Annotated in this window: 91 protein-coding genes, 4 tRNA genes, 3 rRNA genes and 1 pseudogene; 60 read left to right on the forward strand and 39 right to left on the reverse strand. The window is 43.4% G+C overall.

The features are described 5' to 3' along the window. Positions 1–968 precede the first annotated feature (968 nt). The 4 genes from MSHOH_RS00005 to MSHOH_RS00020 all read left to right on the forward strand — a co-directional run bounded on the left by MSHOH_RS00005 (position 969) and on the right by MSHOH_RS00020 (position 4,958). Positions 969–2,213, forward strand: coding sequence for an ORC1-type DNA replication protein (locus MSHOH_RS00005; protein WP_048136597.1), 1,245 nt, complete (start codon positions 969–971; stop codon positions 2,211–2,213). Between the two features lie 617 nt (positions 2,214–2,830). Further along, the gene (locus tag MSHOH_RS00010) at positions 2,831–3,430 is read left to right on the forward strand and encodes a dephospho-CoA kinase (RefSeq protein ID WP_048136598.1); all 600 of its coding nucleotides are present in this window, start codon (positions 2,831–2,833) and stop codon (positions 3,428–3,430) included. A 118-nt stretch (positions 3,431–3,548) separates the two neighbouring features. Then, positions 3,549–4,028: an RNA-binding domain-containing protein gene (locus MSHOH_RS00015; protein WP_048136599.1), complete on the forward strand. Its 480-nt coding sequence runs from the start codon at positions 3,549–3,551 to the stop codon at positions 4,026–4,028. A gap of 156 nt (positions 4,029–4,184) precedes the next feature. Continuing rightward, positions 4,185–4,958, forward strand: a complete 774-nt coding sequence (locus MSHOH_RS00020; RefSeq protein WP_048136600.1) for a sugar phosphate isomerase/epimerase family protein — start codon at positions 4,185–4,187, stop codon at positions 4,956–4,958. Between the two features lie 115 nt (positions 4,959–5,073). Here the strand turns inward: MSHOH_RS00020 and MSHOH_RS00025 are convergent, their stop codons facing one another. From MSHOH_RS00025 to MSHOH_RS00035, 3 genes are all read right to left on the reverse strand, one after another. Then, a complete protein-coding gene (locus MSHOH_RS00025; protein ID WP_048136601.1) occupies positions 5,074–5,913 on the reverse strand; it encodes a class I SAM-dependent methyltransferase in 840 nt (279 codons plus the stop codon). A gap of 224 nt (positions 5,914–6,137) precedes the next feature. Beyond that, on the reverse strand, positions 6,138–6,620 hold the full coding sequence (locus MSHOH_RS00030) for a gamma-glutamylcyclotransferase family protein (RefSeq protein WP_048136602.1): 483 nt from the start codon (positions 6,618–6,620) through the stop codon (positions 6,138–6,140). A gap of 121 nt (positions 6,621–6,741) precedes the next feature. After that, positions 6,742–7,794 (reverse strand): selenocysteine-specific translation elongation factor, encoded by a 1,053-nt coding sequence (locus MSHOH_RS00035; RefSeq protein ID WP_048136603.1) that lies wholly within the window; start codon positions 7,792–7,794, stop codon positions 6,742–6,744. Positions 7,795–8,922: 1,128 nt separating this feature from the next. Here MSHOH_RS00035 and MSHOH_RS00040 point away from each other — a divergent pair. Then, entirely contained in the window at positions 8,923–10,650 is a 1,728-nt protein-coding gene (locus MSHOH_RS00040) for a bifunctional metallophosphatase/5'-nucleotidase (protein WP_158024005.1), read from the forward strand. 341 nt (positions 10,651–10,991) lie between these two features. Here the strand turns inward: MSHOH_RS00040 and MSHOH_RS00045 are convergent, their stop codons facing one another. Continuing rightward, positions 10,992–12,164 (reverse strand): RNA ligase, encoded by a 1,173-nt coding sequence (locus MSHOH_RS00045; RefSeq protein WP_048136604.1) that lies wholly within the window; start codon positions 12,162–12,164, stop codon positions 10,992–10,994. A gap of 181 nt (positions 12,165–12,345) precedes the next feature. Between MSHOH_RS00045 and MSHOH_RS00050 the strand changes: the two genes are divergently transcribed. Next, entirely contained in the window at positions 12,346–13,137 is a 792-nt protein-coding gene (locus MSHOH_RS00050) for a TIGR00266 family protein (protein WP_048136605.1), read from the forward strand. A 193-nt stretch (positions 13,138–13,330) separates the two neighbouring features. On the opposite strand, the gene MSHOH_RS00055 is transcribed toward MSHOH_RS00050, so the two are convergent. The 7 genes from MSHOH_RS00055 to MSHOH_RS00080 form a co-directional block, all read right to left on the reverse strand. Continuing rightward, a complete protein-coding gene (locus tag MSHOH_RS00055; RefSeq protein ID WP_204245367.1) occupies positions 13,331–14,107 on the reverse strand; it encodes a CBS domain-containing protein in 777 nt (258 codons plus the stop codon). Positions 14,108–14,212: 105 nt separating this feature from the next. Further along, a complete protein-coding gene (locus MSHOH_RS24155; protein ID WP_162197591.1) occupies positions 14,213–14,371 on the reverse strand; it encodes a hypothetical protein in 159 nt (52 codons plus the stop codon). 95 nt (positions 14,372–14,466) lie between these two features. Beyond that, positions 14,467–15,312: a CBS domain-containing protein gene (locus MSHOH_RS00060; protein WP_048136607.1), complete on the reverse strand. Its 846-nt coding sequence runs from the start codon at positions 15,310–15,312 to the stop codon at positions 14,467–14,469. Positions 15,313–15,946: 634 nt separating this feature from the next. Continuing rightward, the gene (locus MSHOH_RS00065) at positions 15,947–16,948 is read right to left on the reverse strand and encodes a CBS domain-containing protein (protein WP_048136608.1); all 1,002 of its coding nucleotides are present in this window, start codon (positions 16,946–16,948) and stop codon (positions 15,947–15,949) included. Positions 16,949–17,227: 279 nt separating this feature from the next. Further along, the gene (locus MSHOH_RS00070; protein WP_048136609.1) at positions 17,228–18,022 is read right to left on the reverse strand and encodes a CBS domain-containing protein; all 795 of its coding nucleotides are present in this window, start codon (positions 18,020–18,022) and stop codon (positions 17,228–17,230) included. Between the two features lie 98 nt (positions 18,023–18,120). After that, positions 18,121–18,834 carry a CBS domain-containing protein gene (locus MSHOH_RS00075; protein ID WP_082089177.1) on the reverse strand — a complete coding sequence of 238 codons (714 nt, stop codon included), beginning with the start codon at positions 18,832–18,834 and terminating at the stop codon, positions 18,121–18,123. Positions 18,835–19,840: 1,006 nt separating this feature from the next. Next, positions 19,841–21,295, reverse strand: a complete 1,455-nt coding sequence (locus MSHOH_RS00080; RefSeq protein ID WP_048136610.1) for an OB-fold nucleic acid binding domain-containing protein — start codon at positions 21,293–21,295, stop codon at positions 19,841–19,843. Positions 21,296–22,572: 1,277 nt separating this feature from the next. Between MSHOH_RS00080 and MSHOH_RS00090 the strand changes: the two genes are divergently transcribed. Then, positions 22,573–23,196 (forward strand): RNA 2'-phosphotransferase, encoded by a 624-nt coding sequence (locus MSHOH_RS00090; protein ID WP_048136611.1) that lies wholly within the window; start codon positions 22,573–22,575, stop codon positions 23,194–23,196. 93 nt (positions 23,197–23,289) lie between these two features. Here the strand turns inward: MSHOH_RS00090 and rtcA are convergent, their stop codons facing one another. Both rtcA and MSHOH_RS00100 read right to left on the reverse strand, forming a co-directional pair. After that, positions 23,290–24,351, reverse strand: a complete 1,062-nt coding sequence (rtcA, locus tag MSHOH_RS00095) for an RNA 3'-terminal phosphate cyclase (RefSeq protein WP_048136612.1) — start codon at positions 24,349–24,351, stop codon at positions 23,290–23,292. A gap of 169 nt (positions 24,352–24,520) precedes the next feature. Further along, positions 24,521–26,011: an FAD-dependent oxidoreductase gene (locus MSHOH_RS00100; RefSeq protein WP_048142915.1), complete on the reverse strand. Its 1,491-nt coding sequence runs from the start codon at positions 26,009–26,011 to the stop codon at positions 24,521–24,523. A 1,415-nt stretch (positions 26,012–27,426) separates the two neighbouring features. On the opposite strand from MSHOH_RS00100, the gene dnaG reads away from it, so the two are divergent. Both dnaG and MSHOH_RS00110 read left to right on the forward strand, forming a co-directional pair. Then, on the forward strand, positions 27,427–28,995 hold the full coding sequence (gene dnaG / locus MSHOH_RS00105) for a DNA primase DnaG (protein ID WP_048136613.1): 1,569 nt from the start codon (positions 27,427–27,429) through the stop codon (positions 28,993–28,995). 428 nt (positions 28,996–29,423) lie between these two features. After that, positions 29,424–29,657: a UPF0058 family protein gene (locus MSHOH_RS00110; RefSeq protein ID WP_394297776.1), complete on the forward strand. Its 234-nt coding sequence runs from the start codon at positions 29,424–29,426 to the stop codon at positions 29,655–29,657. Here the strand turns inward: MSHOH_RS00110 and rimI are convergent. Together rimI and arcS are read right to left on the reverse strand one after the other, a co-directional pair. Next, on the reverse strand, positions 29,641–30,195 hold the full coding sequence (gene rimI, locus MSHOH_RS00115; RefSeq protein ID WP_082089178.1) for a ribosomal protein S18-alanine N-acetyltransferase: 555 nt from the start codon (positions 30,193–30,195) through the stop codon (positions 29,641–29,643). The two genes, MSHOH_RS00110 and rimI, sit on opposite strands and share 17 nt — an antisense overlap. A gap of 46 nt (positions 30,196–30,241) precedes the next feature. Beyond that, positions 30,242–32,119: an archaeosine synthase subunit alpha gene (gene arcS / locus MSHOH_RS00120; RefSeq protein WP_048136614.1), complete on the reverse strand. Its 1,878-nt coding sequence runs from the start codon at positions 32,117–32,119 to the stop codon at positions 30,242–30,244. A 275-nt stretch (positions 32,120–32,394) separates the two neighbouring features. On the opposite strand from arcS, the gene MSHOH_RS00125 reads away from it, so the two are divergent. The 6 genes from MSHOH_RS00125 to MSHOH_RS00150 all read left to right on the forward strand — a co-directional run bounded on the left by MSHOH_RS00125 (position 32,395) and on the right by MSHOH_RS00150 (position 37,515). Next, a complete protein-coding gene (locus MSHOH_RS00125; protein WP_048136615.1) occupies positions 32,395–33,765 on the forward strand; it encodes an FAD-binding oxidoreductase in 1,371 nt (456 codons plus the stop codon). Positions 33,766–33,770: 5 nt separating this feature from the next. Beyond that, on the forward strand, positions 33,771–34,937 hold the full coding sequence (locus MSHOH_RS00130) for a (Fe-S)-binding protein (protein WP_048142919.1): 1,167 nt from the start codon (positions 33,771–33,773) through the stop codon (positions 34,935–34,937). A 372-nt stretch (positions 34,938–35,309) separates the two neighbouring features. Then, positions 35,310–35,567 (forward strand): hypothetical protein, encoded by a 258-nt coding sequence (locus tag MSHOH_RS00135; RefSeq protein ID WP_048136616.1) that lies wholly within the window; start codon positions 35,310–35,312, stop codon positions 35,565–35,567. Positions 35,568–35,609: 42 nt separating this feature from the next. Then, positions 35,610–35,891: a hypothetical protein gene (locus MSHOH_RS00140; protein ID WP_048136617.1), complete on the forward strand. Its 282-nt coding sequence runs from the start codon at positions 35,610–35,612 to the stop codon at positions 35,889–35,891. A 128-nt stretch (positions 35,892–36,019) separates the two neighbouring features. After that, positions 36,020–36,217 carry a hypothetical protein gene (locus MSHOH_RS00145; RefSeq protein WP_048136618.1) on the forward strand — a complete coding sequence of 66 codons (198 nt, stop codon included), beginning with the start codon at positions 36,020–36,022 and terminating at the stop codon, positions 36,215–36,217. Between the two features lie 812 nt (positions 36,218–37,029). After that, positions 37,030–37,515 carry a hypothetical protein gene (locus MSHOH_RS00150; RefSeq protein ID WP_048136619.1) on the forward strand — a complete coding sequence of 162 codons (486 nt, stop codon included), beginning with the start codon at positions 37,030–37,032 and terminating at the stop codon, positions 37,513–37,515. Between the two features lie 159 nt (positions 37,516–37,674). Here MSHOH_RS00150 and MSHOH_RS00155 read toward each other — a convergent pair whose 3' ends face one another. From MSHOH_RS00155 to MSHOH_RS00170, 4 genes are all read right to left on the reverse strand, one after another. After that, positions 37,675–39,540: a YgiQ family radical SAM protein gene (locus MSHOH_RS00155; RefSeq protein ID WP_048142921.1), complete on the reverse strand. Its 1,866-nt coding sequence runs from the start codon at positions 39,538–39,540 to the stop codon at positions 37,675–37,677. Between the two features lie 502 nt (positions 39,541–40,042). Continuing rightward, positions 40,043–40,684: an MBL fold metallo-hydrolase gene (locus MSHOH_RS00160; RefSeq protein ID WP_048136620.1), complete on the reverse strand. Its 642-nt coding sequence runs from the start codon at positions 40,682–40,684 to the stop codon at positions 40,043–40,045. 105 nt (positions 40,685–40,789) lie between these two features. After that, the gene (locus tag MSHOH_RS00165) at positions 40,790–41,563 is read right to left on the reverse strand and encodes a TatD family hydrolase (protein WP_048136621.1); all 774 of its coding nucleotides are present in this window, start codon (positions 41,561–41,563) and stop codon (positions 40,790–40,792) included. 181 nt (positions 41,564–41,744) lie between these two features. Next, the gene (locus MSHOH_RS00170) at positions 41,745–43,295 is read right to left on the reverse strand and encodes a 2-isopropylmalate synthase (protein ID WP_048136622.1); all 1,551 of its coding nucleotides are present in this window, start codon (positions 43,293–43,295) and stop codon (positions 41,745–41,747) included. A 706-nt stretch (positions 43,296–44,001) separates the two neighbouring features. On the opposite strand from MSHOH_RS00170, the gene MSHOH_RS00175 reads away from it, so the two are divergent. The 3 genes from MSHOH_RS00175 (at position 44,002) to rrf (ending at position 48,814) form a co-directional block, all read left to right on the forward strand. Continuing rightward, positions 44,002–45,476 (forward strand): 16S ribosomal RNA (locus tag MSHOH_RS00175). A gap of 232 nt (positions 45,477–45,708) precedes the next feature. Further along, a 23S ribosomal RNA gene (locus MSHOH_RS00180) occupies positions 45,709–48,613 on the forward strand. Positions 48,614–48,692: 79 nt separating this feature from the next. After that, positions 48,693–48,814 (forward strand): 5S ribosomal RNA (gene rrf / locus MSHOH_RS00185). The 16S, 23S and 5S rRNA genes sit together here, the layout of an rRNA operon. Before the next feature lie 297 nt (positions 48,815–49,111). Here rrf and bfr (MSHOH_RS00190) read toward each other — a convergent pair. Both bfr (MSHOH_RS00190) and bfr (MSHOH_RS00195) read right to left on the reverse strand, forming a co-directional pair. Continuing rightward, complete coding sequence (gene bfr, locus MSHOH_RS00190; protein WP_048142923.1) at positions 49,112–49,582, reverse strand: bacterioferritin; 471 nt, start codon at positions 49,580–49,582, stop codon at positions 49,112–49,114. A 104-nt stretch (positions 49,583–49,686) separates the two neighbouring features. Continuing rightward, positions 49,687–50,211 (reverse strand): bacterioferritin, encoded by a 525-nt coding sequence (gene bfr, locus MSHOH_RS00195; protein WP_338037930.1) that lies wholly within the window; start codon positions 50,209–50,211, stop codon positions 49,687–49,689. 424 nt (positions 50,212–50,635) lie between these two features. On the opposite strand from bfr (MSHOH_RS00195), the gene MSHOH_RS00200 reads away from it, so the two are divergent. From MSHOH_RS00200 to MSHOH_RS00255, 12 genes are all read left to right on the forward strand, one after another. Then, positions 50,636–51,220, forward strand: a complete 585-nt coding sequence (locus MSHOH_RS00200; protein WP_048136624.1) for a YIP1 family protein — start codon at positions 50,636–50,638, stop codon at positions 51,218–51,220. A gap of 141 nt (positions 51,221–51,361) precedes the next feature. Next, positions 51,362–51,433, forward strand: a tRNA-Cys gene (locus MSHOH_RS00205). Between the two features lie 70 nt (positions 51,434–51,503). Then, positions 51,504–51,575, forward strand: a tRNA-Cys gene (locus MSHOH_RS00210). 176 nt (positions 51,576–51,751) lie between these two features. Beyond that, positions 51,752–52,369, forward strand: a complete 618-nt coding sequence (locus MSHOH_RS00215; protein WP_048136625.1) for an endonuclease III domain-containing protein — start codon at positions 51,752–51,754, stop codon at positions 52,367–52,369. Between the two features lie 263 nt (positions 52,370–52,632). Then, on the forward strand, positions 52,633–53,811 hold the full coding sequence (locus MSHOH_RS00220; protein ID WP_048136626.1) for a bifunctional 5,6,7,8-tetrahydromethanopterin hydro-lyase/3-hexulose-6-phosphate synthase: 1,179 nt from the start codon (positions 52,633–52,635) through the stop codon (positions 53,809–53,811). A gap of 191 nt (positions 53,812–54,002) precedes the next feature. Next, a complete protein-coding gene (gene tpiA / locus MSHOH_RS00225; protein ID WP_048136627.1) occupies positions 54,003–54,671 on the forward strand; it encodes a triose-phosphate isomerase in 669 nt (222 codons plus the stop codon). Positions 54,672–55,289: 618 nt separating this feature from the next. Then, on the forward strand, positions 55,290–55,934 hold the full coding sequence (locus MSHOH_RS00230) for an FmdE family protein (protein ID WP_048142925.1): 645 nt from the start codon (positions 55,290–55,292) through the stop codon (positions 55,932–55,934). Positions 55,935–55,936: 2 nt separating this feature from the next. Beyond that, positions 55,937–57,688 carry an ABC transporter substrate-binding protein gene (locus tag MSHOH_RS00235; protein ID WP_048136628.1) on the forward strand — a complete coding sequence of 584 codons (1,752 nt, stop codon included), beginning with the start codon at positions 55,937–55,939 and terminating at the stop codon, positions 57,686–57,688. 16 nt (positions 57,689–57,704) lie between these two features. Beyond that, positions 57,705–58,703 (forward strand): ABC transporter permease, encoded by a 999-nt coding sequence (locus MSHOH_RS00240; protein ID WP_048136629.1) that lies wholly within the window; start codon positions 57,705–57,707, stop codon positions 58,701–58,703. 2 nt (positions 58,704–58,705) lie between these two features. Further along, positions 58,706–59,530 carry an ABC transporter permease gene (locus MSHOH_RS00245; protein WP_048136630.1) on the forward strand — a complete coding sequence of 275 codons (825 nt, stop codon included), beginning with the start codon at positions 58,706–58,708 and terminating at the stop codon, positions 59,528–59,530. Continuing rightward, on the forward strand, positions 59,530–60,483 hold the full coding sequence (locus tag MSHOH_RS00250) for an ABC transporter ATP-binding protein (protein ID WP_048136631.1): 954 nt from the start codon (positions 59,530–59,532) through the stop codon (positions 60,481–60,483). The genes MSHOH_RS00245 and MSHOH_RS00250 overlap by 1 nt, the downstream gene beginning before the upstream one ends. Positions 60,484–60,485: 2 nt before the next feature. Beyond that, positions 60,486–61,313 (forward strand): ABC transporter ATP-binding protein, encoded by an 828-nt coding sequence (locus MSHOH_RS00255; protein ID WP_048136632.1) that lies wholly within the window; start codon positions 60,486–60,488, stop codon positions 61,311–61,313. A 137-nt stretch (positions 61,314–61,450) separates the two neighbouring features. Here MSHOH_RS00255 and MSHOH_RS00260 read toward each other — a convergent pair whose 3' ends face one another. The 6 genes from MSHOH_RS00260 to MSHOH_RS00285 all read right to left on the reverse strand — a co-directional run bounded on the left by MSHOH_RS00260 (position 61,451) and on the right by MSHOH_RS00285 (position 68,345). Further along, positions 61,451–63,010 (reverse strand): HEAT repeat domain-containing protein, encoded by a 1,560-nt coding sequence (locus MSHOH_RS00260; protein WP_048142926.1) that lies wholly within the window; start codon positions 63,008–63,010, stop codon positions 61,451–61,453. Positions 63,011–63,081: 71 nt separating this feature from the next. Further along, positions 63,082–64,593, reverse strand: coding sequence for a prephenate dehydrogenase (locus MSHOH_RS00265; RefSeq protein WP_082089179.1), 1,512 nt, complete (start codon positions 64,591–64,593; stop codon positions 63,082–63,084). A 2-nt stretch (positions 64,594–64,595) separates the two neighbouring features. Beyond that, positions 64,596–65,435, reverse strand: coding sequence for a shikimate dehydrogenase (locus MSHOH_RS00270; protein ID WP_048136633.1), 840 nt, complete (start codon positions 65,433–65,435; stop codon positions 64,596–64,598). After that, positions 65,432–66,160, reverse strand: coding sequence for a type I 3-dehydroquinate dehydratase (gene aroD / locus MSHOH_RS00275; protein ID WP_048136634.1), 729 nt, complete (start codon positions 66,158–66,160; stop codon positions 65,432–65,434). Before aroD ends, MSHOH_RS00270 begins: the two co-directional genes overlap by 4 nt. A gap of 99 nt (positions 66,161–66,259) precedes the next feature. Continuing rightward, entirely contained in the window at positions 66,260–67,402 is a 1,143-nt protein-coding gene (locus MSHOH_RS00280) for a 3-dehydroquinate synthase II (protein WP_048136635.1), read from the reverse strand. 145 nt (positions 67,403–67,547) lie between these two features. Next, the gene (locus MSHOH_RS00285; protein WP_048136636.1) at positions 67,548–68,345 is read right to left on the reverse strand and encodes a 2-amino-3,7-dideoxy-D-threo-hept-6-ulosonate synthase; all 798 of its coding nucleotides are present in this window, start codon (positions 68,343–68,345) and stop codon (positions 67,548–67,550) included. Positions 68,346–68,813: 468 nt separating this feature from the next. Here MSHOH_RS00285 and MSHOH_RS00290 point away from each other — a divergent pair, with 468 nt between their 5' ends. Further along, on the forward strand, positions 68,814–69,383 hold the full coding sequence (locus tag MSHOH_RS00290; RefSeq protein WP_048136637.1) for a GMP synthase subunit A: 570 nt from the start codon (positions 68,814–68,816) through the stop codon (positions 69,381–69,383). Between the two features lie 83 nt (positions 69,384–69,466). On the opposite strand, the gene MSHOH_RS00295 is transcribed toward MSHOH_RS00290, so the two are convergent. The 3 genes from MSHOH_RS00295 to MSHOH_RS00305 form a co-directional block, all read right to left on the reverse strand. Further along, a complete protein-coding gene (locus MSHOH_RS00295) occupies positions 69,467–70,798 on the reverse strand; it encodes a signal recognition particle protein Srp54 (protein WP_048136638.1) in 1,332 nt (443 codons plus the stop codon). A gap of 350 nt (positions 70,799–71,148) precedes the next feature. Continuing rightward, positions 71,149–71,223: transfer RNA gene (locus MSHOH_RS00300), tRNA-Met, on the reverse strand. Positions 71,224–71,292: 69 nt separating this feature from the next. After that, positions 71,293–71,367, reverse strand: a tRNA-Met gene (locus MSHOH_RS00305). Positions 71,368–71,629: 262 nt separating this feature from the next. Between MSHOH_RS00305 and MSHOH_RS00310 the strand changes: the two genes are divergently transcribed. Then, entirely contained in the window at positions 71,630–71,821 is a 192-nt protein-coding gene (locus tag MSHOH_RS00310; protein ID WP_048142930.1) for a hypothetical protein, read from the forward strand. A gap of 109 nt (positions 71,822–71,930) precedes the next feature. Here the strand turns inward: MSHOH_RS00310 and MSHOH_RS00315 are convergent, their stop codons facing one another. Continuing rightward, positions 71,931–72,782: a protease inhibitor I42 family protein gene (locus tag MSHOH_RS00315; protein WP_048136639.1), complete on the reverse strand. Its 852-nt coding sequence runs from the start codon at positions 72,780–72,782 to the stop codon at positions 71,931–71,933. Between the two features lie 375 nt (positions 72,783–73,157). After that, complete coding sequence (locus tag MSHOH_RS00320; RefSeq protein WP_239451118.1) at positions 73,158–73,910, reverse strand: helix-turn-helix transcriptional regulator; 753 nt, start codon at positions 73,908–73,910, stop codon at positions 73,158–73,160. A gap of 410 nt (positions 73,911–74,320) precedes the next feature. On the opposite strand from MSHOH_RS00320, the gene MSHOH_RS00325 reads away from it, so the two are divergent. The 22 genes and pseudogenes from MSHOH_RS00325 to MSHOH_RS00430 all read left to right on the forward strand — a co-directional run bounded on the left by MSHOH_RS00325 (position 74,321) and on the right by MSHOH_RS00430 (position 100,414). Continuing rightward, positions 74,321–74,995, forward strand: coding sequence for a phosphoribosyltransferase (locus tag MSHOH_RS00325; protein WP_082089180.1), 675 nt, complete (start codon positions 74,321–74,323; stop codon positions 74,993–74,995). A 353-nt stretch (positions 74,996–75,348) separates the two neighbouring features. After that, complete coding sequence (locus MSHOH_RS00330) at positions 75,349–75,807, forward strand: Zn-ribbon domain-containing protein (RefSeq protein WP_048142933.1); 459 nt, start codon at positions 75,349–75,351, stop codon at positions 75,805–75,807. A gap of 262 nt (positions 75,808–76,069) precedes the next feature. Next, positions 76,070–76,777 carry a hypothetical protein gene (locus MSHOH_RS00335; RefSeq protein WP_048136641.1) on the forward strand — a complete coding sequence of 236 codons (708 nt, stop codon included), beginning with the start codon at positions 76,070–76,072 and terminating at the stop codon, positions 76,775–76,777. Positions 76,778–76,911: 134 nt separating this feature from the next. Beyond that, on the forward strand, positions 76,912–77,451 hold the full coding sequence (locus MSHOH_RS00340) for a hypothetical protein (RefSeq protein WP_048136642.1): 540 nt from the start codon (positions 76,912–76,914) through the stop codon (positions 77,449–77,451). Positions 77,452–77,925: 474 nt separating this feature from the next. Continuing rightward, on the forward strand, positions 77,926–78,618 hold the full coding sequence (locus tag MSHOH_RS00345; protein ID WP_048136643.1) for an ArsR/SmtB family transcription factor: 693 nt from the start codon (positions 77,926–77,928) through the stop codon (positions 78,616–78,618). Further along, positions 78,615–80,879 (forward strand): CDC48 family AAA ATPase, encoded by a 2,265-nt coding sequence (locus tag MSHOH_RS00350; protein ID WP_048136644.1) that lies wholly within the window; start codon positions 78,615–78,617, stop codon positions 80,877–80,879. Before MSHOH_RS00345 ends, MSHOH_RS00350 begins: the two co-directional genes overlap by 4 nt. A gap of 140 nt (positions 80,880–81,019) precedes the next feature. Continuing rightward, positions 81,020–81,544, forward strand: a complete 525-nt coding sequence (gene hsp20, locus MSHOH_RS00355) for an archaeal heat shock protein Hsp20 (RefSeq protein ID WP_048136645.1) — start codon at positions 81,020–81,022, stop codon at positions 81,542–81,544. A 32-nt stretch (positions 81,545–81,576) separates the two neighbouring features. Continuing rightward, the gene (locus MSHOH_RS00360) at positions 81,577–82,074 is read left to right on the forward strand and encodes an Hsp20/alpha crystallin family protein (RefSeq protein ID WP_048142935.1); all 498 of its coding nucleotides are present in this window, start codon (positions 81,577–81,579) and stop codon (positions 82,072–82,074) included. A gap of 1,115 nt (positions 82,075–83,189) precedes the next feature. Further along, positions 83,190–85,610, forward strand: coding sequence for a hydrogen gas-evolving membrane-bound hydrogenase subunit E (gene mbhE, locus MSHOH_RS00365; RefSeq protein WP_048136646.1), 2,421 nt, complete (start codon positions 83,190–83,192; stop codon positions 85,608–85,610). Beyond that, positions 85,610–86,065 (forward strand): monovalent cation/H+ antiporter subunit B, encoded by a 456-nt coding sequence (locus MSHOH_RS00370; protein WP_048136647.1) that lies wholly within the window; start codon positions 85,610–85,612, stop codon positions 86,063–86,065. The genes mbhE and MSHOH_RS00370 overlap by 1 nt, the downstream gene beginning before the upstream one ends. Then, positions 86,058–86,483: an NADH-quinone oxidoreductase subunit K gene (locus MSHOH_RS00375; RefSeq protein WP_048136648.1), complete on the forward strand. Its 426-nt coding sequence runs from the start codon at positions 86,058–86,060 to the stop codon at positions 86,481–86,483. Before MSHOH_RS00370 ends, MSHOH_RS00375 begins: the two co-directional genes overlap by 8 nt. Then, positions 86,480–88,048: a proton-conducting transporter transmembrane domain-containing protein gene (locus MSHOH_RS00380; RefSeq protein WP_048136649.1), complete on the forward strand. Its 1,569-nt coding sequence runs from the start codon at positions 86,480–86,482 to the stop codon at positions 88,046–88,048. The genes MSHOH_RS00375 and MSHOH_RS00380 overlap by 4 nt, the downstream gene beginning before the upstream one ends. Beyond that, complete coding sequence (locus tag MSHOH_RS00385) at positions 88,045–88,542, forward strand: Na+/H+ antiporter subunit E (RefSeq protein ID WP_048136650.1); 498 nt, start codon at positions 88,045–88,047, stop codon at positions 88,540–88,542. The genes MSHOH_RS00380 and MSHOH_RS00385 overlap by 4 nt, the downstream gene beginning before the upstream one ends. After that, positions 88,539–88,814 (forward strand): cation:proton antiporter, encoded by a 276-nt coding sequence (locus MSHOH_RS00390; RefSeq protein ID WP_048136651.1) that lies wholly within the window; start codon positions 88,539–88,541, stop codon positions 88,812–88,814. Before MSHOH_RS00385 ends, MSHOH_RS00390 begins: the two co-directional genes overlap by 4 nt. Further along, positions 88,814–89,185: a monovalent cation/H(+) antiporter subunit G gene (gene mnhG / locus MSHOH_RS00395; protein ID WP_048136652.1), complete on the forward strand. Its 372-nt coding sequence runs from the start codon at positions 88,814–88,816 to the stop codon at positions 89,183–89,185. Before MSHOH_RS00390 ends, mnhG begins: the two co-directional genes overlap by 1 nt. Positions 89,186–89,558: 373 nt before the next feature. Further along, positions 89,559–90,326 (forward strand): metallophosphoesterase family protein, encoded by a 768-nt coding sequence (locus tag MSHOH_RS00400; protein WP_082089181.1) that lies wholly within the window; start codon positions 89,559–89,561, stop codon positions 90,324–90,326. Between the two features lie 290 nt (positions 90,327–90,616). Then, positions 90,617–92,575, forward strand: coding sequence for a hydantoinase/oxoprolinase family protein (locus MSHOH_RS00405; RefSeq protein WP_048136653.1), 1,959 nt, complete (start codon positions 90,617–90,619; stop codon positions 92,573–92,575). A gap of 217 nt (positions 92,576–92,792) precedes the next feature. After that, positions 92,793–93,940 (forward strand): annotated as a pseudogene (locus MSHOH_RS00410) (IS256 family transposase). 139 nt (positions 93,941–94,079) lie between these two features. Continuing rightward, positions 94,080–95,366: a type III ribulose-bisphosphate carboxylase gene (gene rbcL, locus MSHOH_RS00415; protein WP_048136654.1), complete on the forward strand. Its 1,287-nt coding sequence runs from the start codon at positions 94,080–94,082 to the stop codon at positions 95,364–95,366. Between the two features lie 111 nt (positions 95,367–95,477). Then, a complete protein-coding gene (locus tag MSHOH_RS00420) occupies positions 95,478–96,569 on the forward strand; it encodes an L-threonylcarbamoyladenylate synthase (protein ID WP_048136655.1) in 1,092 nt (363 codons plus the stop codon). 110 nt (positions 96,570–96,679) lie between these two features. After that, positions 96,680–96,925, forward strand: coding sequence for a hypothetical protein (locus MSHOH_RS00425; RefSeq protein WP_048136656.1), 246 nt, complete (start codon positions 96,680–96,682; stop codon positions 96,923–96,925). A 36-nt stretch (positions 96,926–96,961) separates the two neighbouring features. Continuing rightward, entirely contained in the window at positions 96,962–100,414 is a 3,453-nt protein-coding gene (locus MSHOH_RS00430) for a DNA polymerase II large subunit (RefSeq protein ID WP_048136657.1), read from the forward strand. A 362-nt stretch (positions 100,415–100,776) separates the two neighbouring features. Here the strand turns inward: MSHOH_RS00430 and mmp10 are convergent, their stop codons facing one another. Beyond that, positions 100,777–102,012, reverse strand: a complete 1,236-nt coding sequence (mmp10, locus tag MSHOH_RS00435) for a methyl coenzyme M reductase-arginine methyltransferase Mmp10 (RefSeq protein ID WP_048136658.1) — start codon at positions 102,010–102,012, stop codon at positions 100,777–100,779. 420 nt (positions 102,013–102,432) lie between these two features. On the opposite strand from mmp10, the gene mcrB reads away from it, so the two are divergent. From mcrB to mcrA, 5 genes are read left to right on the forward strand one after another with little or no spacing between them, the layout of a single operon-like run. Next, positions 102,433–103,737 carry a coenzyme-B sulfoethylthiotransferase subunit beta gene (gene mcrB / locus MSHOH_RS00440; RefSeq protein WP_048136659.1) on the forward strand — a complete coding sequence of 435 codons (1,305 nt, stop codon included), beginning with the start codon at positions 102,433–102,435 and terminating at the stop codon, positions 103,735–103,737. Positions 103,738–103,761: 24 nt separating this feature from the next. After that, positions 103,762–104,274, forward strand: a complete 513-nt coding sequence (gene mcrD, locus MSHOH_RS00445; RefSeq protein WP_048136660.1) for a methyl-coenzyme M reductase operon protein D — start codon at positions 103,762–103,764, stop codon at positions 104,272–104,274. Positions 104,275–104,280: 6 nt separating this feature from the next. Beyond that, entirely contained in the window at positions 104,281–104,901 is a 621-nt protein-coding gene (mcrC, locus tag MSHOH_RS00450; protein ID WP_048136661.1) for a methyl-coenzyme M reductase I operon protein C, read from the forward strand. Position 104,902: 1 nt separating this feature from the next. Next, a complete protein-coding gene (mcrG, locus tag MSHOH_RS00455) occupies positions 104,903–105,649 on the forward strand; it encodes a coenzyme-B sulfoethylthiotransferase subunit gamma (RefSeq protein WP_048136662.1) in 747 nt (248 codons plus the stop codon). A 10-nt stretch (positions 105,650–105,659) separates the two neighbouring features. Then, a complete protein-coding gene (mcrA, locus tag MSHOH_RS00460; protein WP_048136663.1) occupies positions 105,660–107,372 on the forward strand; it encodes a coenzyme-B sulfoethylthiotransferase subunit alpha in 1,713 nt (570 codons plus the stop codon). Positions 107,373–107,741: 369 nt separating this feature from the next. Here the strand turns inward: mcrA and MSHOH_RS00465 are convergent, their stop codons facing one another. The 6 genes from MSHOH_RS00465 to MSHOH_RS00485 all read right to left on the reverse strand — a co-directional run bounded on the left by MSHOH_RS00465 (position 107,742) and on the right by MSHOH_RS00485 (position 113,474). Continuing rightward, a complete protein-coding gene (locus MSHOH_RS00465) occupies positions 107,742–108,722 on the reverse strand; it encodes a 50S ribosomal protein L11 methyltransferase (protein ID WP_048136664.1) in 981 nt (326 codons plus the stop codon). Positions 108,723–108,966: 244 nt separating this feature from the next. After that, positions 108,967–110,259 carry a 3-phosphoshikimate 1-carboxyvinyltransferase gene (aroA, locus tag MSHOH_RS00470; protein ID WP_048136665.1) on the reverse strand — a complete coding sequence of 431 codons (1,293 nt, stop codon included), beginning with the start codon at positions 110,257–110,259 and terminating at the stop codon, positions 108,967–108,969. A gap of 116 nt (positions 110,260–110,375) precedes the next feature. Next, positions 110,376–111,029: a thymidylate synthase gene (locus MSHOH_RS00475; protein WP_048136666.1), complete on the reverse strand. Its 654-nt coding sequence runs from the start codon at positions 111,027–111,029 to the stop codon at positions 110,376–110,378. Positions 111,030–111,531: 502 nt separating this feature from the next. Continuing rightward, positions 111,532–112,392 (reverse strand): zinc metalloprotease HtpX, encoded by an 861-nt coding sequence (gene htpX / locus MSHOH_RS00480; protein WP_048136667.1) that lies wholly within the window; start codon positions 112,390–112,392, stop codon positions 111,532–111,534. Positions 112,393–112,478: 86 nt separating this feature from the next. Further along, positions 112,479–112,640 carry a hypothetical protein gene (locus tag MSHOH_RS24165; RefSeq protein WP_162197592.1) on the reverse strand — a complete coding sequence of 54 codons (162 nt, stop codon included), beginning with the start codon at positions 112,638–112,640 and terminating at the stop codon, positions 112,479–112,481. Between the two features lie 288 nt (positions 112,641–112,928). Next, positions 112,929–113,474: a dihydrofolate reductase family protein gene (locus MSHOH_RS00485; RefSeq protein WP_048136668.1), complete on the reverse strand. Its 546-nt coding sequence runs from the start codon at positions 113,472–113,474 to the stop codon at positions 112,929–112,931. Positions 113,475–113,797: 323 nt separating this feature from the next. On the opposite strand from MSHOH_RS00485, the gene MSHOH_RS00490 reads away from it, so the two are divergent. Next, positions 113,798–114,877: a hypothetical protein gene (locus MSHOH_RS00490; protein WP_048136669.1), complete on the forward strand. Its 1,080-nt coding sequence runs from the start codon at positions 113,798–113,800 to the stop codon at positions 114,875–114,877. The last annotated feature ends 466 nt before the right edge of the window (positions 114,878–115,343 follow it).

Raw genomic sequence — 115,343 nt, forward strand, 5'->3', positions numbered from 1 at the left:
TCCAGTGGAAATGCAGGGGTCTTCACCATAACTATTAATACCCTGTACTTCCATTGCATCTACTGCAAATGTACCCTAAAATCAGATGTTTATATACAAATTTAATCTAAATTTTTAGCTAAAGAATATTCCGAACATAGATTTACCCAAGGCTTAAGAGATGCCCTAAAGTGCGCAACTGACTTTTCAGCGTGTCTCCTGTCCGCCGGAAATAAAAATTTCAGGCATTAACTTTAATAAACATGCATTTATCTATCCATCTCCCTTTGTGAATCTGTCACCTTTAACATTTAACTTATCGAGATTATAGAAAAATAATAACCCGGGTCTCTGGAATTACTGAGAACCAAAAACGAAAGACAATCTGAAAATTGACAGTTAAAGCTTTCAAAATATCTTTGTCACGTTTGGGTGTCGTTTTAAGTTTCAGGTATCCAGAACTCAGAATGAGAAGAACTTAAAAATGAGAATAACTGCTCGAAGAACTTCAAAAAAGTGACTTAAACATTAAGAATTTAAGTAAAATTAATTATCTGATTAAGCTCTGCAGTTTTCTCCCTCATCTGGATGTATGGAATTAATTAGCTCCCTGAGCAGAAATTTCAACGTTTAAGTTCACTTCAACAAATGGGACCGAATTAAAACCCAAAAATAAGAATTAACATTGAGAAGATGTAACTGAAGAAATAAACTGAAAATAAGCTAAAAATTTAAAATAAACTAAAAACTAGAACTGAAAAACGAAACTAAATGATTAAATTAGAAAGCAAGCTAAGAGACTAAACTGAAAATTAAAACATCAAATTTGAAATTAAGGAAAGGAAAAAGACGTTCTACAACTCGTTAATCTTCTTAAATAGCTTATTAACTTTGTATATCAAATATGTATATTAATTGTTAGTTGTTCGTATAAATTACCTTAATTTGTTACATCTGTAATATTATAACTTTTATGAAGAGGGTCATTCATGATAAAAGCTCAATCATTAGACGGCTTATTCGAAAAATTACTTGACGGAAAGTCAATTTTCAAAAACAAAGAAGTTCTTCGACCTTCTTATACACCGGACCTATTATTACACAGGAACGATCAGATAAACAGCCTTGCAACTATTCTGGTTTCCGCACTCAGGGGAGAGACTCCTTCAAATGTCCTGATTTACGGAAAAACAGGAACAGGAAAGACTGCTGTGACAAGGTACGTAGGAAAAGAACTTGAAAGAGTAAGTGAAGACAAGTCAATTTTCTGTTCTGTTGTTTATATTAACTGTGAAGTAATCGATACTCAGTATAGGCTTCTTGCAAATCTTGCCAGGCATTTCGAAGAAGAGGTCCCTATGACCGGGTGGCCTACGGATCAGGTCTTCATGAAATTCAAAGAAGCAATCGATGCAAGAGACCAGGTCATTATCATCATTCTGGACGAAATTGATAAGCTGATTAAGAAAGGCGATGACGTCCTCTATAACCTTTCAAGGATCAATACCGATCTCAAGAAAGCTAAGGTCAGTATGATAGGGGTTTCTAACGACCTCAAATTTACGGAGTTTCTGGATCCCAGAGTCAAAAGTTCCCTGGGCGAAGAGGAACTGATCTTTCCGCCTTATGATGCCGAGCAGATCAGCGATATCCTGAAGCAGCGGGCAAAAATGGCTTATAACGATGGAGTGCTCGGCGAAATGGTAATTCCGCTCTGTGCAGCTTTTGCGGCCCAGGAACACGGTGATGCCCGCCGAGCCCTTGACCTTCTGCGCGTTTCGGGAGAAATTGCTGAAAGAGAAAACCAGCCCCAAGTTCTTGAAGAACATGTAAGACGTGCGCAGGAAAAGATCGAAATTGACCGCGTCGTAGAAGTTGTGCGGACCCTCCCAACCCAATCCAAGCTTGTGCTCTACAGCATCATCCTGCTCAGAAACAGGGGAAGAGAAGGAAAAAATGTCACAACCGGTGAGATGTATAATGTCTACCGCCAGCTCTGTCATCACATAGACGTGGATATTCTTACCCAGCGCAGGGTCACTGACCTGATGTCAGAACTCGATATGCTCGGGATAGTCAATGCCGTGGTAGTAAGCAAAGGCCGTTACGGAAGGACAAAAGAAATCTCTTTGAGTGTTCCTGTAGAAAATACTCGCAAAGTACTTCTTGAAGACTACAGGCTCAAACCTCTTGTAGATTTCAAAACTTCCGTCTTCAACAAAATGTTCTCATGAACATTTTCTAAACGATCTTCAAAATGGTATTTAAATGAATCTCTAAAGGTCGGATTACCTTTCTAATCCAGCCTTTCTGTTTTCTGCGTACTCCTCAAATTCTTGATTCTATAAGGTAGTTTTTAAATTATAAGGCAGTCTTACATTTCACTGCGTATTTTTAACTTGTTCTAAGATGATTTTCGAAAAGTTTTTTTGCAAACCTTTCTTCCAGAAATTTCCTCATCAATCTTTTAGAAAATAGCCTCAGTTTTCAGGAAATAATATATATGATCCTGTGGTTTGACTAGCATCATTATAACGTATGTTTCAATTCATATTTCAATTCATTTCAATTCATTTCAATCCATATTTCAATTCGTATTTCAGTTACGGATCTACATTATCAAAACTTACATTGTTCAATGTTGTACTATTCAAGTTTTTATCAGAAATATGATCTTGTACTAACTCGAGCTTCAAATTCCTATAGAGTATAACTGAAAGCTTTATTGAGGCTAAAACTTTACTAATGCTAAAACTTTACTAATACTAAAACTTTATTGAAGTTTTTACTCAGATTTATCATTCAGGCTTATAATTAAATCCAGATATTCAGGTTTAAAAGGTAATTTTTGATGAAGATAATAGCGTTCGTAGGCATGCCAGCTTCGGGAAAATCCGAAGCTTCCAGGATTGCCGCCGAGATGGGCATTCCTGTTATAATCATGGGTGATGTAATCCGGAAGGAAGTATTGAAGCGCGGGCTTGAGCCCAATGATTCCAATACCGGAATGGTTGCAACGGACCTCCGCAAGTGTGAGGGCATGGATGCCGTTGCTAGACGCTGTATTTCTCAGATAAGGGAAACAGGTTCGGAACTTGTAGTTGTGGATGGTGTACGAGGGATTGCCGAAGTCGAGTGCTTCAGGAAGGAATTTGGAAAAGGCTTTATCCTGATCTCCATTTATGCTCCTATTGAAGTTCGCTTCTCCAGAGTTCAGAAAAGAGGAAGAAGCGACGATATGAACAGTATCGAAGGTCTTCGCCAAAGGGATGAAAGAGAACTCAGCTGGGGCATGGGAGAAGCCATAAATGCTTCCAATGTGGAAATCGAAAATAACTTCACACTTGAGACCTTCATAAAAGATGTTACCGAAGTCCTGAGGAACTATTTAGGATCATGTTCAGCAATGCCAAAAAATCACAATTCAACTGAAAACCTTCTGGAACAATAGCGTCTGAAATAGTAAGTTTGAAACTATGAAGTTTGAAACTATACAAAATTTGAAATTAAAAGTTTGAAGTCATAAAGTTTAAAACTACAAAGTTTGAAATTACGAGCGGAGCACACTCATGATAAGTGTAAAGATTTCAGCAACCGTATATCCTACGGAAGATCCTGAAAAGGTTATTAAAGCGGTTTCAGATCTTTTTACAGGAATAGAACTTCAAAAAGAAAATGTTGACACAAAGGAACCTGAAAAAGGAGTTTCTCCCTTTTTTCATATTACAGGTGAGGGAGGGCTTGACCTCCTGTATACCCTGCACGGACTTATTCGCAGGGAACAAATTATAGATAGTATCCGTAACAAGGTTTTCAATAAAGGATTGTCCAGCGAAGGGCTTTCGGTTAGTTTTTTACTTAACAAGCAGGCAGCTTTTGTTGGAGTCCCCAGCGTCCCTGCTGAAGAAGAACCCCTGGGGTCCATTGAAGTGACTATCAGGGCAGATTCTTCTGAGGAAATGGAAAGGCTTTTTGAGTGGCTTCTACCTATTACCGAAGAAGGGGTACCGCTTGTTGAAGTGGGAATGGACTATGTAGAAAGGGGCTGAAATTTCAAAGTCCAGTCATATGAAGCTTAGTTAACTTTAGGAAGTTTGGTTAACTATATTTTAATTCCCACTCCAAATTTATGTTAATCAAAGATTGATTAAAAGGATTGATAAAAGGGCTAGTTAAAAGATGAGTTAAAGGGGATGAATTGTCACATGCAGCTGCATAGAATCAGTTTTTCATCGCGAGCGGTAGTTGAAGATCCTTTCAAATGGGCATACACGCTCGAAGACCACGGATACACGGGCTGGGAAATCGTACAGGAGGGATCCCAATGCCTGAGCAGCAAGACCGTTCAGAACCTTAAGAACATTTATGATACCACCAGCCTGGAACTAACCCTTCACTTGCCTTTTTCTGACATGAACCTTGCAGGGCTGAACGACTCTATCCGTGCGGAAGTCCTCAGGCAGATGAAGCATTACCTGACCCTTGCCTCTAATTATGTGAATCTGGCTGTGGTACATCCCGGATATCTCTCTCCTTATGGGGTACAGGTCCCGCAGCAAGCCTATATGACAAACCTTGCCTCTATCCGGGAATTATGTGACTTTGCAGCTGACCTCGGGGTTCTTATAGCTGTTGAGAACATGCCGGACCTTCCTAAAATCTTTGGCAAATACCCTGATGAAATGGAGGAAATGCTCGATGCTGTCGGGAGTCATAATGTGGGTTTTACCTTTGATGTCGGGCATGCAAGTACTGTTGGACTTATAGACGAGTTTCTGGATCAGCTCGGAGATCGGATTTCCCATATACATATCCATGATAATATGGGAAAAAAAGACGAACATCTTCCTCTCGGAGAAGGTACCATAGATTGGAAGCATGTTATGGGAAAGCTTTCAAATTATAAAGGGATCTTTGTTACTGAAATGACTTCAGTCGAAGAAGGGGTCAAAAGCCTCGAATTCTTAAGAAAACTATAAGTTTTCGAGGCTCTACTTCCCTTTTGGGTCTATTTCCCGTTTTTCTTAATTCCTTTAAACTACTTTTCTCCCGGTATTCTCAAAATAATTGCTTCATCCGAAGAACATATCGAAATTACTTTTTAATTGCCTTGCAAAAGATAACGTTATTTCCATTCCATAGATCGATATCCGGCAAGACATTATCATAACACTCGATTTTTTCAAAGCCTTCCTGTACCAGCACCTTCTTCAGGTCATCAGATGTAAAGAAGTGAGTCCAGAAACGATATACATCGAAATTGTCAGAATTATCGATTACGATGTGCTGGTACAATATAACTTTGTCTTCCGGATAATAATAAGAGTCCGAAAGAATCAGGTGTGGTCTGTCTTTCCAGAAGCCACGCTCTTCTATTACCCAGGATTTCTCAGCAACTTTCATTTCGATATTTTTATCGCTCAGAACGTCAAAAATGAAAGTTCCGCCAGGTTTTAAAGCCTTATAAACATTCTGCAATAATGTCTTTCTCGCTTTCGGTATTAAGACACCAAAGTCAGTAAAGACCATCATTACAAGATCATATTTATTCTCCTCATGCAGTTCGAGGTAATTTTGGTTTGTGTATTCTATATCCAGGTTTTTCTTTATGGCTTCGTTTCTGGCATATTTGATTGAATTCTTTGAGAAATCAATACCCGTTACTTTATGTCCCCTCTCTGCCATGAGCTCAGCATATAATCCCGGCCCGCATCCCAGATCAAGAATATTCATTTTTTCCAGATTGACTGAATTTAAAATCCAGTCTACAGTACTCTCTATACTCACCCTTCTCCGGCTTGCCAGGTCAATATCCGGGTTCAAATGAACTTCCAACAACTGCTTTGAAATGTGGTCATTTGTCCACATAACAGCATTTCCTTCTGCATAAATTTGCGGTTTTCTTATAAATTCGATAATATCTGTAAAATTCATAAACGAGCCCTCCTTTCAAACTCTCAACGGACTCTCATATCTGCGATTGACCGTAACTCTATATCTACGATTAATCGTTAACACCTTTTAATAAAACAGAATGTTTCAGTTGTTGTTCATTGCTGAATATTTTTAAGATTCTCTATTAATAGTTTACCGAATATTGGGAACCCTTCATGCAGGTATAATTTCTCTTTGATTTCTCTTTTATTTTTTCAGTTCTTTCACTCAGACAGCTCTTTTTCTTTGAGGTATCTGAACCAATCGCCATGCTCGATTACTTCAGTTTCGGGTTTTTCATCGTAGACATAGATGAAGCCTCTTACCTTCTGTTGCTCCATTTCAAGGTCAACATATTCCCTGTGGTACCCGCCAAAAAGTTCCATATAATCAATGGATTTTGCAACCTCAAGCTGCTGTTTTCCTGAAAACCTGCGCACTTCTGCAACCACAAAACTGTCATCCGCCGGGTAGACAGCAGGGTAAGGACCCAGGGAGTAAAGGGCATACCCCTTGATTCTTGTCATCCCTAGAAAGTCAGACTTGTTTGGAAGGTTTAAGCGCCGACTGTTATGCAGTCCGTCTCTGAGGCTTCCATAAAGTGCCATTACGATTTCTTCGCCTTCCACTCTTTCGTAAGAGCGCTGCCAGCAAATGTTCCTGTGAAAAATCCTTCCATAAAGGGTCCTGTCTGTCTCCTGATCCATATTCTTTCCTTCTGCATTTATTCCTTTTTCATCAGGCAGTTTTAATTTTACGTCTTCTAGTCCGGCTCCTTTTTATCTCATTTTGAAATTATCTCATTTTGGAAGTTACACTTCAAATTTCTTACTTCGAAAAACCGTAACCTGCAAAGCGCTGGGTCAGATCAAGGTTTGCAAGCAGGAACCGGTCTTCTTTGCTATAGGCAACCTTTTTGTTTCCCGAAAGTTCCAGTACGCAGGTAGTTCCTGGCTTTGCTTCCTTTACTTCATTTCCGTCAACCAGAATTTTTTCAACGCGCACAGGCTCGGACTGAAGCCCGACAAAAAGGTGAAGTACACTTGCAGGCTCTATCTTTTTTGTAAATTTTGAGATGGTACACTCCAGGGTATAGTCAGTAGTTACGATTTCTTTATCCGAGATAATGAAACCTCTCTCTATGTCCTTTGCCTGGACATTTTTTAGGCGCATCCCAACTCTCGTGCCTGTCGGGGCTCTGTCGATATCTACATCATGGCTCTGGATAGACCGGATTTCAATGTCTCTGTCAAGTGGAAAAATTTTGGTCTTATCTTTATCCTTTGATGTACCCTGTTTGACAACCCCCAGGACAACACATCCCTTGCCTGTCACATTGAAAGCGTGATCTATGAAGATTCTTGCAGGAAGGCTGTTAAGTTCTGCCTGTTCTGCTTCTATTCTCTCTGCCATCTCATTGATCCTGGCTTTAAGGTCATCTACACCTTCAAAAGGATTCTTTGCACTTTTGTTTGTATTGATGGAAATGGCTTCCCAGTCCTGAAGTGCAGTTCCTGCAGTGATCACTTTTAACTTTGCTTTCAGTTCATCAACCGCATGCATATGCGTGCTGTCCGACCTTGTCAGGGCAATGATTCCATATTTAAAACCCAGCAGGTCAAGGGCAATAATGCATTCTCCGGTGTGTGCGTCCAGGCCTTGAGGAGGAATACACAGGATTGCCAGATCGGAAATATTCAGTGCCGTAACCAGAGATTTAAGGGTTTTCGGGTAGCTGTGAGCATCCACAAAAACCATCTTACGGCTTTCCTTATCGTTGTTGTACATCGTTATATCGGAGGATGTTCCTTTTCTCCCTAGATTTGCGGCAAGAGAAGTCCTGCCACTTTTTTCTGTCCCTATAATTGCAACGTTTACCATGGTGAGTCCCTTTTCTGAATCGATGTTTTCTAAATCAATGATATTTATGAGAGTATTTTCAGATTATTGAGTTTATTTTAGTGAAGGATTAATTGAATCTTTAAGATCAATTAAGTTTCATATCTAATCTATTTCTCGAAAAATACTATTTCTCTAACAACGGTTTTTTTAAATTCATAACTTTCCCATAAATCTTTTTATGATTCTCTTTAAAGCTACAGGTTTTAAAACTACAGGTTTTGGATTAGAGCTTTTGCTAATTTTGTATCTGCAACTGGTATAACTATATCGGGTTGTATTTTACTGCTAAAAGTGATATATACACTTGTTGAATACACTTGTTGAGTGGTTTTTAATTGAAAGAAAGTGAGCCGGTGGACGATCCATTAATCATAGATTGAATTTACATCCTTCATCCTGTAACTAACACTAAAAACTTTACCTTCAGGCAATGTAAAACTTCACAGATTGGATAGAAAAGATTCCAGAAGATCTGTTGACAGAAGTCAAGCATGTTTAGTTCTATCCTTAAGGATCTCTGTCAGGTTTACGGACTTCCATAGAAGTTTGTGCAAAAATTAAAGACCTGCATAGAAGGGTTATTAATGTAGATTTGAGTCCTTGGGATTTTTCAAAGATTACTAGGGAGATCATTGAGAACGTAATATTGTAACTGATAAGATTACTGCCAAGCCTGGGTAAAAGGTATACAATCGTAAACATTTTATATTTTTGACAATAAGTTTCACCTTAAAATTTCTTAGGCAATCTGAGGTTCAGGCTTTGGGTTCAGGCTTTGTTATCTGAGAGGGATGTACAGTCCTCCTTGCAAAACTTTGCGTAATGAAAAGTACATGACGTATGCATTGAGATCCAAAATTAACCACAATAGACAGTTCAGTTAAGTATGTTTTTCAAAAGGTTAAAGGTTCAACACTATTGATTTCTCGTTTCAACCATGAAATTGTATAGTATTTTCTGGAATAAAATCCTTATTTGACAGATTTTACTGCTGCAGTACAGCACATTTTGTATAAAAACGCATTTAATAAATAAAGAAATATATAAAGATTATATTAATGTTCGAGTTTTTGGATTGCTCAATTGAGAGCTTAAAGAGGGATTAATTTGCCAAAAGATTTTAATTGTTTAATAACTAAAGCCAATAGCTACTTTGGCCTTAAGTTATGCATGATGATGCTTGTCATCCTGGCTCCACTGGGTTGCCTGGAGGTCTCAGAGCCTGAAAGAAGTACGACAGAGATCCAGATCCTGGCCATCAATGATATCCATGGCCAGCTTGAACCACCCACCAGCAAGATAGTTGTAGATTATAATGAGACAGGTGCACCCATAACTGTCGAGGCTGGGGGCGCGGAGTACCTGGCCACCCACATAAAAAGATTAAGCTCTGAGAGCCAAAACACATTCGTAGTCTCAGCTGGAGGTTCTATAGGTGCCAGTCCACTTATCTCAGCCCTATTCCATGATGAGCCAACAATAAAGGCTCTTAACATTATGGGATTGGACTTTTCGGCTGTAGGCAATCACGAACTGGATGAAGGACCAGACGAGCTTATGCGCATTCAGAATGGTGGGTGCCACCCGATAGATGGCTGCTTCGGTAACTCCTCATTTGAAGGAGCACAGTTCCAGTTCCTGGCTGCGAACATAGTTAATGAGAGTACTAACACTACAATATTTCCTGCCTATAATGTTACCTACGTCCAGGGAGTGCCCATAGGATTTATTGGAGTGACCTTGAAAGATACGCCGTCCATAGTGATACCTTCTGGAGTGAAAGGACTCAAGTTCCTGGATGAAGCTGAAACCATTAATGAATACGTCAGGAAACTGAAGGATATGGGTGTAGAAACCATAATAGTAATCATTCATGAAGGAGGCTCCCAGGAGGGACTATATAATGAAAGCCTGAACATGACAGGCTCTATTGTAGATATTGTCACAGCTACCGACGATGAAGTAGATGTTTTCGTAACTGGTCACACTCATAAAGCCTACAATGCTGTTATTGATGGAAGAATAGTTACAGAGGCTGGCTCAGCAGGTAGTATGCTTACAGATATCGATCTGGTAATAAGTAACGAGACTCATGATGTGGTCAAGGGAAGGGCCAGAAACATCATAGTATCCAGAGATGTGCCTAAAGATTCAGAGGTAGTTGAGCTGGTCAAGGAATATGAGTCTCTGGCCGCACCTCTTGCTAATCGGGTAGTTGGAAATATCACGGACAATATTACAATAGAAGCTAACGATTCAGGCGAATCCTCTCTGGGCAATATCGTAGCCGATGCCCAGCTTTATGCTACCTCTAACTCAAGTTATGGAGGTGACGTGGTAGCTTTTACTAATCCAGGTGGCATTCGTGCTGACCTGGTATATGATCAACTGAGCGATGGGGAATTGCTTGGTCAGGTCACCTATGGTGAAGTTTTCAGTGTCCAGCCATTTGGGAACAGCTTGATCACAATGACTTTGAACGGCACTCAGATCGACGCTTTGCTGGAGCAACAGTTCGATAATCCCTCTCCTGGAGATAAACGCATACTGCAGGTATCAAAGGGCTTCAGCTATGCCTGGAACGAAAGCGCTCCTACAGGTAAGAAGGTCGAAATCTCCAGTATAAAAATCAACGGCGTTTCTCTTGATCCTAATGGCTTTTATCGCATAACAGTGAACGGTTTTCTGGCTGACGGGGGCGATAATTTCTCTGTCCTGAAGGAAGGTATCGATAGGACAGGGGGGCCTCATGATATGGATGCCCTGGTCAGTTATCTCGGGGCTTTCTCTCCGGTTTCTCCAGGACCCAATAATCGCATTGCTCTGGTGAAATAAGAGGATAAGGAGCTTCTAATTTTTCGGTGGAGAGGATTATCGGGATATTTTTTATCCGATGAACTCTTCCCTGCCCTGAAGAAACTGTCAAGCAATTACCGGTAGCAATAAATAGAATTATTTTTTTAGTTTAGAGTTAACATTGTCTGTCATTCAATTGTAGAAATAGTTTGAATTTGAAAAAACTAATCTAGAAAAAGTAAACCACTTAAGAAAAGTAAGTCAATCAAAAAAGCAGTCAATCAAAAATAGTTAGAAATATCCAAAACTAGTAAAAATATCTAACATAGTCACAAACATCTAAATAGACAGAAATAACTTTTATGGACGGGTAAACCCTGTCACCAAAACTCTCCTTCTAGGATTGCCTGAGTTTTATCATTGGTGCTCTTATTCACTTTTTTAATAATTATTAGGTACTCGTTTCCTATCGGCTGCGGCTCTTCAAAAATTGCATCAATCCCAAGCCTTTTCAGATAATTCCCAAATTCTGTGGCGGTTTTGAGTTCCTTTACTCTGATTCTGGCTTCTTCATAGAGTCTCTTCCCATCCTTTACACTCCTTATTGACTCTCTTAGTGGGTTCAAGATGCTTTCTCCAAGCTGCATATAGCGCTTTTTGAACTCAGCTTCATTTTCATTCCATTCAACTGTCTGAAATCCCTCTCTAACAATCCTTGAGAGCATGTAATCCCTGCCTGCTTCATTGTAGAACCTGAAGGCATGCCTGAGGTCCGAACAGTTGCTCTGGGATGAGGTATATTTCAGGGGGGCAAGAATCATCTCAGGGTCTTTTATTACTACACCTTCGTGCTCTTTTTCCCCAAGTTTCCGGACTACTTTAGCAATTTCTTCTGCGGCTGTCTGAAGGGGAAATTCTCCAAAGCATTCAACCTGCAAAAAACTATATTCTTCCAGAATTTTACGCTTCCTGCTTATTGAAAGAGGGTTGCCGCTGTTTTTTTCTCGGATATCGAAGATATAGAACTCCACGGATTCAATGCCATAGATCTCTTTTGGGACATAAGGGTTGTCAGGGCCCAGCATTTCTCCATAAAGCACAAGTTCAGGAAAATCATCAAAAAACCTCAGGTCAAGCTTCTCTTTTGCCCTTTCAGTCGTGTAAGGGCAGATATAACCGCTGCGGGTAATTGCCAGGATTTCGCCTTTTACTTTTGCAACTCTTACATTATACCCGTTCATTTTTTCTTCAACAGCTACCTTTTCAAGCCCGCTGAAATATTTTTTTATAGTGGGGTCCAGTACCATAGCTCTCCGAATTTTGGGAAAACCCATAATTACTTCAAAAGAATCCCCTTTTTCGTAAAGTACTGTTCCTCTTTCTATATGAGAAATTTCTTTATCGAAACGGAACAGATAGTCATGTTTTCCCCAGTTCCTGGCAAAGTAGTTTTTTTCGAAAAGATGTTGAACCCTCCCTTCGTCAAACCCTAGGTAGTGAGCTAGCCGCGCAACAAAGTCAGGATCTATTTCCCCATTTTCCCCTTTATTCATACTTGTTTATCTGTTTTCGGACGTGAAATAAGTTATCATTCTCATGTGGTTTTGGAACAGGTCAATCCACAAGAAACCTTTTGATTTATAAAGAATATCCAGTCTATCAAATATCTTTTTAAATATGTGGCTTCTAATTTCTTCTGTATTTTAATTTTAATGTAAGCCAAGAGGTTACAAAATGGCTGACGAAATTGACTACGAGATTATTGGCAGTGAGATGCAGATCGTTGAGATTGAGCTTGATCCAGGCGAGGCTGTTCAGGCAGAAGCCGGGGCTATGGCATATATGGGACCCGGAATCCAGATGCAGACCAGTATGGGAAACGAAGGTGGCGGACTCCTGGGAGGTCTGAAAAAAGGTTTGAAAAGAGCTCTGACAGGTGAAAGCTTCTTTATTACAAGCTTCACTCACAAAGGTTCCGGAAAGGGGCATGTAGCTTTTGCGGCTCCTTATCCGGGCAAGATTATCCCCCTTGACCTTGCCAAGTTTGGAGGCAGTATTCTCTGCCAGAAGGATGCTTTTCTCTGTGCTGCCCGGGGTGTGGAAGTTGAACTGGCTTTTACCCGTAAACTCGGAGCAGGGCTTTTCGGTGGCGAAGGTTTTATTCTCCAGAGACTGAGGGGTAACGGCCTGGCTTTTATCCATATCGGAGGCACTGTTATAAGAAAGGATCTGGCTCCGGGTGAGACCTACAAAGTTGACACAGGCTGCGTGGCAGCTTTCACCGAGTCCGTAACTTATGACATAACATGGTCAAAAGACTTTAAAAATGCCCTCTTTGGTGGAGAGGGAGTTGTCCTTGCTACCCTGACGGGTCCGGGCACAGTTTACATGCAGAGCCTGCCTTTCTCGCGTCTTGCAGACAGGATTTTTGCGGCCTCTGCCTATGGACGCAACCGGGACGAACAGACTGGCATTGGTGGCAGTGGCGTACTGGGAGGCTTACTTGGCGGAGACAGGTCATTCTAAACAGGTTATTAAGCAGATTATTCTAAAAAGATCATTCCAAAAAGATTTTAGATTCATGAAAATCGACGACAAATAACAGGAAATATTATAACAGGCAAAACAGGCAACGTTTAAAAATCAGGAAGGCCTGTCCCTTAAGGAGCAGACCTTTTCCCCTCTCTTTTTTCCCTCTAAGGTTTATTCCTGGATTATGTCATTCCTGAATTGTATTTATGACGTTCCTGCGTGCGAGAAAACCAACCAGCTCTTCTTCCAGATTGAGGACAGGAACACCTCCAACATCGTATTCCAGCATGTTGTTAACCGCATCTGAAAGAGGAGTGTTGGTGTGCACGCTGACCACGCTGCGAGTCATAATGTCTCCAACAAGCAGGTTTTTAATTCTGGAGTCCTGCTGGTTATCAGCTACAAGATCCCTGAAAGAACGCATCGCAAAAGCGATATCATCTTCTGCAACGATTCCTACAAGTTTTCCGTTTTCAATTACAGGCAACCTTCCCACATTCTTATCAAGGATAAGGCGTCTGGCATGGCTCACACGGTCTGATGGACTGACAGTAATCGGGTACTTTTCCATTACTTCCCCCACAAAGCCTGTGAAACGGTTTGCTTTCATGAACTCCTGTGGGGTCACCCAGCCCATTGCGTTTCCGTTATCAGTGACGATGATCACGCCTCCCTTCTTTTTCATCAGGGTAAGGGCATCTTTAGTATCGGTATCTGGCAAAACCTTCACAAAGTTGTCGGATACGGCTGTTGCAACATGCAAAGAGGATGCGGGTTTGCTCTGTTTCCTTCGAGTTCCGAGCTGCTCTGTCAGACTTCTCATGGTAAGCACTCCGAGTACCTGGTTATCATGGACTACAAGCAGGCGTTTTGTATCTTTCTTTTCCATGAGATCAAGGGCGTGAGATATGGTATCTGACTTATCAATCCTGTGTGGTTGTACCATTATATCTTTAACTTGCATGCATTTCACCTCATGCGTATCCAGAGTTCTAGTTTCAATTCTCCGCAATCTACGTTTTTACAGATATTCTTGCGTTTTTACAGATCTTTCAGACCTTTAGATCTTTCAGACCTTTAATACATCCATTTTTCTAAGTTTTTGCATCCTTCTTTTACTTTCAGCCATCCTTTTTCGTTCTTTTCTACCGTATATACCTCCGTATAGTTCTAGCCGTGGATTTACTATCACCGTAGGTTTACTATCACAATTAATTTTTACTATCATAATTTAATAGCTTTTACTTTTTTAAAGGTATTTTGCCCCTCTTTCACTTTTAATATTACCGAATTTATCTCTCAATTCACTTTCAGAGCGTTTTTTCAGAGCATAGCTTTCATAATATCGGTCCTGCTCAGTATTCCTACTATTTCTTCACCATCACTGACAGGTAGGGCATTTATTCCTTCTTCAATCAATTGTTTTGCAGCATTGCTAATTTTCTCGTTTATATCAATTGACATTATTGGAGAAACCATGATATCTTCTGCCGTTAAGGGTACTTCTTTTACGTACCTGTAAGTTTTCTGACCTCCAGGTGAGGACTTCCGGGTCATCTTGATACTTTTTACTGAAAGTTTTCCTTCGTTATCAGTTAAGAGATTTAAGGCAAGGCTTCTCCTTGAAATCATTCCGGCAGGTTTCCCGGCATCGTCTTTAACGATTACTCTCTCAATCTCATTTTTATTCAGTTCGTCTATGACATGGTTGATTGTGTGGTGCCTGTGAACAGAAATGACATCCTCGGTCATCAGTCTGGGGATTTTAGTCTCTATTTCGTCTGCATGTTCGGCAATATAGCGCACGATATCTGTCCTGGTGACAATACCTACGATATCGTTTTTTGCTACAGGGATGTTGTGCACTCCGTTCTCAAGCATCAAGGCAACTGCCTGGGAAATGGAGGCCTCGGGATAAATGGTGATTACGGACTCTGTCATCAGCAACTTTATAGGGATCTGGTCTATCGGTCGTCTCCTCCAGAGAGGTTCTGCCTGAGCCAGACGGTTGGTGATGTCTGATTTCGTGACGATTCCCACCATTTTGCCTTCGTTGAGGACAAGCAATGTACTGATTCTGTGTCTTAACATCAGATTCCTTGCATGTGACACGGGTTCATCTGCATTTATAATATATACAGGTGAACTCATGATGTCCGCCACATTCATTGAATACCTCCTTCATTTTTACAATATATAAGTATTAATAGTTATAGTTTTTGAATCAGGTGTAAATGTTGAATTTTTTATTTCACATTTCAATTTAAATGTCAATAAGTTATCAATATATGTCTCCTTTTTTTACTCATAATCACATACGTTGTTTAATATTAGTATGGAGTTTCAGGGTATCAGGAAATATTAGCTGGTTGAAGAGAATTTGTCTCTAGTGTCGCATCAATCCTGAAGGATCGAATGGTTCTGAATGGTTGTAGCCAAGTTCATACGACATTTAACCGTTGAAGCGACAGTAGCCTGAGGAATTGGTCTTAAGGAACTTGCTTTAATGAACGCGCCCTGAGAGAACCTGTCCTGAATCTCTACTTTGAGACCAGCTACGCTCCAGGATACAGAAATATCCAGAATACAGAACTTATTGGTCTGTCCAGCTAAGAAGTTTACCTCCTTCCAACCTTTTAATAAAGTTGAACCCGAGTTTCTTTTTATGAATTCCGGGTTAATTCTGGCTTATCAGTTCTGGTTTGGTTTAACAGAAGTTTTTTGATTTAGTGAAGATTCTCTGGTTTAGCAGAAGTCTTTTCCGGTTTACCAAATTTTATTTCGAGCCTAATCGAAACTTCTGTTAAAAGTCAAAACCGCGCAGGAAATCGCTCTCTGTAATAATACCTCGTAGCATTCCCTCTTCCAGAACTGGAAGCGAACCTATTTTTTTCTCGAGCATGATTTCCATAGCTTTCCCCATATCTGTGCCAGGGCTGGTCCAGATCAGTTCTTTCGAAACAATGGAACCTACTGGCTGGTCCAGAGCTTCATGAATGTTTCCTGTTGTGAGTTTGCTGAATGCATCTCCTTTCCCAAGGAAATGAACAATATCTGAGGCAGTAACTATTCCTGCAAAGATTCCGTCCTTTACCACAGGAAGCCTTCGGAACCTGTTCTGTACCATTAGTTTTGCTGCCTGTCCTATGGGAGTATCTGTCGTTACCATTGTGACATTTTTGGTCATGTACTCATCAACAGTTTTATTTGTCACAAGCCCGCCCAGCAGTTCCACGGCGTTTCTTTCGGTAAAGATTGCAACGACCTGCATATCATTATTTACTATTGGCAGGCCCCCGGTCCTCTTTTCAAGCATTGTTGTAACGGCTTCTTTAAAATCTGCCTGATCATAGATGTATGCAACATCAGTATCCATGATCTGCCGTACTTCTTCGTTTATTGCTGCCAGAAGGTTGCCTTTGAAACGGTTTTCGACAAGGAGGTTCCTTCTGCCGCCTCCCAGGAAATCGATAATATCAACAGAAGTAACTACTCCTTCCAGTCTCCCTGTTCCTGCATCTGTGATCGGGATACGCCTGAATCTCCTTTCAGTCATAATTTTAATTGCTTCCATGATAGTTGCAGTAGGAGGGAGGGTTACTACATTTCTTGTTGCCAGACCAAGAATTTTTCCCTCATGTTCTGAAATTCGGGATTTAAAGCTTGGACCCATTCTCATTGTGCCCATGCTGCTGGTCATGTATGGATCTTTATGCTGTGCTTTTTTGTTTGATTTGTTCAGTTTCGGCTGAACATTCATTTTTTCGACTGGTACAAATGTCGTATTTTTGTTCAATAGGATCACCGAATCGAGTTGCCGTTAATTGCTTTTTTTCATCTTCCGTTTTTCCTCTACCTGCATTTAGCAGGAACTTTTCCCTGAGGCTGCAGTCATACCTCGGACTCATGCTTAGTGCTGGAAACAAACAAAGTCTTGCAAAGCAATCTTCTCTCGAATCTTTCTGAACACTTACTGTTTGGACACTTAATTTTGTTTGTCAATCTGTAATCTTTATCAATTATAATCTTTAATCGTTATAATCTTTTTGTGCTAGAACCTAGCTTTTACCTTTTGTGCCTAAGATTATTCGGTCCACCCTTTAACTATGGACTCAAGGAGATCCTGCCTGTCAGCTATTCCGGATATTTTACCCTGCTCGTTTACTACAGTTACTCTTCCTATATCACGCTGGACAATCATTTCAATCGCACTTTTAATGGAGTCATTCTCTGAAAGAGTGTAAGCAGGAGTGGACATAATCCTTTCAACTTTTGGACTTTCGTTTGGCCTTGTTGCCCTCTCATCTTCTATAGACATCCTTAAAATGCCTGATTTAATTATGTCCCTTCTTGTTATCATTCCGATGGGATCTCCTTTCTTTGAAACTACTGGAATACCTGTATAATCTGTCTCTATCATATAATTCCAGACTCTGGAAATTCTTTCGTCAGGTGAACAGGTTTTAACTTTTTTTGTCATAATGGCTTCAATTGTTTTAGAAACATTTCTGGGGAGATCCGCGTTTCTGAGAATGTCCACATCGCTGAGAATTCCCATAACAGTACGGTCTGTTGTTGATTTGACAACCGGAACTCTGTTCTGTTTCGATTGCACCATTAACTTTGCAGCTTTCACGACATCCATATCTGGAGTTATCGTGGGGGACTGTCTAGCATACCCGCTGACTGTGACATTTGAGCGCGTGGACGTGACATTCATGATATCCTGGTCATTTAACATTCCCACAAGTCTGTTTCCCTCATCAACAACAATAAGACCCCGAAGAAAGTGATCACGCATCAGCTGGCGGGCGTGAGTTACAAATTCCCCTTCTTTGATACTTACGGGCCCTTCTGACATAATCTCGCTGACATTCATTGTTTACCTTCCTATTTTTTCTTTAAAACAGATAATTTGAAAGCCAAGATCTCAAGCTTACAATTCACTCCTGATTGTAAACTCACTTATGTTGTGAATCACTCGTAATCCTCTCCTTCCTCCTGCCTGCAATTTCCGCATAGGTATCTGCCGTCCACAAACTTAAGATCATATGAAAAAACATTGCACGACTCACATACTCCTGTACTGAATTCTTCTGACTCTGAAATTTCTTCAATTGAGGGAATGGAAAGGAGAGCTTCCCGGTTCATGTCAATGAGATCTTTGAGGACAGTGTTGAGCCCGGGTGCTATCATTAAAATATCCGTATTTGAGACCATTCCGACTATTGTATCATTTTCTAAAACTGGCAGTCTTTTTATATTGGCTCTCAACATGATCTGCGAAGCTTTAATCACGCTGGTTGCAGGTTCCACAGTTATCAGTGGACTGGAAAGAACTTCGCTCGCATTCACTTCACTTGGTCTTTTGTCTTCTGCAACGATACCTTTTACGAGATCTCTTTCAGTTATGATCCCCATTGCCTTCCCATTTTCCGTGATGATAACGCTTCCTGCATCACGACTTGCCATTTCTTTTGCAATAGAAGGAATGTTTGATTCGATATCCATTACTATAACTGCTTTATTCATGACTTCAGAAACCGAGATCTCTCTTTCAAGTTCTCTACTATGAATACCAGAACCTCGCGCTCTATCGGCATCTATTTCACTCGTAGTGCTAGCCGCCCTGTGAATATCAATATCTCTCCCCCTGTCAGTATCTGTATCCCTTTTAGGATCATCTACCATCGAATGACGTTCCCCCTTTATTTTTCAGCGTCTCTAAACCCGCAAGTTACAATACAAATCTTTTCAAGCTTACAGTTTCCCTGGGAAAACATTCAAGCTTACTTTAAATTTTATTCTTAACAAAGACCAAAAACGTAACTTTCGAAAACTGGAGTTCCAATGGAGCCTATCGTTTAAATGTATTATTTTGTCTGCTCCCTTAGTTCATCTTCCCAATGCTTTTCCCAAAACTTTTCGGACGTCTTTATAGCACTTATATATACGAGTCAATGGTACATAATGATAACGGCATTTCTTTTTAGTAGAGATCTTAATTTTGCTCAAAGCAGGCGCAGAAACTCTTTTTTAAGACAAGATTCATTGTTTTCTTCTCAAGGGGCTTCTAAAAGTCCGGTAAGAATTTTTTCATAACCCCTTCATTTCCACTGGAGATTTTTGCTCAAAATGAAAAATATTGAATTATCTAGAAAAAATATTAGGGAGAAGTAGCAGAAGGAAAATATACTTTTGAAAAAAATATTATAAATAATAAAATATCCTTAATTATATTTAGAATGCTATTGTTTTTTCTCACAGGAAATTTTTCAAACCCCTATATTTCCACTGGAACTTACTTTCCTACTTTTTTGTTTGTAAAATATCGGGTTTAAGACTACCAATATTTCTTGAAAAGAACAAAAAAGAAATCAAGTAGGGTCTAAATGTAGATAAAAATACAGAAATCAAATAAAAGTAAAAGAAAAATTTGACAAACTCAGCAAAGTCCAGACCAGGACATCAAGTAAAAACATAAACAGAATCCGATAGTTATTCAGCAAAAAATAGGTAGAAAAATAAATAGAAGTAAAAAGCCGATATAAAATAAATAAAAACAGTAAAAGGCAGAAAATATAGATTAAGAAGATAAAAACATAACTGGAAAAAATAAATAAACAGATTAATAGAGTTATAATAAATAAGCCATAAGATAATGAGAATATTTAAACAAGTGGAAAACAGGAAATAATCAGAGAATAATCACTCTACTCCTGTTTCCGACACTCAGTTCAATTTCTTCGTTCAGTCCATACCTGGCATATGCGTCAATGATCTGTATTTCGGAATCGATATCCAGGTCTTCTATCACATAGGCCTGTTCTCCCCAGAGCGTCAACCGGACGCTGCCTGTTTCGTCCTTAAGCTGCAGGTTTGCGACCACATTTTCGGTTCCGTCTTCTCGTTCAAACTCCCTTAGTTCTCCGACCTCGGAAATCTTTCCCTGTACAGAATAACTCTCGCCAGGTATAATATCGGCTATGTCAGTAAATTTCTCTCTGTACTCAACCTTTTTTTCGCTTTTTTGAATTATTCCTCTGGCTCCAAGACTGAGTTCAACCTGCTGGCTGAAAGTGTTTTCTCGGGAATAGGCATTAAGAACTTCAACAGTCTCATCAAAATCAATTTCTTCAAGAAAATCGGTCTTTTCATCCCAGAGCGTCAGTCTTATTTTGCCCGTAGAATCTCCAAGAAGAATGTTCCCTACTCTGCCGGCAGATCCATCTTTTTTCTCGAAAGTCCGGGTTTCTGAGATATCAAGTACTCTGCCTGACACATTAATATTATTCATGTCAGCTTTTATGTCTGCAACAGGGGTGAATTCTTCCTCATATTCTACTTTCTTTTCACTTTTCCTGATTATGCTCCGATTCCCTATCTGCAGTTCAATTTTCTGGGTAAAGGCATTTTGCCGAGCGTAAGCATTGACGAGCTCAACAGTATCCCCATACTCAATTTGATTTAGAAAATCAGTTTTTTCATCCCAAAGGGTTACTCTGAGTGTACCTGTCTCGTCTCCGAGCATCAGGTTTCCCACCCTTCCACTATTGCCGTCTTTACGCTGGAAGGTTCTGACTTCAGAAATTTCAAGTACCTTTCCGGTAAGGTTGAGGTCTCCCATGCCATCTTTTATGTCCTTTATTTTCTGGGTGCTCGAAACCACATCAACCTCTTCTTCACTTTCGGTCAGGACTCCATTGTTGCCGATGTTAACTTCCACTCCGGAGTATCCCTGCTTTGCAAATCCACTAACCTGAACGGTTTGTCCTACCTTTACTTTTCCGGTTTTAATCAGGTCTGCCATGTTGTCCCAGAGTGTTAACTTTACTTTCCCTGTCTCATCTCCAACGATAAGGTTTCCTACTCTGCCTATGGTCCCGTCATTCCGTGTGAACTCTTTAATATCGAAAACCGAAATAATTCTTGCAATAAAATTAACAGGTCCGCTTTCTGGGGTAATATTTTCTATTTTTATACTGTCTCTGCCAGCATCCGAGAATCCGAGTTCATTAGCGACCAGCATGGCAGCCATAGCCTCATCACAAAGTCCTCCCATGTTCTCGACCTTTTCCTGTGTACGCTGCAGGAAATCCTCTCTACTTATGACATGGCTGAGCTTCTTATAAATACTTTCAATATCGGTCATGTTACTCCCTTGAATCGTTGATCCCTATTTTCAATGCTTGGTGATGCTTTCTTCAGTATATGTACTTGCCTTAAAAGTTAGCTTGCCTTAAACATCAGGTGTTCGTCCCTGAAGGAACGTTAATGTGAGCTTTATCTCAAGACGTGAATTGTTTTGAAGATGCGGAATATAAGATATTAATCGTTTTGGAAACCTGAAATATTTCAGGACAAGATTTGATATAAAATTAAGATCATTATTTTTTAAGTTTAGGTAGTTCAGGTAAAATATTTCTTAATCTCGTATGAGAATAACCAGATCCTATACGTCCTTTCGCTAATGCATAATAAGAATATCCCTGAAAATTAAATATTATTTGGTAAGTCTGCTTCTTTTCCGGTCATTCTTTAAAGATTGTTACTTCTTAAAGATCCCTTGATACGGTATGTAAGGTGTCTTACTAAAGATTACCGTATGCAGGGTGAAAGTATTCTACCAGGAAATGAGATTTTATATGCTGAGAAACCATCTTGAGAGTGAGTACCTTAAGTGTTTTATGTCGAGATCGGGCTTATAGTGGGGATCTATTCTGCAACAACCCTTCTTTTTTCTTTTATTTTCGGAAGGCTTGCTGACTTCCATCACCTGCGTACGGTACTTCTTGGAGGTTTTGGATTTGCTGTAGTCTCTTTTTTTATTTCAGGTCTTTGCCACCGACCCTTCCACTCTCATGCTTGCAAGAGCTTTAGCCGGTTTCATTGTTGGAATCCCTCCGGGAGCCCTTATAGCCTATGTCCATTATCAAAAGCAGAGTCTGGGAAGGTTTATTTCTCTGGGATCTCTCGGCTGGATGGCAGATTTTTTCACTGCAGACCTAGTAGGGGTAAGAATGAACCTGCTTTTCATACTTTCATCTCTCTGTTGCACTTTCTGTTTTCTGCAGGCTTTCCCTCCGGGAACTTGGAGCAAGTGCCTTCTGGATAGGAATCATTTATGCTATAAATCCCGCAATCCAGTTTCTAATAATGCGCATGCTTGATCCATTTGAAAATGAAAAGCTGATCTATGCAGGCTACCTGCTCTCAGGGATTGGTTTTATCAGCTACTTTTGCCCCTTCTCTACAAAGCCCTTGGGAAGACGGCAGGCACGAATAATGCCTGAAAGATAGCCTAGATGTAGAGAATCAGAATTTTTAAAGTAAGACGTAAAATTCTCTTTTCAAAAACCAGTTTTAAGAAATAAAGTTAATTAAAACAAAACCTTATTTATGGTAAAGTTTCATTATGTACGTGATATCATGATTCGAAAATGCACTGAGCACGGCTATTTTAGAGGAGGCAGCTGTCAGCAGTGTAAACGCCCTGGTAGATACGTGCTGGATGATGGTAGAGAAGAAAAGCTTGGCAGGTTTGTATCAGGCACTCTCCGACACTTCCCGGCATCTGCAGGGGTTAGAATGGATAAATACGGCTGGGTGGACCTTAACGTTTTCTGTGAGGTTATGAAAAAGCGTTACAACTGGATGAGAAAAGAATACCTTTATGCCCTTGTGGAGTCTGATGAAAAGGGAAGATATCAGATAAGCGGATCCATGATCAGAGCGCGCTACGGACATTCCGTTGACGTCAATCTTGACTACGAAGAAAGTGATACTCCGTACGTATACTATGGAGCAAGCCCTGAGGAGGTCGATGTCCTGCTTGAGAACGGAATTTTCCCTATCAAACAGCGCTATGTACATCTCAGTACTACATATGAAAAGGCAGCTGAAGTTGCCCTGATTCATACCGAAAGTCCTGTGATCCTTCAGGTTGATGCCTTTAGAGCTCAGGAAGACGGAATTTCTCTGAAGCTTGCAACAGATTACATCGTACTTGCAGAAAAGATACCTCCTGAGTATCTGTTTGTACTCGAGGACTAATTTCTTGTTACCATTTTTCTTATTCTCTCACGATTTTTTTCACATATTTTTTTGCTAATTTTTCTGCTGGTTTTCTTTCATTTTTTTTCTTTTTTATCCATCTACTGAGACTTCAAAAAGGCCTTCTTTCTCTTCTATTCTAAACTTCACATTGAGAAACTGTTCTGTGACCCAGATATTTGTTGCCGCGTGCAAGGTCAGTTCGCGCACCGTGTAAGAACTGTTGCCTGCAAGTGCCATATACGGGATCAACTGGTCTGCCAGATGCATATCCACAGCAGCTCCTGCTCTGAGTTCTGCAATAATTTCTTCTGCAGCGCGCCTGCCCACTTTTTCAGCAGGTAGTCCCCTCTCTCCGAGAGCACTTCCCCCGCAATAACCTGTCCATAGAGTTATCCCGCTTCCTGTGGAAAACGATTCGTGTGACTGGACATCAATCCGTGAGCCATATCCGGCTTCAAGAAGAAGGGACTCAGCAGCTTCAGCCTGGCGAGCAGGTACATGGGCTGGAAGATTCGATGTGTGTGAAACTCCTATAATTTTTCTTTTCTGGCTCTCTTCTTCGAAACCTTCTTCACCTACCAGTTTTTCCCCGAATTTTTCATTTTCTTCTGTCTTCCGGAAATGAAAACCATGAAGTTTGCAGGGCTTAAAAATAGCCGAGACATTTCCTCCTCCCCTGGGATAGTAACCGCGCTCTCTCAGGGTTACGCTGCCCACGTATCCTAGCTGTTCAAGTGCCCTGAGAGTTATATGCTGAAGGTAGTCCACTGTAGGAGACCAGGCAACGTCAGTCCCACCTCTAATTGTTAACTCAACCTTTTCTTTTGCAAAAGGCAAGGCTGGCATAATGCATTGCAAAAGCAGGGTTATGCTTCCTGCGGTTCCTATGTCAATATCGTACTTGCCTCCCTTTATTTCTATTGGAGAGAAAAATAGCTCCGAAGAACCCGGAAAAAGTCCTGAAACCTGTGCCCCGCATATCTTTGCTGCAGTTTCCAGAGATTTAAGGTGTTGCTGTTTCAGGCCTGGGTTTGGCCTATTTTTTCTTATATTCGTAACCTTTATTTCTTTTCCAGTAACCGCAGAAAGGGCAACAGCGGTTCTGACTAACTGTCCGCCCCCTTCTCCATAAGAACCGTCAATTTCTATCAATTTCCCTCTCCCTGTATCTCACTTAACTTTTAAGCCGGCTTTTCACTTAACTTTTAATTCAGTTTTTCGCCTGATTTTTCTTCAGTTTTCGCTCAGCTCTCCACTCAGCTTTTCACCTTGTTTTTACTTAGTTTTTTCAATTTATTTTCACTTTGTGACTTCTGTGTCTTTAATCTAATTTCTCATCTGGACTCTTTTCATTTGCTTTAATTTCTCGCATATTTCTGACTGCAGATTTTACAGCCGGAATGAGAGGATCAACAAGCATGGAAACCGGAGGGGCGTAACAGGTCTCAAGGCTAAGAAGGTCTTTTACTGTTGTTTTCTTTCTTATCGCAAGGGAAAGGGCATCAATTCTTTCTTTTATACCTTCTCCTCCTGCGAGTTGCGCTCCTGCAAGGCAATTGCCTTTAAAAAGAAGTTTTACGTAGAGGTCTTTTCGCCCCGGATAGTAAGAAGCTCTTGTGCGTCCCCGGGAAAAGCCGGTTACAACTTTTATTCCCTGCCTCTCCGCTTCTCCTGATGTGAGTCCTACTCCTCCGAACTGCAGGTTCCCGGCAATGGCTACCCAGGGATCGGCAAGAGGGCCGAAAGTAGAATGTTTGCCTGTTATATTGTTTCCTATTACGTCTGCCATATGCCGTGCTGTTGTGCCCAGCTGGCTTAGCCTCTGTTCTCCGGTCACAAGATCGGTAACTTCAGCACATTCTCCCCCTGCGTACACATTGGGTAGAAACTTCTCTCCTGTCTTTACCTGAAGCATTTCATTTACGACTATTCCTCCTGCTTTTCCAATAGTTATTCCTGCTTCTTCGGCAAGGCAGGTTTCTGGTTTTACGCCTGTTGCCAGGAGTACAAGATCTGCAGGAAACTGCCTGTCCTTTACAAGTATGGTTTTTTGTTTCCAGAAATTTTCAGGTAAAAGTACAGTTTCTCCTGTGATAACTTCCACGCCCAGCGCTTTAAGCTGTGCCCTGACAATTGCAGACATATCTGAATCAAACTGCCTGGAAAGCAGGTCTTTGTTTCGGGTTATGAGGATGGTCTTAATCCCCCTTCTTGTAAGAGCTGAAGCACACTCGATCCCTATCGTGCCTCCGCCTACAATGCAGACTATCCGGGCAGTCTCCAGTGCTTTTCCAAAAAGCATACCGTCAGCAAGAGTCCTGAGCGTAAAAATTCCGTAAGGCATAATATTTGCCTGGCTTTTTCGTAATATAAATGGCAGGCTTCCCGTGGCAATTACCAGCTTGTCAAAATGATAGATCCCTTCCCCTGTCAGGATAACCTGCCCTGTCAGATCTATTGAAATTACTTTCTCGTTCAGCCTCACATCTATTTTGTTTTCTCTGAAAAAATCGGGAGGCTTTACAATCAGTTTTTCAAAATTTTCGATTTCCCTTCCCAGAACAAAGGGGATTCCGCAGTGACTGTAAGCGGTGTGAGAATCACATGAAAGTACAATTATATTGAAATCGCTCTGCCTTCGAATTTTAGTTGCAGCTGCCATCCCACAGGCTCCCCCTCCTATAATGACAACTTTTGTAGACTCTTTCTCTGTTCGGGCATGTGTTGAGATCTTTTCAGAAATTCCTTCCTGAACTTTACCTGCTGTTCGAGAATTCCCACCAGTATCTTTTGCTCCAGAATCGCTTCCCATACTTTTCATAATGGTGCTTCGCACCTATTATAAGTTTTTAAATGCAAAAAAAAACTTTTAACTTCCTTAAAAGAATATCTCTTTGAAACAGTTTTCTTTAAATATCTATCCTTTTTTCTTTAAAATAATCTTTTAAGGTATTTTTTAGGTAAAGTATGTATAAGTGTTTTAAAATGAATCTAAGCGTTTTAAGGGATAAATAGCTTAAATGGGGGTCTGAACGAGCGAGTTGGGAGTGGGGGGGTTAGTATATAAAACAGTGTATTTTCTCGCTCGTTCAAATTTTAGACGTCTTTTGTTTTATATATACTTTTCTAAATTTTTCCAATCAGGTACTTTTTAGAATCTTAATAATCTTTCCAGAAAGTTACTATCCTTAAATTTATCAAGAGCAAATTAAAAAATTCGGGTTTAATTAACTTCTTAAATAACCACAAAGTTCTTAAAGCCTGCAGGCATTAAACATATGAATTTAAGACACATGACGTACAGGATTCCTGTTTTGCCGAAATTGGTTTGAAGCAGGCGGGAGCTGTTCTGTCAGGTCATATCATAAATTAACAATATCATCCATTCATCACTACTGGATTCGTAAAGAGTTTCACTTAACTAAACGTATGCAAACTTAATAGAAATTTCAGATTATACATAATATTACCAATTCAGGGCTAATATTCTCAAGTCCAAAATAACCTTATATTAATATCACCCATGAAGCGAAAGTCAAAAAGTGCTTTCAACAAACCTGATGCATTCCATTCACTGCTTTACCACTTATCGTTTAGGGATACTTGTTTAAGATAAAAAAGGCGTCAGGGACACTTAAGCCACTCACGCCTCAGTTTTATTCCATTTCTAGGAATATCTCTGAAGTCTTCAGACATCAGGCGATTGAATCGCAACACATAATTTGACTTACGGCTCTGAGATCTATTTCAGATCAATAATAAGCTTATGTTAGGGCGAAGACCTTTGTGCAGATACAAAAAAGCTTACTTTAAACATTTCGGTGTCTGTTTACTCTGGTCGAAAGCCAAAGAATAGCTCTATCTGTGAGAACTCTAAAACCAGACTGATATTGATCTGGCATTTACCTTGCAGGTAAGAACTTTCATCAAGCAACAGTCAGGAAGTGTTCCGTCGGTTTAATTCTCCTGGCATAAGCGCAACAGGCAGTTGCAGACGGTCCGGAATTTCTCTTTCCGGTTACAGTAATCTTTAATTCTGAAATCTGCCTTTTCAAGGGTGTATTATCCCTGACCTGGTTCTAAATCTGATTTTGCTATTACTTTTGTATTCTCCAGCTCACTATGGGCTTCCAGCACGTTTCCAGGGATATTGAGAAATCACTTAAGGAAAAATTTTTCGTAATAAATACTTCATGATAAATCATTACAAAGTCTGGGAGAATTTAAATGCAAAATACGGATACCACAAAATACATTATTCACTCTAAAATCAATGCTGATGGGGTTATTGAGCGTCCTGATATCGTAGGCGCAATTTTTGGTCAGACCGAAGGACTGCTTGGGGCTGATCTTGATCTGCGCGATTTGCAAAAAACCGGCAGGATCGGAAGGATCGAGGTAATGGTTACCGCAAAAGGTGGAAAGACCAAAGGAAATATCTTCGTTCCTTCGAGCCTTGATAAGGTAGAGACATCCATTCTTGCAGCGTCTCTGGAAACCATTGATAGGGTAGGTCCCTGCAGTGCCAAGATCGAGGTTTTCCAGGTGGAAGATGTAAGGGCTGTAAAACGTAAAAAGATTATTGAAAGAGCAAAACTCATCTTTACGAAGATGTTCGATGAGACTGTGCCCGAATCTCAGGAACTTGCCGATGAGGTCAGACAGTCCGTCAGGGTTGATGAGCTGACTTATTATGGGAAGTCAAGAATACCCTGCGGACCGAATGTACTTAACTCGGATGCTATTATTATTGTTGAAGGCAGGGCTGATATCCTGAATCTGCTCCGCTACGGTATAAAAAATACCATCTGCGTGGGTGGAACTAACATTCCGCCTGAGGTCGCTGAACTTACCAAGAAGAAAACAGTGACTGCTTTCACGGATGGAGATCGGGGTGGAGAACTCATTATACGCGAACTTCTGCAGGTAGCAGATATAGACTATGTTGCTCGTGCTCCAGACGGTAAATGTGTAGAAGACCTGGTTCAGAAAGAAATTATTAGAGCCCTTCGTCGCAAAGTTCCAGTGGAACAGATTATTGAAAAGTACGGCATCCAGGAAAAAGAAAGTGAGGATAGCGCCTGCAGGCTGGAACGTGTTTCCAAGAGAAAGATGAGAGCGCCGGAAATAGTTCCCAGGACCGCTGAAAAGAAGCTACACAAACGTGTGAAGGTTCACAGGGTATCTCCAAAAGCAGATGTTCATGAAGAGGAATTCCCCGAAGAAATGGAAGAGATTGGTTCTGAAAAAGCTCTTGAAAGAACCTCCGAAAAAATCGTAGAAAAAATTCCTGAAAGGCTCGCTGAAAAAACTTCCGTAATGGCAGAAAAAATTGAGGGCAGACCAGCTGTTGCAAAGCCTGCAGTCATGGCAAGGGCAGTTTCGGCCACCAGAGTTCCAAGAGGAAAGCCTGTAGCTGAGAAAGTTCCAACTGTGAAGGTCCCTGGTGGAGAGGCAGTAAGGGTTTCCCCTGCTCCTGCCAGACCGGTTCCGGCTCCAGTCTCTCCGGAAGCTGCGAGGTTCAGACCGCACGTTGACGCTCTTAAAGGAACATTGACGGCAAGGATTCTGGACTCCGAAGATAAGATAGTAGAGGAAATTGCAGTCAGAGATCTTGCAAGCAGACTAAAGAACTACAGAGATAATGTGAAAAGTGTAGTTTTTGATGGCGTAATCACTCAGAGGCTTGTTGATATCGCTTCAAGTAATGCAATCAAAAATCTTGTAGGAGTAAAAATAGGAAATCTCGCTAAAGTTCCTGCAGATATGGAAGTTTTGACCTCCAGTATGCTCTGAAGAGGTCTTTTTACTTCTTTTTTTCATTTTTCTACCCGTTTTTTCTTTTTATATCTTTTCTTATTCTTTCAGAAAAAACAGTTGTTTTGTGCTGAATCCTCGTATAAAGTAATCTTTATTTTTTTCTAGGTCTAATTATCTCATTGTTATTATTTTATGTGTAACATTTATGTACATCTTCTGTGAAATCACCACGATTTAGTATGGTTTCACACTATGGCATCAAAGTTCACACTCTTCTCCATAATCTTTCATGATTTTTCATATACATTATATGGAAAAATTTATTAGTAAAAACTAGGAAGGGTATTTCCTCGGATAATTCTTTTATTCGGTTCAAGATAATATTTAATTGATCTTGTAAAATTGTAGGTCTGTTCGCTATGCACAAGGAAGAACTAATACAACTGCACACATATATGGCTCAAATGAAGAGGTACTTTGAGAGGCACGGTGTAACGCACGAGTTCGACGACTACAAGGCTTTATCGATAAGCCCCGTCCACATCCACAGGAGCAAGGCGGATCACAAGCGCGCAATTTTTATTTTGGGAGGCGAGCTTGCCACTCTCATGTCCAGGGACGATCCCATTTTCGAGGAAGCGTCTGCCCATATGAGAGATTCCATGAATTCCGTCATTAAGCTCATCGGTAATAACTGATAGGGCTCCTTATAGTAGTGAAGAATTCGTTGTCCGAGAATACGGGTTCGAGATATTTTTGTTTTGAGACCAGGAGACGGTATAGGTGCAGATGCATTTTCATAACCATACCGTCTTCTCCATCTGAATAATACTTTTTTTCAGTCCAACAGGGTATGAATCCTATCGATCTGTATAATTTTTGTGCACCAGTATTACTGGTTCTTACTTCCAGTCTTGCATATTTGAGTCCGTTTGCGACAAAGATATCACATATGGCATGGATTAGCTCTGTACCTATCCCTCTGCCCTGATATTCTCTTTTGACGCCGACAGAGAATATATGTCCTTCGTTTTCTGCTGAACGATAACCTACTACATACCCCACGACTTTTCCATCCTGTTCTGCGACAAGGAAGCCATCCCCGACCATTTCATAAAAATTCATATACACCAGGGAATTATGCTCCGAAAAAGCCTCTTCCTCAATTTCGACTATTTGCTGGAAATCCTCAGGTGCGAACCGTCTTATCATAATCTCATTATATATTTCTACCATTTTATTACTTCTTCGAAGGAAAACTATTCTCTCGCAGAAACTTGTGTTAAAGTTTTTTAACGTGCCTTGTGTCTACTGCAACACCTCTGCCTGACTCTTCCATTTCTCTTCCACTCATCGCAGCCCTTCCTACACATAGCGCTTTTTTCCCTAGAACTATTACTTCGTCATTGGGTCTTATCTCTGGATCTGCCTCAAGAACACCAGGCGCAAGAATGGAACCGCGTGGGATAAAGTCGTCAATCTTTACCACGTATTTCTCACTTTTTAGTACCATTTCTGCTCCTTCAGGAGATAGGGCAAGCATTCCGTATTGCGGAACTAAAGTTGCAAGTTGCTTTTTCCCGACAAAGAGCTGATATTTCGGAAAACGACCTTTGACTACAGGCTTTCCTGCTTCTTCCGAAAATAGATGCCCTGCACCCTCACCAAATTGATAGCCTGCAATCGCTTTTACGAAATTTTTCTTCTCTTCTTCGGCATTCTGACTTTTCCTGCTGAAATTTCCGGATGTACAGATAGATTCAACGGTATTTTTCAGGCTCGAAAGAGATTCGTAGGACATGAGGCTTTCCTCAGCAGTATAGACTATTTCAATTCCCAGTTTTTCAGCTGCCCTTTCGCAGATCTCCCTGTATGCTCCCTCCACATGGGCAACTATCACTTTATAACTATGCTTTGAGAGATAGGCTTCAAGGCACCCTGAAACCCAGGCTTTTTCCTCTTCGTCCCAGTGCCCTGTAACTGCAGTATCATAATGGGCTGCCGGATATGTCAGCTCCAGTTCTCTGGGCACGATTCCTAGGGGTGAGGTTATGATCACTTCGTGGACAAACTTCCGGTATTTGCCAAGGGTAAGGATGAATTTCTGGTGGGACTGGGACGTTGAATAGGGTTTTCTGGCTGCACAGGGAAGAAGCAGGAGAACGTCAAGATCAGGAGGTATGTACCTTTCCTGTATTCGGCGTGCAAATCTGACCACTTCAATCCTTGAAAGAGCTTCTGAAGTATCTGCAAGGAGCTGGTTTTGCCGGAAAGCAGGAACCCTTTCTTCAAGGTAAGAATACTCAAAATCTCCGAGACGCAGCAGGGCTGTAAGCCATGGTTTGACCCTGCACTGTCCTTCCACATACTCGCGCAGGTTCCCTGACCTGATCTTTTCCCTGACAAGGGCAAGTTCGGTGTCAAGAGCATCCCTGTTATGGGCTGCAAGAAGTTTTGCTCTGTCAGCTTTCGGGAGAGCCCTGAGCTCTGCAGGTGTGGTGGCAGCACATACCTGACACCTGCAGGGCAATTCTGTCAGAGAATCAAGATAGAAACTGCCAGCAGCAGTAAGATAGATATCAGAATAGGCTGCAATCTCTGCCTTTGTGTCATCCATTACATCGATTCCCACATAGGCGAGCATTGCCGCGTTTTCAGGAAGTGCCATGTTTGGCGCATACAGGGCAGTATCCGGAGGGATGCGGTTTTTAAGGTCTATTAAGGTTTCCAGAAACCTGCGAGCGTTATTTTCCAGAGTCCCTGCCCCTTCCAGTATGTAAAGGTCGCTTTTCTGGACCTCTCCACCTGCTCTTAAAAGAGAACCTTTGGGACCTTCATTTTCATCACTTCCATTGCCGGAGGAAGTAAATGTTTCTACTTTTCCAAGTGAATCGGCTGGAATAGCAGGCAGATAAGCCTGATGGGGAAGGATTATGAGAGTTCCTTTTCCTGTCTTCTCACGGATTTTTTTTATACGTGCTTGAAGTTCTTCCCGGTCAACAGTCCAGAGGCTGCCTGCGTCAACAACAGGCCCCGGGTTTTCAAGGTTTCCGAGTGCTGCCGTATGCAGGGCACAGGGAGTGCGGAGTTCGGGAGAGAGCAGAAGTTTTCCTATACGTGCTGCTCCATCTCTATTTTCTATTTCGAAGTACTGTGTCATGTTTGTCCTCTTATGTCTATCAGAATGTAAAGGTTTGCCCTGCACTTTTTTTTGAAAAAGCTTCTGTTTTCTTACTTTTTCTTTTACTTTATCTTCACCTTGTCTGAGAAATTGTAAATTCTTTTTGGATCTCAAATGTATCAGGAGGAAGGAGGATGGTATATTCTTATATATTATTAATATTGATTATCTGCTGCAAATTATCTCTCACTTCTGTCCTAACCGTGACAGAACTTTCTATTTTTCACATCCGAATTCTACATTTGAGGTCTATAATGGATATAACTGAAGAGCTTCGAAAAATCGTTGGCGTGCGGCTCTCGGTCTCGCCTTCTGAACTTTATTGTTATTCTTCTGATGCGTCCCAGGTCAAAGGGATACCTGATTACGTGGTGCGTCCTAAAAGCACCGACGAGGTCAGCCGTATTGTCAGGCTTGCATATGAAAATGAAATTCCCGTAACCGCAAGGGGAGCAGGCACAGGTCTTGCTGGCGGTGCAGTCCCTGTTAGTGGAGGCATTGTGCTGGATATGTCGGGAATGAACCGCATTCTCGAAATCGATATTGACAATATTCAGGTAGTCGTGGAACCCGGAATAATCCAGGATGCACTTAATGACGCTTTAGAACCATACGGCTTTTTCTTTCCCCCTAACCCGGGTAGTTCTGCAATGTGCACTATCGGGGGTATGATTGCTTATAACGCAAGCGGGATGCGCTGCGTCAAATACGGCACAACTAGAAACTATGTCCGCGACCTGGAAGTGGTACTTGCGGATGGAACTGTTATTCACACAGGTTCAAAGATGTTGAAATCAGCTGCAGGCTATGACCTGACCCAGCTTATGATAGGCTCTGAAGGCACGCTCGGAATTGTCACGAAAGCCAGCCTGAAGATCGCCCCTCTCCCAAAGACTCGGAAACTTGTAATCGCTTCCTTTAGAAGTGCTGAGATTGCGGGGCAGGCAGTTGTAAAGACCTTTTCAAACGGGGTCATTCCTTCAGCCTGCGAGATCCTTGACCGGGTTTCCCTGCAGGTGCTTAAGCGTTACGATCCGAAACTTGTGCTCCCTTCGGAGGGCGATGTTATCCTCTTCGAGGTCGACGGTACTGAAAACTCAGCGCGTGAGGCTGCAGAGCAAATAATAGAGGTCTGTTCTCCTCTTGCTATCTCCATAAAGCTTGCTGAAAGTGAAAAGGAAATGGCAGATATCTGGGCAGCCAGAAAACTTGTAGGAGCTGCTGTTTCCCGCCTTGATCCCACGAAAACCAGGATTTATGTCGGAGAAGACGTTGGGGTTCCCATAAAGAAAGTCCCGGAATTGCTCAGAAAGGCACAGGAGATCTCCGAGAAATTCAACCTGCCCGCCATGAAATATGGGCACATAGGAGACGGAAACCTGCACCTTGCCCTTTTCATTGATGTCCTGAATAAAGATGAATGGGACCGCCTTAACCGTGCCGCAGACCTTGTTCACAGGACTGCAATCGAGCTCGGGGGTACGGTCAGTTCCGAGCACGGCGTGGGAGCAGCCAGGGCTGAATATATGGAAGCTCAGTGGGGTCCTGCTCTTGAAGTAATGCGCGCAATCAAGAAGGCCCTTGACCCGAAGGGAATCCTGAATCCGGGAAAGCTAGGGCTGTGAAAATTATGAAAAACGAAGGAAAAAAAGACGAAGTAAGAAAAGAAATTGAGAGGGCAGAAGAATTGAATGGAAAAGTAATAAGCGAGAAAAACGGCAAAATACTGCCCTTTGAAGTTGACCGCCGTTCGGTTTATAAATGTGTACAGTGTGGAACCTGCCGCTCAGTCTGCCCTGTTTTTGACGTGGTCGGCTGGGAATCAGCCAACACTCGCGGAAGGATGCTTATCATTAAGAGCCTGCTCGAAGGCAGACCCCCTTCCGAAGATGTTCTCTCAAGCCTAGCTTCCTGCACGACCTGTGGGATCTGTGCTGCCAAATGTCCTGCTGGAGCAAACCCTCCCGAAGTGGTGGAAGCTGCCCGCGCCCAGCTGGTAAAATGCGGGGTGACAACCGAAGCCCAGGAAAAACTGAGGGCAGCAGTCACGACCAGTGGAAACTCCTTTGGGGAAACAAGAAGCCGTTTGCACTGGCTTTCTGATGCGGAATGTACAAAACTTCCGGCGAAGTCCGATTATATTTACTTTGTAGGCTGTTTTGACTCCTATCGCTACCCTGAATTTGCCAAAAAGACCTTTGAGGTCTTGCAGCGCTTCGGAGTTACCCTTCTGCCGGACGAGCGGTGCTGCGCTTCTCCTCTCCTCCGTACCGGTTTCAGGGAAGATGCAGAAAAGGTCATGCAGCATAACCTTGAGCAAATCAGAAAGGTAGGGGCTCACACAATCATCACAAGCTGTGCCGGCTGTTACACAACCCTCAAGAACAACTATCCTGAAGAACTCAGAGTTATCAGTCTACCTGAATTCCTTGCCGAGCACCTGGAAGAACTCAACCTTAAGCGTCTTGATCTCACAGTTACCTATCATGATCCCTGTCACCTGGGCAGGCACAATAAGGTCTATGAAGCCCCCAGAAAAGTTATTCAGGCTATCTGCACCCTCAAAGAGATGAAAAACATCAAAGAAAACTCGCGCTGCTGCGGCGGTGGAGGAGGAGTCAGGATAGGCTATCCCGATATCTCTCTTGAACTTGCCCGAAACAGGCTCGGAGACGTGCCCGAAGGTGTGGACTACATCGTTACTTCCTGCCCCCTCTGCGTGAGGAACCTCAGGGACGCAGGTGGAGATATCGAAATAATTGATATTGTAGAACTCGTAGCAATGGCGATGGAATAATCTTAATTGTTCCATGTTTTGATCACTGTAAGTCTGGCTGCTTTAAGTCTGGCTGTTTTAAGCTTGGCTACAGCTTGGCCATCTTGCCTGTTTGCTCTTAGCAGGCTTTTGATATATAGGCAGGTTTTGTCGGCTAAGTTTAGTCTATTCTTGCTCGGTTTATCATAGTTCAACTTACTGTGACCCGGCTTATTGTGATCCAGCTAACTCTTTATCTCTTTCATAGTAGTTTTTACTTTTCTGAGCTTAGAAAAAGGTAATTAGTTCTTTTTTTTGCCAATAGCATATTTTTATCTCCGAAAACAACTCATGTTTATCTAAGTCTCAGCTGGATACGAGCTGGATACTTTTTTTAGGAGGATAGGATGACCTATGAGTTGTAAACCGATAACATTTCGTAATGTTCCACCTGATACTTTCAAGTGCATGAAGAAAAAGCTTCAGGATTATGGTATTCATGTTCCTGAGGGCAATAGAGGGGAACTCTCAGGCAAAGGGGTTACTGCAGATTATGAATGGGATGGACAGTCCAATCTTACGATTACGATCACAGAAAAACCGTTTATTGTTAGCTGTGATACTGCAGCCCGAAAAATAAAGGACTTTGTGAAAGAGTGTCATGGCTCCTGAAAAATCCGGGTAAAGCTTCTTCGGGCAGGAGGAAAGAAGAAAATGGGCGAAAGGAAACTGGATACTGAAGGCTGTCAGGGGATTAAATTCAGGAATGTGACGCCTGAAGTCTTTTCCTGCATGAAGAAAAAACTCCAAACCTACGGGATCGAAACCTCACCTGGAGACTTCGGAAGGCTTGAAGGAAACGGAATAGTAGCCCACTTTAGCTGGGATGGGGAGGCAAATCTAATAATCGAAATAAAGGAAAGGCCCTCAACTACTTACTGTGGGCAGGTAAGCGGAAAACTGAAGGCTTTCATGCGTGAGTGCCAGGGATATTAAATGAATAAACTTTTTTCATCACTATATTTTTTCTGTTTCAGTTATGGAACTGCCCAGGCAAGTCAGTTATTTCATTTCTATTCCTTATATAAGAAGGCTAGGCAGCGATTATACATAGCAGGGCAGCTATGACCAGTGCCATTCCTGAGGACAGAGTCAGGCTGTTGGTATCTATCTCAGGAATTGCCTTCGTGGAAAGAATGATAGATGCAAAAGATTCTCCGATTGCTATTCCAAAATGCCTGCCTGTGTTTGCAATAATTGAAGCGATAGCTGCTCTACCTTTATGCAGTCCCCTTTATCTCAATATTGTTTGGACTCTGTAAAAGGGAATATCCAGCTGCAAACAGGCCCATTGAGAGTATAACTATAATCAATTTTTGGCTTAATATCCCCAAGGCACATATCAGAAGGGCTGAGAAGGCTATTAACAATCCCGTAGCTAAGAAGTATTGCCATATAGAACGGTCGTACAGCCATCCTATTATCGGAGAGCCGATCACCAAGACAAAGGGAATGACCATCATATTTGCCAGAAAAAATTCTGAAAGCTATAGAAACTCGTTCTATAGATGAGGTTAGTGTGAATCTTTATGAAATTGATTTACAGTGCAGGTAGATATCAGCCAGGAAACCCGGAATTACTTGAAGTAAACGGATAATTGCTCATTCCGCCCGGGACAGGGAGGTAAATCTGCGAATTGAAACCAGATGCATCCCTTAACTGTTTACTGTAGACAGGTAAATGGAAAACTCAGGTCTTTCGTGAGAGAATGTCAGGGAAACTGAAAATAAGATCAGCTATTTATCTGTCTAAACTTATTAAATTTTTTTTGAGTGAAAAAAATTTTCAGCCTATATTACGCAGATCAATGAATCTATAAAATGTGAAATATACTTTTCAATTTTGAAGTCTGTTTTCTGCTGAACATCTATAATTACAAATAGTCCCAATAGATTTTATTTGTTGAATTTTTTTTTAATATATGGATTATATGAAAATTATCTTATAGTTCATCTAGAATAAATATGAAAAAAAATGAAATCTGATAAACATTAACCTTCAGGTGTTCAGGTTTGTTTATGGGATAATGGAGGTATATTTATTAGGGTTAAAGTAAGCATAGTTTTAATTTCGTTGATAGCTTTGCTGAGTACCGTTACAGCTGCGAGTGCATGCCTTACTATCGATGTCAAACCATATTCATGTCCAAACCCGATAAATTTGAAAAATAATGGAGTAGTAACTGTTGCTGCCGATGGTGTAGCCCTCTATAATGACTTTGGTAAAACGTCTGTGGAGGCTTTGAATGATTTCCAGGTTCTCGGAGTTTATCTCCAAAAAACTGATGATTATTCTTATCCCGAGTCTGACCGTTATGCTCTTGAGTTTGATGAGGATGCTACGAGACTAGCAGTTGAAAATGTCCTGATAGCACCTTGCTGCGGTGGCACACCTATCGAAGATGATACGCCCGATCTTCTTATAAAACTCAAAAATCTTAACTATAACGGTGCAAATCCTTTGCCTAAAGGTGAATACTATCTATTTGTTCATTATACCTTAGATAATGGAGAGCATACATACTACACGGCACTTGATTGCATCAGGATAATGTATTAACTTTAATGCCGTGAAACAGAGCATCTGGTATGCTCTGTAAATTGTTTTTTGGATTAACTCTTTACATATATTGTAACATTTTTGGTCTTTTCTCTGATCTTCTCCTCAAAACAGATATCTTTCTTTTGATTATAAACTGATATGAGCTGTAAAAAACTGTTACTTTTCCTGTTTTTTCTTCTCTTTCCTTTCTCTTCTCCTTATCAAACACTTATGAGCATTTCCCACGAGGTCGAGCCGTCCTGCCTTTTCTAGAGCCTCATATACAAGCTCGTAATTTGCAGGGCTCCTGTAATGCATAAGGGCTCTTTGCATGGCTTTTTCTTTTTTGTCCCTTGCAACATACACTTTTTTGCCTGTAAACGGGTCAAGCTCTGTGTAGTACATGCAGGTTGACACTGTCATGGGAGTTGGAGTGAAGTCCTGAACCTGTTCGGTATATCCTCCATGGTCCCGCACATACTCTGCCATCTCTATCATATCTTTAAGGGTACAGCCCGGGTGGCCCGACATCAGGTAGTTTACAATATACTGTTCCTTGCCGCATTTTTTGTTAAAGGCAGCAAATTTTTCAGTAAATTTCTCATAAACTTCCTTTCCGGGTTTGGACATTGCATCGGTTACTCGCCTTGAGAAATGTTCAGGTGCAATCCGAAGCTGCCCGCTTATATGGTGGGCGCAGAGCTCCTCTAAATATTCCTCATCCTCAAGGGCAAGATCATAGCGTACTCCGTAGCCTGTAAAGACCTGCCTGACCCCGGGAAGCTCGCGCAGACGCTTCATCAATTCAAGCAGCTTTTTGTGGCTGGTGTCAAGAGCAGGACAGATCTGCGGATAGAGGCAGGCTTTATCCAGGCAGACTCCTCTCTTTTCCCAAGTCCTGCACCCCATTCCGTACATATTGGCAGTTGGACCTCCGACTCCGTTAATTATACCTTTGAAGTTCGGCTTTTCCGTAAGCTTCTTTGCCTCGCGCAGGACGGACTCGATGCTGCGGCTAGCAATCATGCGCCCCTGATGCTGTGTAATGGCGCAAAAGGAACAGCCTCCGAAACAGCCTCTGTGCGTTGTCAGGGAGAATTTTACCATCTCAAGAGCAGGGATGGGTTCTTTATAGGAAGGGTGAGCTTCACCCATATACGGCAGCTCATAAACATGATCAAGTTCCTCTTCTGTCAGGGGGCGCATTGGCCTATTCTGCATGATCACAGCCTTCGGATGAGGCTGGACAACACCCTTTCCGGTTACAGGATTCTGTTCAAGGAAGTATGTGCGGAAAGCCTTTGCAAAGGCTGCTTTATCCTGAGAAACTTCAGAAAACGAAGGGATTTCGATGTATTCTTTGGGAAATTCGGCTGCTTCCGAGGCTATATCCCAAGCTACAGTTTCCGTAGTCCCTTTGCTCTTTTCTTTAAGTTCTTTCCACGCTTTGACTTCCATTTTCCAGACAGTGCCGGGGATGTCTCTTATTTCCCGGAGATCATCTCCTTTCTGAAGACGTTTTGCAATTTCCACAATCTGGAGTTCTCCCATGCCGTAAACTATAAGGTCAGCAGGGGCGTCGGCCAGAATTGACTGCCTTACCTTATCCGAAAGATAATCATAATGGGCAAAGCGCCGTAAGGAAGCCTCAATTCCTCCAAGTACTATTGGCACATCAGGAAAGGCTTCTTTTATCCTGTTTGAATAGATGATTGTTGCGCGATTCGGGCGAAGCCCTGCTTTACCTCCGGGGGAATATGCGTCCTTATCTCGCGGCTTAAGGCCGGGGGTCAGGTTGCTAACCATTGAGTCGGTGTTTCCTGCGCTTACGGAAAAAAAGAGCCTGGGTTTTCCAAGCTTTTTGAAGTCTTCAGGACTGTCCCAGCGTGGCTGGGCAATTATTCCTACCCTGAAGCCGGCATCTTCAAGGACTCTTCCGATTATTGCAGTTCCAAAACTGGAGTGGTCCACATAGGCATCTCCGGTGACCAGGATAATATCAAGTTCTTTCCAACCGCGAGCTTTTACTTCTTCAGGGCTCATCGGGAGAAACTTCGATAGAGGAAGGGATGAAGAAAAACCTTTTTTCTGCTTTTTTTCTTTTTTCTCAGTTTTAGTCTCAGATCTCGATTCTGTTTTCTTTCCTTTTCCTTCCGAGTCCTCCACAAACTCCATTTTTTTCGATTTTCTCGCGGCATTTGCTCTGAATTTTACTTCCATTCCTGTTTCTACCTTTTTCGGAACGAAAGAGCTGGTTTTTTTGGCAGGAATTTCTCCACCCGTTTTTCTATCCGTCTCTCTCTTCGTCTTCCTATCCGTTTCCCTATTCGATTTTCTTCTGCTGAACTTTCTATTTTCTTCGGGAACTGATTCATTTTTTACTGCTCTATCTTTTGCCATATTCTGTTTCCGGGCTCCTGACCCTCTCAATTTCCATATTCAGCATCTATCAAACATTTATCTGACATCTAAAATTTACAATACCTGAGCTAGTTTAAACAGCCGCTGTTTTTCAGGTCGGAATTTCCTCAAACCTCAAAGACCTTCATTCTCCCATCATCATTTTCAGCATAGTGTATGATGCCATAATCTGCTTGTTTCCGTCCCTATCCGCAGGAGCTCCGTGTCCGGAGTATAGCGTTTTTACATCAAGTTTTGTAAGCTTCTCTACGGAACCAAGCATTTTTTCAGGCACCGAACCTTCAAAGTCCATTCTCCCGAAGCCTCCTCCCGGAAAGACAGTATCTCCTGAAAAAAGGCTTTTTGAAACCGGCTCATAGAGACAGATACTGCCCTTTGAATGGCCCGGAGTGTGAATAACTTCAAGATATTCTCCGTTTCCTATGACAATTTTATCCCCTTCTTCATATATAATTGTGGGTTTAACAGCAGGTGCACGGTCTCCAAAAAGCACGGAGACACTCATATATTCATCGTTTACACCTTCAAGGTCAGCTTTATGTATTCCTACCTCTGCCCCGCTCTTTTCTGCAATTGCTGCTGCTGCTGCTGTGTGATCATAATGGCAATGGGTCAGGACAATAAGTTTAAGATCTGTAAGTTTGATGTGTTTTTCAAGTTGTTTAATGATCAGGTCACTGTTCATTCCTGCATCGATAAGGACTTTCCCGTTTACAAGGTAGACACTGGAATCGTAAGCTGTAGGGCAAATATATCGGACTTCCATATTTCTTCCTCTTCTGTTCCTTTTTCTGTTATCTCTTTCCTTTCTTTCCTTTTTCTTTCCTTTTTATTCTTTTTTCCTTCTTTTTCTCAGAACTATTTTAAAACTTTATATTTTGAAAACCCTGCGTGCGTTTTCAGTTGCGAATTTAGCAATCTCTGCAGTTTCCATTTCCTTAAGTTTCGCTACTACAGGAATTGAATCCACAATGAAAGCAGGCTCGTTTCTGCCTTTGCGCGGGGAAAGGAAAGGACTGTCGGTTTCCAGGAGCAGGTTTTCAGGGGGCACTTCTGCTGCAAGGGTCTGGTGATGTTCGGAAAAACAGACAAGCGTCGCCAGGGAAATATGGTATCCTGTGTCCACAATTTCTCTCATTGTCTCAACAGAACCGCTGTAGCAGTGGTAAATTACTGTGTCCACATCCCTGACAAGCTTCAGGACTTCAGTTTCAGCCATCCTAGCGTGCACAACGAGAGGTTTGCTCAGTTCTTTTGCAAGCTCGATTACTTTTTTGAAAGATGCTGTTTGCCTCTCACGTTCTTCATTCGTTTTGCAGTCCTGAAAGTCCAGGCCGGCTTCTCCTATACCAGCTGCATTTCCTGCGTTAGCTTCTATCTGGGCAAGGATTGCATCTATATCTTTATCACTGCCTTCCCTGCCTATATCAGGGCTCAGTCCCAGTGTGGCATGAATATCTTCGTTCTTCTCCGCAAGTTCAAGGCTCATACGGTTGCCTTTAAGGGAGATTCCGGAGTTGATCATTCCGACAACTCCTGCTTTCCGGGCGCGGAGGATGGCCTCTTCCCGGTCAGGGTTGAATTTGGGAAAATCAAGGTGACAGTGAGAATCAATGATTGGATAAGGCATGGGTTTGTATTCCATTTCATTTTATTTTACTTTATACATGCTTTAGGAATACAAACCCGAAAAACGAAGAGGTACCAGACCTTATCCGGCCCTGGGGTTTGAGCTGATGATTCCGAAGTTATTTTTTCGGATTTCTGTTATTAATTTCCGGCTTTTCAGCCTTTCCTCAGCTTTTTTTTGCCTTTTAGCTTGCCTTTTAGCTTTTTTCTTCTTTTTTATACAGCAGGTTCATAGCGTTTACAAGAGCTTCTACGGAAGCCATAACTATGTCCGGGTTTGCAGACCGTGCAGTCACAATCCTTCCCTTCTCATTTTCGAGACCTATGTATACATCGGCAAGAGCATCTGCCCCGCCAGTTATAGCATCGATCCTGAATTCCTGGAGTTTGAAGTGGTTGCTCTCGCCAAGTATATCCTTTACGGCGTGGAGGGCTGCGTCCACAGGCCCGACTCCGGTTTTTGCTGCAATGATTTCTTTTCCTTCAATATCTGCCTTGACCACAGCCGTAGGTGTGAGGATGTTTCCTGTCATGACGGATACTTCTTTGAGTTTAATCAGCTCTTCTTCAGAGCTTGCTTTTCCGAGCACTGCAGAGGCGACTGCATAGAGATCGGCATCTGTTATCTGTTTACCTTTGTTTGCGATTTCCTTTATCCTGAGCACAATCTCATCGAGCTGCTTATCATTGGTTTTTACGCCAGCGGACTCAAGAGACTGTTTGACTGCATGTTTGCCTGTATGCTTCCCAAGGACAATGCGCCGTCTGTGCCCAACCATTTCCGGGGTCATAATACCGGGTTCGAAGGTATCGGATTTTTCAAGTACTCCCTGACTGTGGATTCCCGATTCGTGGGAAAAAGCATTTTGCCCTACCACAGGCGTGTTTGGCGGGAGCCTGATTCCGGTATAGTTTTCGACCATTTTCGAGGTTTCTACAAGGTATTCTGTCCGGATATTGGTTTTTATGCCGTAGATTGATGTCAGGCTCATTACTGTCTGGGAAAGATCAGCATTTCCTGCCCTTTCTCCTATGCCGTTTATCGTGACCTGTACCTGAGATGCTCCGGCTTCGACAGCCATAAGGCTGTTTGCAACTGCAAGCCCGAAGTCATTGTGGCAGTGTACGTCTATCGGGATCGTTATTTCGTTTGCAATGTCTTTTATTTGTCTGTACATTGCAGACGGAACCATGACGCCGACAGTATCCGGCACGTTAATGATGTCGCAGCCTGCCTCCTGGACCGCCTTGAACACCTCTATGAGATATGCAGGGTCAGTTCTTGTGGCATCCATTGCGGAAAACATGCACTTCAGTCCGTGGTCTTTGATGTACTCGACAGCTTCTACAGCCAGCTGGATGACTTCTTCTTGGCTCTTTTTAATTGTATAGATCCGCTGTACATCCGAGGTCGGAACGAAAGTGTGCACAAGGCCAACATCACTTTCAAAACAGGCATCGATGTCTTTTTTCAGCACACGAGCAAGTCCGCAGACTGTGGTATCAAGCCCGGCATTAGAAATCGATTTTACGGATTCTTTATCTCCTTCCGAAGATATGGGAAATCCGGCTTCTATTATGTCTACCCCAAGTTTGTCGAGTTGACGAGCAATTTCCAGCTTCTGAGTAGAAGTCAGGGATACTCCCGGGGTTTGTTCTCCGTCACGCAGTGTTGTGTCAAAAACAGTTACTTTTTTATTCTGCATGGGTTCGATGTAAAAATCGATCCCTTCTTTCAGTGTGTACATCCATAGTAATCACCTACATGGATGTACACTTCTGGTATATAAACATCATGTATATTTTTAAATGTTTGTCTTAAATTTTACTTCCTCCGGCTTTAAATAGAAAATTATTTATAGTAGATGTGCCCTTTTAGGGTTGCTTCTCGGGCGTCACAAGACATCCCGAAGGTGAAAAACGGAATTTGAAAAACGAAGTTCGAAAAACGGAACAGGTACTTAAAAACGAAATCTGAAAAACGGACTAAAAAGTGCCTGAGTGGATTGTTTTTTTAAACAATCACTGCTAAAAACGGACGAAGGTAAGAATTCAAAAGGATAACTCCTTTGAAATCTTTTAACCATTCATTTTCCATCTTCCAAATTTGTTCAACCTTCTTTGAAGGAATAAGCTTATATACAAGGAAAGTCTTGTATATATCCCTCACAAGGCGCAAATGCGTGGGAGAACAACAAGAAGGTTTATATACAAAAACTGCCTTCTATGTGTCCCTCACACAAAGCAAATGTGTGGGTTGAAATTCAAAATCTCTGTTATCTTTTAATGGAGTCAGGAGTTGTTTCCTGACTGACGAGGATTTGTCGGTTCGGTTAATTCTGGGTGATAGATGTTTCAAACATTTTATCGCGAAATGAACTAACTGAATTGATAGTTGTTAGTGCAAGTTTCTGCGACCAAGACCTTTAATTTTAAGTGTGCGATACATTAACAATTCTGGTTGATCCTGCCAGAGGTTACTGCTATCGGTGTTCGCCTAAGCCATGCGAGTCATATGTAGCAATACATGGCGTACTGCTCAGTAACACGTGGATAACCTGCCCTTGGGTCCGGCATAACCCCGGGAAACTGGGGATAATTCCGGATAACGCACATATGCTGGAATGCTTTATGCGTAAAATGGATTCGTCTGCCCAAGGATGGGTCTGCGGCCTATCAGGTAGTAGTGGGTGTAATGTACCTACTAGCCGACAACGGGTACGGGTTGTGAGAGCAAGAGCCCGGAGATGGATTCTGAGACATGAATCCAGGCCCTACGGGGCGCAGCAGGCGCGAAAACTTTACAATGCGGGAAACCGTGATAAGGGGACACCGAGTGCCAGCATCATATGCTGGCTGTCCGGGTGTGTAAAATACACCTGTTAGCAAGGGCCGGGCAAGACCGGTGCCAGCCGCCGCGGTAACACCGGCGGCCCGAGTGGTGATCGTGATTATTGGGTCTAAAGGGTCCGTAGCCGGTTTGGTCAGTCCTCCGGGAAATCTGATAGCTCAACTATTAGGCTTTCGGGGGATACTGCCAGACTTGGAACCGGGAGAGGTAAGAGGTACTACAGGGGTAGGAGTGAAATCTTGTAATCCCTGTGGGACCACCTGTGGCGAAGGCGTCTTACCAGAACGGGTTCGACGGTGAGGGACGAAAGCTGGGGGCACGAACCGGATTAGATACCCGGGTAGTCCCAGCCGTAAACGATGCTCGCTAGGTGTCAGGCATGGCGCGACCGTGTCTGGTGCCGCAGGGAAGCCGTGAAGCGAGCCACCTGGGAAGTACGGCCGCAAGGCTGAAACTTAAAGGAATTGGCGGGGGAGCACAACAACGGGTGGAGCCTGCGGTTTAATTGGACTCAACGCCGGACAACTCACCGGGGACGACAGCAATATGTAGGCCAGGCTGAAGACCTTGCCTGAATCGCTGAGAGGAGGTGCATGGCCGTCGCCAGTTCGTACTGTGAAGCATCCTGTTAAGTCAGGCAACGAGCGAGACCCGTGCCCACTGTTACCAGCATGTCCTCCGGGATGATGGGTACTCTGTGGGGACCGCCGATGTTAAATCGGAGGAAGGTGCGGGCCACGGTAGGTCAGTATGCCCCGAATTTCCCGGGCTACACGCGGGCTACAATGGATGGGACAATGGGTCCCTACCCTGAAAAGGGCTGGTAATCTCACAAACCCATTCGTAGTTCGGATCGAGGGCTGTAACTCGCCCTCGTGAAGCTGGAATCCGTAGTAATCGCGTTTCAATATAGCGCGGTGAATACGTCCCTGCTCCTTGCACACACCGCCCGTCAAACCACCCGAGTGAGGTATGGGTGAGGGCACGGACTCTGTGCCGTGTTCGAACCTGTGCTTTGCAAGGGGGGTTAAGTCGTAACAAGGTAGCCGTAGGGGAATCTGCGGCTGGATCACCTCCTAAGCATAAAACACTGTCACCCGGATGCCGATAAACCTACAAATCCTCAAACCAGAAATCCTTCGGATTTCTCCATTAATCAGTTTGTTATTCCAAATAACAAATTTTACAAATCATCAAGTGCACCCGGAAAGTAAATTTTCGGGGAAGGATGGATAGCCTGCGCGGAACCGCAGGCAGATGAAGTCGTGTATAGGTGCTGTATACTGGACGCTTACTGGACCTGGTTAGGTAATTAGGAATTATGCTATCAGGTGGATGGCTCGGCTCAAGAGCTGATGAAGGACGTGCCAAGCTGCGATAAGCCCGGGGTAGGTGCATGGAGCCAATGAACCCGGGATCTCCGAATGGGACCTCTCCATAGTGATCAGTAATGATCGGGAACGCTCCGAATTGAAACATCTCAGTAGGAGCGGGAAAAGAAATCAAATGAGATGCCGTAAGTAACGGCGAGTGAAACCGGCACAGTTCAAACCGAATCCCGTCAGGGAAATGTGGTGTTGTAGGGCTGTTCATAAAGTCTCGCGGCTAAATCAAACTTGCCTGGAACGGCAGACCATAGAGTGTGACAGTCACGTAGATGTAAACCAAAAGACCGGAACATGTCCCTGAGTACCGTGCGTCGGATATCGTGCGGGAATCCGGGGGGCACCAACCTCCAAAACTAAATACTCCTTGAGACCGATAGCGAAATAGTAGGGTGACCGAACGCTGAAAAGTACCCCGAGAAGGGAGGTGCAAAGTGCCTGAAACCTGATAGTGATGGAACGATACGGCATGAAAGGATCTTTGATACGAAGGAAGCACTCGCGAGAGTGTTGTACGAGTATCACTGCCAGTGTCGTATCTTACGTTTTGAAGAACGGGCCAGGGAGTGTATCTTGATGGCAATGGCTAACCTTGTAATTGGGCAGCCGAAGCGAAAGCAACATGTGCGCAACCCTCGGGTGAGGCACGACGTATACAAGTGCGTGGAGTCATCGGGGTACGACCCGAAGCCGGGTGATCTAGGCGTGGGCAGGTTGAAGCGTGGCGAAAGCTACGTGGAGGACCGCAAGCGGTGTTGATCTGCAAATCATTCGTGTGACCTGCGTCTCGTAGTGAAATGCTAATCTAACCCGGCATCCGCTGGTTCCTTCCGAAACATGTCGCAGCATGACCTGACTGGAGATCGTCGGTGGAGTAGAGCACTGATTGGCGGTTCCGGGGGGGAAACCCCTCGCCCGCTTGTCAAACTCCAAACCCACCGTCATCAAAGAAAGTCGGAGTCCGGACTGCTGGGGTAAGCTTGTAGTCCGTAAGGGAGACAACCCAGCCCGTGGTTAAGGTCCCCAAGTGTCGACTAAGTGTAAACGCTAAAGGGCGTCCCAAGCCCAAGACAGCTGGAAGGTTAGCTTAGAAGCAGCTACCCTTCAAAGAGTGCGTAACAGCTCACCAGTCGAGGTTTGGGGCCCCGAAAATTGACGGGGCTCAAGTCGACCACCGATACCACGGAGTACCGCAAGGTAATCTCGTAGGAAGGCGTTGTGTTCGGACTGAAGCAGGGCTGTGAAGTCCTGTGGACCGTTCACAAACGAAAATCCTGGTAATAGTAGCAGCAAAGCAGGGTGAGAATCCCTGCCGCCGAAGGGGCCAGGTTTCCTCGGCAATGATCGTCAGCCGAGGGTTAGTCGGTCCTAAGACGTACCGTAATTCGAGTACGCCAAAAGGGAAACAGGTTAATATTCCTGTACCATTTAGCACTGAGTCTGACGTCTCAGGGCAGGCCGAGCGGCGTCGTCGCGCCGTCTAAGCAGCGAACCCCGTGGAGAGCCGTAATGGCGAGAAGCGGGCGAATCTGTAATGGCTAAAGTCGGCTGCACCCAGGGACCCGTGAAAAGGCAGCTAAATGTCCGTACCGAGAACTGACACAGGTGCCCCTAGCTGAAAAGGCTAAGGCGTGTCGGAGTAATTCAGTTAAGGGAATTCGGCAAATTAGCTCCGTAACTTCGGGATAAGGAGTGCCTGCTGTGAAGACAGCAGGTCGCAGTGACCAGGGGGCTCTAACTGTCTAATACCAACATAGGAGATTGCAAATCCGTAAGGACTAGTACAATCTCTGAATCCTGCTCAGTGCAGGTACCTGAAACCCCGGTTCAACGGGAAGAAGGGCCTGTAAACAGCGGGGGTAACTATGACCCTCTTAAGGTAGCGTAGTACCTTGTCGCTTAATTGGCGACTTGCATGAATGGATCAATGAGAGCCCTACTGTCCCTAACTGGAGTCCGGTGAAGCTTACATTCTAGTGCACAGTCTAGAGACCTCTAGGGGGAAGTGAAGACCCCGTGGAGCTTTACTGCAGCCTGTCGTTGGGTTGTGGTTCTGGATGTACAGTGTAGGTAGGAGGCGTCGAAGCGGGTGCGCCAGCATCCGTGGAGCCGCAATTGGGACACTACCCTTCCGGGACTACGACCCTAACTCTGCGAAGAGGACCCCGATAGGTGGGCAGTTTGCCTGGGGCGGGACGCCCTTGAAAAGATATCAAGGGCGCGCAATGGTTGACTCAAGCGGGTCGGAAACTCGCTGAAGAGTGCAAGAGCATAAGTCAGCCTGACGTTATTCAGCACAGCAGTGGATGACGAGACGAAAGTCGGTTCTAGCGAACTTTTGAGCCTCCTTGGTGGGGGCCAAAAATGACAGAAAAGTTACCCCGGGGATAATTGAGTCGTTGCCGGCAAGAGTACATATCGACCCGGCAGCTTGCTACCTCGATGTCGGTTCTTTCCATCCTGGCCGTGCAGCAGCGGCCAAGGGTGAGGTTGTTCGCCTATTAAAGGAGATCGTGAGCTGGGTTTAGACCGTCGTGAGACAGGTCGGTTACTATCTACTAGAGGTGCCAGAGGTCTGCGGGTAAGCTGCTTTTAGTACGAGAGGAACCAAGCAGCGGCGCCACTGGTGTACCGGTTGTCCGACAGGGCATCGCCGGGCAGCTACGCGCTAAGGAATAAGAGCTGAAATGCATCTAAGCTCGAAATCTGACCTAAAAAGAGACCTCTTTAAGGATTCCGGTAAAAGACCGGTTTGATAGAAACGGGATGTAAGCACCAAGGCAACGAGGTGTTCAGTCCGCGTTCACTAACTATTCGTTCCTTTCACCTAATTCAGGTCCAGGCGAAATCCGGTATGCAGCACCATACATGACTTCTTATTCCACAAAATATCCATTTTATAGGTTGAGTTTGGCGGCCATAGCGGCAGGGCAACTCCTGTACCCATCCCGAACACAGCAGATAAGCCTGCCCGCGTTCCTTACTGTACTGAAGTGTGCGAGCCTTCGGGAACTCTGGATCGCTGCCAAATTCACCTTATAATACTTTAATACTTCTAATTTTAAAACTGATTTTAAATTGATTTTTTAATTTTGGATTAATTTTTTCTTTTATTTTACTCTTTGAGATTATCTCTTCTCAATTTAGCTGTTTATGTTTATCTTACTTGTTTTCTTACAAAAAATTTTTAAAAAATGAGTATTTTAAATGCTTCCTTTCATGACTTTATTCAGATAGATATTCTCAGGGTATTGGAAATTTGCTCTTTGTCAGAGCCTTTTCACTGGTAGCCTCAAGATATCTCCAAAAAATAGATTCAGAAGATCTCTTATTCGTGGATCTGCTGAGCCAGATAGTTCTGGACACCTACCTGGTTGATCTGGTCCATCTGGGCTTCGATCCAGTCAATATGCTCAGTTTCTTCCTTAAGGATCGACTCTAGAAGTACTTTCGTGTCGTTATCTCCCAGCTCCGCCGCCAGACGGATGGCTTGATTATAGCCTTTAATAGCCTCCTCTTCGGCCCAGTGGTCGTGATCATGCATTTCCGGTACTTGACCGCCGATACGAATTTCGCTCAAATTGCTGACTATTGGCTTCCCTTCGAGGAAGAGGATGCGTTCAATCAGCTTTTCCGCGTGTCTCATCTCGGTAATAGCCCGCTTCTCGATTACATCACCCAGCCGATCATAGTTCCAGTTCTCACACATCTCGGCATGGACAAAGTATTGGTTGATAGCGGCCAGTTCATCTGCCAGACGAGCGTTTAGACAATCGATTAATTTCTGATCTCCTTTCAAACATAAACCCCCTATGCAAATTAAATTATAGTTTTTACAATTTATAGTTAACACTACAAGACTTAAGCATATTTGGGCCGTAATGAGTTTAGTAGTCACTTTCTTCATTTTTCATAGATCTGCTGTGCAAGATAATTCTGGATACCTATCTGATTGATCTGGTCCTGCTGGGCTTCTATCCAGTCTATGTGCTCTTCCTCATCCTTCAGAAACGATTCGAGGAGAGTTTTGGTGTTATTATCTCCTACTTCTGCTGCCAGGCGGATGGCTTCATTGTAAGCTCTGATTGACTCTTCTTCGGCCTGGTGGTCATATTCATGCATTTTCGGTACTTCGTCTCCTATGTGAATTTTATTCAGATTGATGACTATTGGCTTCCCTTCGAGGAAGAGGATTCGTTCTATCAACTTCTCTGCGTGTCTCATCTCAGTTATGGATCGTTTCTCGATTACGTCACCCAGACGGTCATAATTCCAGTTCTCACACATCTCGGCATGAAGAAAGTACTGGTTGATAGCAGTCAATTCATCAGCTAAAAGAGCGTTTAGACTATCGATAATTTTCTCATTTCCTTTTATACATAAACCCCCTATGCAAAGGAAATTATAGTTTTCACAATTTATAATTATTCTATTACGTTCTTTAAATATTTAGTCGACTCTTAAAAACACTACTAATTTCTGTACCGACTTCAATTCTTCTAAAAATTATAAAAATCATTTAAAGTTTTTAAATACCATAAAGTCTCTTATTTAATGCTGACAGTGAAGATATTTTTGACTTTTAACTTGAGAAGTGGGTTCTAAGTGTGGCTGATAAGTGTGGATGAATGTGCTTTTGAGAGTCTGAGAGCTATAGCAAAGGAGAAACCTTTACGTCAATACTTGATTGAGTCTGTTGACAATTGGGTAAACAAAGAAGAGGCATTTTTAACGGACAAATTTATTTTTTGTTTTATGGTTCGAATTATCCTGCTTTATCTGGTAATAAACTTTCATTTTTTCCTTACAAATCCTTTTATAAAAACTCTGCCTATTTTTTATTGGGATAACTATGGATTATATAGAAACTTGGAAAGAAGTTATACAAAGGCCGTCTAATTTTTATAGAAAAATGCCAACGGCCGGAGGATACGCTGAGCCGCTCACTTTTGCAGCAATCAGCTATTTCATATACGGACTTTTGACTGCACTTTTTAACCGCGGTATGATGGGAGGCATGTCTGGATATGGAGGTATGTATGGGTATGGAATGGGTTCAGGAGGGTATGGTCTTACTACCGCCCTTATGATGGCAATCATGATGCCTATTATAGGTATTATCTCCATCTTTATCGGAGCTGCAATACTTTATATCATCTATAAAGTGCTTGGAGGAAAAGGGAGCTATGAAGGTACTGTAAGATTCATATCTTATGCGACTGCAGTGATGCTGCTTTCCTGGATTCCGTTTATCGGCTGGATCTTTGGGTTTTACGGAATATATCTCTATATCTTGGGCGGCATGATCGTACACGATGTAAGTATGGTTAAATCAGCGATAGCTGTACTCCTGCCTACTTTCCTGATCATCTTAATTGTCATAATTATGGTAGTTCTGGCAGGATCAATTGCATATACCATGATTTTTCCATCCTGATTTGGTTTCTCCTTTCTGGAGATTATATATTATTTTTTGATGTGTCTCCCAAATTCTTTGAAGTTTATTGCCTTAAGCTAAATATTTATATATAAGAAATTACTTTAAATGCATCTACACGGCTAATACGTGATCAAAAATGCCAAGATGGCGGAGCGGCTACGCAATCGCCTGCAGAGCGATACCATTCCGGTTCGAATCCGGATCTTGGCTTTCTCTTCTAATAATTGATTTAGCCTAAAACTATATATTCAATAACGTGCTTTAAAAGAATCCACTTTGTGCCAAGGTGGCGGAGCGGCTACGCAATCGCCTGCAGAGCGATACCATTCCGGTTCGAATCCGGACCTTGGCTTTTTAAACACTTTCTACTTCTCTGTAAGAAATCTTTTAATTCTTATCGAATCTTTTCTAAATCTTTTTTGTTTTAAATCTAACTTCTCCAGAGGATCTGCTTTTGTTTTTTCAGCTGACAACCCAATTATGTTTTAATCTGGTATTTTTTATATCAAGAGAATACTAATTCTGGGCATGGACATTGATGAACTCATGCGGAGGCTTTTCGAATTTTATCCTGATGGCTGCACTGTAGACGTACGGGAACCTTTTTTCGCATTAATCTCCACAGTCATGTCACACAGGACCCGTGACGATGTAACATATCCTGCAGCAGAGAGACTTTTTGAGAGATTCTCAACCCCTGAGGAAATGGTCGAGGCCGATGTTGAAGAAATTGAAGCTCTCATAAAAGATGTGGGCTTTTACAGGGTCAAAGCGGGAAGGATAAAGGAAATCTCCAGAATTTTGCTGGAAGAATACAACGGCACAGTTCCGGATGAAATGGAAACTCTCCTGAAACTTCCCGGAGTCGGCAGGAAAACGGCTAACTGTGTACTTGCGCATGCATTTCTCAAAGAAGATGCTCTTGCTGTAGATACACATGTCCACAGGATTTCTAACAGGCTTGGGCTGGTAGTAACAAAGAATCCTGAGGAGACAGAAATAGAACTAAAAAAGATCCTGCCGCAGAAGTACTGGAGGCACGTAAATATTTTGCTTGTAAAATTCGGGCAAAATGTCTGCCGGCCTGTATCTTCCAGGTGCGGAATTTGTGTCCTGAACGATATGTGCCCTAAAATTCTCCTTTAATCAGGAGTTCTCAAAAGTATTATTATTGTATAATCGAATTCGTAAGGCACTGTGCAGGGATAGAAAACTCTTATGGGGGATACGAGATTATTTATATAAAGCTGGCATTAAGCTGGCAAAAGGGTTACGCTTAGCCCTGAATTTGATAACAAATTCATTTAAGATGCACAGCTGTTATACTTTACATGCATACTATCAATACTCTGCACAGTATATGTTATCGATAATCTGCATCTCACATTTACCGATTCACGAGGTTAAACATGTTTCAGATAGGAGAAGCATTAATGGGGCAGGGCTCGGAACTTGCCCACGTTGATTTGATGATAGGAGACAAGGGAGGTCCTGTAGGACAGGCTTTTGCAAACGGCCTTACTCAGCTCTCAGCCGGGCACACCCCTCTTCTTTCAGTTATCAGGCCAAACTTACCGCCAAAGCCTTCGACACTTATTATCCCGAAGGTTACAGTGAAGAACATGGACCAGGCAGCAAGAATTTTCGGACCTGCCCAGTCAGCAGTTGCAAAGGCAGTAGCAGACTCTGTAGAAGAAGGCGTGATCCCGAAAGACCAGGTTGAAGATCTTGTCATTGTAGCAAGCGTTTTTATCCACCCAGAAGCCCAGGACTATAACAAGATCTATAGATACAACTATGGCGCAACAAAGCTCGCAATCAAAAGAGCACTTGAAGGCTTCCCGGATATTGACACCGTACTTGAGGAAAGCAACAAGTCCACACATGCTATCATGGGCTTCAAAGTCACAAGGCTCTGGGACCCACCATACCTTCAGATTGCTTTTGACAACCCGAACCTTGAGTTCGTGCTTTCTGCTATCTCAGACATCCCGAAGAGCGACCACGTAATTATTGAAGCAGGTACGCCCCTTATCAAGCGCTATGGCACAGACGTGATTTCCAAGATCAGGCAGGTAAGACCGGACGCCTTCATTGTTGCTGACTTAAAGACTCTGGATACCGGAAACCTTGAAGCCAGAATGGTTGCAGATGCCGCAGGCGATGCTATTGTAGTTTCAGCCCTTGCCCCCATTAGCACCATTGACAAGCTTATTGAGGAAGCCCACAAGACAGGCATCTACGCAGTTATGGACACACTTAACCAGCACGACCCGGTTTCCGTCTTAAAGCAGCTCAAAATTATGCCCGATGTCATTGAACTCCACCGCGGAATAGACATCGAAGGCACAGAACATGCATGGGGCAACATTGCAGAAATCAAAAAGATCGCTCCAAAGGCTCTGGTTGCAGTTGCAGGCGGAGTACGTCTTGACAAGGTGCCTGTAGCTATCGCTCAGGGTGCTGATATCCTTGTGGTCGGCAGGGCCATTACCAATGCAAAGGATGTCAGGGAAGTGGCTGAACAGTTCATCAACAGCCTTAACAAGCCAGAAATCGACCAGTTCAGGGTCATGACAGACTTCTGAACAGGTTTTGAAAATTTTCCGAAAAAAAGAGCTGTCGGATACTGTTAAAACGGTTTTATTAGCTATTAAAAACAGCTAAACCGTAATAACAAAAATACGGCAAAATTTCCGGCAGAGATTCTCTGAGAAAGTGTGAGTTTCCACGCTTTTTCTTTTTCATTTTCTTTTCACTTTTCAGGAGGGTATCTTCCTTGAGTTCACCATTCATTTTACTGAACTATAAGACCTACATACAGGGTACAGGCCAGGGAGCAGTTGAAATTGCAAAAGCCTGCAAAGCCGTGTCCGAAGAATCAGGTATCGAGATCGCAGTAGCTCCTCAGCTTCCTGATATTTACAGGGTAGCTTCCGAGGTTGAACTTCCGGTTTTTTCCCAGCACCTGGACGGCATAGGAGCAGGAAGCTTTACAGGTCATGTTTTCGGAAAATGTGTAAAAGAAGCAGGAGCTGTCGGGACTCTGATCAATCACTCTGAAAGGCGTCTGACCCTTGCAGAAATCGAAGCTTCTCTCAAGGCAGCAAAAGAATTCGGACTGAGGGCGGTTATCTGCACCAATAACGTTCCCACAACTGCCGCAGCTGCAGCCCTTGAGCCCGATTATGTAGCAATTGAGCCGCCGGAGCTCATAGGCAGTGGAATTCCTGTCTCAAAAGCTGATCCCGAAGTTGTTAGTGGTTCGGTTGAAGCCGTTGCAAAGATCAACCCTGATGTAAAAGTACTTTGCGGCGCAGGAATTTCAAAAGGTGAAGATCTAAGAGCCGCCCTTGACCTTGGCTCGCAGGGTGTACTCCTTGCTTCCGGAATTGTAAAAGCTGCAGATCCTAAAGCTGCACTTGAAGACCTTATCCGCCTGGTTTAAGCTTAGTTTTCTGAGTTTCAGGTTAAGTCGGTATTTGTCTTCAGGTACTTGATGGGAGGTTCTATTTCCCTCTCATCTCCGATTTCAATCAGCAGAAAAATCAGGCTTTTCTCTTGTTCTAATTCTTACTCTTAGTTTTTTTCCAAAGATAAGCTAGAATATCCTTTTCCTCAAACGCCAGGACCTATATAAACAGTTTCACGGTCTATAATCACGGTTTTATTGTTTTCATAATTGCGACTTATGCGTCTCAATAATCATTTAATATTAGTTTATAAAAAATAAAGAAATAAGGCAATTTAATGTTATTTCTTCAATTTAATGTGATAAATATGAGTATTTAAATTTGTTGAGGTTAACTCTAATAAATACATTTATATGCTGCCGCCAAGCTCCGAAAATACTTCTTTTTTTCTTGCAATCTTCCTTCTGATCTGGAGATCCGTCTCCTTAAAACTTCTAATTTATTCTTCAATAGCTTTTTTTCGGTAAATTATGCCGATTAAGATATTATTATATAGCTGGAATTTTAATATGGTTAATTCTTTTATTAATTGTTGATAATAATTATTTAGAAAAATATAATACGTATTACAAAAGTAATCATTCTTGATCAAAATGGCTGGAGAATGTTCACACGAAAATACAGGGGTAGATCAAATAGTTCCCTTTTCCGAGGTTTCAAAGTTTCACGGGCATGTGTGTCCGGGGCTGACTATAGGTTATATGGCTGCCAGAGCCGGCACACAAGAGCTTTGTGTTGACAGGGATATCGATGAAGAGCTTGTGACTATTGTTGAAAACGATGCCTGTGGAGTTGATGCGGTTCAGGTTGTAACGGGCTGCACTATTGGAAAAGGCAACCTTATCTACAGGGATTATGGGAAGCAGGCTTTCACTTTCATATGCAGAGACAGCGGCAAAGCCGTCAGGGTTGTACTGAAATCCGATTTTAACATTGAGAACCTTGACCTTGAGTTAAGCGAGCTTCGTCCCAAAGTGATGTCAGGTACAGCTACCGAATCCGAAACACTGGACTTCAGAACACGGATGAATTGTATCTCGGAATACATGAGAGAAATGCCGGCTGAAGAAATGTTCGACATAAAACATGTAAACGTGGAAATTCCCCAAAAAGCCAGGATCTTTAATTCGGTAAAGTGCTCAAAGTGCGGGGAAATGTTTGCAGAATCCCGCGCCAGAATGCAGAATGGAGAAATAGTCTGCATATCCTGTTATGATGAGTATACCAGAGGCTGGTAAAAATGAAAGTCGAAAAAGTATTCTCAGTTCTCTTATCCTTTTTTATTATCAGTTCCGTATTCGGTCCTCTTTTCCTCTCATCGGCTGCTGCAACCGCAGAAAACACCGTGGAGGAAAGTAACAGAGTTTTCAAAGCAACCTGGGGAGCAAGCGGTGGTGACTGGGGATTTCCTTCTCCACTGACCTTTTACCCCAGGGGTCCGGGTTATGTAATGACGAGTTTCTGTTTTGACTCGCTGGTCTGGCCTGATGAGACAGGAAACTTCACAGGGCTGCTTGCCAGTTCCTGGGAGAATTCACCTGACGGGCTTACCTGGACCTTCTACCTTCGGGAAAACGTGACCTGGCACGACGGCGAACCGTTCACTGCAGATGATGTAATCTTCACGTACGATTATATTCAAGGTAAAGCAGCAATAAGCCCGATCGGAGCAGGCTGGTATAATACTGCAGTCATTGAAAGTGTGGAAGCCCCGGATAAATATACAGTCCGGATAAAGCTCAACCGGCCATATGCGCCTTTCATGCAGCAGGTAGCTGCTGTAATTCCTATCATGCCGGAACACATCTGGAAAGATGTCTCTGACCCGACAAAATATATGGATGACAAAGCAGCTATCGGAACAGGGCCTTTCATCCTTGAAGACTATAACAAAGATCAGCAGTCCTACAAATATTCTGCAAACGAGAACTATTTCCTTGGAAAACCGGTTATTGATACTCTTATCTTCGTGAAATCCACTGACCCTGTGATTTCTCTTAAAGTAGGCGATGCAGACGAAGCCAGCCTTACCCTTGATCAGGTTCAGGCCCTGAAAGATTCGGAAAACATGAAAGTGATCCAGGGTCCAGGATACTGGGTTTACAGGCTGAGATTCAACATCCCTGCAAATTCAATCCTTGAAAATACCGAGATTAGAAAAGCAATTTACCATTCCCTTGACTGTGAGGAAATCCAGAATAAGGTACTTCACGGCGGAGGTGTTGCAGGCAGCGCGGGGTACGTGCCTCCTTACTCCGGCTGGTATAACTCAGATGTAACACAGTACGCATATGACCCTGAAGCTGCCGGTAAAATCCTTGACGAGGCAGGGTATGATGAAGTTGGTTCGGACGGGATCAGGCTTACCCCGGACGGCGAAAAGCTTGAGTTCCAGTTACTGTATACCTCGGACCAGCAGAACCAGAGGATTGCAGAACTTGTCCAGAGTTATCTGAAGAACGTGGGCATTGGAGTGGTCCTTAAGCCCGGAGACACAAAAACCGTGGATGGCCTGGTAAATGCAGGCAACTTTGACCTGGCTATCTATTCCCACGGCACTTCAACAGATCCTGAGAGGATGTTAAATTCTTTCCCTGTGTCCACGGGCTGGAATAACACCGAATTCGCATCCCTGGCAAACCAGCAGATGAGTACCCTGGACGAAGGGGAACGTAAGGAACTCGTAGACCGGATGCAGGTTTTGATCGCGGAGAATGTCCCGACCATTCCCCTCCTGTACAGGAACGTTTACAGTGCATGTAACCAGGACAAGTTCGATGGCTTCTTCTACACACCCGGAGGTGTGGGAGGTGGAGTTCCCACAGAATACAACAAACTGGTTTTCATCTACGGAGAATGGAAAGGCCAGAGTACTGCCTCTGAAAAAAACAATACTGCCAGTACAAACTCTCCTTCAATGAATGCTCCTGGCATCCTGACGGCAGTGATGGCATTTGCAGTTGTTCTCATGCTGTACAGACAAAAAAGGTAATGAACAGGTGTTGTGATTGTCGGACAGAGTTCAGTGGGGACATGTTTTATCAAGAGGGCTGGAGTATGCCCTCACATTTTTTTTGATTCTTACTGTCAATTTTTTTCTGCCTCGCTTTATGCCCGGGGGTCCACTGTTAAGCGTGCTCGGGAGCCAGAGTGCCGACTTACCGGTGGTCATCGATGATGAGACAAAGTCCAGGCTGATGGACTACTATCACTTAAACGACCCCCTGCACTTACAGTTCGTTCACTATTTGATAGATGCAGCGCACCTGGATTTTGGTTATTCGATATTCTACAATGTGCCCGTAGTTGACGTAATCTCCGGCAGGTTGCCATGGACCCTGCTTCTGATGGGGACCGCACTGCTGCTGTCCACAGTGCTGGGAATTTTGCTCGGGCTCGAATCCTCCTGGAACCGGGAAAAAAGGCTGGACAACCTGCTGCTTATCGTGATACCTTTGTTCAGGTCCGTCCCTGTATTCTTTTTAGGGTCAATTTTCATCTTCCTTTTTGGGTACAGGCTGGGCCTGTTCCCGGTTTCGGGAGCTCTGACCCCATACATGGATTATCAGGATTTTTCCTCAATGGTAAAAGACGTTGCTTCCCACCTGGTACTTCCATTGGCATGCCTTTCAGCTTTTGAGATGCCAGGCACATACCTGCTCGTAAGAAACGTCTGTTCCCAGCAGCTTGAACGTCCCTATGTCCTTATGGATATTGCAAGGGGTTTGAAAGACCGTCACGTTAAGAGACACATACTTCTCAACTCTATCGGGCCAGTGGTGAATCAGGTAGCTGCGATGCTCGGATTCATGGTAGGAGGAACCTTGTTCGTGGAGACGGTATTCTCGTACCCAGGAATGGGGCTTCTTGTTTACAATGCGTTTATCGAAAGGGATTATCCTGTCCTTCAGGGAGCTTTTGTTTTCATGTCCCTCTTTGTGCTGACATGTAACTACGCAGCCGATATCGTATGTTCATATATTGACGGCAGGGCAGGACAGGAGTGAGTATGCACGAAAAGACTGTCTCACAGAGATTAAAAACTCCAAAAGGAATTGCAGGTCTTACAATTCTGGCTTTTTTTATTGTAATGGCTGCAACCGCACCTCTCCTGGCTCCTTACGGGTTCTCTGATTTCTCAAGCCAGCCTTTGCTTTCTCCGGATAACGCTCACCCGCTTGGTACCGATGATGTGGGAAGAGATATCTTCACAGAGCTCCTGTACGGCTCAAGGACTTCACTTACGGTTGCTTCTGTCGTATCTCTCGGAGTGCTGGTAATAGGTACCCTCGGAGGGGTATTCTCAGGATATGTGGGTGGGACCTTTGACAGGATCCTGATGAGAGGAGTTGATATTTTTCTCATGATCCCGGACCTTCCCCTCATCCTCATCCTTGCAGCATACCTGAGGCCTAACATCTGGAATATTATTTTCATTCTGATAATTATGGGATGGCCCGTAGGTGCAAGAATCACAAGAGCCCAGACCAGGACTCTCAAAGTATCCGGACATGTGGATTTTGCCCGGGTATCCGGGGCAAGGCCCTGGTATGTGGTCAGGAAACATATTGTGCCGGACATGTATCCCATTATGGTAACCACGATTGTAATGCAGTCAATCCGTGCCATTCTGTCGGAGTCGGGGCTTGCTTTTCTGGGGCTTGGAGACCCTTCTTACCCGAGCTGGGGGACCATGATAAAATATGCAATATCCTATCCGATGATATTTTTCACGGATGCGTGGATGTGGTGGCTGCTGCCTGCAGGGACATGCATAACACTGCTTGTACTCGGATTTGTGCTTCTGGGACAATCCCTTGAAGGTGATTATTGATGCCTGTACTTGATATTGAAGGACTTACAGTCAATTTCGTTACGAAAATGGGGATCCACCATGTGCTGAAAAATGTGAACCTCCAAATTGAAAGAGGAGAAATCGTGGGTCTGATAGGAGAGTCGGGCTGCGGGAAATCAACCCTTGCCATGAGTGTTCTTGATATAAATACCCGCAACAGGCAAATGTCAGGAAAGATTAGTTTCATGGGTGAGGATATTCAGAAGTTCAGCAGGGAAAAAATGCGGGAGCTTAGGGGCAGACACATAGGATTCATACCTCAGTCTTCCATGAATGCGCTCAACCCGCTTGTTCGTGTTAAAAAACAGTTTATGGAGACTATCAGTGCTCATGTTGACATGCCTGAGAAAGAAATGCTTGCTCTCAGCCGCGATATGCTTTCCCTTGTGTCTATAGATCCGGGAAGGATGAACGCTTTCCCCTATGAATTCAGCGGAGGACAGCGCCAGAGGCTCATGACTGCTCTTTCCATGCTCCTCTCTCCCGAGCTGATAATTGCCGATGAGCCCACCACCGCCCTTGATGCGATGATACAGCTGCAAATCATAGATCTGCTGAAGAATATGGCAAGAGAAAAAGAGACTTCCTTGCTTGTGATTTCCCATGACCTGCATACTATTTCCAGAATTTGTGACCGGATTTACATAATGTATGCAGGAAGAATCGTGGAAACGGGTACAAAAGAAGAGATACTGAGGAGATCGCGTCATCCGTATACACAAAAATTGTTAAGCTCAAGGTTACCCCTTATGGTGGAACCTGTAAGGGTAAAGGGCATACCCGGTAGGCCACCATCTACCTTGAAAGTGTACCAGGGATGTGAATTTCTGGAAAGATGCGAAAGGAGTTCCGAGATTTGCAGGGAGAAAAAACCTCCTGAATGTACTGGCAATTCCAGGGTATCATGTCACTTATGTCACGTTGAGGGATAAAAATGAACGAAAATGAACTTGTCAGGGTTGCTAACGTTACAAAGGTATTCAGGAGTAAAAGATTATTTAAAGGCAGTTCATCTGTCACCGCTCTTGATGGCGTGTCTCTTTCCGTGGAAAAAAATAGGATACTTGGAATCATAGGAGAAAGCGGAAGCGGTAAGACTACTCTAGCTAAATTGATACTCGGTCTCCTTAAACCAACATCAGGAGTCATATCCTTTACCGATCTGAAAGATGGGAACAGCGGATTAAGGAAACCTGAAGTCCAGGTGATTTTCCAGGACCCCTATGATTCCCTGAGCCACATGATGACCATTGAAGAAATTGTGACCGAACCATATCTCATAAAGCATAAAAGCCATTGTAGTGCCGATAAAGTACGCAGTGTCCTTGAGTCCGTAGGCCTGACCCCTGTTGATGAGTACCTCCACAAGTATCCCCGTTCTCTCAGCGGTGGGCAGCGCCAGCGTGTGGCCGTTGCCAGGGCGATAATTACCAGTCCTGATATAATAATAGCCGACGAGCCAATTTCCATGCTTGATGCTTCCATAGGTGTCGATATCCTTAACCTTATACTTGAAATGAATGAAAAATTAGGGATAACATTCATTTTTATTACTCACGATATCGCTGCAGCTGCTTATATATGTGATAACATTGCCGTAATGAAATCTGGAAAAATAGTTGAGTACGGTTCACGAAAGCAGGTAATAGTCGAGTGCCAGAATCTCTACACCAGTTCATTGCTTTCGGCGGCAGGAGCAGATTTCATATTTTCCGAAAATAAAAAACATAAAGCTGAGCTGGCAGTCAAACAGATTTGTTGACAGAACGGAATTCGGACAATAGAATTCAAGGAAGAAGAATTCCGGAATATCAGAACAGAGAAACAAAAATGAGTACCGGAATAAAAGAGGATGCGGCTTTTTAAGCCGCTTTTTGAAATTTCCTCAGAATTTTTGAGTTACTGATAAGCCTTAATAAGAGGCTCAACTGCTCTTGGGTCCCCAATTTCAATAAGAATCAGTGCGATCTCATCCTTAATTCTCTGGTCTTCCGTGTTCAGGTTTTCTATAAGAGGTTCAACTGCTACTTCTCCCATCTCTATAAGGGCTTCTCTGGCACTGGCTCCAAAGTCTTTATCACCCAGTTTTTCTATAAAAAACCCTGCAGCTTCCTTGTTTTTAGTTTTACCAAGAGCAAGAAGGGCTCCGTTTCTGATGTCTGTATTCATGCTCTGGTTATCAAACACCATTTTAAGAGTGTTTACAGCTTCAGGGCTTCCTATGTTCCCAAGAGCAGAGGTTGCAGCTACTCTTACCTCAGGCATTTCTCCATCATCCGTCAGTACAACGGTTAACTCTTGCGTAGCCTCAGTTCCTCCTATTCCTCCAAGGGCAAGAACAACGCTTTTTCTGACATCTGGATATGTATTCAGAGTATCTATTCTTCTTCCTTCAGCTTCTTTTCCGCTTTCCAGGACTTCTATCAGGGGTTCAACTGCTGATTCGTCTCCCATTTTCCCAAGTATAAGAGCTGAATTACTCCTTACCGAGGCCTTCGTATCTCTCAGTCTCTCAATAAGATAGGGTACGGCTTCTTCTGCTCCCATCTTCCCAAGTGCAACTGCAGTGCTGCTCCTGATGTAATCTTTCTCGTTATTTTTCAGTTCTGTCATCAGGGTATCCACAGCTCTTTCATCTCCGAGTTCTCCAAGCGCCATAGCTGCACTGTGTCCCGCCAGAGGGTAATCCTGAGTAAGCATCTTCAGTAAGGGATCTGTTGCGGCTTTTTCCTTTTTTTGTCCAAGAGCCATTGCAGCTGCAACTCTTACATATCCTTTCTGGCTTTTAAGAGCTTCAAGGAGTTTCTCAGTTTCGTTTCCCGACTCTTCAGATTCTTCCCCAGATTCGAATTTTGAAAGTGCGAATGAAGTATAGAGAGTAGAATTCTGTTCTTCAGCCTTGAGAGCCTCTTCAAGAAGGTCTGTATCGTTTCCGTACTCAACGTTTAAGGACTTTGCAAGGCTCTCTCGCATGGCTTTATCTTTAGCTTCTATAGCCTGCATGATATCTTCCGGGACCTCTCCCTGGCTCTGTTTTCCGACTGCGCCTTCGGTTGCGGTCACGTTTGAGGCTTCTTTTTCGCCAAGGTTTTCCGAAAGACTGTTTTCCGCTCTTTCATCTCCGGTTTCAAGAAGTGCCAGAAGCATATAACTTCTTATTTCTCCTCCAGAGCTTGAATTTTCGGTTTCAATCTTTTCAATAAGAGCGCTGGCAGCTGGCTTTCCAAGTCTACCAAGTTCGGTTGCGGCATTTAACTTTGTTTCACTGTCATTGCCAGTTTCCAGCCTGTTTATGAGACTTATTATCTGATTTTCTCCGGAAACTCCGGCTACTGTTGTGGTATTCGCTGCATTTCCACTATTTTCAACAAACTTATCCCCATTCAATAGAAGTGAGAAAAATATAGAAAGAGTGATAAGTGCAAATAAAAGAGAGATTTTCCATTTAACCTGGGACATTATGATTTCTATCAAGTTATTGTTTATATGCGTTTCTCTACTTATCAAGCCCGACAAAGGGAAAGGCCCTTTCATTCCCTGTACTTCAGGTTTTTCTCCCTTATCCGGCACCCTAGCCCGCAAAGAAGGGTTGTCACTTCACTTTCTATAGAATCTGCATTACAATCTCCAAAGATAGTTATCCTGTAAGTAACTCCCAGTTTTCCTGTTTCACATATTAACTTTTCAGGTTCTGTTCTGTTAAACTCATCGTAGATGTCGCTGATTTGGCAGTCTGCAAGTTGCTCGTTTGTACTCACTGCTCCGAGGACTATTTCAGGATCGGCGCCTTCCGGGATCAGGACTGAGATATCCCTTATCGAATGCTTCAGTTTTTCTTTTCTCCATTCCCTCAATTCGGATTCTGAAAGGAGGCGAAGGTTTTCAAGCTTAAGTTTTATGAACTTATTCTTGATATGAGGAGCAGTCCCTTTTGAGACAAGTTTTGTAAGGACTATCTCGTTAGGTCCCACCTTCTCCAGTCTGCCCACATGGATATTTCCTGAATAAATGTGAGAAAAGCCACAGACTTTCCCTATGGAGTTCAGGATGGTTTCATATTCGGTTATCCTGGAATTAATCAGTTTGTCCGACCTGCGCAGGGCATGAGCCGTATCATCATATTTCCGGGCAGCTGCTTTCATCTTTCTTACAAAGCCTTCTTCATCGTGCGCCCTCACAAGGCCGGCAAGTTCCTCACATTCCTTTATAAATGCTTCATGAACCTCAGGAACACCAGGGTTTTCCATCTGAATCAGGGCATAAAGGTAGGGGTTCTGGCCCAGAATCCTGCCCACAAAGTCAAGCATTATGCTGTAAACCGGACTTACGAATTTCCTGGACTTTTTGATATCAAAATCAAGCCTGTCAATGGTTGTCCCTATAGTGATATAAGCAAAATGAGTAAGCCCCTGTACTACTGAGACCAGCCTGTCATGTTCGGCTGCGGTTGTGATCTCAACGTGTGCGCCGTTTTCTTCAAAAAGCTGCCTGATTACGGGAAACCATTTTTCCGAGCGCCCTTCTACAGGGACGAGAATTACGGTTTGCCCCCTTATTGTCGGAATTGTCGGCCCGAACATAGGGTGAGTTCCAAGGATCTCAACATCACCAGGTGCAAATCTCCGCATAGCTTCAACAGGTCTTACCTTGGTTGAGGTAAAATCCATAAGAAGACTGCCCGCTTTCATCTTTGGGGCGACTTCTGCAATAGTTTCCTCCGTTGCATTAATTGGAACGGATACTATCACTATGTCGCTCTCAGGGATAACTGCCTCAAGGTCAGAAGCAAAAGGTACATCCAGTTTTCTCGCGATCTCAACTTTTCCGCCTTTTCCCCAGACAGTAACCTCATAGCCTCTTTCTTTAAAAAAACGGGTGAACCACTGCCCCATCTCTCCGGTTCCGCCAAGGATAAGAACCTTCGTTTTTTCGGAGTTCTTTTTTTCAGGATCGGGAATTCTCCGGATTTCAGGATGGCTCCGGGTTGAGTATGTGGGATGGTAATGATCTTCTGCTTTTATCTGTTCGGTTTCATAATTCATATTCAAGCCTGCAGAGCCTCCAGTACTGTTTTTTTCATAAGCTCTACCGGAGGTTCAACTCCTGTCCAGAGTCTGAAAGCTTCTGCTCCCTGATAGACGAGCATTAAAACTCCGCTTATTGTTTTTGCTCCTGCAGCCTTTGCTTCTTTTAAAAGCCTTGTCTCAAGTGGGTTATAAACTATATCAAAAACAGTAAGGTCGCTGTAAAGTTCTTCTGCTGTTGCAATAGTAGTATCTGTGTTCGGGTGCATTCCGAGAGTTGTGGTATTTATCAGGACATCTGCATCCCGCAACAGTTCTTTTAACCCTGAAAGCCCGGTACCGCTTACTTTTCCCGGAAGGGCTGCAGCCGAGATCTCTTTTGCAAGTTCGATTGCCCTTTCTTCAGTCCTGTTTATTACTGTTATATCGGCTCCATCAGCTGCGAGCTGGAAAGTAACTGCCCTTGCTGCCCCTCCTGCCCCTGCAACCACAATTCTGGACCCCCCAATTTCCACTGCACTATCCAGAAGCGCCTGCCTTGCTCCCAGTCCGTCAGTGTTATACCCCTGGATTCCTGATTTTTCGAAGACCACAGTATTTATTGCTCCGATTCTCTTTGCAAGGGGATCAGGCTTGATGAAGTCCAGTTTCAGAGCTTCCTCTTTTAAGGGCACTGTCAGGTTAAGCCCTCCAAATCCCATAGCTTCGGCTCCGAGAATCGCTTTTCCCAGTTTTTCCGGTCTGACCCTGAAAGCGTGATAGATGCAGTCCATACTAAGGGCTGAAAAAGCTGCACTATGCATGGCAGGGGAAAGGGAATGACCTACAGGGTCTCCAAATACACCAAAAACTTGCTTCATTTTAGCATTTCCATTATTTTCTTAATTTCGTCTACCGGAAGCTGACCTGGAGCCGCAGTTGCATCACTTTCTATCGAACCATATGTCAGGACTGAACCATAGAGAGGGGCAACCACTCTTGTATGCTTTCCTTGCCTGCCCATTGCAATGGTACATACCGGTTTTCCTGCATTCTTAAAGTCCAGAGCAACTCTCAGCAGGTTAAGGGTGTCTTCCATTGATTGGGGCATGACTGCAAGTTTGGCAATATCTGCCCCTGTAAGAAACATTTCCTCAAGAGTTGTCCTCATATCCTGAAGAGAAGGAGTTTTTAAAAAGTCGTGGGAAGAGACGATTACGGTTTTTCCTTGGTCTTTAGCCGCTTTTATAACTTTATCTCTTTCTTTCCTGCCGGCAGAGAGCTCGATGTCAATAGCATCCGGACCATCTTTAAAAGAAAGGAGGCCTGTAAGAAGTCCTGTTCTATCTTCTTCTTTTCCTTCCCACTTTCCTCCTTCTGCCACGGAACGGTTAGTAACGAGTACAGGAAGCCCGGTTTCGGATTTTATTTTACTTATTGTTTCTGCAGCTTTTTCCAGGTCCCTTATTCCCAGTAAATCCAGCCGGATTTCGAGAATATCAGCTCCTTTTTCGGCTGCCTTTTTTGAAGCTTCAAGAGGTTTTTCAAGAATTACTGCAACAACTGCAGCCTTTCTTTCAAGGTCAAATGAGCCTATTTGAGTCATGCTTTTTCCGAGCCTGGCAGTTAATGAATCTAGTTGTCACTCAGCTTTTCCTGGTTTATTTCTGGTTTGTTTCTGGTTTACTTCTGGTTTACTTCTGGTTTATTTCTCTATGATTGTCTCTTCGATTTTTTTGCCGAAATGCCTGGCTCCTTCTTCGAGACGTACCAGAACCTCATCTCCCTTCTTTAGTTTTGCAACCGAGATGGGGTTTCCATCCTTTCCTACGAGCTTGATGGTCTCGGCGTTTTGCAGGATTGCAGTTAAAGTCCTGTCTCTGGCTTTTGCTTCAATTAACATGAGTGGGCGGCTTTCGATCTTGACCCTGCCGACTATACCTTCCCGCTGTTTTCCTTTTGAATCCACGATAGTTACGGCATCTCCTGTTTGGAGTTCTGAGAGATAGCGGGTTTTATCTCCAATTTTGATGTAAGAATGAACCGCACCTGCATTTACCCTGAACGGGCGAGCTGCCACGTAAGGGCTGTCATCTGATTCGGAATTTACCAGGAACATTCCGCTTGCCTGCGAACCTATGAGCATGCCTTCTCCGCGCTGCATGAGGTTGCACGTATCGACACAGACCCGGTCTCCCATTCCAAGGGGCTCTACTCTGGTCACAACTGCAGACTCGAGTTCGGCACTTTCGCTTTCAAGTTCTCTTGCAGCTTTTATCGTGTCTTTTATTTCCTGGGGGTTTCCGCTGTCAAGAAGGACCCCGTCAGCCCCTGTTTCAAGGGTCTGGAATGCAAGTCTTGCTTCCTCAGCACTTTTTACTCCAAAGATGATCTTTACTTTCTCACGCTGGAGGTCAGCTATCAGGTTTTCGAGAGGGATAACTTTCCAATCCGTGCCGGTAACGAGCAGATAATCGCAGATTTTTCCCATTTCGGCTGCGAAGCGTTCATAATGTTTATCCTTTATGACCACATATCCGCCTACGGTTACGCCTTTGTCGGTTAACAGGGTTGCCGCATTTACGTCAAAAGAACCCGGAATCTCCTTTGGCAGGGGTTTTGTCCCGTCACCTTCTCCTCTTTTCCCTACGACCACGATGTCAGCTCCGGACTTGTTATCGCGGGCAAAGGCTGCAACTGTGATGTTTCCGAGTTCCCTGACTTTCTGTACGTCTCCTGGGTTTACAAGTACACAGTCGGCTCCGGACTCCAGGCCTGTCGTGATCCTTTCTTTCTGTTCTTCCCATCCGCCTTCATCGGCTTTTATCCAGACGCTTTTCTTTTTCAAAGGCTTTCAACCCCGTTCATAATTCTGTTTTTTTACTCCGGCTTTATTCGGTATGTTATCCCCGGCAATTTCCGGTATCCTTCGTTTTGTGATTTTGTTCGTTTCGGGCTTGATTTTTACTTCTTAATCTTTTCTCAAGATTCTTTTACTTTAGCTGTTCCAGAGCTTCTTCTACCGGTCTTCTGTGATGCACGATTTCGCAGATAGCCCTGGTCAACCTCACAGGGTCCCTGTGCTGGAAGACATTTCTTCCTATTGCAGCTCCTCTTGCTCCTGCTTCCATTGCCCCGTCAATCATTTCAAGAAGGTCCCTGTCAGTTGAGGTTTTTGGTCCGCCTGCAATTACTACAGGTACAGGGCAGCCCCTCACAACATCTCTGAAACTGTCAGGGTCTCCTGTGTATACCGTTTTTACAACGTCAGCCCCGAGTTCGGCTCCAATCCTTGCTGCATGTGCCACATTTACAGGATCGTGGGGATTTGTGATCTTTTTGCCTCTCGGGTACATCATAGCAAGAAGAGGCATGCCCCATTCCGTACAGTCCCTTGAAATTGTTCCGAGCATTTCGAGCTGGTCAGCTTCTGTATTGGACCCCACGTTGATGTGCATGGAAACTGCATCAGCTCCCATCTTTATTACTTCTTCAACAGTGCAGACCTGCACTTTGGCATTGGGATCGGGACTCAGAACAGAAGAGGCACTGATATGCACAACAAGCCCGATATCGTGGCCGTAGCCTCTATGCCCGTACCTGACCATACCTTTTTGCATGAGAACTGCATTTGCTCCTCCTTCGGCAACCCTATTAACTGTGTCGGTAATATTAATAAGCCCTTCAATAGGTCCGTCAGAGATTCCGTGGTCCATCGGAATAATGACCATGTTTCTGCTCTCCCGATTCATCAGCCTTTCTATGCGAATTTTTTTGCCGATTTCTGACATTGTGATTCCCCTAAGTTTTGAATTAATCTACTTTATTTGTAAATTTTGTTAGTTTTATCGGTTAACTCTTTCTGGCGTGCTAGTGTGTGACATACTAACACGTATCTCCTATTTAAACTTATTCAAACCCCGATTTTTATTCAGTTTTTTAGCTGTTCTGGCACTGAACGAGCCATTGATCTAATTTGTACATCTATGTACTACTATGTTCAGTTCTTAAAGCTTTCTCTTCTTTTTTCTCTCCTTATAGCTTACTATGGTCGGTGATTGTTCTATCTCAGCTTCTGCAATAGGTGCCATGAGCTTTTTTGAGTAGCTCTATTATCTGGAAGTGACGAACTTAAAAAGTAAGAAAGCGCTGAAGCAAAGTCCGGAAGATACAAGAATTAAAATAGGATAAGATGGGCTAATAGAATAAGCTCAGAGCATGAGAACATTTTATATTTGTAAACAGGAACGGAAGAAATTATGAGAGAATTAAAAATCCTTGTTGTAAATAACTACGGACAATTTTGTCACCTTATTCACAGGGCTGTCCGGGATCTTGACATGGATACAAAAATTATTCCCAATATAACCCCTATAGAAGATATTCTGGCAGAAGAGCCTGACGGGTTGATCCTGAGCGGAGGGCCGGAAATGGAAAGAGCAGGCCTTTGTTTTGACTATGTGCGGGAAATCGATATCCCTATCCTTGGAATCTGCCTCGGGCACCAGGCAATTGCCCTGGCTTACGGGGGCCATGTCCATGCAGGGAAAAAAGGCGGCTATGCCGAGGTTGAAATTGAAGTCATAGAAGAAGACGATATACTCAGAGGGCTCGGCCCAAAAACAACGGTCTGGGCTTCCCATGCTGATGAGGTCGCTATTCTCCCTGAAGGGTTCATCCATCTTGCCCGCTCGGATATTTGTGAAATTGAAGCCATGCGCCACCCCACAAAACCGATTTATGGTGTCCAATGGCATCCTGAGGTTTCCCACACTGAGCAGGGAGAAGAGTTACTGATGAATTTCTTTGAAGTCTGTGATCGGTACTGATTCTTCAAGAAGTACTGACCCTTCAAATGTAAGCTATTAACAAAATTAAAAAGTTACAAAACTAAAAGAGAAGTCGGGGACTATTACATCCCCATTTTCTTTTTCATCATTTTCTGAATATTGAATTTTCCGCCTCTAAAGCCTTTCAGAGCTGTCTGCATGGTTTTATGGTACTTCAGAAGCTCCCTGACCTCTTCGGGACTGCAGCCAGAGCCTCTTGAGATCCTTTTGATGCGTGAGCCGCCTATGAGCCTTGGGTCTGTCATTTCCTCTTCTGTCATTGAGTCCATGATGACCTTGTAGTTTTTCATTTTGTCACTTGTGGCCTGGAACATCTCATCTGAAAACTTCATGCCTCCCATTCCGCCCATGCCCATAGGGAGCATTGACATGATCTGCTTGAGGGGACCCATTTTATTCATCGCTTCAAGCTGCTTGTACATATCTTTCAGGGTGAAACGTCCCTGCATAAGGGCTTCGACATTGACGTCTTCTTCGCTCAGGCTCTCCTCTGCCTTTTCCATCAGGCTTTTGAGGTCTCCCATTCCGAGCAGTCTTGAAATGAACCTGTCAGCTTCGAACTTTTCAAAGTCCTCCGGGGTTTCCCCTACTCCGATAAAAGCAATCGGAGCCTTTGTTTCGGAAACGGCTGAAAGTGCTCCACCACCTTTTGCTGTTCCGTCCAGTTTTGTAATAATAACACCAGTAATCCCTACGGAATCGTTGAAAGCGTGAGCCTGCTGGCTTGCCTGCTGCCCTATACCTGCGTCCAGAACCATGAACTTGTGGTCAGGCTTTGCAACAGCATGGATCCTCTCCATTTCGTCTATAAGGTCGGCTTCAAGGGCGTGCCTGCCTGCAGTGTCCACTATTTTTATATCGTATTTATCAAGCGCTTTAAGCCCGTGTCTGGTAATCTCGACGGCATCGGGATTTCCTTCTTCTCCATAAAATCCTACATTGAGCTTTTCAGAGAGAGTCTTGAGCTGGTGGTAAGCCCCCGGCCTGAAGGTATCTGCGGCAACAACACCTGCTTTGAGCCCTTTTCTCTGGAAATAGCGGGCAAGTTTTGCAGCACTTGTGGTTTTTCCGCTTCCCTGCAGCCCAACCATCATGATTGTCTGGGGCTTGAGCTGGATCTCGGCTCCTTTCCCGATGATGTCCATTAATTCCTGATATACAATGCGGATTACATGCTCCCTCGGATTCATGCCCGCAGGAGGATCTTCTTTCAGAGCACGCTCTTTGATTCTCTGCGACATCCCCATTACAAGTTTTACGTTAACGTCAGCCTGGAGCAGAGCGCGCTGAATATCCTTTACTACTTCATTGACCGTGCGCTCATCAATTCTCCCTGCGCCGATCAGCTTCTTGAGTGCTCCCTGTAAGGAGTCTCCCAGTTTTTCCATTACCATATGAGAATCGTCCTGCTTAATTTTGAGGATGGATAAAAAGATAGTTTGAATTTAGTTTGTTTAAACTTAATCTAGTTTACTTGAGTTTAATTTAATAGTCTGTATACGAAGTTGTTTTTGTTACTATTTTTTGCTGCTACTATTTCTTTCCTTTATAAGAAAGTGATTTTTTGGAATTTATCTTAGCCCTGTATAAGAAGTAATCTTTATTTAATAAGCCTTTTAGTTTCAGATTTTTGAAAAAGGTATGATAGAATGTATAAAAAAATCGAAATATGGTGCAAAGACCGGTTATTTAAAGTCCTGAATATAAAAACGGAAAAAAAATAATTCCTGAATATTGTTTTTAATAGCGGGGGATGGATTCGAACCATCGGTCTACGGGTTATGAGCCCGTCGGGATCTCCTGGCTACCCCACCCCGCTACAGGGCTTGCTGATTATTTTGACTAAAAGAATAATCATCAGGAAAAGAGTTATCTGAAGTTTCTCTGATAGCGGGGGATGGATTCGAACCATCGGTCTACGGGTTATGAGCCCGTCGGGATCTCCTGGCTACCCCACCCCGCTACAGGGTTTTACACATCAGGCACTTTGCCTGAGACAGCTATCAGAACATACTAACGATTACTTATATACTTTTCGCTTGGCCCCTCAATCTTTCCGTAAATTTTGGAGAACTTGTGGGGCTGATCTATGTAGCTATTCAGGAACTTTGCAGTTTCAACCTGACTTTACCAGATTAAATTTCTATCGATTTCTTATTTCTTTCTACCGGCTCTTCAGAATTTTTCGGGAAAAATATTTGAAAGCCGGAACCCCACATTATACTATGACCAGATGTTTGTTTTGCGGGGCCTATTGCGAAGTAAAATGCGGAGTCTACTGTGAAACCTATCCCGGAAGCCCGGAAGAAAAAGAACACAGGGAAGATGCAAATATACTCGGGTGTACCCGGATAGGCACGTCGTATATCTGCGACAGCTGTCTCAAAGATTTAAAAGAAGCTCTTGGACTCCTGTGAAAGCTCCGGAGGACAAGATTGTGACCTGCATGAAATACGTTTTCATCCTCACTTTCATTTTTGAGAGAAAATAAAAAGGAAGTAGGGGTCTGAAAAACGAATCTGCAGCTCAGACCACTTCAACATTAAGTGTAAATCTATCTTCCGTACCGGTTTCATTTTCCCAGGATCTTCTATATACTGCTGTTACCTGCTGAGTGCCTTCAGCCATGGCTTTAATTTCCCATAAGTGAACTCCTCCTGCACCAACAAGAGGCTGTTCACCTTCTTTAGATTCAGGAGGATAATATGTTCCTGAGACATTATCGAGTCCCTGGCTCAGGTTGAGCTCCCAGGAATAGCCTGTAGTCGGGTTTTCCTCAAGTCTCAGGTAAAAGGTCTCTCCTTTTTCGAGAGTTATATTTGTTCCATTCGCAGCTTCGGTTATTACCTGCTCTGTAGGCATAGAGTTCGGCGTTTCCTCTAAGGTGTTATCAACAGCAAGCTCAAAAGATCCGTTTACTCCGTTTACATTTACAGTATAGTTTCCGGCACTGAGACCCTGCACTTCAAGAGGAATCGTTTCTCTAAAATTCTCTATAGCCTGAGTGCATATCGCATCTTTTGGGCGCTTTGTCGTGATATTGATATTGAACTGATTTCCTTCTCTTTCAGTCTTTATTTCGTTAATCTCGGTACATCCGTCAGGCAGGTAACCTTCTGCTATCACGTATATCTGCACAGGAAAAGACTCAAGAATCAGAACATCGATACTTTCCACGTTTGCCATACCATATATGTACTCCTGTCCGCTGGTGTTCTGACTGCCTGGACCTTCGGTTTCGTTATCCGTATTGTTTTGCCCGTTGTCAACGCAGCCGGAAAGAGCAATTGTGAAGATTAAGAACAGGACTGCCATTAATTTCACAGTTTTTGCAGATCTGATATTTATTACATGATTTTCATTTATTTTTCCTTTCATTGTCTCCCTCTTATTCCTCTTTACAGAGGAAAAAATAATCCTGTTTGAATTTATTCTTTGCTTAAGCTTCGGTTCTGTTCGCAGCTTTAATTCTAAAATTGAAGTAAATTGCGGGTTGAAAGATAAGTAGAAAAGAACAGCTTTTACAGGCTGCGACAAGGTAGAGAACAACTTGCAATAATGAAATTTGCCGACAGAAAAAACAGCCTTTACAGGCTGGGATTCAGCATCAGTACTCTATCCACAAAAATACAGTACTTCAGGAAATAAGCCCGGTAGTCCTTATAAATAGAAATCAGGGTATTTTTTCACCTGTAGAAATTAGAAAAATATATTTTGAGATCAAATTTCTTTCGACAAGTTTTTTGTCAGAATTTATTCTTTTATCTCCTGAGCCTGGCCTTTGTAATGGAGAATAAGCTCTTCAGCCCATTTCAAAGAAGCGGGTTCAGAAGCTATAATACTCTCCTGGTCGTAGGTTCCTTTCCATGTAAGGAAATCAGCCATCATGAAACATTCAGTTTTTGTCAGCATAGCTATTTTCATTTCTTCGGCATAAACAAAAAGTTGTCTGTTTTTTCTGGTTAGATAAAGTTTCAGTTCTTCCTCAAAATCGTTTTCTAACCTTTTGTAAATTCTCTTTGTCACTATAAGGGTAATTCCAACATTATCATCTTCAATTCTTAGAAAATATTCCGGGAATGCCGGATGGAATATTGAAGATAGAGATAATATGTTTTTTGATTTCTCTATGTTTTTTAGGAATATGGCAGAAGTCTCGAAAATTTTATCGGGATCGGGTTTTACAAGAGAATATGGTTTTAGTTCGTTAAGTCTCCTGAGGAAGGCTGGAGACAAATCACTCAGATCGCGTTCCTGCCAGAAGTTTTTATGTCCTTCAATGACCTCAAGAGTGTCAAGCAGAGGTTGCATTTTTTCGACCAGGATTTCTGCCAGAGGGGTAAGACTGTACTCTTTGTCATCCTGATGAACCAGAAATTCCTCCTTTAATTTTTTAATCTGTGGAAGCATTCCTGTCGGGGTGACATTAAGAAGGTTTACGATTTCTTCCATTGTCCTTCCTCCGTCTTTGAGAAGGAGCAAAAGATCCCTTCTTTTCTGGGACATAAAGAGCAGGTCTATCAACATTCTATTCATTGTTTTCACTTTCTTTTTCATTTTCCAGACTCGCGCCTTTGCGGGGATGCTATTTTTACTCTTCTTTTTTCTGGAAACTCCCTTGAGCCTATTGTTTATGGAGACAGTATATAAATATCTTTGATTTAAATATTTTTTGAAATAATGTTTTAACCGCACCAGATATACCAGTAAGTTTTTAATTTGCTTTAAAGTGTTTCTTTTTTACCTTTTTTCTGAACTATTTTTTTAACAAGATAAGAAAACTTAAAGTCTATGGGTTGAATTATATAATCTCGAAGGTGGAGTTAGGACATAAGTGCTCCTGAAACAGTATAATTTCCTGACCAACACACCGGGTTTCGGATCCGGGAGGGTTTTACATAGAATCGTTTAGATGTGTGCTTACGAACTGGGATTATATTTATAACCTGTGCAGAAATATTTCAAAAGAAGTCAAAAGCTCCGGGTATGAGCCTGACGTTATTATCGCCCTTGCCAGAGGAGGCTGGTTTGCAGGACGTGTGCTGTGCGATTTCCTCGGTCTTGATGATCTTTCCAGCCTTAAAATCGAGCATTACATAGGGGCTGCAGCTATCGACACCGGTGAACCCTATATACGATATCCTCTCTCAGACAGTGTAATTAAAGGGAAAAAAGTGCTGATTGTGGACGACATAGTGGATACAGGAGAAAGCATGATCAGTGCTAAGGATTACATTGAAAGCCGGAACCCCAGAGAGGTTCGAACCGCTTCTTTACAATACCTGGGGAGCTCGAAGATCGATCCTGATTATGTGGGAGAGAAGCTTGAAGATTGGGCATGGATTGTCTATCCATGGAACTTTATGGAAGATATGATAAGTATTCTAACAAAAGGTATGAGAAAAGACCCTGAAAAACTCTGGAGTCTTGAAGATCTTAAACATAGCCTTTACACAAACCATGCTCTTGATCCGGTAGTTTTTGAAATTACCCAACCTGGCAGGCTTCCGGAAGTTCTGGAAGAAATGGATAGAATCCATAGAACTGCTTCTGATATTATTGATGGGAATAAGTACTGGAAACTTTTATAAAAAAGTTGTATTATCTGTGTGTCTATCGATAACTATTCTATATCGAACGAGGAAGTTTGTAGTCGGTAAGGGCAAAAAGCCCTCCGGTGAAAGGAAGTATTTCGTTAAAATTACTAAATAAAAAAACTGTAAATACAAATATACATATTTATTAAAGGTATTTATTTAAGATATTGTTTAAGGTATACTGATAATAGGTATCCATTACACATAAGAATCAATTCCATACTCAATTCAGGTACCCGTTAAGTTCTCAGTTTAACAATCAACCAATGTATGTATCCAGTTAAGATACAGATAGACGGGTATAAACTGCATCAATTATGTTCATATTATTGATTACCGGTGAACTCATGCCCCATAGATGTACCAGATGCGGAACAATTTTTGAAGACGGGGATTCTGTAATTCTCAGCGGCTGCCCGAGCTGCGGCTGGAATAAGTTCCTCTATGTGAAAAAAGAGCCAGAAGGTTTGGAGAATCAGGGAAGAGTCGCTCTGGAAGAACAAAAGCTGGACCTTGAAGCTTCTCTGGATGAGGTTGTTAGGAATATTGACGAAGCCCTTGCATCCGGAGAAAAAGACAGGGAGCAGCAGTCAGAAAACGAAAATAAAACTGACGAGGAAAGGGTGGAATCTGTAAGGATTCTTGGTCCCGGTTCTTATGAACTTAATCTGGATTCTCTTTTGGAGCGAAAAGAACTTGTTATGGCAATCAGGGAGGAAGGTTCATATGCTCTCCATTTGCCCTCTGTCTTTAACCAGCAGAAGGAAAAACAAAAAGATAAATCAAGAGCAAAGAAGCAAAGATAATCTCTAATTTTTTATTTTTTGTCGGCTTTCCCATTTTATATCTATTTTTTGATTTTTTAAGCTTTTCTTCACCATATACTTTTTTAGCTTTACTTATTATAACTATTTATATTTTCATGTAGTTCTCTTATTTTTTTTATTGACTTAATAGTTTTGACATATTAAGACATGAAATAAAAGAACAAAGTTCTTCTAGGATAAGTGCAGATTAATTCTTAGTTTGGGAGGTTGTCACTTATTCTCTCGACGTTGAGGAATTTGAATGAAAATAGATAGTACCATGAAACTATTTGCCCTCTTCCTGGGTCTGGCTACTCTTTCAGGATTTATGGTTTTAACCGATGGTAGTAATAAAGTTAAAACTTCTGAAGATACTGGAAGGCGATTTGATAATATTACTTCCGATGAAAAGTTGCTCAAGAAACTTCCAGAAACTTCGGGAAAAGATATTGTTAAGAAAGTCGAGATTCAGGGTGCTTCATTTAAGCCTCAGAAACACTGGGAAGGATTCGAAACAGTCACAATAAATATTGAAGAATTTGAGAATACTGCTGTAAACGGAAACGTAAGTCTCAGGCTATTAGAGAGAGATTTTGAAGTACAAATCAAGGAAATTTCCAGACTTAGCGGAGGGAAATCATATTGCTACTCAGGGTATGTTAAAGGAGATCCTCAAAGTAAGGCAACCTTCTATGTTTGTGGTGAATTATTTAGTGGTTCTATAGAGCTAGAAGATCTGATGTACAATATTGCAGTCACTTCTGAAGTAAACGATGGAAAAACTGTTCATATCGTGTTTATAATGGACTGGAAAAAAGACAGAGAGAGACTGAAACACTTGATGAATCCTCTGACATATCTTACCTTCGGGAAGGAAAAAAAGGATGATATGTTATTGATCCTGGCTCCTCTGAGATGCTGTACACCGATCTATAATCCGTCCGGAATGTCCTATATCAGTCTAGATTGAATCTGTTGGGGGGTTAGGATACGCAGAAAAAAGTAAAAAGTTTAAGTGCAGTCATCATTGGCATAGCAGTATTATTCTATATTCTTCCTCTATTCTATGAGACTTTTAACTATTATCCTCCAGTGGTAGAGGATATGCCTCACAGAAGGACTGTTCAGATTTGGAATACTTTTACAAATCAAAGGGTAACTCTTGATGCTGAGATCCCTTCAATACCTGTAAATCAATTGCCGGTGTATCAGGGGAAATCTCCCTCAAGCACCCTTAATGTCAGTTTTACTGATTCCAATGAGTCTCATAACAGCAACTATACAGGGGAAATCTGTTTTCTTGTCGTGAACAACAAGATTGCAGAAAGCAAGTTTAATTTAGCTGATAATGCTACAGAACTGAAACCTATGGAAATGGCAAGTTTCCAAACAACGGGTCTTAACGACTCAGGAAAATACATAATCCAGCAAATAAGAATTCGAAATTTCGTCACTCAGAAAGGTAATATACCTATGTTTTCACTGGGAAGGATCAGAATTACTGAGGTCGAGTTTGTTTATTTCAATAGTTTTGACACTTATTCCTATAGATATAAAGGTCAAACCACATATTATCCTGCATGGAAAATTACGGCTGAAACCTCAAATTACGGAAACGAAGTTTTGATGGTTAAAGCGGTTTAACTCTAAGGCGAGAAGTCCCCTTCCTCGCTTTCATCAGAAAGCAGGGAGGGGTGATTCACTAAATGCTTTTTCTCTTACCCGGACTCGGTGATATTGATTCTGTATAATGAAAGATCTTTCATTTCTGGATAACTTCAGCCAAATCTCCAGGTAATCTGAACACGGATCATCTTATGGAAAAACTTATATATTATTATTGATAACTATTGGTTACTAACTATTGCTCACACACCATAGTTAGTATTCTGGCCGGGAATATTCTATAAATCCTGTCATACAGATTCGTAAATTTTCTTTACGTAGATCTGAGCAGTAACAAGATGACAATTCAAGTGATCTGCAGGAAAGATCAGAACTTTAAAACCATGCAAGGCATATAATACATAATAATTATCATAAAAATATATAAAAAACAAAATTCTAAATTTATTACTAACATATTATAACATTTCAAAACCATCACAGGGAAAAAACATGGACCCAGCAAAACTACTTGACATCCTGGGGAATGAAAACCGCAGGAAGATAATTCAACTTCTTGCAAACCGCCCCTGCTATGTCAGTGAAATCTCGGGCAGGCTGGGAGTAGGACCTAAGGCGATTATCAGTCATCTGAGCCTGCTAGAACAGGCAGGGCTGATTGAATGCAGTGTGGATGAGCAAAGGCGCAAATACTTCAATATTGCAAATAATATGAGGCTTGAGGTATCCGTATCACCGTATGCGTATACGATGGCTCTTCAGGACATTGGTTTTGACAGGGAGAAAAAAGGGGAAAGTCCTGTTGCCGAGAAGGATGAACCTGCTGCCAGAGATGAATCTTCCTGCTTCTTCCTGAAATTAAGCGACAGGCTCAAAGAACTTAAAGAAAGGCAGGAAGAACTTGCGCAAATGCAGAAGCAGTTACAGGTCGAATATATGGAACTGATGGACAGATGCCTGGACTCCATTGAAGAGATTGCCAGAAATCCCGTAGAATGCGAGCTCCTGTTCGAGCTTTTGAAAAACGAAGCTACAGCAGCTGTCCTCTGTTATAATCTGCATTTGCATCCGAGCATTATCATGTCTAACCTTACGGACCTTGCAGAAAGAGGTTTTGTTGAATACACGATTAAAAATAACCAGCAATACTGGAGAATATGTGAGACCGGAGTTGAGAATAAATGACTGAAGAAATGAGTCTGAGAGTAGCTGAGGCTTATCATAAGGATGTGGGAAGGGGAATTGCAAGGATCGATACTCGTTTGATGCAGCAGATGGAGCTTGTAAGTGGAGATATAATTGAGATTTCGGGTAGATCCAAAACTTATGCAATCGTCTGGCCTAACGTTGAGCGCGGGCAGGAAAACAGGATCAGAATAGACGGAAACCTGCGCAGCAATGCAAAAGTTGGAATTGACGACAGGGTTACGATCCAGAAAGTCCAGGCAAAACACGCTCAGAGAGTCACACTTGCTCCGTCCCAGCCTGTCAGGCTTGTAGGCGGCGCTCATTATATACTGAGAATAATTGAAGGCAGACCCCTTAACAAAGGTCAGCAGATAAGGGTTGAAACAGTAAACAATCCTCTGACTTTTGTTGTGGCATCTACAAGACCCGCAGGTCCGGTTGTAGTTACCAAAGATACTGAAATTGTCATTAAAGAAAAATCAATTGAGGAGATCAAGGCTCCAGAGGGTATCTCATACGAAGATATCGGAGGACTCAGGCGGGAAATCCAGCTTGTCAGGGAAATGATCGAGCTGCCAATGAGGCACCCTGAACTCTTCCAGAAGCTGGGAATCGAGCCTCCCAAAGGGGTCCTGCTTCACGGACCTCCCGGAACGGGCAAGACCATGATTGCAAAGGCAGTCGCAAGTGAAACAGATGCAAATTTTATCACTATCAGTGGGCCTGAAATCGTTTCAAAATACTACGGAGAAAGTGAACAGAAGCTCAGGGAGATCTTTGAAGAGGCTGAGAAGGATGCGCCTTCAATTATCTTCATAGACGAAATCGATTCAATCGCTCCCAAACGTAGCGAAGTCACAGGGGAAATGGAAAGAAGGGTAGTTGCGCAGCTGCTTTCCCTGATGGACGGGCTCAAATCCAGGGGTGAAGTGGTGGTAATCGCTGCTACAAACCGTCCCAACTCCATTGACGAGGCTCTCCGCCGCGGTGGAAGATTTGATCGAGAAATTGAGATCGGAATACCTGACAGGAACGGCAGGAAACAGATCCTCTTGATCCACACCAGGGGCATGCCACTTGAAGATGAAGTGAGTCTTGGCGAGATCGCAGATGTGACCCACGGTTTTGTGGGAGCTGACCTGTCCTCTCTCTGTAAGGAAGCTGCGATGCACGCCCTCAGAAGGATCACCCCTGAGATCGATATCGAAGAGGAGATCCCGCAAGAAATCATTGACAACTTGGTGGTCACCAAGGAAGACTTCAGAGAAGCCCTGAAGAATATTGAGCCTTCGGCCATGAGGGAGGTCTACGTTGAAGTCCCGCACGTGGGCTGGGATGATATAGGCGGACTTGAGAAAGCAAAACAGGAACTTATCGAGTCTGTGGAATGGCCTCTCAAATATCCCGAAATGTTCAAGGTTGTCAGCATAAAGCCACCTAGAGGTGTGCTGCTCTTCGGACCTCCGGGTACTGGAAAGACTCTGCTCGCAAAAGCAGTCGCAAGCGAGAGTGAAGCCAACTTCATTAGCATTAAGGGTCCGGAACTGCTCAGCAAGTATGTGGGTGAGTCCGAGCGTGCAATCAGAGAAACATTCAGGAAAGCAAAGCAAGCTGCTCCGACTGTAATCTTCTTTGATGAGATCGACTCTATTGCGCCTGAAAGAAGCTCTGTTTCCGATACCCATGTCTCCGAAAGAGTGGTCAGCCAGATCCTGACAGAACTTGATGGGATAGAGGAACTCAAAGATGTGATCATAGTCGCTGCTACAAACAGGCCGGATATGGTAGATCCTGCCCTACTCAGACCTGGCCGTTTTGACAGGCTCATTTACATCAAGCCTCCAGGAAAAGAAGGCAGGGAGAAGATCTTTGAGATTCACACAAAAGAAAAACCCCTTGCAGAGGATGTAAGCCTCTCTGAGCTTGCTGAAATGACCGAAGGGTACGTGGGTGCAGACATCGAAGGCATCTGCAGGGAAGCTGCAATGCTTGCCCTGAGGGAAATAGTTACTCCGGGTACTGACCGAAAGAGTATCCAGGAGAAGGCAGGAGATATTCGCCTCTCAAAAAGTCACTTTGAAAAAGCAATCCGCCGTGTGAAACCCACTACGTCAAGAGAAACTCTGAGAGCCTATGAAAAGAGTGCCGAACTTTTTGCCAGGTATGCAACCGAGTTTGAGGAAGAATCTTCCGAAGCAAAAGAACAGGAAGCGAAGAGTGAGGAGAGAGAAATCCCAAGTTTCCTGCAGGCCGAATGAGGTTTGCCTAACACGCCGGTAATCCCGGCTTTTTTATTTTTGTGAAAAAAAATAATCACTTCAATTAACAGCTTTAATGATTTGTGAATAGCACTCATTTAAGAAACTCAAGACGCATAAATTAATAACGATGTGATGAGATGGACAAAGACAGGAGAAAAAGAAGTTTTTTCGATGAAATATTTGGAATTGATCCCCTGCAGGATATGGAAGAAATGTTCGAGCGCCTTAGCAGTGCTATGGGCATGAGCATGGATAACTTCGGGCAACACCCATTTGTTTATGGTTTTTCCGTGACCCAGCGTCCAGGGGAAGAGCCTGAAATCCGGGAATTCGGGAATATCCCGATGTTTGAGCAGACAGAGACCGGAGAAAAGCGTTACCTTGACATAAGAAAACCTCTTATTGATGTACTGGAAAGTGAGGAAGCAGTCCATGTGATTGCCGAGATGCCGGGCATAGAGAAAGAAAATATCCAACTGAACGCAACTGATTTAATACTTGACATCGAAACATTAGATGGGAATCCAAAATATTCCGAACGTGTTGAACTGCCAGTAAAGGTAGATCCTCAGAGTGCAAAAGCTACATATAAAAATGGTATTCTGGAAGTTACCTTTAAGAGACTGGAGTCCAGTTCTCGAACCTCAATCGATATCGAGTGATTTTCGGGAGCGTGAGGAAAACCGAGGTAATAATGGTGGGCATAAGAAAAAGAAAGGATTTCTTTGAAGATTTTGGGTCTGAACTTTTTGACAACCTGGAAGAGATTATTGAAGCCCTCCTGGAAGAAATGGGAGAGTCCGTTCCCTTTGTTTACGGATTTTCTATCATTCATCGCCCGGGGGAAGATCCAGAACTCCGGGAATTCGGAAACATTCCGGAATACTCCCAAAAGGAAGAGAATTTCTTTCCCTCAGAAACAAAAGAACCTTTAATTGATATATTCGAAAACGAGGATATAGTGCATGTACTTGCAGAATTCCCGGAGATTGAAAAGGAAGATCTCCTTCTGCATGCTACCGCTCAGCACCTTGAAATTAAAGTCCTCGGGCTTTCTGGATACTCGGAAAACGTGGAACTCCCAGTTCTCGTGGATCCGAAGAGTGCAAAAGCAAGTTACAAAAACGGCGTGCTTGAGGTCACCTTCAGGCGTTGCTCTGAAGAAAGCCCTGTACCAATAGAGATCAACTAATTAGAACAGATAGAAAACCATTTTCAGGGTAAGGGCAAGAAACAAAAGCCTGAACCCTGACAAATATACTAAGTTTTGGATACCGGACAAGCAATACAGAAAAATTATCTTTTTTTATTCTCTACTATAGAAGAGAAAATAATTCTGAACCCTTTTGCCAGCAGGCTTGTGTCTACTGGCATTTATTGACCTTTCGAAGACCATGTTAGATATACTCTTTTCCTTTTAGTGAACTTTTTTTGTCCGCAGTTTCTTTTTTTTGACAAAAAACTTTTTTTTGAGTTTCCTTCTATTTTGATTTTTTTTACTTTCAATGTGCAGATTTCCCTTTTTTATCTATTTGATTCATTTTACATCCAGGTTTCAATTTTTCGATATGCAATTACATATATTTTAAAACAGAATTAATTCAAATGAACTCATTAATGAATCATTCTCTGTTGCTTTCTCAAATTAAATTTCCTCATCCACAATTTTAATGATTCAAATTAATTGTACTGATCGGGGGGATAACTTATTAATTAATTTGATCAACTTTTTCGATTAAATTGCTACTCATTAGGGTAAAAAACTTTTTTCTGACCTTTATTTTCATATTTTTTTTCTCGAAATTGCTATTTTTCTTGATAGTGTTTTTTGGAAATCTTCAAATATTTGGGAATCTACATGGAATTAGTAGACCTGATGCTATCGGTTTTTGATCTTTGAGGTTATTTAGCTGTGATTTAGAGTACTGACATACATTCCATTAAACCCTATATGATTAAATCGGTAGCGTTAAGAACGGAGAAAAGCTAAAATTCCAATGAGAAAGGTGGGATGTGATTTAAATTAAGTGAAAATCTGCAGTTTTGAAAGGGAGGTATTTACTGTAATCAGGGAATAATTTGGGAAGATTTCTCATGCAATTTTAGACGCAAAAGGTTTGCTTGATACTGAAGATGCGTCCAGTAAAAACCGAAACATTTTTACTATATGACAAAAGAGTATACGCGAGGAAAATATAAGATTACATTATATCTTTATTTCCCATGTGGATTGAATTCTGGATTGAAACTTTTGAACCTGACTAGTATTCACTATTAATAACCAAAAAGAGGTTGGGTTGATGATTCATGGATCCATTTAATGCAATAGTAATAGCTGTCTTTTTACCATTTATACTCGCATGGACATTACCTGTATTATATAGTGTATTCAAACAGAGGATTGGCTGGATTTCGGCACTCATTGCATTTACGTGTTTTGTGTTGAATGCTCAGGTAATCCCGTACACTATGGCAGGCACTCCTGTAAAGGGTTCGTTTAACTGGTTGCCGGCAGCTGGTCTATCCTTAGACTTTTACGGAGATGGCATGGCCGTTCTCCTGGCATTAATCGTTTCAGGCGTTGGTGTTATCATCATGTCCTATTCAAACGGTTATATGTCCACAAAGGAAGACCTGCCAAGGTATTACCAGTGGCTTTTACTCTTTATGGGTGCAATGCTGGGCATTGCCTATACAGATAATACTATCCAGATGTTTATTTTCTGGGAACTGACCAGTATAACATCTTTTATGCTTATCGGATACTGGAGAGAAAGACCGGAATCCGTATACGGTGCAACCAAGGCTTTTCTAATAACTGCCGGTGGCGGACTTCTAATGTTCGCAGGCTTCCTGATGCTCAGGGTTGTTACAGGCACCTATGGGATCTCTGAAGTCGCTCAGAGCTCCGAACTCCTTTCAACACTACACGGAAGTCCTTTGTATGTTGCAGTCCTGGTCCTGATCTTCCTTGGAGCCGCTTCCAAATCTGCTCAGGGACCGTTCTATATATGGCTGCCCAACGCAATGGAAGCTCCGACTCCTGTCAGTGCTTTCCTGCACTCGGCTACAATGGTCAAGGCTGGTGTCTACCTGGTTGCAAGGATGCACCCCATCCTTTCGGGTACTCCTGAATGGTTGATTTTTGTTTCAGGAACAGGTATGATCACCATGGTGATGGCAGGTTTCATGGCTTTCAGGCAGACCGACATCAAAGCTATCCTGGCTTACTCGACAATCAGCCAGCTGGCTTATCTGATGACCATGTACGGGTACAGTACTGCAGAACATCCTGGGCTTGGCTTTGCTGCAGCAACCTTCCACCTGCTAAACCACTCAACCTTCAAAGCTACCCTCTTCCTTGTGGCAGGTATTGTGGCTCATGAAGCGACTACTCGAGACATAAGAAAACTGGGTGGTTTGCGTAAGGAAATGCCTAAAACGTTCATAGTTGCAGTAATTGCAGCAGCTTCGATGGCAGGTGTTCCTCCACTCAATGGTTTCCTCAGCAAGGAAATGTTCTACGAGACCTCTCTTGAAATCGGAGAACTGGTGTCAGAAACTTACGGAGGTCCGTGGGCCTTTGTCTTCCCCGCTGTTGCAGTGGCTGGCGGTGTGTTCACCCTTATGTACTCCATTAAGCTGGTAGACGGGATCTTCCTTGGGCACAGAACCCATGATCACGACGTCCCTCACCATGTCCATGATGCTCCCTGGGTTATGCTCGCTCCGGCAGTCTTCCTTGTGGGTCTGATCATCTTCTTCGGGCTCTACCCAAAGTTCCCGATAGAGGTTCTGATCTGGCCTGCCTACAGCGGTCTTGTCCCGGATGCGGAACACTTACATGTAGCGCTCTGGCACGGAGTTACCACACCGCTGTTGATGACAATTGCAACCTTTGCCATTGGTATTGTGCTTTACAAGTTCTATGACTCAATAGCTGCCTGGCAGAATAGCTTCAATGCAAAACTTCCCTGGATCAGTGTGAACTACTGGTACGATGCAATTGTAAACAATGCAAAACCAATAGCTCACAAGTTCGCAGCTATAACCCAGCCAGGACCCATTGGAGTGTATGTCAAGATGACACTACTCTTCATGATTTTCCTGATATTCTGGCCGGTGTATAAGTTTAGCATAGGCCTGGGTATAGGTGTTGGCGACCTCCTACCTGCAGGAATAAACTACAATGCTCAGCCTTATGAAATCGTACTTTACTCCCTGATGATCCTGGCAGCGCTTGGTGCTGCGCTTCTCCCGAGATATCTGCCCGCGGTAATATCCCTCTCCGAGCTTGGCTTCCTGGTCTCCCTGCTTTACATATACCTTAAAGCTCCTGACCTTGCAATGACCCAGGTTTGTGTAGAAACACTGTCAACCATTATCTTCATCCTGGTACTCATGAAGATTCCCCAGAAGTTCAAGGAGCCTATGCCTGCAGGTAAGGTTATGGTGAACCTGCTAATCTCAGGCGTTGTCTCATTTGGGGTTCTTGCCGTAATGTTAAATGCAAATATGGGAGTACTGGCCCCGTTCGAGACCTTCAATTACTACTTCATGGAGAAGGCTCTGGCAATGACTGGCGGACTTAACGTAGTTAACGTGATAGTCGTGGACTTCAGAGGGTATGATACCATCGGAGAAATTTCAGTCCTTTCCCTGGCGGCCCTTGGGGTGTACAGCCTTATCCTGAGCAGAGCAAAAAAGGTGAAGGGAGGTAAGGAATAATGGCCTCAACCACTGTAATTACTCAAACAATCGCAAAGATCTGTTTGATGATTGATATGCTGTATTCGATAGATCTGTTGCTTATAGGAGGTAACAGGCCAGGTGGAGGTTTCATTGGCGGTGTACTGTGTGCGGCTGGAATCGGACTTATCTATGTCGCATACGGGCTTGATGATATCAAGAAGATCTGGAACCCGGACTGGCATATGTGGTTTGGATATGGGCTCCTGTTTGCAAGCATAACTGCCTGGTCTCCATTATCTGCAGGTCACAAATACTTCAGAAGCGCTTTTGATTTCATTCCCGTAGAAATAGGAGGTATGCACCTGTTTGAGCTTGAACTGGTCTCATCGATGTTCTTTGACCTCGGTGTGTACTTCGTAGTGGTTGGGGGTTTGCTGTTTATTGCAACTAAATTAGGAACTGACAAAGGCCCGGAGGGAGAACATGAATAATTTTTTCCTTGAGCTTACAATCGCTCTGCTCTTCGGGATCGGAACTTTCCTGGTTCTCCGCAGGGACATGATGAAAGTTATCATCGGTTTCGGTATAATTTCCCATGCCATTAACCTGTATATCGTCGGAGGCGGAGTTTTCAGTGAAGGTACCCTTGTACCGATTCTGGAGCACGAGCAGGCTTTAGAAGGTCTTAACCAGGGTCTTATCTATAACGATAACCTGACAGCTGGAATTCTCGGACCGATAACAACCAATCCATATACAGAATTCGTGGACCCTCTTGTGCAGGCTCTTGTGCTCACGGCAATTGTGATCGGGCTTGCAACCACAGCATTTGTATTGACTCTTTGCTACCGCGTCAATGAGGAATATGGTACTATTGATGTCCAGGAACTCAGGAGGCTTCGAGAATGAGCTTTTTAATGGATAATCTGCCAATGTTCCTGATTGCTATCCCTCTGTTAATGGCTCCGGTCACAATCTTGACCAAAGGCAGTCCAGGGCTGCAAAAGGCAATCGATATTGTAGTTGGCTTTGGTTTATTATGCTTAAGCGTACTCCTGATCATAACCGTCTGGAACAATGGGATTATTGCATATGATGTAGGAGAATTCGGAAAATACGGAATAGTAATTGTAGCCGATCTGCTGAGTGCCGGGATGGTTGTCCTGAACTGCTTAATTGGCTTTTTAGGCTTAATTTATTCCTATGATTACATAGAAGACAGATCCCTGAACCAGACCTACCACTCTCTTTACAACCTGATGCTTGCAGGCATCAACGGGATATTCCTGACTGGGGATATCTTCAACATGTTCGTCTTCTTCGAAATAATGCTGCTTTCTTCGGCAGCTCTGATAGTTGCAAACGAAACCTCAAAGGTTACGAAGATTTCGGACAAGATGGAAGCTACAATGAAGTACCTCGTCCTGAACATTCTCGGTGGTAATGTGATGCTGATTGCAGTCACGTCACTATACGCATCCATCGGCTCTCTGAACATGGCAGACATTACCCTTAAGATCAGGATTCTTGCTGAGGCAGGGACTGTTCCGTGGCACCTGTATGCAGTGGGCCTGCTCTTTATTATCGTATTTGGTGGTAAGGCAGCAATGTTCCCTCTTCACTACTGGCTTCCGGATGTGCACCCCACAGCTCCGTCCCCGATCAGTGCAATGCTCAGTGGTGTGATCATAAAGATCGGAGCATACGGTATACTCAGAGTTCTCTTTATGATATTTGCTCCTTTCCAGGCAGTGTACGGGCCAATTATTCTCTTCATGGCTCTGGTCACCCTAGCTCTTGGAGCAACCTCGGCAGTAGGTCAGTCGGATGTAAAGCGCATGCTGGCTTATTCAAGTGTATCCCAGATAGGATACGTCTTCCTGGGCTTTGGGATGGCAGCAATGGCAAACGTAGCCGGTGAGACTGAGGGTGCAACTATAATCCTTGCTGCGTCCGTAATCTACCTGATAAACCATGCACTTGCCAAGAGCATGTTATTCCTTACCTCGGGTGGAATCATCCACACTGCCGATACAAGGGATATGCGCCAGATGGGAGGCATGATCAACAAAGCTCCTTTGATGGGTGCTGCTTTCCTGGTAGGAGCAATGTCCATTGGCGGAGTGCCCCCGATGGGAGGATTCATCTCCAAGTTTATGCTCTTTGATGCAGGTCTTAGAGAACAGTTCTACTTACCCATAGGAATAGCCCTGATCTTTGCAGTCTTTACCCTATTTTACATGTTCAGAGGCTGGATGCTTATATTCTGGGGAGAAAGAGACGCTCAGTACGGAGAATATTCTCACCACAAACTGTCTCCCCTGATTGTAGCTCCAATCCTGTTCCTGGCAGCGATTGTACTGATTGTCGGGCTATATCCCGAGCCTGTCGTACAGTTCTCACAGACCATTGCAAGCCAGATTGTTGATCCGCAGCCTTATATTGATGCAGTAATGGTGAGGATGATCAGATGAAGCGTCGTACACTTACCTATATGGCACTTCCAGTTGTTTGGTGCCTCGTCAGCGGACAAATAACTCTTGGCAGTATACTTCTTGGTCTTATCTTTGGAGTTGTGGTTGTAGCACCCTTCGGCCAGCTGTACAGGCTTGATGAAGTAGTACACCCTACAGGAGACTGGATTTCAAAGATTCCCAAGAAGCTCAAGTATGTTTATGTTCTTATTAAAGAGATCATAAAAGCTAACATAGTAGTTGCAAAAATCGTCATCAAACCCACGATAGATATTAAACCCGGAATTATTGCGGTTCCAATCCGGACAAAAACCAATATCGGAATTACGGGTATTGCCAACACCATTACACTTACCCCCGGAACCCTGACAGTAGACATTTCGGACGACAAGTCGATCCTGTATGTGCATTCTATCGATGCAACCAATCCACAAGGCGTTCGTGACTCCATAAGAGACGACCTTGAACACTATGTACTGGAGGCATTCGAATGATAATCACACTGGAACAGGCAAATTTCCTGGCACTGGTTGTTATGGTAGTAGCTCTGGTCCCGAGCACGTACAGAGTTCTATACGGCCCGACCCTTCCTGACAGGATTGCAGCATCAGATGCCGTGGGTAATGTTCTTGCGATGATATTTGCACTCTACGCTTTCCAGGGGAATTCGATCTTCCTTATGGATGTGGCTATGCTGCTTTCAATCATCTCCTTTGTGGGAACTGTAATAGTAGCAAAATATCTTGATACAGGAGAGGTGCTGTAATGGCTATAATCGGGACTATACTGGATATAATCAGTATCTTTTTCCTTGTGGTAGGGCTAATATTCCTCTGTCTTGGAATGATCGGTCTGCTGCGTTTGCCTGATGTATACAACAGGCTGCACGCAACAACCAAAGTTGCAACCCTTGGTGCTCTGGGAGTTCTGCTGAGCATCATCATTCAGGCGGGGTATACCCCCATGGGAGTAAAGGCGTTTACTGTAGCGGTCTTTATCCTGCTTACAGCTCCCATATCAGGTCACATGATAGGCAAGGCAGCTTACCGCTCTGGAGTAAAACCCTGTGAAGTTACCTGCCTTGACGAGTACGGCCCAACACTCGGACCACAAAGTGTACCAAAGAAAAAGAAATAAAGATAAAGAACCAAAGATAAAAGGAATGTGTTTTTCAAATACATTCACTTTATTACTTTTTATTTTATTTTCAGTTTTTTAATTTCAGGTTTTAATTCTGATTTTTCCGGATTTCTGGCTTATGCTTTAGTTTTTTTGTTTTTTCCTTGCTTCAGGCTGCCTTCAGATTCTTTTCTTATTCAATTTTTTTTTATTTAGCTCTCCAAGTTAGATTTCCAGGTTTAACCTGACCCTATTATAGATCCGATCTGGGTATGTACTAACTATAGATTATTTGTTTTTTTATTTATTTATTTTCTAATATGTAGACTAAATCGAATAACTATATATTACGCTCCGCGAATTCTTACTCTGAAAAGTCAGAAACGCAAATATGCAGGACAAAGAGGTAATAGACATTATAAAAATAGTACATCTTTCAGACATTCATTTCTCAGAGGCATACTATATCCCGGAGATTGCAGGCGCAATGCTTGAAAAAATAAATCAGGATAACCCGGATATTGTTGTAATTACAGGTGATCTTACAGAAGACGGGCTCGCAGCCGAGTATAATGGGGCAAAAGACTTCATTGACAGGATCAAATGCAAAAACAAGGTAATAGTTCCAGGGAACCATGACTCCAGAAATGCAGGTTACCTTTTCTTTGAGGACATTTTCAAGGCAAGGTCTTCTTCCGGATGCTTTGGAGAAGTTACAGTTGTAGGACTTGATTCCTCTCAGCCGGAACTTGAAGAAGGGCATATAGGAAGGGAAAACTATGGTTGGATTGAGAAAGCTTTCTCAACAGGCGGTTTTAAGGTTTTCGTCCTTCATCACCATTTGATTCCAATTCCAAGGACGGGCAGGGGAAATAATGTGCTTGTGGACGCAGGGGATGTTCTTGAGCTTCTGGACCGTTCAGGTGTCAACCTTGTGCTCTGTGGGCACTGGCATATTCCCTGGGTCTGGAGATTAAACGACATGCTTGTTGTCAGTGCAGGAACGGTCTGCTCGTCCAAGGTCCGGGGAAAAGCCTCACAGTGCTATAATTACATTGAACTCGAAGCTCCTGAACCCGAATGTACACGCTGGCGTCTTCATGTTTGCAGAGTTTTCTCCTCAGGAGAAAAAGAGCGAGTTGTGGACAGTATAATATAATTAGAGGCATAGCATGATTAGAGTTATGATAGTGAATATAAGATGAATAAAGGTAAGGTTAAGATGGAGGGTCCTGAGAATTCCAGGTTTCTTTCATCCGTCTCCTCTATACCGTTCATCCTCTTTTTTTACTGTTCTTTTCTTTGTTGTCTGCACCTATTCTTTTCTTTTAATATTTCGCCACTTCTATTATTTCATCCCCTTCAATATTTCATTCCCTATCAGAACCTTATACTCCTGTAAAATCCTGGTCGGCTATGTTATATTTTTTTGAAAATAAACTATAAACTATGAGACTCGGTTTAGGAATCGATACTGGTGGAACGTACACGGATGCCGTCTTAATGGATCTTTCAGAAGGCAGGATTCTTGATTTTAATAAAGCACTAACAACGCATTCCAATCTGGTTGAAGGGATAGAAAATGTGGTTGCGGGCTTAAAGCAGGAGTATTTGAAGGATATAAAACTGGTCTCAGTTTCCACGACTCTTTCTACAAACTCCACACTGGAAGGCAAAGGTCATCCAGCAGGTTTGATCCTTGCAGGCTATGCCGTTAAAGGGGATATCCCGACACGTGAAATGATTTCAATAGATGGCGGCCATGATTCGAAAGGTAATGAGGTTAGCTGCCTTGACCTTAAATCTGTAGAACAGTTCGTTAACAGTACCGGAGGCAGGCTCTTTTCATATGCCGTATCTTCTTACTTTTCCGCACGGAATCCTGAACACGAGCTCTCAGTGAAAAAAACGATAGAACAGCTGACCGATAAACCCGTGGTCTGCGGGCACGAACTTTCCCTAAGCCTGGGAGCTTACGAAAGGGCTGTAACTGCAGTTCTGAACGCTCGCCTGATCCCGATAACTTCTCAGTTTATTCGGGCCGTTCTATCGGTAATGGAAGTAAGAAATATCAAAGCTCCCATGATGGTAATGAAATGTGACGGCTCCCTTACACGCATAGAAGAAGCTCTTGAAAAGCCTGTGGAGTCAATTTTTTCAGGCCCTGCCGCAAGCCTTGTAGGGGCAGCCCATATAAGTGGCTTGAAAACTTGCGTAGCTGTGGATGTGGGAGGGACAAGCACCGATATTGCTCTGATAGAAGACGGAGTTCCAGAGATCAGTGAAAACGGAGCTGTAGTGGGAAACTGGAAAACTATGGTCAGGGCAGTAAAAATAAGAACTTCGGCTATGGGAGGAGACAGTCACGTCTGGGTACAGAGAAAACTCTACATCGGTCCGAACAGGGTTATTCCCCTGTGCCTTGCAGCTTCAGAATATCCTTCTCTTGAAGACAGGTTGAGGAAAGCCGAGAAAGTTTCGGACAGGATAATGGATGATATCTTTCAGCCAGTGAGTTTCTTTGTCAGGAGCGGAAATCCTGAGTCGGATGATGATATTCATGCCCTTAATTACTCTATCGAGTTTGAACTGGAAAATAATGAACGCCAGGTCCTGGATACTATAGGATACGAACCTATGTCAGTATCCGAGATTGCAAAAGCAGTTGAAAAACATCCCCTGCAGTTTGTAAAGGCTCTTCGCTCCCTGGTCCAGAAGCGCTGTATCTATCACATAGGTTTTACACCTACGGATGCCCTGCATGTGCTCGGAGAATACGAGATGTGGAACAGCAGTGCTTCACTGCTTGGAGCAGAGCTTCTTGGCAGCTATCTTGGGCTGGACCCTGAAAGCTTTTCAAGGGAAATAAAAAGGACTTTCGGAAGGAATATCGCTCTTGACCTGCTGGCATTTTTTACAAAAGATTTCAAGCGTGAAGACCTCGAGAAACTTCTGTCAGCCTCCAGCTTCACAAAATTCAAAATCAATATTCCGGTAGTAATGATAGGGGCTCCTGTAAAAGCATACGTGCCCGAGCTCAGAGAATTTATTGATGCGGATATCCGTGTTCCGGAGTTCCATGAAGTAGGTAATGCCGCAGGAGCTCTGGCTGGCAACATTATCAAGAGAAGTGAAATTTTGATCAGGCCGGTGGGTTCCGGAACCGAGCAATACCACGTGTTCTCTGAACTGGAACGGAAAGTTGCGGATAATTATCATGAGGCTGTGGACTACGGAATGGGACTTATGGAAAAATTGATTTTCGATCATATGAGCGAGTATGGGCTTCAAAAAGAGCAGATCCGTCTGGATCTTGAAAGAAAGGACCTTGATCCGGGTTTCGGTGCTCAGAAAGAGACCCGCCTCATAGGTCTTGGGATAGGAAATCTTTTGAGGCTGGAGCAGTAAAGAAGGTTAAAGGAAGGTTATAGGAAAAATTTTAATTTCCAGAAGTTCCTTTCATCTCTTTATCTCTTTTTCTTCTTTTTCCACATAAAATAGCCAAATTTCGTTTTTTGTTTTATTTTTATTTTCGATTAAATATCTTATTGTATGAGTAAATAAATTTTATCAATCTTCAGTTACTTCCTTCAAGGCAGTGTACCGAAAGTTCTGTAAAATATGATTGACTCTATATCCTTTTCCTTTCACCACAAAAAAACAGGATGCAGAGTCAATGGTTAATGTCGTCTCATTTATAAAAGATTATCTTTTCGATCAGGAAGATGGAATTCGCCAGTTAATTACCTGGTTTTTAAACCTTGTAATGGAGGAGGAAGCCCTCCTCCAATCTGGTGCAAAACGTTATGAGAGGACTGATTCTCGCAAAGCTAGTAGAAACGGTTACAAACCCCGTACTCTCCTGACCAAGTATGGAGAACTTGAATTATTAAAACCTCAGTTCCGTGAGTTTCCCTTTGAAACAGAGGTTTTTGAGAAGTATTCAAGAGTTGAAAAGGCCATTTTAGCTGCCGTGAGTGGATCTTATCTCCAAGGTGTTTCCACCCGAAGGGTGGATAAGATCATGACTGCTTTAGGAGTAGAGGGAATCTCAGCCTCTTCTGTTTCCAGGATTACTAAAGAACTTGATCAAAAGGTTGAAGAGTTCTTATCAAAGCCAATAGAACACGAAATTCCTTATCTGTTTATCGATGCGACTTATCTCAAAGTGAGAGATGGACTTCACTATGAAAATAAAGCTCTTTTCATAGTTGCCGGAGTCAGGGACGACGGTTATCGTGAGATTCTTGGAGCAAGATTAGCAGACAGTGAAGACTCTCTATTCTGGCAAGATCTATTCGAAGACCTTAAAGTAAGAGGGTTAAGAGGTGTCAAGTTAATTGTTTCTGATGGTCATAAAGGAATACAAAAAGCAGTTAGAGAGTCCTTTGTTGGATCAAGTTGGCAAATGTGTCATGTCCATCTGATAAGACAAGCCCTAAAAAAGGTTCCAAAAAAGAAGCATTGGTAGACCGTCAGAAGTTAAAGGAATTGATTAGAGAACTGGATAAAATGGGATATAAAAGCGCAGCTGATACACTTGAAAGTTTCCAGTATGATGTAATGAATTATATGCAGTTCCCGGAAAATCATTGGAGAAGAATAAGGACAACAAATATCATGGAGAGAACTAACAAGGAGATAAAAAGAAGAACTAAGGTAGTAGGGGCATTCCCGAGTCAGGAATCAGTATTGAGACTACAAGTCTCAATACTGATTGATATTAATGAAGAGTGGATTACAGGAAATAAGTATTTAATAATGGAACAGTAATCAAAAAAGAAGAGGAAAAAGGTATAGAGAATTTTACAGAAATTCAGGCACACTGCCTCCTTCAACGAAGAAGATTATTGTATTTACTGGGTTTTACTTAATTTTATTATAAATTGATTTATATTATGGAGAAAACAACATGCTTAGGGACTACATAGACATAGGCTACAGCCCCAAGGGCACAGATCTGATCTGTGAATTTCACATAGAACCGTCAGCAGGCGTGAATTTTGAGGAAGCTGCCACTCATATGGCAGGGGAAAGTTCCATAGACTCCTGGACTGAGATTGCTACACTGAGTCCCGAACTTGCAGAGAAACTGAAGCCCCATGTTTTTTTTGCGGATGAGAAAGCTCAGACTGTAAGGGTGGCTTATTCGGAAGACCTCTTTGAACTGGGTTCTGTCCCACAGGTTCTCAGTGCTGTTGCAGGAAATATCCTGAGCATGAAAATCGTTGACAATCTCAGGCTGCAGGACATCACCTTCCCGAAGTCGATGCTCAGTTCGTTTAAAGGCCCGAACTTCGGGCTGCCCGGGATCAGGAAACTTGTGGAGGTGCAGGACAGGCCTCTTATAGGGACTATTGTCAAACCGAAAGTCGGTCTGAACTCAGAAAAGCATGCTGAGGTTGCTTACAACTCCTTTGCCGGGGGCTGCGACCTTGTTAAGGATGATGAAAATCTGACTGACCAGAAATTTAATGGTTTTGAAAAGAGAGCCGAACTTACTCTGAAGCTCGCAGAAAAGGCAGAGTCCGAAACAGGGGAAAAGAAGATGTACCTCTGCAATGTCACTGCCCCGACCTGTAAGGAAATGATCCGCCGCATGAATGTCCTTAAAGACCTTGGTGCCAGTTACGCAATGATCGACATCGTGCCTGTGGGCTGGACTGCAATTCAGACCCTGCGCGAAGAAGCTGAAGATGCCGGGCTCGCTCTTCATGCCCATCGCTGCATGCATTCAGCCTACACCCGGAACCCGCGCCATGGGATAAGTATGCTTGTTGTTGCCAAGCTCTGCAGGCTGGTAGGGCTTGACCAGCTTCACATAGGCACTGTTGTCGGAAAGATGCATGGAGAAAAACATGAAGTCCTGAATCTCAGAGATCAGTGCGTGCTCAACAAAGTGCCCGCGGATGAAAGCCAGCATGTCCTTGCCCAGGACTGGGGAGGACTGAAACCGATGTTTCCGGTAGCATCCGGAGGACTTGCCCCCACAATGATCCCTGACCTTTACTCTATCTTCGGAAAAGATGTTATTATGCAGTTCGGCGGCGGAATTCATGCACATCCGATGGGCACGGCAGCCGGAGCCACTGCCTGCAGGCAGGCCCTCGAGGCAAGCCTTGAAGGAATCAGCCTGCAGAATTATGCGAAGGACCACAAAGAACTTGAAGTCGCTCTCGGAAAATGGCTGAAAAAGTAATCAGCTGCGTCAAACCAGATCGCACAACTATCAGTAAAAGTGGAGCCGTTTACAGGCTGTGAATTGTAGAAAAAATAGCAGGATAATAATGAAATAAGGAGTTCACCTTCGGTGCAGACAGAAAACGGAAAAAAAAGAGAGACCCGATTTTTCCGGGTCTCCGAAGAGAATTTTGATGCCATTCTTGATGAGGCTGCGATGATTATTCGAAGGGGCGGAACAGTTGCCTTCCCCACGGAGACCGTTTACGGACTTGGGGCAGACGGGCTGAATCCCGATGCCGTCCTGAAAATCTTTGAGGCAAAGGAACGCCCGCCAGGGAATCCTCTTAGCCTCCTTATCTATTCTAGAGAGAATCTTGGAAAAATCGCAAAAAACATTCCTGAAAAAGCTATCAGGCTTATGGACGCTTTCTGGCCCGGTCCCCTTACGATCGTGCTTGAGAAAAACGATATTGTTCCGGAAATCACTTCGGGAAACCTGTCTTCAATAGGTCTCCGTATGCCTGATCATAGAATTCCTCTGGAACTTGTAAAAAGGTCAGGCACTCCACTGGCTGCTCCGAGTGCGAACCTTTCTGGAAAACCAAGCCCCAGTCTGGCAATCCATGTGCTGGCTGACCTTACCGGCAGGATTGATGCGGTTATTGATGGCGGGGGAACAGCCATAGGGCTTGATTCAACCGTGATTGATATGACAGTAGAACCGCCTGCTGTGCTCAGGCTCGGAGCTGTGGGAATTGACGAGCTTGAAAAGGTTATAGGTAAAGTCAGGCCCATGTACTCGGGAGCTGAAACCGGGGCCGGAGAGTCTATACCTGAAAAACGGGCAGGCCAGAAGTACGGTCACTATACTCCTGATACGAAAGTTGTGCTTGTGGAAGGGGAAAGAGACAGGGTTTCTGAAAAGATTGGTATTCTGCTCAAAGATTGCCTGAGCAAAGGACAGAAAGTCGGACTTTTCCTCAGTAATGAGACCGCAGGTTTTTTTACTGCTGAAGGATTGAGTGCCCACGAATGCTTTTTACTGGGGTCTCGCAAAGAGCCGGAAGAAGCTGCAAAGAGATTGTTTGAAGGGCTCAGGGCCCTGGACGCAAAAGGGCTTGATGTAATCTTGGCTGACGGTTCCTTTTCCCTTTCAGGCCTTGGAGCTGCTCTCCTTAGCCGGTTAAGAGAAACTGCCTCAGTAAGGTACGTTGTTTAAATCTGAAATGCCGGTTAAATTGCAAGACTATAAGTGAGAGTTTGACACTCATATTTGACGTTTAAATTTTGATAGTTATTTTATTTGTTCAGGTATCTGGAGAGATCTTCTTGAAGGCGGAAAAAAGAGAAAGGATGGAAAAAATGCGTGCTTACAAAAAAGTCCGGCAGCAGAACAAAAAAACGACAGGTGTTAGCCTTGCAATCCTGGCTGCAGGTCTGCTTTTGACAACTTTTAATATAAATATTCTTGATATTGATATCGGGTATTATCTCCTCTGGGCAGGGGTTTTTGTTTTCTTTGTGACTTCAATGCAGGGACTCTTCGCTGCCGGATCCCTGCGCAAGCAGAGATAAGTTTTTTCTTTCTTTTGTTAAAAGGGGCTTTTCAAGATGGGCGAGACTATTGCAAGTGAAGAAATGCATGAATACTTCGACAGGCTTGAGGCAAGGTTAAAAGAGGCAATTGAGATTGCAAACAGAGCACGAGCCCGGGGTGGAGATCCAAAGCCCGTTGTGGAAATTCCTCTTGCTAAAGACCTTGCAGATAGGGTCGAGAACCTTATCGGGGTCCAGGGAGTTGCTGCAAAGATCCGGGAACTTGAGACAAAGATGTCCAGGGAAGAGGCTGCTCTCGAAATCGGGCGACAGGTCGCCGAAGGGATGGTAGGAAGCTTTCCTACAAAGAAAGATGCAGTGGAAGCCGCTATCCGTGTTTCCATGGCAACCCTGACCGAAGGGGTGGTTGCAGCTCCTATTGAAGGGATTGACAAAGTAGACCTCGGGAAAAATGATGACGGTTCTCAATATATCAGGATCTTTTATTCCGGACCTATCCGGAGTGCGGGAGGGACTGCACAGGCACTTTCTGTCCTGGTCGGCGATTATGTGAGGCGTGGGATAGGGATTGACCGCTATAAGCCAAGAGAAGAGGAAGTGGAGCGGTATGTGGAAGAAATCCTGCTTTACAAAAGGGTTGCAAGCCTGCAGTATACGCCTTCCGAAGACGAAATCCGTTTGATAGTCCGGAACTGCCCTGTCTGCATTGACGGGGACCCAACTGAAGAAGCCGAAGTCGAAGGGCACAGGGATCTCGAAAGGATAGGAACAAACCGCGTCCGAGGAGGGATGTGCCTTGTGCTTGCCGAAGGGCTTGCCCTCAAGGCTCCGAAGGTCAAAAAGCATGTGAATAAATTGAAAATGGACGGATGGGACTGGCTCGAGACGCTTATCGGAGGAGCTAAAAGCGGAGGGAGCGCTGAAGATGAGCAGAAAAACAAGATCAAGCCAAAGGATAAGTATATCCGCGACCTGATTGCCGGAAGACCTGTATTCTCTCACCCCTCAAGGCCAGGAGGTTTCAGGCTGCGGTACGGGAGGTCAAGAAACACTTCTTTTGCTTCGGCAGGGATCAGTCCTGCGAGTATGGTTCTGCTTGATGATTTTATTACTAACGGGACGCAGCTTAAGGTTGAAAGGCCCGGAAAAGCTGCGGCAATGTCTGCTGTGGATTCAATAGAGGGGCCGACTGTAAGACTTTTTTCGGGAGATCTTATCCGTATAGATAATATAAAGGAAGCATATGAACTCCGCCCGCAGGTTGAAGTAATTGTCGATATAGGAGAAATTCTTATCAACTACGGGGACTTCCTGGAAAATAACCATCCTCTCATGCCTTCTCCTTATGTTTTTGAATGGTGGCGTTACGATTACGAAGCAGCCTGTCCTGAAATGATTCCTGAGGAAGAGCTGAAAAACCCGTCTGTTACTCTTGCCCTCAGGCTTGCAGGGGAATATAATGTGCCATTGCATCCGAAATTCACCTACCTCTGGCATGACATAAACCGAAATGAGTTTGAGGCTCTCAGAAGGTTTGTGGTTGAAAAAGGGATCTTTCTGAAGGGTGAGCTGGATGGGGAAGGAATCCTCAAACTGCCCCTGGAAGTTTCCGTTGAAGAGAACATAAAACCGGTGCTTGAAAAGCTTCTTGTACTGCACAGGGTAAAAGAAGGTGAGATCCTTATCGAAGAGGCTCTTCCTTTTATTTTATGCCTAGGGCTTGATAATTCCCTGAGAGAAAAAGCCAGCATGCCGGATACCGATAATATGGTAGAAGCTGCAGGTGTTTTGAGCAGGTTTAAGGTTTACCCCAGAGCTCCTTCAAGGATAGGGGCAAGAATGGGAAGGCCGGAAAAATCCGACCTGCGCAAGATGTCTCCTGCGGCTCAGGTTCTTTTTCCTATAAACAATGCAGGAGGAATGACGCGCAACCTTGTCTCTGCATCAGATTATACTTCTTGCATGAATGCGAAGATCGGAGAAATTGAAGTGGAGCTGGGGCTGAGGGAATGCCCTGCATGCGGGAAAGAGACTTACTTCTGGCGCTGCGAATGCGGAGAATTTACGAATCCCAAACTTTCCTGTCCCCGCTGCAAGATAGATGTGAGGGGTGCCGAGACCTGCCCCAAGTGCGGGAGAAAACCGACTTCCGTTGCAAACGTAAAACTGGACTTCCGTTCCATTTACAAGCAGGCTTTTGAGAACATTGGCGAAAGGGAAAAAATGGATTTAATCAAGGGAGTAAAACGGCTCATGAACGGGCAGATGACTCCAGAACCTTTCGAAAAAGGAATCCTGCGCGCAAAACACGATGTCTACATTTTTAAGGACGGGACTGTACGCTACGACATGTCCGATATTCCCCTTACTCATATCCGGGCTGATGAACTCGGAATTACGGCAGCCAAACTCCGGGAACTCGGTTACATAGAGGATATTTATGGAAAATCCCTTGAGAGGGATGATCAGGTTGTCTGCTTGAAGGTGCAGGATCTTGTCATCTCTTATGACGGGGGCGAGTACATGCTGCGCACGGCAAAATACGTGGACGACCTTCTTGTGAAGTATTACAAGGTAGAGCCATATTACAATGCTGAAACTATCCAGGATCTCGTGGGGGCACTGCTCATAGGACTTGCTCCTCATACTTCCGCAGGAGTACTCGGACGCCTTATAGGATTTACGAAAGCTTCCGTAGGTTATGCTCATCCTTTTTTCCATGCTTCAAAACGCAGAAATTGTGACGGGGACGAAGACTGCATAATGCTCCTTATGGATGGAATTCTTAATTTTTCAAGGTCGTATCTGCCAGACAAAAGGGGAGGAAAGATGGATGCTCCTCTGGTGCTGACTACCCGGATCGACCCCAAGGAAGTGGATAAGGAAGCCCATAATATCGATGTTCCTGCGCGTTATCCTCTTGAGTTTTACAGGGCTACGGAGGAGATTAAAAACCCGACTGAAATTGAAAGCATTATGGACCTTATCAGCAGCCGGCTCGGGACACCTGAGCAGTACGAGCATTTCATGTTTACGCATGATACTTCAGATATTGCCGCGGGTCCTCTTAACTCTTCATATAAGACCTTGGGAAGTATGATTGAAAAAATGGAGGCTCAACTCTCTCTGGCCAGCAGAATAAGGGCTGTAGACGCGCCTGACGTAGCCGAAAGGGTTTTAAAATCTCATTTCCTTCCGGATTTGATCGGAAATCTTCGTTCTTTTTCCAGACAGCGGATGCGCTGCATCAAGTGTGGAGAGAAGTTCAGGCGTCCGCCGCTTACCGGAGCCTGCCCCAAGTGCGGAGGCAATGTGGTATTGACTGTACATGAGGGCGCTGTCCGCAAATATCTTGAAATCTCAAAAGAGATAGGAGAAAGGTATGGAGTTTCCAGCTATACCAGACAGAGGATCGAGCTTCTTGATTATGACATCTGCTCTTTGTTTGAAAACCATAAGGTTAAGCAGCTGGGACTTTCAGATTTTATGTCCGGATCTGCGCGCTAAGGTGAAGAACAAAGAGCGTTAAAAATCTGAAAAAATTTCTTACTACCTTCTGGAAGGAGATAGGGCAGTCTAAAAACCGAAAGAAATAGAAATGTTTATTAATAATGCCTCCAAACTTCCCTGCAGGATTTTTTTTCTTCCGGAAAAGAGGTCTTTTCATTCTCTGGCTTTTTTTTACTGACCAAACCTCTACTATTTAACTGGATAATTTTCTATTGATTTTTTTCAGAATTATATAATTTACTATAGATTTATATAGTATCTGTTTCAATATCTATACTTCAATCGGTATCTTTTTTTTGTTAATGTTTGGCTCTCTCTGGAGTTCGACTTTAATGTATTCTTCATGGTAGATTCAGGCTTCATTTTACAGGCAATCCCAGAGAGTTAATCTGGTTAATGAGCTCCGTGAAGTTCTCTATTTCCAGTTCCAGAACCTCTTCTCTGGTCATGCCTATGGACATTTCCCCATCCACGGAAAGGCTCTCTGGACCTCTGCGCACAATTCTGTCCACCCCATCTCTTTTTAGAGCTTCTTTAACTTCCATGTCATGGGCAAAAGCTCTTCCCGGAATAAAGACAGTTTCAGTCACCGCAGAGAGGTCAAGGCTTTTGAAATCGTCAATAGTAGCCAGACAACCTATATCTTTTTTCAACGGAACTATGTTTACGGTCCCTCCAAGAGCTTCAAATATTTCGGTAAGCCTGGGGGCTGCTACCTGTCCGGTAATAACAGTAGCTTTTTTGGTAACTCTGGGAAGTTTTGAAAGGGCTTCGGGAACGTTGCGGATTGCAAAAGGTGAACCAATCAGGGGGTCCTCCAGTGGTGTTCCTGTAATTCTCATGGAAGGATATTTTGCTGCGGAACAGCGCACAATCTCAGTAAATTCAGATACCGTATGCGGGATTATTCCTGGAATAATAGGGGAATTCTCGAGAATCAAACCGTTTTCCTGGAAGTTTGCAAATCTCATAAGAATAGCTCCCTTTGCACCCATGGCTTCCAGGTCACTGAGGGTCTTTTCAAGAACCTCTCCATCGTTTACTCCCGGAAGGAGGACTATTGCCCCATAGACTTCACAGTGAGCACAGAAATCCCGAAGAACCTGAATCGAAGCTTCGGGTTCAGGATCTTTCATGTATTCGGCTCTTAAAGCCGGGTCTGTTGCAAAGACTGTGAAACTAACTTCTGTAACTCCATGATCTATGTAAAATCGAGCGTCATCAGGTTTACTGAAACCTTTTCCGCTGGTGTATCCCAGATGTATGGGGGTGCCGAACTGAGATAGAAAAATAATGAGATTCTTCAGTTCGGGATAGCAGCTTAAATCTCCTCCTCCACTGACCGTAAATTTTTTTACTTCTCCTGTTGTGAAATAGAGTTTGTTTGCAGTTTCTTCGAGTACCATCTGGAGTGACTTGAAGCCTGAATACGATTCTTTTACGCTGCGAGTACAGTAATCACACCCTTTTTTAAAAGGGAGGCAATACTTGCAGCCTAGGGGCTGAACTTCTTTGACTTTCTTAAAATAACAGTATTTGCAGAAGCCTCTGCAGTCTACCCCGGGATTTCCGCCTACGTCGACAACTACTTCCATATCAAACTTTCGTATTATGAGGATATTACTAAATCTTTTTGGTATGATTCTGCTGGTTGAACTCTAACATTTTGAAAAAAATTTCTTAATATTGGGCATTTCTCAGAAAAATATATAAATAAGTCATTTGGCAAAAATCCGATAATTTTAAGCAACGTTAAAAAATCATTTTCCTATTGATGCTGTTTTTTAATATAATTCTAGAAAAATACATTTCGTCTTAATAAAATGAATTTTAAAAAAATACATGAATTCATCTAGCGGAGAACACAAAAGATTTAAGTACCTTCTAAACGAATGAGATTTCATTGGGAAAGTGGACACTTAAAAACGACGCGGTACTTGATTTATTGAGTGCGAAAGCACTTGAGTAGGTGACCAGTCCCAAAATGATTTTAATAAATTAAGGAGGAAATTAAAGTGTCTGACACAGTAGACATCTACGACGACAGAGGAAAACTGCTCGAGAGCAATGTCGACATAATGAGCCTTGCTCCAACAAGAAACGCAGCAATTAAAAAGATTATCATGGACACCAAGAGGTCCGTTGCAGTCAACCTCGCAGGTATTCAGGGCGCACTTGCCAGCGGCAAGATGGGCGGAAAGGGCCGTCAGATCCTGGGCCGCGGGCTCAACTACGATGTTGTAGGCAACGCTGAAGCTATTGCAGAAAGTGTTAAGAACTATGTTCAGGTCGATGAAGGCGACGACACAAACGTTAAAGTCCTGAAAGGCGGAAAGAGCCTGCTCATTCAGGCCCCAGCATCCAGAATGATCGCTGGTGCTGACTATATGGCCTCCACCACAGTCGGTGCAGCAGCAGTTACCCAGACTCTTATTGACATGTTCGGAACCGACATGTACGATGCACCCATCGTAAAGGCTGCTGTCTGGGGAAGCTACCCGCAGACAATGGACCTTATGGGCGGACAGGTTCAGAGCATTCTCAGCATCCCCCAGAACAACGAAGGTCTTGGCTTCTCTCTCAGGAACATCATGGCAAACCACGTTGCAGCAATTGCTAACAGGAATGCAATGAATGCATCAGCTCTCTCTTCTATCTATGAGCAGGCTGGTATCTTCGAGATGGGTGGCGCAGTCGGTATGTTTGAGAGGCATCAGCTCCTCGGTCTCGCATGCCAGGGTCTCAACGCCAACAATGTGCTGTACGATGTTGTAAAGGAAAACGGCAAGAACGGTACCATTGGAACTGTTATCGAATCAATCGTTGGCAGGGCAATTGAAGCCGGTGTTATTTCCGTTGACAAGACCGCACCCTCTGGATACAAATTCTACAAGGCAAACGACGTCCCAATGTGGAACGCCTTTGCAGCAGTTGGTACCCTTGCAGCCACTCTCGTAAACTGTGGTGCAGGACGTGCAGCTCAGAACGTTTCCTCAACACTTCTCTACTTCAACGACATCCTTGAGAAGGAAACCGGTCTCCCAGGATGCGACTACGGTAAAGCACAGGGTGTCGCAGTAGGGTTCTCATTCTTCAGCCACTCCATTTATGGTGGCGGTGGACCTGGTGTCTTCAACGGTAACCACGTCGTTACCAGGCACTCAAGAGGCTTCGCAATTCCCTGCGTATGCGCAGCAGTAGCCCTTGATGCAGGTACCCAGATGTTCACAATCGAATCGACATCCGGCCTCATTGGTGATGTGTTTGGTGGAATTCCTGAATTCCGCGAGCCAATTAAGGCAGTTGCAGGAGTGCTCTAAACAAATTAGTTAAAAGGTCTAAAGATGTCAGACTCTGCTTCAAACACAGAAAATTCCATTCAAATCGAAATCTTTCCCATTAGAATCCTGTCCCCTGATACTGCTCAGAAACTCCTAGTCGAGCTCTCTCAGATTGACGGGATACTCCGTGTTATGATCCAGGGCCCGAGACTTCCCGAAAAGGTGTCTTATGGCCCCGGTACCGGGGAAAAGGTGGAACATCCTTTAAGAAAGCCTATTCGGATCGGAGATCAGGTTATTGAACTCAAGATCAGTGTGGGCAGGATAAGGCTTGAAGTCGCAAACGCCGAAGTTAAAGAAAAAGTCAGGTCAACTTGTGAAAAAGTGCTCCCGTTCTCTTTTGAATTCAGGGAAGGACATTTCCTCAGGAAAAAGCCTACAGTGACTGACTATGCTAAACTTGGTCCTAAAGCTGACCCTCGCTTGCTTGGTATGGTAGACCCCAAAGCCAAGATAAACCAGCTTGTCTTCATTGAGAAGCAAGAGAAAGAAGAAGATGAAGACAAAGATGAGTGAAAAGATATGATGATCGATCGGGAAACACAGGTAGTTGACTGCCGATGCGGCGGAGGACTGGGCAGAGGAGGAGGGCTTGCTCAAAGAGGCACTCTTTCGGAGGCCGGCCGTGCCGACGTGGTAGCCATTGCTATGAGTCCCGGACAGAGGCATATCACAAAACCGGTGTGCGAGATAACATACGGCATGAGGAGAGAAAACATTCAGGTGAGCGTACTTGTACTCTATTCAGGCTCAGGGATCCCGGAATCAGGTATGAGGACAGGATCATTTGTATTGAGTCCGGTAGAAGTCGCACAGATTGAAATGCATAAGCTGGCTGTTATTCACCTCGGAAATATCAAGGATCATGTAATCAGAAAAACCAGGGAAATCCTGAGTCAGGCAAATATTCCGGCAATTGTTGTCAGCCAGATTCCAGTGGATTTTGAAGATTTTGCAGAAGCAGGGATAAAGACGAGATTAGTGATGCCAAGGGATGAAAACACTCGTACCAAAGGAATTGTAATGGATATGGTAAGCGGAGTTACACGCGGTGACTTCTGTCCCAGGGATAAACTAAATTTAATCGTGAAATACGTCAAGACGACATTAGACCAATTAGAAGATCATAAAGGAGTTGCATGAGATGGCATACGAAGCACAGTATTATCCAGGCGCTACATCAGTCGGCGCTAACAGAAGAAAGCACATGTCCGGAAAACTTGAGAAACTCAGGGAAATTTCCGACGAAGACTTAACTGCAGTCCTCGGACACCGTGCCCCAGGGAGCGACTACCCGAGCACCCACCCACCACTCGCAGAGATGGGAGAACCCGCATGCTCAACACGTGAAAATGTTGCTCCAACACCCGGTGCAGCAGCAGGTGACAGGGTCAGGTACGTCCAATTCGCTGACTCAATGTACAACGCTCCGGCTACCCCGTACTTCAGATCATACTTCGCAGCAATCAATTTCAGAGGTGTAGACCCAGGTACCCTTTCCGGTCGTCAGATTGTCGAAGCCCGTGAAAGAGACATGGAACAGTGCGCAAAGGTTCAGATGGAAACCGAAATGACTGACCACGCACTCGCAGGTATGCGTGGTGCAACTGTGCACGGTCACTCTGTCCGTCTCCAGGAAGACGGTGTAATGTTCGACATGCTCGACAGAAGAAGACTCGAAGGCGGCGTCATCATTATGGATAAGGACCAGGTTGCAATTCCACTCGACAGGAAAGTGAACCTCGGCAAGCCAATGTCCAGTGAAGAAGCTGCAAAGAGGACCACCATTTACCGTGTGGACAATGTAGCCTTCAGAGACGATGCAGAAGTCGTTGAATGGGTACAGAGAATCTTCGACGAGAGAACAATTTACGGATTCCAGCCGAAATGAGGTGTTCATAATGGCAGCAGACATTTTCTCTAAATTCAAGAAATCAATGGAAGTCAAGTTCACACAGGAATATGGTTCAAACCAGCAGAGTGGTGGAGACATCACAGGCAAGACCGAAAAATTCCTGAGACTCGGCCCTGAGCAGGACGCAAGAAAAGTTGAAATGATTAAGGCCGGGAAAGAAATCGCAGAGAAGAGAGGTATTGCATTCTACAACCCAATGATGCACATGGGTGCCCCTCTCGGTCAGCGTGCAATCACTCCATACACCATTTCCGGAACTGACATTGTTGCAGAACCAGATGACCTGCACTACGTTAACAACGCTGCAATGCAGCAGATGTGGGACGACATCAGGAGAACCTGTATTGTCGGTCTTGACATGGCTCACGAGACTCTCGAGAAGAGGCTGGGTAAGGAAGTTACTCCTGAAACCATCAACCACTATCTTGAAGTCCTTAACCACGCCATGCCCGGTGCAGCAGTGGTTCAGGAAATGATGGTCGAGACACACCCTGCCCTTGTTGACGACTGTTATGTAAAGATCTTCACAGGTGACGACGAGCTTGCAGACGAAGTCGACAAGCAGTTTGTCATCAACATCAACAAGATGTTCAATGAAGAACAGGCAGCCCAGATTAAGGCCTCTATCGGCAAGACAACCTGGCAGGCAATCCACATCCCAACAATTGTCTCCAGAACAACTGACGGTGCTCAGACCTCCAGGTGGGCAGCCATGCAGATCGGTATGTCCTTCATCTCCGCATACGCAATGTGCGCCGGTGAAGCAGCAGTCGCTGACCTGTCCTTCGCTGCAAAGCACGCAGCCCTTGTCTCAATGGGTGAAATGCTTCCAGCAAGGCGTGCACGTGGACCAAACGAGCCCGGTGGACTTTCCTTCGGTCACCTCTCAGACATCATCCAGACAAGCCGCACATCCGAAGACCCGGCAAAGATTGCTCTTGAAGTCGTCGGTGCAGGCTGCATGCTCTACGACCAGATCTGGCTCGGATCCTACATGTCCGGTGGTGTCGGGTTCACACAGTATGCAACAGCTGCATACACTGATGACATCCTCGACAACAACGTGTACTACGACGTTGACTACATCAACGACAAGTACAACGGTGCTGCAAACGTAGGCAAGGACAACAAGATAAAGGCAACCCTCGAAGTCGTAAAGGACATCGCAACCGAATCCACACTCTACGGTATCGAGACCTACGAGAAATTCCCGACTGCCCTTGAAGACCACTTCGGTGGATCCCAGAGAGCAACCGTGCTCGCAGCTGCAGCCGGTGTCGCATGTGCACTCGGAACTGCAAACGCAAATGCCGGTCTCTCAGGCTGGTACCTCTCCATGTACCTGCACAAGGAAGCATGGGGCAGACTCGGATTCTTCGGATACGACCTCCAGGACCAGTGCGGTGCTACAAACGTTCTGTCCTACCAGGGCGACGAAGGTCTCCCAGACGAACTCCGTGGTCCAAACTACCCCAACTACGCAATGAACGTCGGTCACCAGGGTGGATACGCAGGTATCGCTCAGGCAGCCCACTCCGGACGTGGAGACGCATTCACCGTCAACCCACTCATCAAGGTGTGCTTCGCTGACGATCTGATGCCCTTCAACTTCGCTGAACCCAGGAGAGAGTTCGGCCGCGGTGCAATCAGAGAGTTCGTGCCTGCTGGTGAGAGATCCCTCGTCATCCCGGCAAAATAAACTCAATAAATTAAACACTTTAAAACAGAGTAGGCCTTCGGGCCTGCTTTTTCTCTCTTTTTCCCACCCGAATTGCGTTTCTGGAGCCCGCTGTCCTACCAGAGTTGCGTTTCTGGAGCCCGCTGTCCTACCAGAGTTGCGTTTCTGGAGCCCGCTGTCCTACCAGAGTTGCGTTTCTGGAGCCCGCTGTCCTTTTCGCTTCGCTCAAGAGGACTAATTTACAGAATTATATATGAGAGCTAGTAAGTATTGAGAACTGAGCTCAAGATGACTAATTTTACGGGAAGTTGCTTCTTTTCGCTTATTCAAAAGACGTAGATAGGTTCTATTCTCTTTTATATTTGATATCGTGAGACACGAAATTTTCTTTCAAATCACAACAACTTTTTCGCCTAATTTGCCTGCGGCTTCAATAAATTCTGTCGTATCCACACCGGGAAATGCATCTACGATACAAATATCGAATTTTTCATCCAAACAATTCGCCAATTCTCTTATATCCATGCTGTAAACTTCAAATTTGTTTCCGGATGCTATTAATTCTTCTTCGCTGCCTGAGAGTTTGACCGGAAATCCATTGGCTTCCAAATTAATCAAAGTAGTCTCTATTGCGGGATTCCATATATCATTAAAAACAACTTTTCGCGCGCCGGCTTTAAGGCATGCGATTCCTAAAGTCCCGGGGCCACATGTACAGTCAAGAACAGAAGGCTTGTCGTAATCTTTCAGAACCTTTTTAAGTGTCTCTATTTTAAATGATTTTACCTCTGGAAACTCTATATGAATTTCGTGCTGATACTTGTATATCCCTAAAGCACCGTAAGAAGTCTGTACAATATCGCATCTCAAATCGCATCCGGCAAGGAGTTCATATACATGAGGACTGGAATCGGAATCTTTTATACCCACAGTTTTTCTTGAATCTCCCTTTAAAACCCCTTTAACTTCAGGGACTTCCTTTACAATCGTTTCAGCACATCTTTTATCCACCTTGTCAGATAATATTACTAAAGAATCTTCAGGCAAATAGGGGAGAGAATCAGTTAGATAGCCAGGAGTCACCAGCGGAACACATGCATTCCTTAAATTAGCTTTTTTATCTTTTATCCCTTCATCTATCATTACTTTTAGCACATGAGCCATTACAACGTCGAGCTGCCTCTTACCACATTTACAATTTCTAAAATGATTATCCATTTCATCTAAGTTAATCTGTTCTGCCAGAGGAGAGAATTTCCTTATTTTTTCTGTTTTACAATCGTTGCATGGTTTGTAGAATAACTCAATGTCTTCTAATACTTCCGAAACAGGCCTTATGCACGTATCTCCACACCTACACCTTACTTCCATATATTTAAATATGGATATTTCATGTAAAAGTACTATTCCATTTTTTTGTTATTCCAGGAGTTTGGTTCAGATTTATTTAGAAGGTAAGTGATTTTTTTGACCAGCTGAAAGTTAATTAAAAAAGAAAAATACTGAAAGTCTGATAATTCCTTTCATGATCAATTATTAAAAGGGACTACCACTCAGTTAATCTGCATCTAATTTACATCTTATCTGCACTTGGAAATTCAAATGTATTTTCAACTTATTCTTCTGAGATTTCTCCAATTTTTGCTCCAAGGTTGCGCATATCTTTGAAAAAATCAGGATAGGATATCGATACAGATTCAGTGGTGTCAATTGTCGTATTTCCTGCTACCATCCCTGCCAGTGAAAGGGCCATAACAATCCTATGGTCATCCCAGCCGTGAACTGCTGCTCCTTTCAGTTGCCCTCCTGTGATGGTCAGGCTGTCCTTTTCTTCTTTAAGTTTGACTCCCATCTTAGGAAGTTCGATTGCAAGGGCACGCAGGCGGTCAGTTTCTTTATATCGGACATGCTCAGCATTTTCTATCCTGCTGGTACCTTCGGCAACAGCTGCGAGGACGGTAATTGTCGGGACGAGATCAGGAGTAGCTCCGGCATCAAAGGTAATGGCTTTTAATTTTCTTCCCCCTCTTACGGTCACGATGCCGGCTTCTCTGTCCCATGTGATGTCTGCTCCCATCTGTTTCAGGGTTTCAATAATTAGTTTGTCTCCCTGTTTTGAGGGGAAGAGGTTTTTAACAGTAACTTCGGAACCCTCTGTCATAGCTGCAGCTGCAAGCAGGTAAGATGCCGAGGAAAAGTCGCCTGGAATAGTATATTCTTTGAGGTTGTATTTCTGCTTTCCAGGGATGATAAACTTCATGCCTTTATTCTCATCGGTGTGGATTTTTACTCCTGCCAGTTCAAGCATCTCAATGGTTACGTCCACGTAGGGTCTTGATTTCAGTTTTCCTATGATAGAAACCGTGGTATTGTTTTCTGCAAGGGGACAGGCAATAAGGAGAGCAGAGATAAACTGCGAACTTATAGAACCGTCAATACTCACTTCTTTTCCTTCAAGCCCCCCTTTGACAACAATAGGAGCTCTTTCGTTCCCTCGTGTAGAGCAGGCTTTTGCCCCCAGCCTATTGAGGACTTCTAGAAGGGGTCCGTTTGGTCGCGTGCGAAGGGAAGAATCCCCGGTAAGTACTGTAATTCCATCCGTGAGACCTGCTATTGCAGTCATGAGGCGGAGGGTTGTCCCTGAGTTTGCGGCATCAATTACATTATCAGGAACAGTGGGCTTACCGTTAAATCCGCGAATGATGAGATTTTCTTCCTCTTGTTTAACCGAGGCTCCAAACATCTCAGAAGCTCTGATTGTGGCAAGGGTATCGGCAGATAGCAGAGGACGGTGGATGACTGCTTCTTCAGATAGGGCTGCCAGGGTTATGGCTCTGTGAGTGTAACTTTTTGAGGGCGGGGCAAAGACTTCTCCTTTTACCGATGATTTATTGATCGAAACACGCATTTATAACAGGACTCCGGTTCTTTCTACTATTTATTCTAACTGATCTCTAGTTATATTGAATACTTTCTCTGATTTTACTTTGATCAGACTTTTCTCTTCGATTCAATAATCCGGATTTAGCGCACGCCTTTCACGATATTTTCTACCATGTCCCAGTCGTGGTCGTAAACATGGGCTGAAATGCTGACTGTGGTGATTACTCCGGGTTTCGCACCTACCCTTTCGGCAACGTATTCAAGGAGTCTGGAGAGCCCGTAAAGGTTTGCAGGGTAAGCTCCTCCAAAATCGTGGCTTCTGAAAAGGGTTGTAAGATGGACTTTTCCATCCCGGATCTTGAAGTCATCGAGTATCATGCAGGGAACTTCATTGACTTTTGTGTCCACAGGTGGGATCCAGGTGACAGCTGTAGCCCTTCTTGAAGTTGGACTCTCCTTCAGTTTTTCGATTACATATTCGATCTGGTCCACTTCCCCATTCCAGTTCCTGAGCCGTTGTCCATACGTATACTCAAAGTCCTGCACATTTTCGCCCGAGATTAACTGTTTTGCATATTCTTCAAGCCTTTCTTCATTCCAGGCGGTATCTTCGGGAATCCTGTCCGTATAGGGATCTTCGATTACCACCATCAAGTCCATAAATTCCTTTATCTGGCTCCCCCTCTCATCGGTAATTACCTGTCCGTGGTTCCAGATTATGTTAAGTCCGCGGTACCATGCATCAGAGATGTTCTTTGCTCTGATGATCCTGCCAATCTCAAACTTGTCTTCCATAAAAGTTCCCCCATTCGATAAGATAGGGTGTGGATAGTCAGTAAAATAACTTATTATTCCAAAAAATTTTTCAGCCTGATTTACCAGTCTTCTCTTTAGAGAATTTTTACAACATTAGATACGGACTGAGAAGTTTTGTTTACAGGACCTGGATTTTTTATCTTTCTGTTAATAAGCTCACTGTAAACAGATATTTTTACCGGTTCTCTTATTGACTGTCAGTCCTTTTCGTTTTATCTGTCATTTTCTTTTATAAGTGTTTTTTCTCTATGATATCTAGTAACATCTGTGCAACTTGATAGCATATAGCACGCCAAATTTAAAAAAATAACGGATAAGCTTTCAAAGAGAAAACGAGACAGGAAAATCAAATTTAAAATCTACGGAAACAAAAAACAAAAATGAAAAATAAAAAAGTGGAAAGAAAATAGAATAATCAAAAATCAAAGGAAAAATTAAAAGATAAAAAGGAAAAAAGAAAGTAAAAAAGGTTTTGAGAGCCTTAGAACCTCATTGTCCTCAGGCGTTTTACTCTCTCATCGGTTACCGGGTGAGTCCTGAAAAGAGACTGGATCGCTCCGCCCTTTAGAGGGTTGACGATAAACATGTGGGCACTGCTTTCCTTTGCCTGCACGTCTGAAACTCTTGGCCTGTAGTGGGAGTTTCCGTATTCGAGCTTTTCAAGAGCATCGGCAAGAGCCCAGGGTTTTCTGGAAATTTTGGCTCCTTCAGCATCTGCTGCAAATTCTCTCGACCTTGAAATTGCAAGCTGGATCAGAGTTGCAGCAATCGGTGCCAGAATGGCCATTGCGATAAGGCCTATGATTCCACCGTTATCGTCATCCCTGCCTCCGAAGCCGCCGAATATCGCAGCCCATTGTGCCCAGTGGGCAAGCATTGTGACAACACCTGCAAGGGTTGCAGCAATGGCACTTATCAGGGTATCCCTGTTTTTCACGTGTGCCAGCTCGTGTGCCAGTACACCTTCCATTTCTTCATAAGAGAGTAACTCAAGAATTCCGGTTGTAGCAGCCACAGCCGCATGCTTCGGATCTCTGCCTGTTGCAAAGGCATTTGGCATTCCGGATTCTACAATATACACTTTAGGTTTTGGTATTCCTGCCTTCATTACGAGCCCATCGACGATCCTGTGCAGGTTAGGGGCTTCCGCAGGGGAAACTTCTTTTGCCCTGTACATTTTTAGGACTATCTTGTCACTGTACCAGTAACTCCCAAAGTTGAGAATTACTGCAAACAGGAATGCGATGATCATTCCGCCTGTACCGCCAAAGTAGTCACCTATGATAACCAGGAGACCTGTAAGGGCGGCAAGCAGAACTGTAGTCTTAAGCATGTTCTTCATGACTTCTCACACGACGTCCTCCCGGGCTAACGTCCGGGTTTTCAGTCTTTGATTCATATATTCTGGACTTATTTTAGTAAGTTCGATCAAATAGAATCAACAATTAGTATTCTGTTTACAGATATATATTTTTTATCTCTTAAAAGAGAAATTTGCCTTTTTGTACTATTTTCGTTTCCTCTATCATCCAGATAATACTCCAAATTTTCATAAAATGGAAAGTTTATTCTCCATACGGGAAGTTTCATATTTGCACAAAAAGTTTCTTTATATCCTCTGTTGCAATCCCCAAATCTTAAACTTGCAACAAGTATTAAAATATCGGTTTAGATATATTTATATTTAATCCATTTTTGATGCCTATATTAGTTTGATTTCAAACTACTATATTGGGACTTCATGTATATATTTTTTATTGAAAGAGATTTTTTAGATTGCTCCATCTTCAAAATAATCTGTATTCATCTTCTTAACTTCGTATAATTTTATTTTTGAAACCTCCACATTATATTCGACCATCAGTCCTGCAAGTATTGTCACCCTTCAATTTCATACTTCAACTTTACCAGCCCACTTTCATACCTCTCCGTATCAACTATCTTGAGCCTGAACTCTTTTCCAATCCGATCAAATAGCGAAATCCCACTCCCAAGAATAATGGGAACAACAAAGACAATCATATCATCCACTAGGTCTTCTTCGAGAAACACCTTAATAAGCTGCGACCCACCCACAAGCCAGATGTCTTCATCAGTATTTTCCTTCAGCCGGCGCACAAATTCCCCGACATCCTCGGAAACAAATTCCACATTTTTTTCTCGGTGCAGGGGCTCTTTTTGTCTTGTAAAAACATACGTTTTCTTCTCCCCGTAAGGCCAGTCTCCAAAACCCAGAACCTGTTCATATGTTTTTCTGCCCATAAGGACTGTACCGATTGATGCGTAAAACTCGGAGTAGCCGTAGTCGGTTTCTGAGTTGTTTTCGTATTCGATTAACCAGTCTATGCTTCCGTCTTTTCGGGCTATGTAGCCGTCGAGGCTGCAGGCGATGTAAAGTTTAATTCTGGGATTATTTTCTTTCACTGCCTCTTCCCCTTTTAGTGATTATTTGATTTTATGTGATTTTGCTTCTTATTTATTGTTTCATTTCAGTTGTTTTATTCAGGCCGTTCGCAAGCGAACGGGACAGGACAGACGGGGATAAGCTATTCATGCAGCTCGGGTGAAGTTTTTGCTTTGTTTTTCTTCTGTCTTTGCCGGATTTATCTGGAAATGTAGTATCTCTCACATAGTGGTTTCCTATAATACCAAATATCCATAAAATTGGTCTCCTATACAAGACCGCTTTTCAGCAAAACTCTAAGAAATCCAAACCTTTATACCTCTTCCTTTCCCAAAAACTCCTCATGTCCTTCCCAGGCATCCCGCTTCCCCTAAAAACAGAACATTCTGCCAGAGACCGCCTCTACTGGAACTTCTTCAATATGATTCCCTTCCTGATCGGTTCAATTGCAATTGCCAGGGACTCGATCAAATGGGTAGCAGTTTACATAGGAATAGCTCTCTTTTTCTTTCTGGTAATCGAATTTCGCTTTGCCTGCACCCACTGCCTTTATTACATCAGGAGCAAGGGCTGCGTAAAGTGCATGATGCTTTCTGGAGTGCCAAAGATTTTCAAAGCCCGTCCCGGACCTCACAGCCCTTTTGAAAAAGCAATGACTGTGCTTGGGGCTCTGCCTATGTTTTTCTTTCCGGTTTACTGGCTGGTCAGGGACCCTATGCTACTGGGGGCCTATATTGTAGCCTGGGCACTCTTCTTTCTGACCGCCCGCCGGTACGAGTGCGTAAGGTGCCTTAACTTTGAGTGCCCTATGAACCGGGTGCCTGCAGACATGAAGAAAGAATTTGAGAAAAGGGATGACCGTTCAGAGAAGATTGAACTTTCAGGAAGGGGCTTTCTGGTGACAGGTTCAGGCAGATGTGCCTCCCTTAAAATGGAGCACGAATTTAAGGATTTTCTCTACTGGAACTTTGTAACTCTAACTATTTTATTTTCAGCGGGGCTTGCGATAGGCATCAGTTCAACCGGCTGGCTGCTTGCCTATATTTTCACAGTCTTTTTTCATTTCAATATTCTGGAGCAGCGTTTTTTCTGCACTCACTGCCCTTATTATCCTGCGGAAGGAAAAAAATTGAGGTGCATGATGAACTGGGGTTGGCCCAAACACTTCAAGTCAAGTCCGTATCCTCCGGGTAAATTCGATCTTGCTATTACATCTCTTGGATTCATAATCGTAATTCTCTTTCCACTTCCCTGGCTATTGAAAGTACCATTCTTGCTGGGAACTTATCTGGTTTCCATATTGATTTTCTTACTGACAATATGGCGGTATGAGTGTCCACACTGTATCTATTTTGGGTGCCCTTTTAACAGAGTATCGGCTGAAGTGAGGAAAGAGTTTGAGAAGGAAAAAGTGAGTAAATGAGACAAGGAGGGGTTTAAAGGATTAGGAGAAATTTAAGGGATTATTACTGTGTTATACTCTGTACCACTGTACCACACCGTGTTTCTCTTATTCATTTCCTTTTTTTCGCATTGAGCCAATTTTTCCTGTCACTCATATTAAAAAATTAGAGGATTTAGAACTTCGATAGCATGCAGTGTATAATGTAGATGATTTTTCCTTTTTTCTATATGTTTTGATAGAAATTCTAATTGTCTTCAAAACAAAAACTATTTATTATATTACTAGGAAATAGGTTACCGTCTTCCTATCCCCTGTGCTGGGAATACTCCGGAAAATCGATAATGCAGAAATTTTCTGAAAACCATCAGTCTACCGTAAAAACGCAAAAATTCTCTAGAAAACAGCTTCATTACCGTTTTCCAATTTCAGTAACTGTATATCTATTTAATAACTGAATATTCTTTTATATCATTATGTTTATCCG

Origin of the sequence: Methanosarcina horonobensis HB-1 = JCM 15518, from assembly GCF_000970285.1 — an archaeon.
Taxonomy (GTDB): Archaea; Halobacteriota; Methanosarcinia; order Methanosarcinales; family Methanosarcinaceae; genus Methanosarcina; species Methanosarcina horonobensis.

Excerpts from the sequence above, each read along its gene's own strand:
- MSHOH_RS00005 (WP_048136597.1), top strand. The coding sequence starts at position 969 with ATGATAAAAGCTCAATCATTAGACGGCTTATTCGAAAAATTACTTGAC.
- MSHOH_RS00010 (WP_048136598.1), top strand. The coding sequence starts at position 2,831 with ATGAAGATAATAGCGTTCGTAGGCATGCCAGCTTCGGGAAAATCCGAA.
- MSHOH_RS00015 (WP_048136599.1), top strand. The coding sequence starts at position 3,549 with ATGATAAGTGTAAAGATTTCAGCAACCGTATATCCTACGGAAGATCCT.
- MSHOH_RS00020 (WP_048136600.1), top strand. The coding sequence starts at position 4,185 with ATGCAGCTGCATAGAATCAGTTTTTCATCGCGAGCGGTAGTTGAAGAT.
- MSHOH_RS00025 (WP_048136601.1), bottom strand. The coding sequence starts at position 5,913 with ATGAATTTTACAGATATTATCGAATTTATAAGAAAACCGCAAATTTAT.
- MSHOH_RS00030 (WP_048136602.1), bottom strand. The coding sequence starts at position 6,620 with ATGGATCAGGAGACAGACAGGACCCTTTATGGAAGGATTTTTCACAGG.
- MSHOH_RS00035 (WP_048136603.1), bottom strand. The coding sequence starts at position 7,794 with ATGGTAAACGTTGCAATTATAGGGACAGAAAAAAGTGGCAGGACTTCT.
- MSHOH_RS00045 (WP_048136604.1), bottom strand. The coding sequence starts at position 12,164 with ATGAATAAAGGGGAAAATGGGGAAATAGATCCTGACTTTGTTGCGCGG.
- MSHOH_RS00050 (WP_048136605.1), top strand. The coding sequence starts at position 12,346 with ATGGCTGACGAAATTGACTACGAGATTATTGGCAGTGAGATGCAGATC.
- MSHOH_RS00055 (WP_204245367.1), bottom strand. The coding sequence starts at position 14,107 with ATGCAAGTTAAAGATATAATGGTACAACCACACAGGATTGATAAGTCA.
- MSHOH_RS24155 (WP_162197591.1), bottom strand. The coding sequence starts at position 14,371 with ATGATAGTAAAAATTAATTGTGATAGTAAACCTACGGTGATAGTAAAT.
- MSHOH_RS00060 (WP_048136607.1), bottom strand. The coding sequence starts at position 15,312 with ATGAATGTGGCGGACATCATGAGTTCACCTGTATATATTATAAATGCA.
- MSHOH_RS00070 (WP_048136609.1), bottom strand. The coding sequence starts at position 18,022 with ATGAATGTCAGCGAGATTATGTCAGAAGGGCCCGTAAGTATCAAAGAA.
- MSHOH_RS00075 (WP_082089177.1), bottom strand. The coding sequence starts at position 18,834 with ATGGTAGATGATCCTAAAAGGGATACAGATACTGACAGGGGGAGAGAT.
- MSHOH_RS00080 (WP_048136610.1), bottom strand. The coding sequence starts at position 21,295 with ATGACCGATATTGAAAGTATTTATAAGAAGCTCAGCCATGTCATAAGT.
- MSHOH_RS00090 (WP_048136611.1), top strand. The coding sequence starts at position 22,573 with ATGATTCGAAAATGCACTGAGCACGGCTATTTTAGAGGAGGCAGCTGT.
- MSHOH_RS00100 (WP_048142915.1), bottom strand. The coding sequence starts at position 26,011 with ATGGGAAGCGATTCTGGAGCAAAAGATACTGGTGGGAATTCTCGAACA.
- dnaG (WP_048136613.1), top strand. The coding sequence starts at position 27,427 with ATGCAAAATACGGATACCACAAAATACATTATTCACTCTAAAATCAAT.
- MSHOH_RS00110 (WP_394297776.1), top strand. The coding sequence starts at position 29,424 with ATGAAGAGGTACTTTGAGAGGCACGGTGTAACGCACGAGTTCGACGAC.
- rimI (WP_082089178.1), bottom strand. The coding sequence starts at position 30,195 with ATGGTAGAAATATATAATGAGATTATGATAAGACGGTTCGCACCTGAG.
- arcS (WP_048136614.1), bottom strand. The coding sequence starts at position 32,119 with ATGACACAGTACTTCGAAATAGAAAATAGAGATGGAGCAGCACGTATA.
- MSHOH_RS00125 (WP_048136615.1), top strand. The coding sequence starts at position 32,395 with ATGGATATAACTGAAGAGCTTCGAAAAATCGTTGGCGTGCGGCTCTCG.
- MSHOH_RS00130 (WP_048142919.1), top strand. The coding sequence starts at position 33,771 with ATGAAAAACGAAGGAAAAAAAGACGAAGTAAGAAAAGAAATTGAGAGG.
- MSHOH_RS00135 (WP_048136616.1), top strand. The coding sequence starts at position 35,310 with ATGAGTTGTAAACCGATAACATTTCGTAATGTTCCACCTGATACTTTC.
- MSHOH_RS00140 (WP_048136617.1), top strand. The coding sequence starts at position 35,610 with ATGGGCGAAAGGAAACTGGATACTGAAGGCTGTCAGGGGATTAAATTC.
- MSHOH_RS00145 (WP_048136618.1), top strand. The coding sequence starts at position 36,020 with ATGACCAGTGCCATTCCTGAGGACAGAGTCAGGCTGTTGGTATCTATC.
- MSHOH_RS00155 (WP_048142921.1), bottom strand. The coding sequence starts at position 39,540 with ATGAGCCCTGAAGAAGTAAAAGCTCGCGGTTGGAAAGAACTTGATATT.
- MSHOH_RS00160 (WP_048136620.1), bottom strand. The coding sequence starts at position 40,684 with ATGGAAGTCCGATATATTTGCCCTACAGCTTACGATTCCAGTGTCTAC.
- MSHOH_RS00165 (WP_048136621.1), bottom strand. The coding sequence starts at position 41,563 with ATGGAATACAAACCCATGCCTTATCCAATCATTGATTCTCACTGTCAC.
- MSHOH_RS00170 (WP_048136622.1), bottom strand. The coding sequence starts at position 43,295 with ATGTACACACTGAAAGAAGGGATCGATTTTTACATCGAACCCATGCAG.
- MSHOH_RS00200 (WP_048136624.1), top strand. The coding sequence starts at position 50,636 with ATGGATTATATAGAAACTTGGAAAGAAGTTATACAAAGGCCGTCTAAT.
- MSHOH_RS00215 (WP_048136625.1), top strand. The coding sequence starts at position 51,752 with ATGGACATTGATGAACTCATGCGGAGGCTTTTCGAATTTTATCCTGAT.
- MSHOH_RS00220 (WP_048136626.1), top strand. The coding sequence starts at position 52,633 with ATGTTTCAGATAGGAGAAGCATTAATGGGGCAGGGCTCGGAACTTGCC.
- MSHOH_RS00230 (WP_048142925.1), top strand. The coding sequence starts at position 55,290 with ATGGCTGGAGAATGTTCACACGAAAATACAGGGGTAGATCAAATAGTT.
- MSHOH_RS00235 (WP_048136628.1), top strand. The coding sequence starts at position 55,937 with ATGAAAGTCGAAAAAGTATTCTCAGTTCTCTTATCCTTTTTTATTATC.
- MSHOH_RS00245 (WP_048136630.1), top strand. The coding sequence starts at position 58,706 with ATGCACGAAAAGACTGTCTCACAGAGATTAAAAACTCCAAAAGGAATT.
- MSHOH_RS00250 (WP_048136631.1), top strand. The coding sequence starts at position 59,530 with ATGCCTGTACTTGATATTGAAGGACTTACAGTCAATTTCGTTACGAAA.
- MSHOH_RS00255 (WP_048136632.1), top strand. The coding sequence starts at position 60,486 with ATGAACGAAAATGAACTTGTCAGGGTTGCTAACGTTACAAAGGTATTC.
- MSHOH_RS00260 (WP_048142926.1), bottom strand. The coding sequence starts at position 63,010 with ATGTCCCAGGTTAAATGGAAAATCTCTCTTTTATTTGCACTTATCACT.
- MSHOH_RS00265 (WP_082089179.1), bottom strand. The coding sequence starts at position 64,593 with ATGAATTATGAAACCGAACAGATAAAAGCAGAAGATCATTACCATCCC.
- MSHOH_RS00270 (WP_048136633.1), bottom strand. The coding sequence starts at position 65,435 with ATGAAGCAAGTTTTTGGTGTATTTGGAGACCCTGTAGGTCATTCCCTT.
- aroD (WP_048136634.1), bottom strand. The coding sequence starts at position 66,160 with ATGACTCAAATAGGCTCATTTGACCTTGAAAGAAAGGCTGCAGTTGTT.
- MSHOH_RS00285 (WP_048136636.1), bottom strand. The coding sequence starts at position 68,345 with ATGTCAGAAATCGGCAAAAAAATTCGCATAGAAAGGCTGATGAATCGG.
- MSHOH_RS00290 (WP_048136637.1), top strand. The coding sequence starts at position 68,814 with ATGAGAGAATTAAAAATCCTTGTTGTAAATAACTACGGACAATTTTGT.
- MSHOH_RS00295 (WP_048136638.1), bottom strand. The coding sequence starts at position 70,798 with ATGGTAATGGAAAAACTGGGAGACTCCTTACAGGGAGCACTCAAGAAG.
- MSHOH_RS00310 (WP_048142930.1), top strand. The coding sequence starts at position 71,630 with ATGACCAGATGTTTGTTTTGCGGGGCCTATTGCGAAGTAAAATGCGGA.
- MSHOH_RS00315 (WP_048136639.1), bottom strand. The coding sequence starts at position 72,782 with ATGAAAGGAAAAATAAATGAAAATCATGTAATAAATATCAGATCTGCA.
- MSHOH_RS00320 (WP_239451118.1), bottom strand. The coding sequence starts at position 73,910 with ATGTCCCAGAAAAGAAGGGATCTTTTGCTCCTTCTCAAAGACGGAGGA.
- MSHOH_RS00330 (WP_048142933.1), top strand. The coding sequence starts at position 75,349 with ATGCCCCATAGATGTACCAGATGCGGAACAATTTTTGAAGACGGGGAT.
- MSHOH_RS00335 (WP_048136641.1), top strand. The coding sequence starts at position 76,070 with ATGAAAATAGATAGTACCATGAAACTATTTGCCCTCTTCCTGGGTCTG.
- MSHOH_RS00340 (WP_048136642.1), top strand. The coding sequence starts at position 76,912 with ATGCCTCACAGAAGGACTGTTCAGATTTGGAATACTTTTACAAATCAA.
- MSHOH_RS00345 (WP_048136643.1), top strand. The coding sequence starts at position 77,926 with ATGGACCCAGCAAAACTACTTGACATCCTGGGGAATGAAAACCGCAGG.
- MSHOH_RS00350 (WP_048136644.1), top strand. The coding sequence starts at position 78,615 with ATGACTGAAGAAATGAGTCTGAGAGTAGCTGAGGCTTATCATAAGGAT.
- hsp20 (WP_048136645.1), top strand. The coding sequence starts at position 81,020 with ATGGACAAAGACAGGAGAAAAAGAAGTTTTTTCGATGAAATATTTGGA.
- MSHOH_RS00360 (WP_048142935.1), top strand. The coding sequence starts at position 81,577 with ATGGTGGGCATAAGAAAAAGAAAGGATTTCTTTGAAGATTTTGGGTCT.
- mbhE (WP_048136646.1), top strand. The coding sequence starts at position 83,190 with ATGGATCCATTTAATGCAATAGTAATAGCTGTCTTTTTACCATTTATA.
- MSHOH_RS00370 (WP_048136647.1), top strand. The coding sequence starts at position 85,610 with ATGGCCTCAACCACTGTAATTACTCAAACAATCGCAAAGATCTGTTTG.
- MSHOH_RS00375 (WP_048136648.1), top strand. The coding sequence starts at position 86,058 with ATGAATAATTTTTTCCTTGAGCTTACAATCGCTCTGCTCTTCGGGATC.
- MSHOH_RS00380 (WP_048136649.1), top strand. The coding sequence starts at position 86,480 with ATGAGCTTTTTAATGGATAATCTGCCAATGTTCCTGATTGCTATCCCT.
- MSHOH_RS00385 (WP_048136650.1), top strand. The coding sequence starts at position 88,045 with ATGAAGCGTCGTACACTTACCTATATGGCACTTCCAGTTGTTTGGTGC.
- MSHOH_RS00390 (WP_048136651.1), top strand. The coding sequence starts at position 88,539 with ATGATAATCACACTGGAACAGGCAAATTTCCTGGCACTGGTTGTTATG.
- mnhG (WP_048136652.1), top strand. The coding sequence starts at position 88,814 with ATGGCTATAATCGGGACTATACTGGATATAATCAGTATCTTTTTCCTT.
- MSHOH_RS00400 (WP_082089181.1), top strand. The coding sequence starts at position 89,559 with ATGCAGGACAAAGAGGTAATAGACATTATAAAAATAGTACATCTTTCA.
- MSHOH_RS00405 (WP_048136653.1), top strand. The coding sequence starts at position 90,617 with ATGAGACTCGGTTTAGGAATCGATACTGGTGGAACGTACACGGATGCC.
- rbcL (WP_048136654.1), top strand. The coding sequence starts at position 94,080 with ATGCTTAGGGACTACATAGACATAGGCTACAGCCCCAAGGGCACAGAT.
- MSHOH_RS00430 (WP_048136657.1), top strand. The coding sequence starts at position 96,962 with ATGGGCGAGACTATTGCAAGTGAAGAAATGCATGAATACTTCGACAGG.
- mmp10 (WP_048136658.1), bottom strand. The coding sequence starts at position 102,012 with ATGGAAGTAGTTGTCGACGTAGGCGGAAATCCCGGGGTAGACTGCAGA.
- mcrD (WP_048136660.1), top strand. The coding sequence starts at position 103,762 with ATGTCAGACTCTGCTTCAAACACAGAAAATTCCATTCAAATCGAAATC.
- mcrC (WP_048136661.1), top strand. The coding sequence starts at position 104,281 with ATGATGATCGATCGGGAAACACAGGTAGTTGACTGCCGATGCGGCGGA.
- mcrG (WP_048136662.1), top strand. The coding sequence starts at position 104,903 with ATGGCATACGAAGCACAGTATTATCCAGGCGCTACATCAGTCGGCGCT.
- mcrA (WP_048136663.1), top strand. The coding sequence starts at position 105,660 with ATGGCAGCAGACATTTTCTCTAAATTCAAGAAATCAATGGAAGTCAAG.
- MSHOH_RS00465 (WP_048136664.1), bottom strand. The coding sequence starts at position 108,722 with ATGGAAGTAAGGTGTAGGTGTGGAGATACGTGCATAAGGCCTGTTTCG.
- aroA (WP_048136665.1), bottom strand. The coding sequence starts at position 110,259 with ATGCGTGTTTCGATCAATAAATCATCGGTAAAAGGAGAAGTCTTTGCC.
- MSHOH_RS00475 (WP_048136666.1), bottom strand. The coding sequence starts at position 111,029 with ATGGAAGACAAGTTTGAGATTGGCAGGATCATCAGAGCAAAGAACATC.
- htpX (WP_048136667.1), bottom strand. The coding sequence starts at position 112,392 with ATGAAGAACATGCTTAAGACTACAGTTCTGCTTGCCGCCCTTACAGGT.
- MSHOH_RS24165 (WP_162197592.1), bottom strand. The coding sequence starts at position 112,640 with ATGAAACTTCCCGTATGGAGAATAAACTTTCCATTTTATGAAAATTTG.
- MSHOH_RS00490 (WP_048136669.1), top strand. The coding sequence starts at position 113,798 with ATGTCCTTCCCAGGCATCCCGCTTCCCCTAAAAACAGAACATTCTGCC.